117 protein-coding genes and 7 tRNA genes (2 of these 124 cut by a window edge) are annotated in these 111,261 nt (G+C 59.7%); 29 read left to right on the top strand and 95 right to left on the bottom strand.

The annotated features are described in order from the left end of the window. Together BLX89_RS00900 and BLX89_RS00895 are read left to right on the top strand one after the other, a co-directional pair. Positions 1-923 carry the 3' portion of an SPOR domain-containing protein gene (locus BLX89_RS00900; RefSeq protein WP_075288772.1) on the top strand. The gene continues 538 nt to the left of window position 1, outside the view, so only the last 923 of its 1,461 coding nucleotides appear in the window; its start codon lies off the left edge, out of view; its stop codon occupies positions 921-923. 79 nt (positions 924-1,002) lie between these two features. Further along, positions 1,003-1,272, top strand: a complete 270-nt coding sequence (locus BLX89_RS00895) for a hypothetical protein (RefSeq protein ID WP_075288771.1) — start codon at positions 1,003-1,005, stop codon at positions 1,270-1,272. Between the two features lie 72 nt (positions 1,273-1,344). Here the strand turns inward: BLX89_RS00895 and BLX89_RS00890 are convergent, their stop codons facing one another. Further along, positions 1,345-1,782, bottom strand: coding sequence for a DUF1489 family protein (locus BLX89_RS00890; protein WP_075288770.1), 438 nt, complete (start codon positions 1,780-1,782; stop codon positions 1,345-1,347). Between the two features lie 77 nt (positions 1,783-1,859). Further along, a complete protein-coding gene (locus BLX89_RS00885) occupies positions 1,860-3,260 on the bottom strand; it encodes an L-serine ammonia-lyase (protein WP_075288769.1) in 1,401 nt (466 codons plus the stop codon). 241 nt (positions 3,261-3,501) lie between these two features. On the opposite strand from BLX89_RS00885, the gene BLX89_RS00880 reads away from it, so the two are divergent. The 3 genes from BLX89_RS00880 to BLX89_RS00870 all read left to right on the top strand — a co-directional run bounded on the left by BLX89_RS00880 (position 3,502) and on the right by BLX89_RS00870 (position 5,762). Then, positions 3,502-4,194 (top strand): DUF599 domain-containing protein, encoded by a 693-nt coding sequence (locus tag BLX89_RS00880; protein WP_075289207.1) that lies wholly within the window; start codon positions 3,502-3,504, stop codon positions 4,192-4,194. 76 nt (positions 4,195-4,270) lie between these two features. Beyond that, positions 4,271-5,269, top strand: coding sequence for a heparan-alpha-glucosaminide N-acetyltransferase (locus tag BLX89_RS00875; RefSeq protein WP_075288768.1), 999 nt, complete (start codon positions 4,271-4,273; stop codon positions 5,267-5,269). Positions 5,270-5,285: 16 nt separating this feature from the next. Further along, entirely contained in the window at positions 5,286-5,762 is a 477-nt protein-coding gene (locus BLX89_RS00870) for a methyltransferase family protein (protein WP_075288767.1), read from the top strand. Between the two features lie 12 nt (positions 5,763-5,774). Here the strand turns inward: BLX89_RS00870 and BLX89_RS00865 are convergent, their stop codons facing one another. From BLX89_RS00865 to BLX89_RS24555, 3 genes are all read right to left on the bottom strand, one after another. Next, positions 5,775-6,161, bottom strand: coding sequence for a MerR family transcriptional regulator (locus tag BLX89_RS00865; RefSeq protein ID WP_075288766.1), 387 nt, complete (start codon positions 6,159-6,161; stop codon positions 5,775-5,777). 132 nt (positions 6,162-6,293) lie between these two features. Further along, complete coding sequence (gene mgtE, locus BLX89_RS00860; protein ID WP_075288765.1) at positions 6,294-7,715, bottom strand: magnesium transporter; 1,422 nt, start codon at positions 7,713-7,715, stop codon at positions 6,294-6,296. Positions 7,716-7,837: 122 nt separating this feature from the next. Further along, positions 7,838-7,975 (bottom strand): hypothetical protein, encoded by a 138-nt coding sequence (locus BLX89_RS24555; protein WP_158025924.1) that lies wholly within the window; start codon positions 7,973-7,975, stop codon positions 7,838-7,840. On the opposite strand from BLX89_RS24555, the gene BLX89_RS00855 reads away from it, so the two are divergent. Next, positions 7,974-8,474, top strand: coding sequence for a peptide deformylase (locus tag BLX89_RS00855; protein WP_075289206.1), 501 nt, complete (start codon positions 7,974-7,976; stop codon positions 8,472-8,474). The genes BLX89_RS24555 and BLX89_RS00855 overlap by 2 nt on opposite strands. A gap of 84 nt (positions 8,475-8,558) precedes the next feature. On the opposite strand, the gene BLX89_RS00850 is transcribed toward BLX89_RS00855, so the two are convergent. Further along, positions 8,559-8,643, bottom strand: a tRNA-Leu gene (locus tag BLX89_RS00850). A 198-nt stretch (positions 8,644-8,841) separates the two neighbouring features. Between BLX89_RS00850 and lipB the strand changes: the two genes are divergently transcribed. Beyond that, positions 8,842-9,594 carry a lipoyl(octanoyl) transferase LipB gene (lipB, locus tag BLX89_RS00845; RefSeq protein ID WP_075288764.1) on the top strand — a complete coding sequence of 251 codons (753 nt, stop codon included), beginning with the start codon at positions 8,842-8,844 and terminating at the stop codon, positions 9,592-9,594. Between the two features lie 140 nt (positions 9,595-9,734). Here the strand turns inward: lipB and BLX89_RS00840 are convergent, their stop codons facing one another. Then, positions 9,735-10,268 carry a hypothetical protein gene (locus BLX89_RS00840; RefSeq protein ID WP_075288763.1) on the bottom strand — a complete coding sequence of 178 codons (534 nt, stop codon included), beginning with the start codon at positions 10,266-10,268 and terminating at the stop codon, positions 9,735-9,737. Positions 10,269-10,362: 94 nt separating this feature from the next. Next, entirely contained in the window at positions 10,363-11,271 is a 909-nt protein-coding gene (locus BLX89_RS00835; RefSeq protein WP_075288762.1) for a DMT family transporter, read from the bottom strand. Between the two features lie 274 nt (positions 11,272-11,545). Here BLX89_RS00835 and BLX89_RS00830 point away from each other — a divergent pair, with 274 nt between their 5' ends. The 6 genes from BLX89_RS00830 (at position 11,546) to fghA (ending at position 15,769) form a co-directional block, all read left to right on the top strand. Then, positions 11,546-11,944 carry a helix-turn-helix domain-containing protein gene (locus BLX89_RS00830; protein ID WP_075288761.1) on the top strand — a complete coding sequence of 133 codons (399 nt, stop codon included), beginning with the start codon at positions 11,546-11,548 and terminating at the stop codon, positions 11,942-11,944. A 100-nt stretch (positions 11,945-12,044) separates the two neighbouring features. Beyond that, entirely contained in the window at positions 12,045-13,172 is a 1,128-nt protein-coding gene (locus tag BLX89_RS00825) for an S-(hydroxymethyl)glutathione dehydrogenase/class III alcohol dehydrogenase (RefSeq protein ID WP_075288760.1), read from the top strand. Between the two features lie 87 nt (positions 13,173-13,259). Then, positions 13,260-13,757 carry a hypothetical protein gene (locus BLX89_RS00820; protein ID WP_210187151.1) on the top strand — a complete coding sequence of 166 codons (498 nt, stop codon included), beginning with the start codon at positions 13,260-13,262 and terminating at the stop codon, positions 13,755-13,757. 19 nt (positions 13,758-13,776) lie between these two features. Further along, positions 13,777-14,247, top strand: coding sequence for a YaiI/YqxD family protein (locus BLX89_RS00815; RefSeq protein ID WP_075288758.1), 471 nt, complete (start codon positions 13,777-13,779; stop codon positions 14,245-14,247). A gap of 4 nt (positions 14,248-14,251) precedes the next feature. Further along, positions 14,252-14,914: a DUF1345 domain-containing protein gene (locus tag BLX89_RS00810; RefSeq protein WP_075288757.1), complete on the top strand. Its 663-nt coding sequence runs from the start codon at positions 14,252-14,254 to the stop codon at positions 14,912-14,914. A gap of 21 nt (positions 14,915-14,935) precedes the next feature. Further along, on the top strand, positions 14,936-15,769 hold the full coding sequence (gene fghA / locus BLX89_RS00805) for an S-formylglutathione hydrolase (RefSeq protein WP_075288756.1): 834 nt from the start codon (positions 14,936-14,938) through the stop codon (positions 15,767-15,769). A 39-nt stretch (positions 15,770-15,808) separates the two neighbouring features. Here the strand turns inward: fghA and BLX89_RS00800 are convergent, their stop codons facing one another. Beyond that, the gene (locus tag BLX89_RS00800; protein WP_075288755.1) at positions 15,809-16,117 is read right to left on the bottom strand and encodes a DUF1883 domain-containing protein; all 309 of its coding nucleotides are present in this window, start codon (positions 16,115-16,117) and stop codon (positions 15,809-15,811) included. A 133-nt stretch (positions 16,118-16,250) separates the two neighbouring features. Between BLX89_RS00800 and crcB the strand changes: the two genes are divergently transcribed. The 4 genes from crcB (at position 16,251) to BLX89_RS00780 (ending at position 19,176) form a co-directional block, all read left to right on the top strand. Next, positions 16,251-16,628 carry a fluoride efflux transporter CrcB gene (crcB, locus tag BLX89_RS00795; RefSeq protein WP_075288754.1) on the top strand — a complete coding sequence of 126 codons (378 nt, stop codon included), beginning with the start codon at positions 16,251-16,253 and terminating at the stop codon, positions 16,626-16,628. Positions 16,629-16,746: 118 nt separating this feature from the next. Continuing rightward, the gene (locus tag BLX89_RS00790; RefSeq protein WP_075288753.1) at positions 16,747-17,733 is read left to right on the top strand and encodes an RluA family pseudouridine synthase; all 987 of its coding nucleotides are present in this window, start codon (positions 16,747-16,749) and stop codon (positions 17,731-17,733) included. Then, on the top strand, positions 17,733-18,398 hold the full coding sequence (locus BLX89_RS00785) for an HAD-IA family hydrolase (RefSeq protein ID WP_075288752.1): 666 nt from the start codon (positions 17,733-17,735) through the stop codon (positions 18,396-18,398). The genes BLX89_RS00790 and BLX89_RS00785 overlap by 1 nt, the downstream gene beginning before the upstream one ends. Further along, complete coding sequence (locus BLX89_RS00780; protein WP_075288751.1) at positions 18,391-19,176, top strand: ATP12 family chaperone protein; 786 nt, start codon at positions 18,391-18,393, stop codon at positions 19,174-19,176. Before BLX89_RS00785 ends, BLX89_RS00780 begins: the two co-directional genes overlap by 8 nt. A gap of 134 nt (positions 19,177-19,310) precedes the next feature. On the opposite strand, the gene sugE is transcribed toward BLX89_RS00780, so the two are convergent. From sugE to rpsL, 34 genes are all read right to left on the bottom strand, one after another. Next, positions 19,311-19,625: a quaternary ammonium compound efflux SMR transporter SugE gene (gene sugE, locus BLX89_RS00775; RefSeq protein ID WP_075288750.1), complete on the bottom strand. Its 315-nt coding sequence runs from the start codon at positions 19,623-19,625 to the stop codon at positions 19,311-19,313. Between the two features lie 158 nt (positions 19,626-19,783). Continuing rightward, positions 19,784-21,094, bottom strand: coding sequence for a replication-associated recombination protein A (locus tag BLX89_RS00770; RefSeq protein WP_075288749.1), 1,311 nt, complete (start codon positions 21,092-21,094; stop codon positions 19,784-19,786). Then, positions 21,091-22,524 (bottom strand): DegQ family serine endoprotease, encoded by a 1,434-nt coding sequence (locus tag BLX89_RS00765; protein WP_075288748.1) that lies wholly within the window; start codon positions 22,522-22,524, stop codon positions 21,091-21,093. Before BLX89_RS00765 ends, BLX89_RS00770 begins: the two co-directional genes overlap by 4 nt. 176 nt (positions 22,525-22,700) lie before the next feature. Then, positions 22,701-23,126: a 50S ribosomal protein L17 gene (gene rplQ, locus BLX89_RS00760; RefSeq protein WP_075288747.1), complete on the bottom strand. Its 426-nt coding sequence runs from the start codon at positions 23,124-23,126 to the stop codon at positions 22,701-22,703. A gap of 121 nt (positions 23,127-23,247) precedes the next feature. Continuing rightward, a complete protein-coding gene (locus BLX89_RS00755) occupies positions 23,248-24,258 on the bottom strand; it encodes a DNA-directed RNA polymerase subunit alpha (protein ID WP_037100639.1) in 1,011 nt (336 codons plus the stop codon). 97 nt (positions 24,259-24,355) lie between these two features. Beyond that, entirely contained in the window at positions 24,356-24,745 is a 390-nt protein-coding gene (rpsK, locus tag BLX89_RS00750) for a 30S ribosomal protein S11 (RefSeq protein ID WP_056319031.1), read from the bottom strand. 240 nt (positions 24,746-24,985) lie between these two features. Further along, positions 24,986-25,354 (bottom strand): 30S ribosomal protein S13, encoded by a 369-nt coding sequence (gene rpsM / locus BLX89_RS00745; RefSeq protein WP_075288746.1) that lies wholly within the window; start codon positions 25,352-25,354, stop codon positions 24,986-24,988. 226 nt (positions 25,355-25,580) lie between these two features. Then, positions 25,581-26,159 carry an adenylate kinase gene (locus BLX89_RS00740; RefSeq protein ID WP_075288745.1) on the bottom strand — a complete coding sequence of 193 codons (579 nt, stop codon included), beginning with the start codon at positions 26,157-26,159 and terminating at the stop codon, positions 25,581-25,583. After that, positions 26,156-27,496, bottom strand: coding sequence for a preprotein translocase subunit SecY (secY, locus tag BLX89_RS00735; protein WP_075288744.1), 1,341 nt, complete (start codon positions 27,494-27,496; stop codon positions 26,156-26,158). The genes BLX89_RS00740 and secY overlap by 4 nt, the downstream gene beginning before the upstream one ends. A gap of 227 nt (positions 27,497-27,723) precedes the next feature. Next, the gene (rplO, locus tag BLX89_RS00730) at positions 27,724-28,194 is read right to left on the bottom strand and encodes a 50S ribosomal protein L15 (RefSeq protein ID WP_075288743.1); all 471 of its coding nucleotides are present in this window, start codon (positions 28,192-28,194) and stop codon (positions 27,724-27,726) included. A 13-nt stretch (positions 28,195-28,207) separates the two neighbouring features. After that, positions 28,208-28,411: a 50S ribosomal protein L30 gene (rpmD, locus tag BLX89_RS00725; protein ID WP_075288742.1), complete on the bottom strand. Its 204-nt coding sequence runs from the start codon at positions 28,409-28,411 to the stop codon at positions 28,208-28,210. 13 nt (positions 28,412-28,424) lie between these two features. Further along, on the bottom strand, positions 28,425-28,994 hold the full coding sequence (rpsE, locus tag BLX89_RS00720; RefSeq protein WP_075288741.1) for a 30S ribosomal protein S5: 570 nt from the start codon (positions 28,992-28,994) through the stop codon (positions 28,425-28,427). 232 nt (positions 28,995-29,226) lie between these two features. Continuing rightward, a complete protein-coding gene (gene rplR, locus BLX89_RS00715; protein WP_075288740.1) occupies positions 29,227-29,589 on the bottom strand; it encodes a 50S ribosomal protein L18 in 363 nt (120 codons plus the stop codon). A gap of 12 nt (positions 29,590-29,601) precedes the next feature. Then, positions 29,602-30,135, bottom strand: coding sequence for a 50S ribosomal protein L6 (rplF, locus tag BLX89_RS00710; RefSeq protein WP_075288739.1), 534 nt, complete (start codon positions 30,133-30,135; stop codon positions 29,602-29,604). A gap of 42 nt (positions 30,136-30,177) precedes the next feature. Further along, positions 30,178-30,576: a 30S ribosomal protein S8 gene (gene rpsH, locus BLX89_RS00705; protein WP_075288738.1), complete on the bottom strand. Its 399-nt coding sequence runs from the start codon at positions 30,574-30,576 to the stop codon at positions 30,178-30,180. A 12-nt stretch (positions 30,577-30,588) separates the two neighbouring features. Beyond that, positions 30,589-30,894 (bottom strand): 30S ribosomal protein S14, encoded by a 306-nt coding sequence (gene rpsN, locus BLX89_RS00700; protein WP_075288737.1) that lies wholly within the window; start codon positions 30,892-30,894, stop codon positions 30,589-30,591. 30 nt (positions 30,895-30,924) lie between these two features. Then, positions 30,925-31,482, bottom strand: a complete 558-nt coding sequence (gene rplE, locus BLX89_RS00695; protein ID WP_075288736.1) for a 50S ribosomal protein L5 — start codon at positions 31,480-31,482, stop codon at positions 30,925-30,927. Next, entirely contained in the window at positions 31,475-31,786 is a 312-nt protein-coding gene (gene rplX / locus BLX89_RS00690; protein WP_075288735.1) for a 50S ribosomal protein L24, read from the bottom strand. The genes rplE and rplX overlap by 8 nt, the downstream gene beginning before the upstream one ends. Before the next feature lie 13 nt (positions 31,787-31,799). Then, on the bottom strand, positions 31,800-32,168 hold the full coding sequence (gene rplN, locus BLX89_RS00685) for a 50S ribosomal protein L14 (protein ID WP_018328276.1): 369 nt from the start codon (positions 32,166-32,168) through the stop codon (positions 31,800-31,802). 243 nt (positions 32,169-32,411) lie between these two features. Further along, positions 32,412-32,648, bottom strand: a complete 237-nt coding sequence (rpsQ, locus tag BLX89_RS00680) for a 30S ribosomal protein S17 (protein WP_075288734.1) — start codon at positions 32,646-32,648, stop codon at positions 32,412-32,414. A gap of 13 nt (positions 32,649-32,661) precedes the next feature. Beyond that, on the bottom strand, positions 32,662-32,862 hold the full coding sequence (gene rpmC, locus BLX89_RS00675) for a 50S ribosomal protein L29 (RefSeq protein WP_056319072.1): 201 nt from the start codon (positions 32,860-32,862) through the stop codon (positions 32,662-32,664). A gap of 11 nt (positions 32,863-32,873) precedes the next feature. Beyond that, entirely contained in the window at positions 32,874-33,287 is a 414-nt protein-coding gene (gene rplP / locus BLX89_RS00670; RefSeq protein ID WP_056319074.1) for a 50S ribosomal protein L16, read from the bottom strand. 38 nt (positions 33,288-33,325) lie between these two features. Continuing rightward, positions 33,326-34,039 (bottom strand): 30S ribosomal protein S3, encoded by a 714-nt coding sequence (gene rpsC / locus BLX89_RS00665; protein ID WP_075288733.1) that lies wholly within the window; start codon positions 34,037-34,039, stop codon positions 33,326-33,328. Then, positions 34,039-34,428 carry a 50S ribosomal protein L22 gene (gene rplV, locus BLX89_RS00660; protein ID WP_075288732.1) on the bottom strand — a complete coding sequence of 130 codons (390 nt, stop codon included), beginning with the start codon at positions 34,426-34,428 and terminating at the stop codon, positions 34,039-34,041. The genes rpsC and rplV overlap by 1 nt, the downstream gene beginning before the upstream one ends. A 2-nt stretch (positions 34,429-34,430) precedes the next feature. Then, positions 34,431-34,709, bottom strand: coding sequence for a 30S ribosomal protein S19 (rpsS, locus tag BLX89_RS00655; RefSeq protein WP_018328281.1), 279 nt, complete (start codon positions 34,707-34,709; stop codon positions 34,431-34,433). A 15-nt stretch (positions 34,710-34,724) separates the two neighbouring features. Then, positions 34,725-35,561: a 50S ribosomal protein L2 gene (gene rplB, locus BLX89_RS00650; RefSeq protein ID WP_075288731.1), complete on the bottom strand. Its 837-nt coding sequence runs from the start codon at positions 35,559-35,561 to the stop codon at positions 34,725-34,727. A gap of 54 nt (positions 35,562-35,615) precedes the next feature. Then, the gene (locus BLX89_RS00645; protein ID WP_075288730.1) at positions 35,616-35,909 is read right to left on the bottom strand and encodes a 50S ribosomal protein L23; all 294 of its coding nucleotides are present in this window, start codon (positions 35,907-35,909) and stop codon (positions 35,616-35,618) included. Next, positions 35,906-36,526, bottom strand: a complete 621-nt coding sequence (gene rplD / locus BLX89_RS00640) for a 50S ribosomal protein L4 (RefSeq protein WP_075288729.1) — start codon at positions 36,524-36,526, stop codon at positions 35,906-35,908. The genes BLX89_RS00645 and rplD overlap by 4 nt, the downstream gene beginning before the upstream one ends. Before the next feature lie 12 nt (positions 36,527-36,538). Then, positions 36,539-37,219 (bottom strand): 50S ribosomal protein L3, encoded by a 681-nt coding sequence (rplC, locus tag BLX89_RS00635; RefSeq protein WP_075288728.1) that lies wholly within the window; start codon positions 37,217-37,219, stop codon positions 36,539-36,541. A gap of 138 nt (positions 37,220-37,357) precedes the next feature. Next, entirely contained in the window at positions 37,358-37,666 is a 309-nt protein-coding gene (gene rpsJ / locus BLX89_RS00630; protein WP_003507767.1) for a 30S ribosomal protein S10, read from the bottom strand. Between the two features lie 336 nt (positions 37,667-38,002). Continuing rightward, positions 38,003-39,178 carry an elongation factor Tu gene (tuf, locus tag BLX89_RS00625; protein ID WP_075288717.1) on the bottom strand — a complete coding sequence of 392 codons (1,176 nt, stop codon included), beginning with the start codon at positions 39,176-39,178 and terminating at the stop codon, positions 38,003-38,005. A gap of 66 nt (positions 39,179-39,244) precedes the next feature. Beyond that, positions 39,245-41,344 carry an elongation factor G gene (gene fusA, locus BLX89_RS00620; protein ID WP_075288727.1) on the bottom strand — a complete coding sequence of 700 codons (2,100 nt, stop codon included), beginning with the start codon at positions 41,342-41,344 and terminating at the stop codon, positions 39,245-39,247. Positions 41,345-41,374: 30 nt separating this feature from the next. Further along, entirely contained in the window at positions 41,375-41,845 is a 471-nt protein-coding gene (gene rpsG / locus BLX89_RS00615; RefSeq protein WP_056323208.1) for a 30S ribosomal protein S7, read from the bottom strand. A gap of 77 nt (positions 41,846-41,922) precedes the next feature. Further along, complete coding sequence (rpsL, locus tag BLX89_RS00610) at positions 41,923-42,294, bottom strand: 30S ribosomal protein S12 (protein WP_003507760.1); 372 nt, start codon at positions 42,292-42,294, stop codon at positions 41,923-41,925. 629 nt (positions 42,295-42,923) lie between these two features. Between rpsL and BLX89_RS00605 the strand changes: the two genes are divergently transcribed. Then, positions 42,924-43,220, top strand: coding sequence for a transcriptional regulator (locus tag BLX89_RS00605; protein ID WP_075288726.1), 297 nt, complete (start codon positions 42,924-42,926; stop codon positions 43,218-43,220). Positions 43,221-43,326: 106 nt separating this feature from the next. Here the strand turns inward: BLX89_RS00605 and rpoC are convergent, their stop codons facing one another. From rpoC to BLX89_RS00540, 13 genes are all read right to left on the bottom strand, one after another. After that, on the bottom strand, positions 43,327-47,535 hold the full coding sequence (gene rpoC, locus BLX89_RS00600; RefSeq protein ID WP_075288725.1) for a DNA-directed RNA polymerase subunit beta': 4,209 nt from the start codon (positions 47,533-47,535) through the stop codon (positions 43,327-43,329). A gap of 182 nt (positions 47,536-47,717) precedes the next feature. Then, on the bottom strand, positions 47,718-51,857 hold the full coding sequence (gene rpoB / locus BLX89_RS00595; protein WP_075288724.1) for a DNA-directed RNA polymerase subunit beta: 4,140 nt from the start codon (positions 51,855-51,857) through the stop codon (positions 47,718-47,720). 267 nt (positions 51,858-52,124) lie between these two features. Then, positions 52,125-52,502: a 50S ribosomal protein L7/L12 gene (gene rplL / locus BLX89_RS00590; protein WP_075288723.1), complete on the bottom strand. Its 378-nt coding sequence runs from the start codon at positions 52,500-52,502 to the stop codon at positions 52,125-52,127. A 58-nt stretch (positions 52,503-52,560) separates the two neighbouring features. Further along, positions 52,561-53,079 (bottom strand): 50S ribosomal protein L10, encoded by a 519-nt coding sequence (gene rplJ / locus BLX89_RS00585; protein ID WP_075288722.1) that lies wholly within the window; start codon positions 53,077-53,079, stop codon positions 52,561-52,563. A gap of 343 nt (positions 53,080-53,422) precedes the next feature. Then, complete coding sequence (gene rplA, locus BLX89_RS00580) at positions 53,423-54,121, bottom strand: 50S ribosomal protein L1 (protein WP_075288721.1); 699 nt, start codon at positions 54,119-54,121, stop codon at positions 53,423-53,425. A 2-nt stretch (positions 54,122-54,123) separates the two neighbouring features. Then, on the bottom strand, positions 54,124-54,555 hold the full coding sequence (rplK, locus tag BLX89_RS00575) for a 50S ribosomal protein L11 (protein ID WP_075288720.1): 432 nt from the start codon (positions 54,553-54,555) through the stop codon (positions 54,124-54,126). Between the two features lie 252 nt (positions 54,556-54,807). After that, on the bottom strand, positions 54,808-55,338 hold the full coding sequence (gene nusG / locus BLX89_RS00570) for a transcription termination/antitermination protein NusG (RefSeq protein ID WP_056323228.1): 531 nt from the start codon (positions 55,336-55,338) through the stop codon (positions 54,808-54,810). A 14-nt stretch (positions 55,339-55,352) separates the two neighbouring features. Then, on the bottom strand, positions 55,353-55,553 hold the full coding sequence (gene secE, locus BLX89_RS00565; RefSeq protein WP_075288719.1) for a preprotein translocase subunit SecE: 201 nt from the start codon (positions 55,551-55,553) through the stop codon (positions 55,353-55,355). A 201-nt stretch (positions 55,554-55,754) separates the two neighbouring features. Then, positions 55,755-55,830 (bottom strand) — tRNA-Trp (locus BLX89_RS00560). Between the two features lie 182 nt (positions 55,831-56,012). Further along, on the bottom strand, positions 56,013-56,906 hold the full coding sequence (locus BLX89_RS00555) for an NAD-dependent epimerase/dehydratase family protein (RefSeq protein WP_075288718.1): 894 nt from the start codon (positions 56,904-56,906) through the stop codon (positions 56,013-56,015). Between the two features lie 164 nt (positions 56,907-57,070). Beyond that, positions 57,071-58,246: an elongation factor Tu gene (tuf, locus tag BLX89_RS00550; RefSeq protein WP_075288717.1), complete on the bottom strand. Its 1,176-nt coding sequence runs from the start codon at positions 58,244-58,246 to the stop codon at positions 57,071-57,073. Between the two features lie 846 nt (positions 58,247-59,092). Further along, a tRNA-Gly gene (locus BLX89_RS00545) sits at positions 59,093-59,166 on the bottom strand. 24 nt (positions 59,167-59,190) lie between these two features. Beyond that, positions 59,191-59,275: transfer RNA gene (locus BLX89_RS00540), tRNA-Tyr, on the bottom strand. A gap of 214 nt (positions 59,276-59,489) precedes the next feature. Here BLX89_RS00540 and rlmB point away from each other — a divergent pair. After that, entirely contained in the window at positions 59,490-60,368 is an 879-nt protein-coding gene (gene rlmB / locus BLX89_RS00535) for a 23S rRNA (guanosine(2251)-2'-O)-methyltransferase RlmB (RefSeq protein WP_075288716.1), read from the top strand. 92 nt (positions 60,369-60,460) lie between these two features. Here rlmB and BLX89_RS00530 read toward each other — a convergent pair whose 3' ends face one another. Continuing rightward, entirely contained in the window at positions 60,461-61,087 is a 627-nt protein-coding gene (locus tag BLX89_RS00530) for an FMN-dependent NADH-azoreductase (RefSeq protein ID WP_075288715.1), read from the bottom strand. Between the two features lie 154 nt (positions 61,088-61,241). On the opposite strand from BLX89_RS00530, the gene BLX89_RS00525 reads away from it, so the two are divergent. Further along, positions 61,242-62,186: a LysR family transcriptional regulator gene (locus BLX89_RS00525; RefSeq protein ID WP_075288714.1), complete on the top strand. Its 945-nt coding sequence runs from the start codon at positions 61,242-61,244 to the stop codon at positions 62,184-62,186. A 55-nt stretch (positions 62,187-62,241) separates the two neighbouring features. Next, a complete protein-coding gene (locus tag BLX89_RS00520; protein WP_075288713.1) occupies positions 62,242-62,958 on the top strand; it encodes a YoaK family protein in 717 nt (238 codons plus the stop codon). Here BLX89_RS00520 and BLX89_RS00515 read toward each other — a convergent pair whose 3' ends face one another. From BLX89_RS00515 to BLX89_RS00385, 26 genes are all read right to left on the bottom strand, one after another. Then, positions 62,959-63,486 (bottom strand): hypothetical protein, encoded by a 528-nt coding sequence (locus BLX89_RS00515; RefSeq protein WP_075289205.1) that lies wholly within the window; start codon positions 63,484-63,486, stop codon positions 62,959-62,961. Positions 63,487-63,631: 145 nt separating this feature from the next. Next, positions 63,632-64,405, bottom strand: a complete 774-nt coding sequence (locus tag BLX89_RS00510) for an NAD kinase (RefSeq protein WP_075289204.1) — start codon at positions 64,403-64,405, stop codon at positions 63,632-63,634. 175 nt (positions 64,406-64,580) lie between these two features. Next, complete coding sequence (locus BLX89_RS00505; protein WP_075288712.1) at positions 64,581-65,267, bottom strand: ABC transporter ATP-binding protein; 687 nt, start codon at positions 65,265-65,267, stop codon at positions 64,581-64,583. A gap of 16 nt (positions 65,268-65,283) precedes the next feature. Next, complete coding sequence (locus tag BLX89_RS00500) at positions 65,284-66,588, bottom strand: lipoprotein-releasing ABC transporter permease subunit (protein ID WP_075288711.1); 1,305 nt, start codon at positions 66,586-66,588, stop codon at positions 65,284-65,286. 10 nt (positions 66,589-66,598) lie between these two features. Further along, the gene (gene proS / locus BLX89_RS00495; RefSeq protein WP_075288710.1) at positions 66,599-67,927 is read right to left on the bottom strand and encodes a proline--tRNA ligase; all 1,329 of its coding nucleotides are present in this window, start codon (positions 67,925-67,927) and stop codon (positions 66,599-66,601) included. A gap of 760 nt (positions 67,928-68,687) precedes the next feature. Further along, positions 68,688-68,957: a DUF1467 family protein gene (locus BLX89_RS00485; RefSeq protein WP_075288709.1), complete on the bottom strand. Its 270-nt coding sequence runs from the start codon at positions 68,955-68,957 to the stop codon at positions 68,688-68,690. Positions 68,958-69,061: 104 nt separating this feature from the next. After that, positions 69,062-69,466 (bottom strand): methylmalonyl-CoA epimerase, encoded by a 405-nt coding sequence (gene mce, locus BLX89_RS00480; protein WP_075288708.1) that lies wholly within the window; start codon positions 69,464-69,466, stop codon positions 69,062-69,064. A 3-nt stretch (positions 69,467-69,469) separates the two neighbouring features. Continuing rightward, positions 69,470-71,137: a ribonuclease J gene (locus BLX89_RS00475; protein WP_075288707.1), complete on the bottom strand. Its 1,668-nt coding sequence runs from the start codon at positions 71,135-71,137 to the stop codon at positions 69,470-69,472. Positions 71,138-71,156: 19 nt separating this feature from the next. After that, on the bottom strand, positions 71,157-71,924 hold the full coding sequence (locus BLX89_RS00470; protein ID WP_075288706.1) for a biotin--[acetyl-CoA-carboxylase] ligase: 768 nt from the start codon (positions 71,922-71,924) through the stop codon (positions 71,157-71,159). Then, a complete protein-coding gene (gene nuoN / locus BLX89_RS00465) occupies positions 71,921-73,360 on the bottom strand; it encodes an NADH-quinone oxidoreductase subunit NuoN (protein ID WP_075288705.1) in 1,440 nt (479 codons plus the stop codon). Before nuoN ends, BLX89_RS00470 begins: the two co-directional genes overlap by 4 nt. Before the next feature lie 19 nt (positions 73,361-73,379). After that, a complete protein-coding gene (locus BLX89_RS00460) occupies positions 73,380-74,891 on the bottom strand; it encodes an NADH-quinone oxidoreductase subunit M (RefSeq protein WP_075288704.1) in 1,512 nt (503 codons plus the stop codon). Then, positions 74,891-76,921 (bottom strand): NADH-quinone oxidoreductase subunit L, encoded by a 2,031-nt coding sequence (gene nuoL / locus BLX89_RS00455; protein ID WP_075288703.1) that lies wholly within the window; start codon positions 76,919-76,921, stop codon positions 74,891-74,893. The genes BLX89_RS00460 and nuoL overlap by 1 nt, the downstream gene beginning before the upstream one ends. A 7-nt stretch (positions 76,922-76,928) precedes the next feature. Further along, positions 76,929-77,237, bottom strand: a complete 309-nt coding sequence (gene nuoK / locus BLX89_RS00450; RefSeq protein ID WP_075288702.1) for an NADH-quinone oxidoreductase subunit NuoK — start codon at positions 77,235-77,237, stop codon at positions 76,929-76,931. Between the two features lie 27 nt (positions 77,238-77,264). After that, positions 77,265-77,879, bottom strand: coding sequence for an NADH-quinone oxidoreductase subunit J (locus BLX89_RS00445; protein WP_075288701.1), 615 nt, complete (start codon positions 77,877-77,879; stop codon positions 77,265-77,267). Between the two features lie 123 nt (positions 77,880-78,002). After that, positions 78,003-78,494 carry an NADH-quinone oxidoreductase subunit NuoI gene (gene nuoI, locus BLX89_RS00440; protein ID WP_075288700.1) on the bottom strand — a complete coding sequence of 164 codons (492 nt, stop codon included), beginning with the start codon at positions 78,492-78,494 and terminating at the stop codon, positions 78,003-78,005. 64 nt (positions 78,495-78,558) lie between these two features. Further along, entirely contained in the window at positions 78,559-79,602 is a 1,044-nt protein-coding gene (gene nuoH, locus BLX89_RS00435) for an NADH-quinone oxidoreductase subunit NuoH (RefSeq protein WP_075288699.1), read from the bottom strand. A gap of 20 nt (positions 79,603-79,622) precedes the next feature. Continuing rightward, positions 79,623-81,704 (bottom strand): NADH-quinone oxidoreductase subunit NuoG, encoded by a 2,082-nt coding sequence (gene nuoG / locus BLX89_RS00430; protein ID WP_075288698.1) that lies wholly within the window; start codon positions 81,702-81,704, stop codon positions 79,623-79,625. A gap of 113 nt (positions 81,705-81,817) precedes the next feature. Then, positions 81,818-82,462, bottom strand: a complete 645-nt coding sequence (locus BLX89_RS00425; RefSeq protein WP_075288697.1) for a hypothetical protein — start codon at positions 82,460-82,462, stop codon at positions 81,818-81,820. A 4-nt stretch (positions 82,463-82,466) separates the two neighbouring features. Then, complete coding sequence (gene nuoF, locus BLX89_RS00420; RefSeq protein ID WP_075288696.1) at positions 82,467-83,771, bottom strand: NADH-quinone oxidoreductase subunit NuoF; 1,305 nt, start codon at positions 83,769-83,771, stop codon at positions 82,467-82,469. A gap of 12 nt (positions 83,772-83,783) precedes the next feature. Further along, a complete protein-coding gene (locus BLX89_RS00415; RefSeq protein ID WP_075288695.1) occupies positions 83,784-84,926 on the bottom strand; it encodes an NADH-quinone oxidoreductase subunit E in 1,143 nt (380 codons plus the stop codon). Positions 84,927-84,941: 15 nt separating this feature from the next. Next, positions 84,942-85,199 carry a hypothetical protein gene (locus BLX89_RS00410; RefSeq protein ID WP_075288694.1) on the bottom strand — a complete coding sequence of 86 codons (258 nt, stop codon included), beginning with the start codon at positions 85,197-85,199 and terminating at the stop codon, positions 84,942-84,944. Then, complete coding sequence (locus tag BLX89_RS00405) at positions 85,199-86,389, bottom strand: NADH-quinone oxidoreductase subunit D (protein ID WP_075288693.1); 1,191 nt, start codon at positions 86,387-86,389, stop codon at positions 85,199-85,201. Before BLX89_RS00405 ends, BLX89_RS00410 begins: the two co-directional genes overlap by 1 nt. A 57-nt stretch (positions 86,390-86,446) precedes the next feature. Then, the gene (locus BLX89_RS00400; protein WP_280950554.1) at positions 86,447-86,836 is read right to left on the bottom strand and encodes a four helix bundle protein; all 390 of its coding nucleotides are present in this window, start codon (positions 86,834-86,836) and stop codon (positions 86,447-86,449) included. Positions 86,837-86,873: 37 nt separating this feature from the next. Further along, complete coding sequence (locus BLX89_RS00395) at positions 86,874-87,476, bottom strand: NADH-quinone oxidoreductase subunit C (protein ID WP_075288691.1); 603 nt, start codon at positions 87,474-87,476, stop codon at positions 86,874-86,876. Positions 87,477-87,494: 18 nt separating this feature from the next. After that, positions 87,495-88,073 carry a NuoB/complex I 20 kDa subunit family protein gene (locus tag BLX89_RS00390; RefSeq protein ID WP_075288690.1) on the bottom strand — a complete coding sequence of 193 codons (579 nt, stop codon included), beginning with the start codon at positions 88,071-88,073 and terminating at the stop codon, positions 87,495-87,497. Next, a complete protein-coding gene (locus tag BLX89_RS00385) occupies positions 88,064-88,429 on the bottom strand; it encodes an NADH-quinone oxidoreductase subunit A (RefSeq protein ID WP_075289202.1) in 366 nt (121 codons plus the stop codon). Before BLX89_RS00385 ends, BLX89_RS00390 begins: the two co-directional genes overlap by 10 nt. A gap of 117 nt (positions 88,430-88,546) precedes the next feature. Between BLX89_RS00385 and BLX89_RS24550 the strand changes: the two genes are divergently transcribed. The 3 genes from BLX89_RS24550 to BLX89_RS00375 all read left to right on the top strand — a co-directional run bounded on the left by BLX89_RS24550 (position 88,547) and on the right by BLX89_RS00375 (position 89,710). After that, complete coding sequence (locus BLX89_RS24550) at positions 88,547-88,690, top strand: hypothetical protein (protein WP_158025923.1); 144 nt, start codon at positions 88,547-88,549, stop codon at positions 88,688-88,690. 283 nt (positions 88,691-88,973) lie between these two features. Continuing rightward, positions 88,974-89,201: a hypothetical protein gene (locus BLX89_RS00380; protein ID WP_075288689.1), complete on the top strand. Its 228-nt coding sequence runs from the start codon at positions 88,974-88,976 to the stop codon at positions 89,199-89,201. A gap of 200 nt (positions 89,202-89,401) precedes the next feature. Next, on the top strand, positions 89,402-89,710 hold the full coding sequence (locus BLX89_RS00375; RefSeq protein ID WP_075288688.1) for an antitoxin YezG family protein: 309 nt from the start codon (positions 89,402-89,404) through the stop codon (positions 89,708-89,710). A gap of 61 nt (positions 89,711-89,771) precedes the next feature. Here the strand turns inward: BLX89_RS00375 and BLX89_RS00370 are convergent. Together BLX89_RS00370 and BLX89_RS00365 are read right to left on the bottom strand one after the other, a co-directional pair. After that, a tRNA-Asp gene (locus BLX89_RS00370) sits at positions 89,772-89,848 on the bottom strand. Positions 89,849-89,899: 51 nt separating this feature from the next. After that, a tRNA-Asp gene (locus tag BLX89_RS00365) sits at positions 89,900-89,976 on the bottom strand. 483 nt (positions 89,977-90,459) lie between these two features. Between BLX89_RS00365 and BLX89_RS00360 the strand changes: the two genes are divergently transcribed. Next, positions 90,460-90,535, top strand: a tRNA-Val gene (locus BLX89_RS00360). 321 nt (positions 90,536-90,856) lie between these two features. Further along, the gene (locus BLX89_RS00355; RefSeq protein ID WP_245292735.1) at positions 90,857-91,921 is read left to right on the top strand and encodes a capsular polysaccharide export protein, LipB/KpsS family; all 1,065 of its coding nucleotides are present in this window, start codon (positions 90,857-90,859) and stop codon (positions 91,919-91,921) included. A 16-nt stretch (positions 91,922-91,937) separates the two neighbouring features. Here BLX89_RS00355 and BLX89_RS00350 read toward each other — a convergent pair whose 3' ends face one another. Genes BLX89_RS00350 through BLX89_RS00340 form a run of 3 tightly spaced genes read right to left on the bottom strand, consistent with a single transcriptional unit; the run spans position 91,938 to position 97,140 of the window. Then, complete coding sequence (locus tag BLX89_RS00350; RefSeq protein WP_075288686.1) at positions 91,938-92,327, bottom strand: CAP-Gly domain protein; 390 nt, start codon at positions 92,325-92,327, stop codon at positions 91,938-91,940. A 59-nt stretch (positions 92,328-92,386) separates the two neighbouring features. Further along, positions 92,387-95,860, bottom strand: coding sequence for an ATP-binding protein (locus tag BLX89_RS00345; RefSeq protein WP_075288685.1), 3,474 nt, complete (start codon positions 95,858-95,860; stop codon positions 92,387-92,389). Continuing rightward, on the bottom strand, positions 95,860-97,140 hold the full coding sequence (locus tag BLX89_RS00340; RefSeq protein ID WP_075288684.1) for a metallophosphoesterase family protein: 1,281 nt from the start codon (positions 97,138-97,140) through the stop codon (positions 95,860-95,862). The genes BLX89_RS00345 and BLX89_RS00340 overlap by 1 nt, the downstream gene beginning before the upstream one ends. A gap of 205 nt (positions 97,141-97,345) precedes the next feature. Here BLX89_RS00340 and BLX89_RS00335 point away from each other — a divergent pair, with 205 nt between their 5' ends. Next, positions 97,346-97,801 carry a MarR family winged helix-turn-helix transcriptional regulator gene (locus BLX89_RS00335; protein ID WP_075289201.1) on the top strand — a complete coding sequence of 152 codons (456 nt, stop codon included), beginning with the start codon at positions 97,346-97,348 and terminating at the stop codon, positions 97,799-97,801. 114 nt (positions 97,802-97,915) lie between these two features. Here BLX89_RS00335 and BLX89_RS00330 read toward each other — a convergent pair whose 3' ends face one another. From BLX89_RS00330 to BLX89_RS00300, 7 genes are all read right to left on the bottom strand, one after another. Further along, positions 97,916-100,108: an esterase-like activity of phytase family protein gene (locus BLX89_RS00330; RefSeq protein WP_075288683.1), complete on the bottom strand. Its 2,193-nt coding sequence runs from the start codon at positions 100,106-100,108 to the stop codon at positions 97,916-97,918. Positions 100,109-100,275: 167 nt separating this feature from the next. Beyond that, the gene (gene hupB / locus BLX89_RS00325; RefSeq protein WP_075288682.1) at positions 100,276-100,548 is read right to left on the bottom strand and encodes a DNA-binding protein HupB; all 273 of its coding nucleotides are present in this window, start codon (positions 100,546-100,548) and stop codon (positions 100,276-100,278) included. A gap of 216 nt (positions 100,549-100,764) precedes the next feature. Further along, positions 100,765-103,185, bottom strand: a complete 2,421-nt coding sequence (gene lon, locus BLX89_RS00320) for an endopeptidase La (RefSeq protein WP_075288681.1) — start codon at positions 103,183-103,185, stop codon at positions 100,765-100,767. Positions 103,186-103,571: 386 nt separating this feature from the next. Then, positions 103,572-104,849 carry an ATP-dependent Clp protease ATP-binding subunit ClpX gene (gene clpX, locus BLX89_RS00315; RefSeq protein WP_056314733.1) on the bottom strand — a complete coding sequence of 426 codons (1,278 nt, stop codon included), beginning with the start codon at positions 104,847-104,849 and terminating at the stop codon, positions 103,572-103,574. Between the two features lie 313 nt (positions 104,850-105,162). Beyond that, the gene (gene clpP, locus BLX89_RS00310; protein ID WP_075288680.1) at positions 105,163-105,795 is read right to left on the bottom strand and encodes an ATP-dependent Clp endopeptidase proteolytic subunit ClpP; all 633 of its coding nucleotides are present in this window, start codon (positions 105,793-105,795) and stop codon (positions 105,163-105,165) included. A gap of 296 nt (positions 105,796-106,091) precedes the next feature. Beyond that, positions 106,092-107,648, bottom strand: coding sequence for a phospholipase D family protein (locus BLX89_RS00305; protein ID WP_075288679.1), 1,557 nt, complete (start codon positions 107,646-107,648; stop codon positions 106,092-106,094). Between the two features lie 13 nt (positions 107,649-107,661). Continuing rightward, on the bottom strand, positions 107,662-108,513 hold the full coding sequence (locus BLX89_RS00300) for an endonuclease/exonuclease/phosphatase family protein (RefSeq protein ID WP_075288678.1): 852 nt from the start codon (positions 108,511-108,513) through the stop codon (positions 107,662-107,664). A 149-nt stretch (positions 108,514-108,662) separates the two neighbouring features. Between BLX89_RS00300 and BLX89_RS00295 the strand changes: the two genes are divergently transcribed. Both BLX89_RS00295 and BLX89_RS00285 read left to right on the top strand, forming a co-directional pair. Beyond that, positions 108,663-109,901 carry a cytochrome P450 gene (locus BLX89_RS00295; protein WP_075288677.1) on the top strand — a complete coding sequence of 413 codons (1,239 nt, stop codon included), beginning with the start codon at positions 108,663-108,665 and terminating at the stop codon, positions 109,899-109,901. A 1,154-nt stretch (positions 109,902-111,055) separates the two neighbouring features. Then, positions 111,056-111,261, top strand: the 5' end (the start) of a protein-coding gene (locus BLX89_RS00285) for an Imm50 family immunity protein (RefSeq protein WP_075288675.1). It continues 229 nt past the right edge of the window; only the first 206 of its 435 coding nucleotides appear in the window; its start codon is at positions 111,056-111,058; the stop codon falls past the right edge of the window.

Below are 111,261 nucleotides of genomic sequence, written 5' to 3'. Positions count from 1 at the left end.
TGCCGAATGAACAGCAGATGACGACGGCCCGCGATCAGGCCCGCCTCGGCATCGCGCTTCGCCAGCATTTTCCGCAGTATTACTCTTACTTCTCGACCCGGAGCTTCAAGTTCGGAAAGCAGGTCATCGGCAACCACAACCGTCTTCTCGGCAATGTGCGCGGTGTTGACGGCATTAAGACGGGTTATACCCGTGCTGCAGGCTACAACCTCGTAACCTCGGCCCAGGCGGACGGCCGCAGCATCGTCGGCGTCGTCATGGGCGGCAAATCCGGTGGCAGCCGCGATGCGCAGATGCGCGCCCTTGTCGCCAAGTATATGCCGGCGGCCTCGCGTCGTGGCGGTGGCAACCTCGTCGCCGAAACAGCTGATGCGCCGACCATGGAAGTGACGGCAACAGCAGTGGCAACGGGCGGCAGCTTCAACCTGCCGCATCAGGGTCCGGTTCCGGATTTCCGCTACAGCGGTGAAACCACCCAGAGCGTCGAAGTCGCTTACGCCGCCGAGCCCAAGGCCAGCAACAACCCGCTGCTTCAGGAAAACGTACAGCCGAACACCCTTCAGGCCCAGAGCCAGCGCATTGCAGCGACCCCTGTTCCAGCAGAAGCCATCGATGGCCAGATCACGAACTCTGTCGCAACTGCAACGCCGACCGACAGCGCCTCGCAGGCCCTGCCGGACGGATGGATCGTGCAGATCGGCGCAACGCCGAGCAAGGATCAGGCGCTTGCGATGTTGCAGCATGCCCAGGACAAGAGCGGCAAGGCTTTGCGCGGTGCACAGCCCTTCACGGTTGCCTTTGCCAGCGGTGGCAGCCAGCTTTATCGAGCCCGGTTCGGTGGCTTTTCCAATCAGGACAAGGCTGTGAACGCCTGCAACGCACTGAAGCGTGCCGGGTTCGCCTGCTGGGCAAGCGCTCAATAATCACTTTGTAAATTCGAATGCCGGCTGTGTGTTTCGCCGGCACTCCTCCTCGGTTTAGGTACTGCGTACGAGGTCAGTTATGGGAATGAACGAGAACGGTACGGGCTTTCCGCCCGTGCCGGAAAAGAAGCGCAAATCGGTCCGGCCCGGTCTGCACCCGCTGCATGAAGCCGCTATGCGCATCGCCGAACTCGGCATTGGTCGACCACGCTCGCGCACGAAAGATCTGGTAACGCTGCTTTTGACCCATGGCGCCCGTGCCTGGCGTACGACCCAGCCCCATGCCAGCATACACGTCCATGTCACATCGCCTTCCGGCCACTATCCGATCCGCCTGCGCATTCGGTAAACCCGCAGCGTAACGCTCGTCCTGCAAGCCCGGCCATGCCGGGCTTCGTTGATTTAAAGATATTGTTGAAGGTTACAGAAGCCCGAGTTCGGCCAGTTCCCGCCGCAGATTAAGCGGCATTTCAGCCGCCCCCTCGCCCAGGGCGGAAAGATCGCGCGGCGCGTCTTCCACAGTCAGATAACGCCAACCCTGAAAGGCGCGACGTGGCTGGAACTCGGTCTCGATCACTTCCGGTCCAAGAATAAGATTGCAGCGCCCGATACCGTCTGCATCCGTGAAGGTCTCGATATCGATTAGACGCTGGCGCGCCTGGACCTGTCCCTTGATCACCCAATAGAGCGAACCACCCTCTAGCAGTTCCTCGACGCGCTTGGGCACCATGCGGGTCGTGTGCAAGGAGTGCGGCTCGAGACCAGCCGCGATCGCGATCAGCGAACGACGCGAAACCCACTCGCGCAAATCCTCGATGGAATCCGCGCCAACGCAAAGCTTGATGAGATGAAGTGCCATGTCGGCTTTTGAACACCCGCAAATGCCTCGGGGTCAAGATCAATTGTCACCGCTCCACAGAAGCGCGGAGCGGCACCTCAACATTCCACGACGTTGACCGCAAGGCCGCCGGTCGAGGTTTCCTTGTACTTGTCGTGCATGTCGACGCCGGTCTGGCGCATGGTCTCGATGCAGGCATCAAGCGGTACGAAATGATGGCCGTCTCCCTTGAGCGCCAGCGACGCCGCCGTAACCGCCTTGACGGCCCCAAGGGCGTTGCGTTCGATGCAAGGCACCTGAACAAGTCCGGCAACCGGATCGCAGGTCATCCCGAGATGGTGTTCCAGCGCGATCTCTGCCGCGTTCTCGATCTGCTCGGGAGTGCCGCCCATCACGGCGGCAAGCCCGGCCGCCGCCATGGCTGAGGCAGAGCCGACCTCGCCCTGGCAGCCGACCTCGGCACCGGAAATCGAAGCATTGAATTTGATGATGCCTCCGATCGCTGCGGCCGTCAGCAGGTAGTCGCGAATGCCGGCATCGTCGGCATCGTCGTGAAAATGCAGGTAATAGCGGATCGTGGCGGGCACCACGCCGGCAGCACCGTTGGTCGGCGATGTCACCACACGACCGCCGGCCGCATTCTCTTCGTTGACGGCCATGGCGTAGACGCTGAGCCAGTCATTGGCGAGAAGAGGATTGGGACGGTTGGATCGCCATTCCTCCTTCAGCTTGTCATGGATCGTCCCGGCGCGGCGGCGTACCTTCAGCCCGCCCGGAAGAATGCCTTCATGGGTCAGGCCACGGTCGATGCAGCTCTTCATCGCCGCCCAGATGCGATCCAGTCCCGCATCCAGTTCCTCCCGCGACATCAAGGTTTCTTCGTTCGCCCGCTTCATCTGCGCGATGGAAAGGCCGGAGCGCTCGGCCATTTCAAGCATCTGCTTTGCACTGGTGAAGGGGAACGGCACCTTCACGCCGCCGGGCTTCGATTTGCTGGCCCGCATGGCCTCCAGCTCCGTATCCGTGACGACGAAACCACCGCCGATGGAATAATAGATGCGTTTCAGCAGCAGGCGTTCGTCGCGATCGTAGGCGGAAAAGCTCATGCCGTTGGCATGGCCCGGCAACGGAACCTTCTTGTCGAACACCAGATCCGTTTTCGGCTGGAAGAAATAGCCGGGGTGACCGGGAGGGGTGATCCGTCCGGAGCGCTCGACGCCGTCGATGATGCCGTCCATCGCGTCGGGATCGACCTGATCCGGCTTCTCCCCCATCAGCCCCAGAACGACCGCCCTGCCCGATCCGTGGCCGATGCCGGTATGGGCCAGAGACCCGTGAAGGCTCACTTTGATCGAGGCGACGGCTGCATGCGACGGGCGCGGCCAGTCAGACGAGAGGATCAGGTCGAGAAACCGGGTGGCGGCCGACATCGGACCCATCGTATGGGAACTGGACGGGCCGATGCCGATCTTGAATACGTCAAACACAGAAAGAAACATTTCCACTCCGCCTTCAGGGTGCCAAAGCCCGTCGCCGTGCACCATGCCACGAGCCTAGGCTATTCCACATCATGGCTCACCCATTCCACCGACATCGGTTTCAACGGCTGCGACATAATCTGACCCGGAATACCCGAACCGTTGCCGGGCAAAGATCGTCATGCGCGTGGACCGATTGCAAGGGGTCAGCACAAAGTTTCGTCATCTCTTGCAATTTCATCGCAGCGTGCCAAAAAAGCGCATGACCTACGCGGACTATATAGCACTCGCCGTTTTTGTTTCGCTCTGGATGGGCTACAGCGCCGTTACTGACGGCAAGCTTCTGTCCAGCAGGCGCAGCCTTTCGCGGCTCATGATCGAGAACCGGCGTCGCTGGATCATGAACTCGCTGCGACGCGACCTCAAGATGATCGACACCCAGATCATGGCGGGCCTGCAGGCCGGCACCGCCTTTTTCGCCTCGACGACGATCTTCGCACTCGGTGGCTGCTTTGCGCTGCTGGGCGCAACAGAACAGGCCCAGGCGATCTTTCAGGACCTGCCGTATGTCTTCCATGGCGGAAGAACGGCATTCGAGTTGAAGGTCGGCGGCCTTACCTGCCTGTTCGGCTATTCCTTCTTCAAGTTCGGATGGTCCTACCGCCTCTTCAACTACTGCTCGATCCTGATCGGCGGCATTCCCATGATGAGCGACCTGACCCAGGACGCCGAGGGCGCCCGCCGGCAGGCGGAGCGGGCCGTGAAACTCAATGTCTACGCCGCCAAGCATTTCAATGCCGGCCTTCGAACCATCTTCCTCTCCATCGGTTATCTCGGCTGGTTCATCAGCCCCTATGTCTTCATGGCGCTGACCGCCTTTGTCATCTTCGTCCTGATACGGCGTCAGTTCTTCTCCGAGGCTCGCGAGGCCTTGCTTGAGGACGAGACGCCCTAATTTCTCCTGAAAATCCGGGCTGGTTGCGCCTGGCGCAAGCTCGCCCTCCTATGCTCGCAACAGAGAAAGAAGACCCATGTCCATGGAAAACGCGGCTATCGACAGCAGCATCGAAACGACGCCTGCCTCCCGTCGGCGGATCGGCGCGATCGATGTTCTGCGCGGCATCGCCCTCATCGCCATGGCGATCTACCATTTTTCCTGGGATCTCGAATATTTCGGCTATCTTGAAGCCGGAACTGTCGCCTCCGGCGGCTGGAAGCTTTTTGCCCGACTGATTGCGGGAAGCTTTCTGTTTCTCGCGGGCTTCAGCCTCGTTCTCGGAAACTATCCGGAGATACGAATACGCGGTTTCCTGATCAGGCTCGGGAAGATCGTGGCCGCAGCGCTGGTCATCACCGTCGCCACATGGTTTGCCTTTCCGAACTCGTTCATCTTCTTCGGCATCCTGCATGCAATCGCGGCTGCCAGCGTCATAGGCCTGCTTTTCCTTCGCGTGCCTGTCTTGCTCACCCTTGCGGTTGCAGCCGCCGTCTTTGCGGCTCCGTTCTATCTTCGCTCACCCATTTTCGATGTTCCGGCCCTCTGGTGGGTCGGCCTCTCGGAAACCCTGCCGCGATCCAACGACTATGTGCCGCTTCTCCCATGGCTTGCACCGTTTCTCGCCGGTCTGGCTCTCGCCCGGCTTTGCCTGTCCACAGGCCTGACCGACCGGATGGCGTCGATAGACACCGGCGGCAAACCTGCCCGTATCCTGTCCTTTGGCGGGCGGCACAGCCTTTCGATCTATCTTATTCACCAGCCTCTGCTCTTTTCTCTTGTCTACCTGTTCGCGCTCATCTTCCCGGCTCCGCAGCCGGACCCGACCGTGGAATTCCGCACGAACTGCACGGCGAACTGCGCCCGAACGGAATCGGCAAGCCTTTGCGCCGCATTCTGCGGCTGCACCCTCGACAAGTTCCTGGAACAGGATCTTTTCACCGCGCTCAATGCCGGGCAGATCGACATCGCCACAGACCCGCGCATCGCAACGATCACAGAACAATGCACCATGGACGCACGCGCCACGGAGTAAGGCTAGAAAGCAGGACATGAACGTCTATCGCGCCAAGTCGCTACGGTATCCCTGGCCCATTGCCCTGCACGGGCTGGCGGCGATCGTAGCGATGGCGATGGCGCGCGTTCAGCCGATACCTGTCATCGAAATCCACGGTCGGTGGATACTGTGGATCACCGGCGCCGCTTTCGTGACGGGAGGCGTCTGTCTTTGCCTTTGGGCAGTTCGAACACTCTTGGATAGGCAAACGACAGTACTGCCGTACAGATGCTCCTCCCATCTGGTGACGACTGGCCCGTTTCGCCTCACCCGCAATCCGATCTACCTCGGCTACACGTTTATCATGATCGGCATGGGGTTGATCGCGCTCAACCCATGGCTTCTCGTCATGACGATCGTGACCGTGATCGTGACGACGGTGTATGCGGTGCGCGCTGAAGAACGCCACCTGCTTTCGCGTTTCGGGATTGAATTCGAGCGCTATTGCCGCCGCACGAGACGGTGGATCTGAGGAGCGGCACCGTCAGGTGCCGACGCCAATCTCGGCAAGTCGCGTCAGGCACGCTTCCTCGACATTGTTGAGTTCATCAAGGGTCTCATCAATGTCACGGCGCTTCTGGTTCAGTTCTTCGCGCTTTTCCTCGACGCGCTTCATCAGCAGCCGCAACTGGCCGGCCTCGCCCGGCGGGTCCTTGTACACCTGGATGATCTCGCGAATTTCGGCGATAGTGAACCCGATCCGGCGACCGCGCAGGATTTCCTGGATCAGCCGGCGGTCGGACATGCGAAACAGCCGGGTGCGCCCACGACGCTCGGGATGGATCAGCCCCTCGTCTTCGTAGAAACGCAGTGTCCGTGTGGATACGCCAAATTCCCGCGTCAATTCCGTGATTGTATAAAACTTGTTCACTCTGCCTCGCCTTGCTCCACGCAACGTCGCATTCAGGCCAACACTGATCCCATAAAATGGCTCAAATACGCATCAGACCGCGCGTCAAAAACTATGATTGACCTTGACGTAAAAGTCAAATCACCCGTCGGCTCAACTGATGTGGAACCACCATGTCGCGAGGCCGAGAAAAGCTGAAAAGCCGGTCACGTCCGTTACAGCGGTCACGAAGACCGCGGATGAAACAGCCGGGTCGGCACCGCACTTATCCAGAAGCAGCGGAATAAGTATGCCCGCAAGCGCCGCAGCGGTCATGTTAATCAGCATCGCCGTGGCGATAATACCGGCGATATTGATGTCGTGGAACCAGATGCCTGCAACACATCCCACCAGCAGGCCGAACAGCATGCCGTTCAGGAGCCCGACCCCCGCTTCGCGGCGCACGATTCGCCAGGCATTGTGGATGTCGAGATTGCGCGTGGCGAGCGCCCGCACCGTCACGGTCATTGTTTGCGAGCCGGCATTGCCGCCCATGCCGGCCACCGTCGGCATCAGGATCGCCAGCGCAACGATCTGCTGGATGGACGCATCGAACAGCGAGATCACCGTCGCCGACAGGAATGCGGTGAACAGATTGACGGTCAACCAGGGCACGCGCGAGCGCGAGGTGCTGGCGATGCTGTCCGACAGCTCTTCGTCGCCGACACCGCCGAGACGCATGAGGTCTTCTTCCGCCTCTTCCTGAATAACGTCGACGACGTCATCGATCGTCAGCACGCCGACGAGGCGGTTGTTTTCATCGACAACAGCCGCGGAAAGCAGATCGTACTGTTCGAAAAGCTGGGCCGCCTCTTCCTGGTCCATCTCGGCGGGAATCGGATGGTTGGTTTCGCGCATGATCGTTTCGATCTTCACCGAACGCTTGGTGCGCAGGATACGATCGAGATCGACGGCACCGAGAAGCCGGAATGTAGGATCGATGACAAAGATCTGCGTGAAGCTCTCTGGCAATTCACTGTCTTCGCGCATGTAGTCGATCGTCTGCCCGACGGTCCAGAACGGCGGCACCGCAACGAACTCCGTCTGCATGCGACGGCCGGCTGTGCTTTCCGGGTAGTCCAGCGACCGCCGCAGCCTTACCCGCTCCGTAAAGGGCAGCTTGGCCAGGATTTCTTCCTGGTCCTCCTGGTCGAGATCCTCGAGAATGTAGACGGCATCGTCCGAATCCATTTCGCCCAGCGCTTCGGCGATCTGGTCGTTGGGCAGGTGTTCGACGATATCGAGGCGGATAGCCTCGTCGACCTCGGTCAGCGCCGAGAGATCGAAATCCTTGCCGAGCAACGAGACAAGAGCGAGGCGCTGATCCGGCTGGATGGCCTCAAGCAAATCGCCCATTTCCGACGCATGCAGCCGTGCCACATGCTGGCGAAGATAAAGAAGATCGCGGTCTGCGATTGCCGCGCCCACATGCATGAGAAAGTCGGAGCGCACCGAACCGTCGTCCGCATAGATGTCCGACATCTCAACGGCATTTTCTTCGGCTGCTGCGCGATTGTCGTCACCGGTATAGCTCATGTGCCCACCCTCGCAGAATATCAGCCATCCAAGACGCCGGCGCGGCCGGGGGGAGCAGGAAGGCATCGGATACCGGTTGATTGCACGATACGCCCCGAAGAGGACGAGCGCACCTTTTTCTGCTAACGCAATGCCGCCGTAAGGTCCACTACCCCTTGCGGCAATCGCCGCACCGCCGCTTCAGTTTTTAGGCAAGCTGTTGCAAAATCATGCGAATTGTTTTGCTTCTGTAAAAACCTCAAGCCGTTGGTCGTGTTCATGCCCATCCGTCCTATCGTTCGCTTTCCCGATCCCCTTCTGCGCCTGCCGGCAAACGAGGTTACGGTGTTCGATCCGGCGCTTTCCGCACTGTGTGACGATCTTCTGGACACCATGCGTGCGGCGCCGGGCATTGGCATTACGGCGCCCCATATCGGCATCCTGCAACGGGTAACGGTCATCGAAATCGAGCCCGGAGAGGTTCGCAGATACGTTAATCCAAAAATTCTCTGGTCATCGCCGGATCTCGTCACGCACCCGGAAGGCAGCGTCTCGATGCCCGGAATATCCGAGGATGGCATCCGCGCCCGAAGCATCCGGGTTGCTTACCAGACCTGCGACGGCGATTTTCGGGAGGACGAGGCCGAGGGCCTGCTGGCAATTTGCCTCCAGCACGAAATCGATCAGTTGGACGGAATATTCTGGCTTCAGAAACTCTCAAGGCTGAAGCGGGAGCGGGCGATCAAACGCTTCGAGAAGCTCGAGAAGGAACGGCATTGATGGGGACAAGAGGCGGCAGCTTCAAATCTACGAAGCAACAAATCATTGTATAAAAACAAAAAACCCGGCTTAAAGCCGGGCTCTTGGTGCGGTCGAGAAGACTCGAACTTCCACGTCTTTCGACACAGCGACCTCAACGCTGCGCGTCTACCAATTCCGCCACGACCGCATCGTGGTAGATGCCGAATTGCTCCGGCGCGGCTGCATGTAGCAAAAGCCTCTGGGGTGCACAAGGCCAATGTGAAAGAAAGTTGATGCGAAAACGGACTATTTCAGAAGCCCCCTCACGCACCCCCTGCAAATGCTGGACTTCAGCTGTAAAGCATACCATTTAGAAGGTGAAATGAACGGGAATGTGGGTGCAATCATGCAGAGAGACAGGCTGGAAACGACTTTTTTCGCACAGGAAGGCTGTCCTCCCATCCGCCTGAGATTCGCCCCCGGCCTCGTGGATTATGAAGAAGCGGTCGAAACGATGGAGGCAGAGGTCGCCGCCATTGCCGCCGGCGAAGCCGACGAGCTGATATGGATGGTGGAACACCCTCCCCTCTATACGGCAGGCACGAGCGCTAACTCTTCCGACCTTGTCTCGCCGGATCGCTTCCCCGTGTTCCAGACCGGCCGCGGCGGGGAATATACCTATCACGGCCCGGGCCAGCGTGTGGTCTATGTCATGCTGGACCTCAAAAGACGCAGGCAGGATGTCCGGCAGTTCGTCGCAGCCCTTGAGCGCGTCGTCATTGAAACGCTTGCAGCCATGAACATCACCGGCGAACGCCGGGAGGATCGCGTGGGTGTGTGGGTGCGTCGGCCGGAACGCCCGCCCTTGCCAAACGGCGATGTCGCCGAAGACAAGATCGCAGCCATCGGCATACGCCTGCGCAGATGGGTCAGTTTTCACGGCCTGTCGCTGAACGTCGATCCGGATATCGAGCACTTCACCGGGATCGTACCCTGCGGCATCAGCGACTACGGCGTCACCAGCCTTGTGGATCTCGGCCTGCTGGTGAGCATGGAGGATGTCGATATCCGGTTGCGCGAGGCAATCGAAGCGGTGTTCGGCCCGACGGTTCTGGAACGGCCGACAGGCACTGCACTGACGGATAGGTCCGTGGCTTGAAGAAAGAGAGAGCGGGGGAACGCCGGACGACGTTCCCCCGCTCCGATTTTGGCAACAGTTTCCTATCGCCCAGCCGTCACGCCGCCGCCTGTTCCTCTCCGAGACCGGTCAGAATACCGATCTGACGTAGCATCGCCTTTTCACGCTCGGTCAGACGTCCGCCCCGCGACCGCGCGACAGCCGTCATAACGCGGCCTATGCGCTGGACATGCTTTGTTGAGCAGGCCGCTGCGCCCACCGCGAAGGGACGCCCATGCGCCTTTCTCCTCGGCCAGACCCAATCGTATCTGTTCGAGCGCGAAGATCGACAGGCTGTCGGTGATGCTTGAGGAAACATCGATGACGTGGAAAAGGAGGTCGAGCTCAAGGTCGGAATTGACCACACCGCGGGTCGAGATCATCGCAATCAGCCAGTCGGCGTTCCAGTCGTCCATAGCCCCCTGCGGATAACAATGGCGCACGATGAAATTCGTCATCGTCTCCATGAAATAACCGCGCCATTCCGGGCATTTTTCGCTGCAGGACGTATTGATCGCGAGAAGGATGACCGCATCCTGAGATGTGGTCATACCTTTCACGAAGACATGCTCGCGCAGGATCTGAATATCCTCCGCAGTCAGGCGCATTTTCCCGGCGATCACACATGCCGGATAAGACAGACGAAATTCGCCCATTCCTCTCTCCCGTTTCATCATGAAACTGGAGTTAGGTTAGGGTTCATGCGTTTCCAATCCGCCAAGAAGCACGCTTAGGAAACGCTTTGAAAATTTACTCGATATTTATCTTTCGCCTCGCCAGACGACGTTCCCGCCAGATGATGTAGAGGCCCGAGGCGATGATGATGAGGATACCAAGCCACTTGGAAGCGGTTGGGAAATCGCTGAAGACGAAATAGCCGAGTGCTGTCGCCGAAATGATTTCGAAATAGTGGAATGGCGCGAGAATCGACACCGGGGCGGCCTGAAACGCCTTGACGACCAGAAGGTGACCGTAACCGGAAAGCGTGCCGAGCGTCACCACGAGGGCCCAGCCCAGCGTCGTGTTCGGCAGCGACGGTACGAAATCGACCGAACCCATGCCGTGGCCGATCGCGATCGCACCGATCATGAAAAGCGTCCCGCCTATGCCGGCGATCGTTTGCATGACCAGCGGCGCATCGGCATCGCCAAGCGCCCTGTTCATCAGAAGATAACAGGCAAACAGGAACGCGCAGCCGATGGGCAACAGGGACGTCAGCCCGAAAAGCTGGAAACTGGGTTGAATGACGATCATCGCGCCACCGAAACCGATCACGATCGCCAGCCAGCGCCGCCAGCCGACTTTTTCACCGAGCACCACCGCTGACAGGCAGGTCAGAATGAAAGGCTCGACGAAATAGATCGCGAAAACATCGGCGAGCGGCATGTATTTGACGGAGACGAAGAAAAGCAGCGCCGCCGCAGCCAGCAACACGCCGCGAAGAAGGTTGAGGCCGAGACGCTTGGGCATCAAGGCCCGAAAGCCGCCCTGGGCAAGAAGAAGAGGCAGCGTCGAGACCAACTGAAAAAAGAAGCGGTAAAATGTGACCTGTCCCGGCGACATGCCCTGATAAACCGCCATGTACTTGGCGATGGCATCCATGCAGGGCAGGATGATCATCGCAAACAGCATGAGCGCCAGCCCCTGAAGAACCGTCATTTTTGCAGCGGGCGAAGATGGGAAGCTTGTCACGCAGATATACCTGAGAAGGAGAAGCGGACCTTATCGACTTTCGCGACCGTTTCAATGTTTCGATCAGCCGGCAGCAGAACATCACGCATCGCTTAAACGAGGATTGCTGAAAGGCGCGTTTCGCTGCTTTTTTGCCGCATGAAGCCCTTCACCCGACGCCGCGGCGAGGTACAGTGGGAATTTGATGAAGTATCGCAAAGCACGTCATTCCGTTCCTACCCAACGGCCAGAGGAGAAACCGATGCGCCTATCGACGGAGACCGTCATTTCCATGCTCCGCAGATCACAGGACAACGATACGTTGGGCGGGCGCATCTGGCGCGCGCGCGATGCGCTGGGCATGTCGGCGCGGGAACTGGCAGATCGGCTTGGCGTGCATGTGGATACGGTTTCCGCCTGGGAACGCGACCGCTCCGAGCCACGCACCAGCAGGCTTTTCATGCTGGCCGGCGTGCTCGGCGTCACCCCGGCATGGCTGATTGCCGGTCTCGGCGATGCGCCGAAGGATGAATTGAACGGATCGGCCGCAGCCGGTCTCCTGAGCCAGCTCACGCACATCCGCACCTTGCACGAGCAGACGGGAAAAGCGATTGCGGCCCTTGAGGCAGAACTCGCCCGTGTCCTACAGGATATCCGCTAAGAACAGACCGATTCCGTGGTCCGGATCACCGGAGCGGCTTGAGCTCAGGTGATCGACCTGCGATTGTGAACCAAAATCATTCCATAAAGGAGAAAACACCATGGACGTACGCGCCGCCGTTGCCGTGCAGGCCGGAAAACCGCTGGAAGTCATGACCGTGCAGCTCGAAGGCCCCAAAGCCGGCGAAGTGCTGTTCGAGGTCAAGGCGACCGGTATCTGCCACACCGATGATTTCACCCTGTCGGGCGCCGACCCGGAAGGCCTGTTCCCGGCCATTCTCGGCCATGAAGGCGCTGGCGTCGTCGTCGATGTCGGCCCGGGCGTCACCTCGCTGAAGAAGGGCGACCATGTCATTCCGCTCTACACGCCGGAATGCCGCGAATGTTATTCCTGCACCTCGCGCAAAACCAATCTCTGCACCTCGATCCGCGCCACACAGGGCCAGGGCGTGATGCCGGACGGCACGAGCCGCTTCTCGATCGGCAAGGACAAGATCCACCACTACATGGGCTGCTCGACCTTCTCGAACTTTACGGTTCTGCCGGAGATCGCGGTTGCCAAGATCAATCCGGACGCCCCCTTCGACAAGGTCTGCTACATCGGTTGTGGCGTGACGACCGGCATCGGTGCGGTCATCAACACCGCCAAGGTCGAGATTGGCTCGACCGCGATCGTCTTCGGCCTCGGCGGCATCGGTCTCAACGTGCTGCAGGGCCTTCGGCTTGCCGGCGCCGACATGATCATCGGCGTTGACATCAACCCGGACCGCAAGGCCTGGGGCGAGAAGTTCGGCATGACCCACTTCGTCAACCCGAAGGAGGTCGGCGAAGACATCGTGCCCTATCTCGTCAACATGACGAAGCGCGGCAACGACCTGATCGGCGGTGCTGACTATACGTTCGACTGCACGGGCAACACCAAGGTCATGCGCCAGGCACTCGAGTCCTCGCATCGCGGCTGGGGCAAGTCCGTCATCATCGGCGTGGCCGGTGCCGGCCAGGAAATTTCCACCCGTCCCTTCCAGCTGGTGACCGGCCGCAACTGGATGGGCACGGCCTTTGGTGGCGCGCGTGGCCGCACGGACGTTCCGAAGATCGTCGACTGGTACATGGAAGGCAAAATCCAGATCGACCCGATGATTACCCACACCATGCCGCTTGAAGACATCAACAAGGGCTTCGACCTGATGCACAAGGGCGAATCGATCCGCGGCGTCGTGATTTACTGAGCGTAATCGGCTTGACGTTACGACAGAGAGCGATCATCGCTCGCTGAGAGAATGAGCGCCGCATTCGCGAAGAGTGCGGCGCTCTTCATGAAAGGTTGGATCATGATGCCATTCCGCTTTGTCGTCGCCGCTCTTGCCATGCTTTCACCGGCGTTGGCCCTGGCAGATCCTGTGGGAAAATACGATGTCGTCGGCATCAACCCCGACAATGGCGGCGAATATTCCGGCACCGTCGAGGTCAAGCGTTCAGGAACGACCTATTCGATCGTCTGGACCATCGCCGGAACGGAATCCTATGGTGTCGGTCTTGGTGGCAAACGCTCCGGGAACTCTTCCACAAATGCCGCCTCGTCCAGCGACGACACGATTGCCATCGGCTACGGTAACACAGATGGCTTTGGCATCGCGCAGTACGACCGCCAACCGGACGGCTCCTGGAAGGGGAACTGGGCCTATGCAGGCGGCGCCATCTCCACGGAAACCTGGACACCGGTGGGAAAAGGCAGCCGCTCGCTCTCCTCGCCCGTCCGGAAACCAGCCAGCGAAGCGATGAAGCCGATCGGCAACACCATTGCCCGTCCATAGTGGACACACCGGAAAGACGATGAACGAGAGCACACACCACGAGAACACCATTTATGTCGATGCCGACGCCTGCCCGGTAAAACCGGAAATCCTGAAGGTTGCAGAGCGTCATGGGCTGCCGGTTGTTTTCGTCGCCAATTCCGGCCTGCGCCCCTCGCGCGATCCGATGGTTCGCAACGTGATCGTCTCGGCCGGCTTCGATGCCGCCGACAACTGGATTGCGGAACACGCCACCGAAGGCGACATCGTGGTGACGGCGGACGTTCCGCTGGCCGGGCGCTGCGTGGCGGCCGGAGCCGACGTGACGGGTCCGACGGGCCGCGTCTTCGACAAGGCCAATATCGGCATGGCGACGGCGATGCGCGATCTGGGCGCACATCTGCGCGAGACGGGCGAGAGCAAAGGTTATAACGCCGCCTTCTCCGCCCGTGACCGGTCTGCCTTTCTGGAAACGCTGGACCGGCTCTGCCGCCGCATCAAACGCCGGTAGCGACATGCTGAACCTCAAGAACAAAAGCCTCTCGTTTCGCCGTCACTTTCCCTTCTATGCGGCGGTGCTGATCGCGGTTTTGTCCCTGCCCGCCTGTCTTTGGCTTTTGCCGAAATTGACGGTTGTCGGCACGCCGGTGGTTTTCTTCATCGTCTACCTGACGCTCACGGCCTCTCAATTTCCGAAACTCACCGCCGCCTATCTGAAGGAAAACGCTTCCGGCACCGATGAGCCGGCACCGGTCATCCTCACCGTCACTCTGGCGACCATCGTCGTTTCGATGACGTCGCTGTTTCTCGTGCTGAACGGCCGTGAAACGGCAACAGCGGCATCGCTTGTCCTGGCATTTTCGGCGGTCGCACTGGGATGGCTGACGATCCACACCATGGCCGCCCTGCACTACGCCCACCATTACTGGAGCCCGGCCATGGACACGGAAGCCGACAATGACAATGGTGGCGGCCTGAACTTTCCGGGAGATGACGAGCCCGGCGGCTACGACTTTCTCTATTTTTCCTTCGTCATCGGCATGACCGGGCAGACCTCCGATGTCGCCATCACCTCGACCGACATGCGCAAGCTTAACCTGCTGCATTCGATCGTGTCCTTCTTCTTCAACACCACCCTGGTCGCCGCGGCCGTCAACACTGCCGTCGCGCTGGCCTGACCGTATTCACAGGAGCCGATCATGAAAGTCCTTTCCCAAAACACCGCCTTTGGCGGCATGCAGGGCGTCTTCGCCCATGATAGCGAAGCCTGCGGCGTCGAGATGACCTTTGCGGTCTATGTTCCGCCAAAGGCAATCACCGAACCCTGCCCCGTCGTCTGGTATCTCTCCGGCCTCACCTGCACCCATGCCAACGTCATGGAAAAGGGCGAATATCGCCGCATGGCCTCCGAGCTTGGACTGATCATCGTCTGCCCGGATACCAGCCCGCGCGGCAACGATGTTCCCGACGAGCTGACAAACTGGCAAATGGGCAAGGGCGCCGGCTTCTATCTCGATGCGACGCAATCCCCTTGGTCGGATAACTACCAGATGTACACATACATCACGGAAGAACTGCCGGCCTTCGTCGCCCAGCATTTCCGCGTCGATATGAGCCGCCAGGGCATTTTCGGTCACTCCATGGGCGGCCACGGCGCCATGACAATCGCTCTGAAAAACCCGGATAGGTTCAAGTGCTGCTCGGCCTTCGCGCCGATCGTCGAGCCGTCGACCGCCGACTGGTCGATCGGCGCCTTTGAAAAATATCTCGGCGAGGACAAGTCGGCGTGGCGGCAATACGACGCCTGCGCGCTTGTGAAAGATGGCGCGCGCTTCCCCGAGTTCCTGATCGATCAGGGCAAGGCCGACAGTTTCCTGGAAAACGGCCTGCGTCCGTGGCTTTTCGAGGAAGCCATCAAGGGCACGGATATCGGCCTGACGCTGCGCCTGCACGAGCGCTACGACCACTCCTACTACTTCATTTCGACCTTCATGGACGATCACCTGAAGTGGCATGCCGAGCGGCTGGCATAACGAACTTATTAGGCTGCATGGTTCGCATGCAGCCTTTTCTCACCGGGCCGATTGGAAACGCGGGGCAGCGGCGGTCTCGATGATGCGGATGCTCGATTCCGCATGGCCATGATGGCCTTCCATATCCACCACGACATGCCAGTGGCCCGCTTGCGGAATCGTCAGCCGAATGGGCGATTTGCGAGCTACGCCACCAATGAACTGGTGCTTCAACGTCTCCTTGTAGAGAGCGAAGTTCTTTGCCGACATCAACCGCACATTGGCGACAGCCGAAAGCGTGATTTCGACCGTGATGCCCGCGCGCAGCAGCTTGAGGTCATAGTGGGTAAATTTGATTGCAGCGGTCATTGTTGCGTCCGTGTGACGAAGCGTATTAGCAGGCATTTAAGCAGCCAAATCTTAAGCGCCGCTTATCCCGATCCAGGCCTGATAATTGCTGCAAAGCTTTTCAACGGCGCAAAGATGCGCTAATGGCGCGCAAATGACCCATATTCTTCTCGTCGCCCTCGGCGGTGCCCTTGGTTCCGTCCTACGCTATCTCGTCGGTCTCGGTACGCTGCGCAGCTTCGGCCCGAGCTTCCCGTGGGGAACGCTGACCGTCAACGTCACCGGCTCATTCCTCATCGGCCTGATCTCGGAACTGATCATGCAGAAATTTTCCGGCTCGCCGGAAATGCGCGTCTTCATGATCACCGGCATTCTCGGCGGCTACACCACCTTCTCCGCCTTTTCGCTCGACGCCATCGCCCTCCTTGAGCGCGGCGAAACTGTCCCCGCGGCCATTTATGTGGGCTCCAGCGTCATTCTTTCGGGTCTCGCCGTCGTTGCCGGGCTGGCCCTGATGCGCGCAATAGTCTAAAGCCTGCCTGCCGGCCGCGCATCTGCGTGGCATGAGGCCAAGAATACAGAAAAGCCCCTTTCTTCAGGCGATCCGGCATCGCATGATGGGCGCGTGGTGATGAAAGCGGATTAAGTTGATGGCAGGTATCGAACACAGGCAGGTGGAAGCCGACGAAACGGGCATGCGGCTCGATCGCTGGTTCAAGGTGCACTATCCCGGCCTCGGCTTCGGCCCGCTGCAGAAGCTTCTTCGCTCAGGCCAGATCCGCGTCGATGGCGGCCGGGTAAAATCCGATACCCGCGTCCAACCCGGCCAGGTCATCCGTATCCCGCCGATGGACGTCGATGCCAAGAAGACCGGCCCGATCGCCGGCCGGGACCTGCGCAACGCATCAGATCACGAACTCCTGTCGCGTATGCTGCTGCATGAAGACGCCAAGGTGATCGTGCTCAACAAGCCGCCGGGCATCGCCGTACAGGGCGGCTCCGGCGTGAACAGACATATCGACCAGATGCTCGAAGCCTGGACCAGCCCCAAGGGTGAAAAGCCGCGTCTCGTTCACCGCCTCGATCGCGATACGTCCGGTGTGCTCGTGATCGCTCGCACCCGCGGCGCGGCGCAGAAACTGACGGCAGCCTTCCGCGAACGCGACACCAAGAAGACCTATTGGGCACTGGTGAAAGGTGTGCCCCGCAAGCGGGAAGACAAGCTTTCGACATGGCTCGTCAAGGAACAGACGCCGGACGGCGATCGCATGCGCATCGCAAAACATGGCGAAGAAGGCGCCGATCACGCAATTTCCTATTATAAGATTCTCGAACAGGCGGGCCAGAATTTCGCCTGGCTGCAGATGGAGCCTTATACCGGTCGCACCCATCAGCTGCGCGTTCACGCCCAGTATATCGGCCATCCGATCCTCGGCGATCCGAAATATTTCGATGACGATACCAACTGGAATTTTCCCGGTGGTGTCCAGAACCGGCTGCATCTCCACGCCCGCCACATCGATATCCCTCACCCGGATGGCGGCCGCCTGAAGATCACCGCGCCCATGCCGCAGCACATGACACAGAGCTGGAACTTGTTCGGCTTCGACCTCGACAATGCCGGGGAAGAAGACTGATGCAGTTGGTTCTCTTCGACTGCGACGGCACGCTGGTCGATAGCGCCGGCCTGATCCATGAGGTCATGGCCCGCACCTTCGTCGACTTCGGCCTGCCCCGCCCCGAGCTTTCGCAGACCAAGAGCATTATCGGACTGACGCTGGATATCGCGATCGCCCGCATGCGCGGCCTGCCTCATGTGGACGACCAGGCGCTGGAAATGACGGCGCATTACAAGTCGATCTTCACCGGCGTTCGCTCCGAGCCCGGCTTTCAGGAGCCCCTGTACCCCGGCATCGCCCCGATGATCGCGGCTCTGGCGAAGATGGACGATATTATCCTGGGTGCCGTTACGGGAAAGTCCCGGCGCGGACTTCAAATGATCTGCGCAAGCCACGGATTTGAAAAGACATTCTTCACGTCACGCACGGCCGACGACTGCCCCTCCAAGCCGCATCCGGCGATGGTGACGGAATGCTGCGCGGAAGCAGGGATCGATCCGCGAGACACCATCGTCATCGGCGATGCGATCTATGACATGCAGATGGCCAAGAGCGCCGGCGCCCGCGCCATCGGCGTCTCCTGGGGTTATGCCTCGGTGCCGGATCTGGTCGAAGCCGGCGCCGACCATATCGTGCGCACACCGGACGAAATCTTGAAGTGGATGGAGATACAGCATGCCTGATATCCGCGATGACCTGACCGGCGCGCTCAGCGATCCCGATCCCGTACGCCGCGCACAGATCCAAATGCTGAAGCCCCTGCCGAAGCGCTTCTATACGACAGTGACAGTGGCGCCCGCTGAAGCAGGCGGCTACGCGGTTCTGCTCGATGGCCGCAATGTACGCACACCGGCGAAAAACCCGCTGACGGTGCCGACCGAGAAAGTTGCCGCCCTTCTCGCAGAGGAGTGGGACGCCCAGAAGGACGTCATCAATCCCGCCACGATGCCCGTGACCCGGCTTGCCAACACGGCTCTTGATGGCGTTGCCAACGATATCCGCGCTGTGTTCGACGATATCCTGAAATTCTCTGGCACGGACCTTCTCTGTTACCGCGCCGCCGAGCCGGAAGGTCTCGTTGCCCGTCAGACAGAGCGTTGGGATCCGATCCTTTCCTGGGCTGCCGACAGCCTCGGCGCCCGGTTCATTCTGGCGGAAGGCATCGTTCATCAGGAGCAGCCGCGCGCCGCCACCAATGCCTTCGCCGGCGCTTTGCGCGCCTATGCGACGCCGCTCGGGCTTGCCTGCCTGCACACGATCACGTCGCTGACCGGCTCCGCCCTACTCGCTCTCGCCTTTGCCGAGCGTCGCATTTCTGCTGAAGAAGCGTGGGAACTTGCCCATATCGACGAAGACTGGCAGATCGAGCACTGGGGAACGGACGAGGAAGCCTTCCAGCGGCGAGAAAACCGCTGGCAGGATATGCAGGCGGCGGCAAAGACGCTGGATGCGCTGCGCTAAAAAGCCCGTCCTGCGCCATCCTCGGCCTTGAGCCGAGAATCTTCCAGTCTGTCCATATTGATCGACCAGCAGATGGTCGGGTCAAGCCCGGCCATGACGGCGTGGGAAGAGCGGCGCGGCTTTCCCGCGTTGGCTTAAGCCGTAAGTTTCAACCCGGCAATACCCACAACGATCAGCCCAATGCAGCCGAGGCGGATTGCTGTCGCAGGCTCGGCGAAAAGGAAGATGCCGAGGATGACGGTGCCGACCGTGCCGATCCCGGTCCAGATTGCGTAGGACGTGCCCAGCGGCAGACTGCGCATGGCAATGCCGAGCAGTACGACGCTGATGATCATTGAGGCTGCCGTCAGCACGGTTGGCAGCGGCTTGGTGAAACCGTCGGTGTATTTTAGGCCGATCGCCCAACCGATTTCAAAAAGTCCCGCAAGGAAAAGAATGGTCCAGGCCATGATAAACTCCGTTCAAAGGAGCGAGGCCGTCCCCGCGGATGTTAGACAGGATTAAGCTGTCCTGCAGCCGTCTGCATATGTCTCTCATATCGCATTTCGCTTGCCTCAAAGCAAGATGCCGGATGGCAAAGGAGCCATGGCGGAGAGGCATGGCTCGATCAGCCGTTGCGCTCACGCCGCAGCTTTGCCCACCACTCCAGCCGCTTGCGAAGCTCCCGCTCGAAACCGCGCTCCGGCGGATCGTAGAAGGTCTTGCGACCCATTTTCTCCGGAAAATAATCCTGGCCGGAGAAGGCATCCGGCTCGTCGTGATCGTAACGATAGCCGTCGCCATAACCCTCGCCCTTCATCAGCTTGGTCGGGGCGTTGAGGATGTGCTTTGGCGGCAGCAGCGAGCCGTTTTCCTTGGCTGCGCGCATCGCGGATTTGTAAGCCGTATAGACTGCGTTCGATTTTGGCGCCGTGGCAAGGTAGACGCAGGCCTGCGCCAGCGCCAGTTCGCCTTCGGGCGAGCCGAGATAATCATAGGCATCCTTGGCGGCATTGCAGATGACGAGCGCCTGCGGATCGGCAAGGCCGATATCCTCCACCGCCATCCGCACCAGCCGGCGTCCAAGATACAGCGGATCTTCTCCGGCATCGAACATGCGGCAGAGATAGTAGAGCGCCGCGTCAGGGTCCGAGCCACGAACGCATTTATGCAAGGCGGAGATCAGATTGTAGTGGCCATCCTGCCCCTTGTCGTAGACGGGCGCGCGCCGCTGCACGATCTCCTGCAGCGCCGCCGCATCGAAAATCTCTTCCTTGCGCGCCGCGCGCCAAACCTCCTCCGCCAGTGTGAGCACCGCGCGACCATCGCCGTCAGCCATGCGAATGAGGCTCGCCCTGGCATCTTCGTCGAGTGGCAAGGGTCGGGCTTCGATCTCTTCAGCCCGCCCGAGCAACTCGCCCAGGCTCGCCTCGTCATGAGGCTTGAACGTCAGCACACGGGCGCGTGACAAAAGAGCGGCATTGAGCTCGAAGGACGGATTTTCCGTGGTCGCACCAACGAGGATAACGGTGCCATCCTCCATGACCGGCAGGAAGCTATCCTGCTGCGCACGGTTGAAGCGATGGATCTCGTCGACGAACAGCAGGGTTTGCCGGCCGGACATGCGACGGGCGCGCGCCGATTCGAAAACCTTCTTCAGATCGGCTACGCCGGAAAAGATCGCCGAGATCTGCTCGAAGGCGAGGCCGGCCTGCCCGGAAAGCAATCTCGCGACCGTCGTCTTGCCGGTTCCCGGCGGCCCCCAGAAGATCATCGAGCCAAGCGTGCCGGATGCAATCATGCGCGTCAGCACACCGTCTTCGCCGGTCAGGTGCCCCTGCCCGGTCACCTCGGCAAGGTTTTGCGGCCGCAGGCGATCTGCCAGCGGTCGCCTGTTCTCCATGCCCGGAGGTTCATGGGGCGAAAAGAGATCGCTCATCGGAAAAACTGTCGGATGCGCTGTCCGTCGCGTTCGATCTCGACGCGCCAGAAGGATGGATCGTCGGCGGCCAGTTTTTCGAGAGCTTCGGAGCTTTCGACCGATTCGCCATTGATGGCGACAATAATGTCTCTCGGTTGAAAGCCAAGGCGCGCAGCGGGCGAACCGCGATTGATCTGGGTGATCACCACACCGCGGACGCCGCCCGGCATATGAAGCTCATCGGCAAGGCGCGGCGAGAGATTGGCCACCACCGCACCGGCGAACGGATTGCGCCCTTCGATCAACCGTTCATCCCGCGCTGGCTTTTCCGGGGCGTCCGACAGCGCGAGCATAATCTCACGGCTGTCGCCATTGTCCGCGACCGTCAGCTTGGCGTCTTGACCGACACCGACCGTCGTCAGGCGATAGCCTAAAGCATCGGGATGCTCCACAGGAATACCATTGACCGCCAGCACCACCTCGCCGGGCCGCAAACCGGCCGTTGCCGCAGGTCCGCCTTCCACCACGGAGCTCACGAGCGCGCCGCGCGCGCGGGTCAAGCCCAGGGCCTCGGCGACTTCCGACGTCACAGGCTCGAAACTCGCACCGATATAGGGACGACGGAAGCTGCCATTGCCGCCTTCCGCGGACGCCACGAAAACTTTGGCCAGATTGGCGGGGATCGCGAAACCGACGCCGTTCGAGCCGCCACCACGCGAGAAGATCGCCGTGTTGATACCGATCAGTTCACCCTTCATGTTGATGAGGCCACCGCCGGAATTGCCGGGATTGATCGCGGCATCGGTCTGTATAAAGAAGCCGAAATCGCCAGAGACGACCTGATTGCGGGCGAGCGCCGAGACGATACCTGAGGTCACCGTCTGGCCGACGCCAAAGGGATTGCCGATCGCCAGCACCAGATCGCCCACCTCCACCGCATCGGAATTGCCAAAGGGAACCGTGTCGAACGGGCCGTCCGATTCAATCTTCAGCACGGCCAAATCGAGCCGATCGTCTTTCAACATTACCTTGCTGGCAAATTCGCGGCCATCGGCCAGCGCCACCTTGATATCGTCGGCGCCTTCGATGACGTGGTTGTTGGTGACCACAATGCCGTTCTGCCCGACAATCACGCCCGAGCCGAGCGAGGACTGTTTTTCAGAACGGTTCGGCATCCGCTGGCCGAAGAACTGTTCGAAGAAGGGATCGCCGGAAAACAGCGAGCGGCCCTCGACCGTCTTTTCCGCATAGACATTCACCACAGCATTCGCGGTCTGCTTGACGAGCGGGGCGAAGGACAGCTGCATCTCGACATGGCTTTGCGGAACAGCCTTCTGGACGTCCGCCGCACTGGTCTGGGCGGTGCCGGTTTCCGGCTGGAAGACAAAAGCGAGAACGGCCAGGCCGGCCACCGCGGACAACGCGAGAGCAAGGGTTTTACGGGTCATGAGAACCTGCTGGAATCGGTCATGGGAACAAAGAGATAGGTCTTCATGGCTAAAATGCAAAGACGGCGGAACCGTGAAGATGTCGAACCCTTATACATGCGCTAATTTTCAGGCGCAAAACGCAAAACAGCCGGGCTTTCGGCCCGGCTGTCTGCATTTCCGAAGATCGGAAAATATCAAGCGGCTTCGGCAGCTTCTGCTTCGGCAGCAACGCGGGCCAGATCCTTGGCACCCTTTGCGGCCGGGTCGCGGTCAACGAATTCGATGACAGCGAGAGCGGCATTGTCGCCGTGACGGTAGCCTGCCTTCATGATGCGAAGGTAACCGCCGTTGCGGGTTGCGTAACGCGAAGCAATCGCGTCGAACAGCTTGGCAACAACAGCAACGTCGCGGATCTGCGAGATGGCCTGACGACGAGCGTGCAGGTCGCCGCGCTTGCCGAGGGTTACGAGCTTCTCGACGATCGGACGGATTTCCTTTGCCTTCGGCAGGGTCGTTACGATCTGCTCATGCTCGATGAGCGAAGCAGCCATGTTGGCAAACATTGCCTTGCGGTGGCTGGCGGTTCTATTGAGCTTGCGGCCGGCTTTCTGGTGGCGCATTGCTATTCTCCTTTAAGTGCAGGCGACCTTTTCTCTCAAGGCCCTGCCGTTTCCTGGCACATACAGGTCTGCGACCTGCTGTTTGACTGGGAAAGGCAAGTTACACCTGCCTTTTGTTTGTTCAGTACTGATCTTCGTAGCGCTTGGCGAGATCTTCGATGTTCTCGGGCGGCCATGCAGGCACTTCCATGCCGAGGTGCAGACCCATGGAAGCGAGAACTTCCTTGATTTCGTTGAGCGACTTGCGGCCAAAGTTCGGAGTGCGAAGCATTTCGGCTTCGGTCTTCTGAATGAGGTCGCCGATATAGACGATGTTGTCGTTCTTCAGGCAGTTCGCCGAACGGACGGAAAGTTCCAGTTCGTCGACCTTCTTGAGGAGCGCCGGGTTGAAGGCCAGTTCGGTAACGGCTTCTTCTTCGGCTTCCTTCTGCGGCTCGTCGAAATTGACGAAGACGCCGAGCTGGTCCTGAAGGATGCGGGCCGCGAAAGCGACTGCATCTTCACCGGTGACGGAACCGTCGGTCTCGATCTGCATGGACAGCTTGTCGTAGTCGAGAACCTGGCCTTCGCGGGTGTTTTCCACCTTGTAGGACACTTTCTTGACCGGCGAATACAGGCTGTCGACCGGGATGAGGCCGATCGGAGCATCTTCCGAACGGTTGCGGTCGGCCGGCACGTAGCCCTTGCCGTTGTTGACGGTGAACTCCATGCGGATCTCGGCGCCCTCGTCGAGGGTGCAGATCACATGGTTCGGGTTGAGGATTTCGATATCGCCAACCGTCTGAATATCACCGGCGGTAACAACGCCCGGACCCTGCTTGCGCACGACCATGCGCTTTGCGTCGTCGCCATCCATCTTGATGGCGATTTCCTTGATGTTGAGCACGATGTCCGTCACATCTTCCCGAACGCCGGGGATGGAGGAGAACTCGTGCAGGACGCCGTCGATCTGGACTGCGGTAACCGCAGCGCCACGAAGCGACGACAGAAGAACGCGACGAAGCGCGTTGCCGAGGGTCAGACCGAAGCCACGCTCAAGCGGCTCGGCAACAAGGCTTACCTTGGTGCGGCCGGAAGAGGAGAACTCGACCTTGTTCGGCTTGATGAGTTCCTGCCAGTTTTTCTGAATCATGTGTTTTGCCTTCCGTTCGTTGCCACCATTCTATCGTGGCAACCGAGCCCTGAAGCACCGGAGGAAGTAACCCTCCCCCGGCCGACGAAGTGAATGATCAGACGCGGCGCTTCTTGCGCGGACGGCAACCGTTGTGCGGGATCGGCGTGACGTCACGGATCGAGGTGATCATGAAGCCGGCAGCCTGCAGAGCGCGCAGAGCCGATTCACGGCCGGAACCCGGGCCGCAAACTTCAACTTCGAGCGTCTTCATGCCATGTTCCTGCGCCTTCTTGGCAGCATCTTCGGCAGCGATCTGGGCAGCAAACGGGGTCGACTTGCGCGAACCCTTGAAGCCCTTCGAACCAGCAGACGACCAGGCAATCGCGTTGCCCTGTGCGTCGGTGATGGTGATCATGGTGTTGTTGAACGAGGAGTTGACGTGAGCAACGCCCGTCGAAATGTTCTTACGTTCGCGACGGCGAACGCGGGTGGCTTCCTTGGCCATGGTATTACCTTTCGTTGATCTCTGCACCGCCGTAGTTCCAGCGGCTCCACCGGAAGAGCTCCAAAGAGCCCCACCTGAATTCCAGTCTTTACGCAATCCGAACGAGAGGTCTGCGCGGCGATATCGTCACTGCCGTAATGCCAGCAGCTCCACCGGGAGGGGCATTCTGGACGCCCCTTCCGAAACTACAAAAAGAGGCCGGCGCCGAGCACCAGCCTCTCCTTTTCCCCTGAAGGGAAATTACTTCTTCTTGCCAGCAATCGCCTTTGCCGGACCCTTGCGGGTGCGGGCATTGGTGTGCGTGCGCTGACCGCGAACCGGCAGCGAGCGGCGATGACGCAGACCGCGGTAGCAGCCGAGGTCCATCAGACGCTTGATGTTCATCGAGGTCTCGCGACGCAGGTCACCTTCGACCTGATAGTCACGGTCGATGGCTTCACGGATCTGCAGGACTTCCGAGTCCGTCAGCTGATGGACGCGCTTGTCAGCCGGAAGGCCGACCTTTTCCATGATTTCCTGCGCAAATTTCGGACCGATCCCGTGAATGTAGGTCAGCGCGATAACTACGCGCTTTGCAGTCGGGATGTTGACGCCAGCGATACGAGCCACGCCTGTTCTCCTTGCTTCCAGTTGCCGTCCGGCAATAGGTACTTCGTTATCCAGCCACAAAGGACTGACCGTTAAGTTGATGTTCGGAACACGTCAAAAAGATCGCACCCGGACTTCGTCTCGAAATCCGCGCCGATCCCTGCATGTTGCGAGTTAGCGCGGTGTTTGACGGAATCGACTGTAAAAGTCAACTCCCGTCACTTGCTTTTTGGGCTCACCCGAAGGGTCAGCCCAGGATTTTCTCGATCTCGCGGGTAACAACCCCGACATCAGCCATGCCATCAACAGTCTTCAACTGACCGGTCGAGGCATAATGCTGCGAAAGCGGCGCCGTCTTCTCGCGATATTCCACGAGACGCTTCTTCACCGATTCCGGATTATCGTCGGAACGAACCTTGCCACCTGCGGCGAGGGTTTCTGCTACACGATTCTCGATGCGTTTCAAAAGCGCTTCTTCATCGACCTTCAGCTCAATCACGGCATCGAGCGTCAGCCCCTTGCCTTCGAGCATCTTCGCCAGAGCGACAGCCTGGGGGACTGTGCGCGGATAGCCGTCAAGAATGAACCCCGCAGCACAGTCCGGCTGATCGATTCGATCGGAAACGATCTCGTTGACGATCTCGTCGGAAACCAGCTGCCCCGCATCCATCACGGCCTTGGCGCGCTTGCCAACTTCGCTCTGCTCGGCAACGGCCGCACGCAGCATGTCGCCGGTGGAAAGCTGCGGAATGTTGTACTTTTCCGTCAGCAGCTTTGCCTGCGTGCCCTTACCGGCACCCGGCGGCCCCAAAAATATCAGTCTCATCGTCCCCTCTTCCCTCCACGCAGCTTCGACTTCTTGATCAGCCCCTCATACTGCTGAGCAATAAGGTGACCCTGAACCTGTGCTACAGTATCAAGGGTGACGCTGACAACAATCAAAAGCGACGTACCACCAAGGTAGAACGGCACGCCGGTCTGCGCGATGAGAACTTCAGGCAGAATGCAGACGAACATCAGATAGAGAGCACCGACAACGGTGATGCGCGTCAGGACGTAATCAATGTATTCAGCGGTGCGCTCGCCCGGACGAATGCCCAGGATGAAGCCGCCATGCTTCTTCAGGTTATCGGCCGTATCCTTCGGGTTGAACACGATCGCCGTGTAGAAGAAGGCGAAGAACGCAATCATTGCGCCGTACAGCACCATGTAAAGCGGCTGGCCATGGCCAAGGGCGGCGACGACGGTCGTTGCCCAGCCGGGAAGCGATGCGCTGTTTGCAAAACCCGCGAGGGTCGCCGGCAGAAGCAGCAGCGAGGACGCGAAAATTGCAGGGATGACGCCGGCGGTGTTCAGCTTCAGCGGCAGGTGCGACGTATCGCCCTGGAACATGCGGTTGCCCACTTGCCGCTTCGGATACTGGATCAGAAGCCGGCGCTGGGCGCGCTCGACGAAGACGATCAGCGCGATTACGGCGACGACCATGACGATGATCGCGAGAATCAGCGGGGTCGAAAGAGCGCCGGTGCGGCCGAGTTCGAGGGTGCCGGCGAGAGCCGTCGGCAGATGTGCGACGATACCGGCGAAGATGATCAGCGAAATACCGTTGCCGATACCGCGCGAGGTGATCTGCTCGCCAAGCCACATCAGGAACATCGTGCCGCCGAGCAGCGAGATGACCGTGGAAATCTTGAAGAACCAGCCGGGATCGACGACGAGACCGTTTCCGCTCTCAAGTCCGACCGCGATGCCGTAGGCCTGCAGCGTTCCGAGAAGAACCGTGCCGTAGCGGGTGTACTGGTTGATGATCTTGCGGCCCTGCTCGCCTTCCTTCTTCAGCTGCTCCAGCGAAGGAACGACCGAGGTCATCAGCTGAACGATGATGGAGGCGGAAATATAGGGCATGATCCCGAGGGCGAAGATCGCCATGCGCTCGACGGCGCCACCGGAGAACATGTTGAAAAGACCGAGGATGCCGCCGCTCTGGCCCTGAAAGGCCTGGGCAAACGCATCAGGGTTGAGGCCGGGCAACGGGATATAGGTGCCGAGGCGATACACCAGCAGCGCACCAAGGGTGAACCAGAGGCGTTTCTTCAGATCCTCTGCCTTGGCAAAGGTCGAGAAGTTCAGGTTGGAGGCGAGCTGTTCCGCTGCAGAAGCCATGCAATTCTCCGCGTAGCCTATCGGAACCCGCGGAACGAACCGGTTGCTCCGGAAAAGCTAAATTTTGTGGTTGGAAACCGGCGCGAAAACGACTGCGACTGCAATCATGGGCCCACGAGGTCTCCGTTCAATGCGTTACGGCTTATCCTGCCGCATTTTCGGTGAGGGCTCACATATGGGAGCAAAACCGCCCGGTGTGAAGCACCCCGGGCGGTTCTCAAAGCAAATTATTCAGCAGCGCCCGAAAGCAGCTTGATGGAGCCGCCAGCCTTTTCGATCTTTTCGATCGCAGACTTGGAAGCACCGGCAACTTCGAGCGAAACCTTCGCCGTCAGTTCGCCATCGGCCAGAACGCGAACGCCATCCTTGGCGCGGCGGATAACGCCGGCAGCCGTCAGGGCAGCAGCATCGATCGCGGCGGAAGCGTCAAGCTTCTTGGCGTCGATTGCAGTCTGGATGCGGCCGAGCGACACGACAACAAAATCCGCACGGAAGATGTTGTTGAAGCCGCGCTTCGGCAGACGACGGTAGATTGGCATCTGACCGCCTTCGAAGCCGTTGATCGCAACGCCCGAACGAGCCTTCTGACCCTTGACACCGCGACCACCGGTCTTGCCGGAGCCCGAGCCGATACCGCGGCCGAGGCGCTTGCGGTTCTTGGTCGAGCCTTCGTTGTCCTTGATTTCATTCAGTTTCATGACTGTATCCCCCTCACTTCTCGTCGACGACGCGAACGAGGTGCTGGATCGACCGGATCATGCCGCGTACAGACGGCGTGTCTTCCAGAGTACGAACCCGGTGCATCTTGTTGAGGCCGAGACCGATCAGCGTCTGGCGCTGAATGGCTGGGCGGCGAATGGGGCTACCGATCTGTTCGACGGTAACCGTCTTCTTTGCGGTTTCTTTCTTGGCCATGGTTCAGGCTCCCTTATTCTTCGGAAGCAACGCCGGCGGACGCACGACGAGCCTGAAGCGTGGCAAACTTCATGCCGCGCTGTGCTGCGATGTCCTTCGGGTGCATCTGGTTCTTGAGGGCGTCGAACGTGGCGCGGATCATGTTGTACGGGTTCGACGAACCGGTCGACTTTGCAACGACGTCGTGCATGCCGAGGGTTTCGAAGACAGCGCGCATCGGACCACCAGCGATGATACCGGTACCGGGCTTTGCAGCGCGGAGGAGTACCTTGCCGGCGCCGTGGCGGCCGTGAACGTCATGATGCAGCGTACGGCCGGAGCGCAGCGGAACGAAAATCAGTTCGCGCTTGGCAGCTTCGGTGGCCTTACGGATAGCTTCCGGCACTTCGCGTGCCTTGCCATGACCGAAGCCTACGCGGCCCTTCTGGTCGCCAACGACGACGAGAGCAGCAAAGCCGAAACGACGGCCGCCCTTGACGACTTTTGCGACGCGGTTGATGGCGACGAGCTTATCGACGAATTCGCTGTCGCGCTCCTCGCGGTTCTGGCGGTCTTCGCGAGAACCTCTTTTTTCTTGTGCCATTGTCCTTTTCCTTTTTCTTTTCCGGGTGCAATCGGCAGATTGACAAAAGTCGCTTCGGTGCAAGACCGAAGCGACCGGGGTCTTTACAGCGCCGCGCGTCGCAGACGCGCTTGTGGGCGCTGTAACACTTTGAGTTCCGCTTAATCTTATCCTGAAACCGCCGGGCGATTTCAGGAATTAAGCGGTCCAAGCAACTTCACTAAGTCCAGACACGAATGCCTGAAAAGTTGCATTAGAAGTTCAGACCGCCTTCGCGGGCTGCCTCGGCGAGCGCCTTGACGCGGCCGTGATAGATGAAGGCGCCACGGTCAAAGACGACATCCTTGACACCAGCCTTCGAAGCGCGCTCGGCGAGAAGCTTGCCGACGGCTGCAGCAGCTGCTGCATCGGCGCCAGTCTTCAGCGAAGAGCGGAGATCCGTATCGAGGGTCGAGGCGGACGCGAGCGTCTTGCCTGCAACGTCATCGATAACCTGAGCGTAGATGTTCTTCGACGAGCGATGAACCGACAGGCGCGGACGACCGTTGGCAACGGCCTTGATTTGACGGCGCACGCGAGCGGCGCGACGCACAAGTGTATCTTTCCTTGTAGCCATTTCGCGTGATCCTTACTTCTTCTTGCCTTCTTTGCGGACAATCCGCTCGCCGGCATACTTGACGCCCTTGCCCTTGTAGGGCTCGGGACCGCGGTATTCGCGGATTTCCGCTGCAACCTGGCCGACCTGCTGCTTGTTGATGCCGGTGACGACGATTTCCGTCGGCTTCGGCACAGCAATGGTGATGCCTTCCGGCGTCTGGTAGACGACGTCATGGCTGAAGCCGAGTGCCAGCTGCAGGTTCTTGCCCTGCATGGAAGCGCGGTAACCGACGCCGTTGATTTCGAGCTTGCGCTCGTAACCGTCCTTGACGCCCTTGAAGATGTTTTCGATCATCGTGCGGGACATGCCCCACTTCGAGCGAGCATCCTTGGACTGGTCAACCGGGGAAACAGCAACAGCGCCGTCTTCCAGCTTTACGATAACTTCGTCGTTTGCGACGAAGAAGAGTTCGCCCTTCGGGCCCTTTGCCGTCACCTTCTGTCCATCGACAGTCGCGGTGACACCAGCGGGAACCTGAACGGGCTTCTTACCGATACGAGACATTGTTTTACCCTGTCTGTCCGTTATGGAGATCCTTGCGCCGTATTAGAATACGGAGCAAAGAACCTCGCCACCAACGTTCTGTTCGCGTGCCTGGTGATCAGCCATCACACCCTTCGGAGTCGAAAGGATGGTGATGCCGAGACCGTTCGCGACCTGCGGAATGGACTTGACCGAGACATAAACTCGGCGGCCCGGCTTGGAGACGCGGCCGATCTCACGGATCACGGACGCACCTTCATAGTACTTGAGTTCGATGTTCAGCTCGGACTTGCCGTTGCCGAATTCGACTTCGGAGTAGCCGCGGATGTAACCTTCAGCCTGAAGGACATCCAGAACGCGCGCGCGCAGCTTCGAAGCCGGCGTCGAAACGCTGGACTTGCGACGGGCAGCGCCGTTGCGGATACGGGTGAGCATATCGCCCAGGGGATCAGTCATTGCCATGTGCCCAGCTCCTTACCAGCTCGACTTCACAACGCCCGGCACGCGGCCGAAGTTGCCAAGTTCACGAAGCGCGATACGCGACATCTTGAGTTTACGATAGTAAGCGCGCGGACGACCGGTGACTTCGCAACGGTTGCGTACGCGGGTCTTCGAACCATCGCGCGGGAGGGAGGCCAGCTTCAGAGTTGCCTTGAACCGCTCTTCGATCGGAAGAGACTGGTTCATGATGATCGCCTTCAGGGCAGCCCGCTTGGGTGCCTGGCCTGCGACCAACTTGCGGCGGCGCTTGTTCTTTTCAACTGCGCTCGTTTTCGCCATAAAACTTATCCTTCTGCTTGTCGTTACGGCTTACTGGCGGAACGGGAAGTTGAACTCTGTGAGCAGAGCGCGTGCTTCGTCGTCGTTGGTAGCCGTCGTGCAAACGATGATGTCCATGCCCCACATCTGATCAACCTTGTCGTAGTTGATCTCCGGGAACACAATGTGTTCCTTGATGCCCATGGCGAAGTTGCCACGGCCGTCAAAGGACTTCGGGTTGAGGCCACGGAAGTCGCGAACGCGCGGAAGAGCGATGTTCACGAGACGATCGAGGAACTCATACATGCGTGCGCCGCGCAGGGTAACCTTCGCGCCGATCGGCATGCCTTCGCGCAGCTTGAAGCCGGCGATGGAGTTGCGAGCCTTGGTGATGACCGGCTTCTGACCTGCGATAGCAGCGAGGTCGGCAGCAGCAACCGTGGGCTTCTTGGAGTCGGCAGTCGACTCACCAACGCCCATGTTGATGACGATCTTGTCAAGACGCGGGATCTGCATGACGTTGGCGTAGGAGAACTTCTCCTGCATGGCCGAACGGATGCGGTCCGTGTATTCCTTCTTGAGCCGGGGCTCGTAATTCTTATCAGCCATCGATCACTTCTCCCGAACGCTTGGCCACGCGGACCTTTTTGCCGTCTTCAAGAACCTTGAAGCCAACGCGGGTCGGCTTGCCGTCCTTGTCAGCAACCGCGAGGTTGGACAGGTGTACGGAAGCTTCCTTGCTGATGATACCGGCTTCCTGGCTCTGGGTCTGGCGCTGGTGACGCTTCACCAGGTTCACACCACGAACAACCGCACGGTCTTCCTTGGGGAGAACCTGCAGCACTTCACCGGTGCGGCCCTTGTCCTTGCCGGTCAAAACGACGACCTTGTCGCCCTTGCGAATCTTTTGCATCTCTGTCGCTCCCTTAGAGTACTTCTGGAGCCAGCGAGATGATCTTCATGTGGTTCTTGGCGCGCAGTTCGCGCGGAACCGGTCCGAAGATACGGGTGCCGATCGGCTCTTTCTTGTTATCGATAAGAACAGCTGCGTTGTTATCGAAGCGGATGACGCTGCCGTCCGGACGACGAATGTCCTTGGCGGTGCGTACAACAACCGCCTTCATAACATCACCCTTCTTGACGCGGCCGCGCGGAATAGCTTCCTTGATCGAAACGACGATAATGTCGCCGACCGAAGCGTACTTGCGCTTGGAACCGCCCAGCACCTTGATGCACATGACACGACGTGCGCCGGAATTATCCGCCACGTCGAGGTTTGTTTGCATCTGAATCATATCAGGTCGCCTTCTTGTTGTTACCGGACCGGTTGGGCACGCTCCATCGACGGAGAAGCCCCCTGTTCCAGCTTATGGAAATTTTGTTCGTGCGCGGGATCGATCGTTGCCAGGGTGGTTTCCTTGGTTAAAGGACCTTCCGTGCGCTCAAAGCAAAAGAACGCCCGAAGGACGAGCGTTCTGACGCTGCTTCATACAGATTTTTGCGCGGGAAGCAAGCCCCCGCGCAAGAAGTCTTAACAATTAGGACTGAGCGGACACAACGGTCCAGGTCTTGTCCTTGGAGATCGGCGCGCATTCCTCGATGGAAACGACGTCGCCGACCTTGTACTGGTTGTTTTCGTCATGCGCCTTGTACTTCTTGGACCGGCGGACGGTCTTCTGGAAGATCGGGTGCGCGAAGCGACGCTCGACACGGACCACAACGGTCTTGTCATTCTTGTCGCTGACGACAGTGCCCTGCAGAATGCGTTTCGGCATAGTTTTTTGGTCCTTAGGCCTTGGCTTCCGCCGCCTTCTGGCGGGCAATGGTTTTTACGCGGGCGATGTCCTTGCGGACTTCGTTGATTCGCGAAGACTTTTCGAGCTGGCCAGTTGCCTTCTGGAAGCGCAGGTTGAACTGCTCCTTCTTCAGCTTGGCAAGCTCTTCGTTGAGTTGATCGGCGCTCAGAGCGCGAACATCTGCAGCTTTCATGGCTTTCATCCTTACTCTGCGATGCGCTGAACGAAGCGCGTCTTAACCGAGAGCTTGGCGGAGCCGAGGCGCAGAGCCTCGCGTGCGATTTCTTCGCTGACGCCATCGATCTCAAACATCATGCGGCCGGGCTTGACCTTGCATGCCCAGTATTCGACGCCGCCCTTACCCTTACCCATGCGGACTTCGGTCGGCTTTGCGGTGACCGGAACGTCCGGGAAGACGCGGATCCATACGCGACCGGCGCGCTTCATGTAGCGGGTGATCGCGCGGCGGGCCGCTTCGATCTCACGAGCGTTGACGCGGTTCGGTTCCTGAGCCTTCAGGCCGAATTCGCCGAACGCCAGGTCGGAACCGCCCTTGGCGACGCCCTTGATGCGTCCCTTGAACTGCTTCCGGTACTTAGTACGCTTTGGCTGCAACATTTTTTTACTTCTCCAATATCGGCTGCCAGGAACGACTGTTAGGCGTTTTCACGACGGCGGTTATTGCTGCTCGGGCCCTGTGCATCGCTTTCGCTTGCGCGACGTTCGGATGCCATCGGATCGTGCTCAAGGATTTCGCCCTTGAAGATCCAGACCTTAATACCGCAGATACCGAAAGCGGTTTCTGCTTCAGCAACACCGTAATCGATGTCGGCGCGCAGCGTGTGCAACGGAACGCGACCTTCGCGGTACCATTCCGTACGGGCGATTTCTGCACCGCCGAGACGGCCTGCGCAGGTGATCTTGATGCCTTCGGCGCCAAGACGCATCGCCGACTGAACCGAACGCTTCATTGCGCGGCGGAAAGCCACGCGGCGCTCGAGCTGCTGGGCAATCGACTGGGCAACGAGCGTTGCGTCGACTTCCGGCTTACGAACTTCAACGATGTTGAGGTGCGTTTCCGAGTTGGTCATCGAAGAAATCTTCTTGCGAAGCTTTTCGATGTCAGCACCCTTCTTGCCGATGATCAGACCCGGACGAGCCGAGTGGATCGTGACGCGGCACTTCTTGTGCGGACGCTCGATGACGACCTTGGCAATGCCGGCCTGCTTGAGTTCTTCAAGCAGGTAGGCACGGATCTTCAGGTCTTCGTGAAGCAGCTGGCCGTATTCGGCGTTGTCGGCGAACCAACGGCTGTCCCACGTACGGTTGATGCCGAGGCGAAAACCGATCGGATTAATCTTCTGACCCATTATGCGGCCTCCCCTTTGGCTTCCACTTCGCGAACGACGATCGTCAGGTGTGCGAACGGCTTTTCGATACGCGATGCACGGCCACGGCCACGAGCGTGGAAACGCTTCATGGTGATGGACTTGCCAACAAAGGCTTCCGCAACGATGAGCGAGTCAACGTCGAGGTCGTGGTTGTTTTCCGCGTTTGCAATCGCCGACTCGAGGGTCTTCTTGACCGTGTCGGAGATGCGCTTGCGCGAGAATTCAAGTTCGGCCAGAGCCCGGTCGACCTTCTTGCCGCGGATCATCGCGGCAACCAGGTTGAGCTTCTGGGGGCTGACGCGGATCGTGCGCGCAACTGCTTGCGCCTCATTATCCTTCAGCCGGCGTTCGGCTTTTGCCTTGCCCATGATTACTTCCTCTTTGCCTTCTTGTCCGCACCGTGACCGTAATAGGTCCGGGTCGGAGAGAATTCACCGAATTTGTGACCGACCATGTCTTCCGACACGGAGACCGGTACATGCTTGCTACCGTTGTAGACGCCGAAGGTCAGACCGACGAACTGCGGCAGGATGGTGGAGCGACGGCTCCACATCTTGATCACTTCGTTACGACCGCCTTCACGAACCTTCTCAGCCTTCTTGAGAAGATAGCCGTCAACAAACGGACCTTTCCATACTGAACGAGCCATTGGAGACTTCCTCTCTTACTTCTTGCGCTGGTGGCGCGAACGCATGATGAACTTGTCGGTCGACTTGTTCGAACGCGTGCGCTTGCCCTTGGTCGGCTTGCCCCACGGGGTAACCGGGTGACGGCCACCGGAGGTGCGGCCTTCACCACCGCCGTGCGGGTGGTCGACCGGGTTCATGACGACGCCGCGAACGTGCGGACGCTTGCCGCGCCATACGGAGCGACCGGCCTTGCCGTCGTTGATGTTGCCATGGTCGGGGTTCGACACGGCGCCGACGGTTGCCAGGCACGAAGCATGCACGAGGCGCTGTTCACCGGAGTTCAGGCGAAGGATCGCCATGCCCTGGTCACGACCGACGAGCTGAACGTAGGTGCCGGCGGAGCGAGCGATCTGACCGCCCTTGCCCGGCTTCATTTCCACGTTGTGCACGATCGAGCCGACCGGGATGAACTGCAGCGGCATGGTGTTGCCGGGCTTGACGTCAACCTGCTTCTCGGAAGCGATGACCTTATCGCCGGCAGCGAGGCGCTGCGGAGCGAGGATGTAGGCCTGCGTGCCGTCTGCATAGTTGATCAGCGCGATGAACGCCGTACGGTTCGGGTCGTATTCCAGACGCTCTACCGTGCCTTCGATGTCGAACTTGCGACGCTTGAAGTCGACGAGACGGTAGGAACGCTTGTGACCGCCGCCCTGGAAGCGAACGGTGATGCGACCGGTGTTGTTGCGACCGCCCTTGGAGGACAGGCCTTCGGTCAGCGCCTTGACCGGCTTGCCCTTCCAGAGGCCAGACCGGTCGACGATGACCAGCTGACGCTGGCTCGGGGTCGTCGGATTGAAACTTTTCAATGCCATTTTCTTGTTCCCTTATGGGTTCTGCCCGGAGGTTCGGAACCGCGGGTTTAACCTTTAGAGTCCGGTGGAGACGTCGATGGACTGACCGTCAGCGAGCGTGACGATTGCCTTCTTGACGTCCGACTGCCGGCCAGCGAAGCCACGGAAGCGCTTGAGCTTGCCCTTGCGGACGAGCGTGTTCACAGCCGTAACCTTGACGCCGAACAGAGCTTCTACGGCAGCCTTGATTTCCGGCTTGGAAGCGCCCTTGGCGACGTTGAATACGATCTGGTTGTTGTCAGACACCATGGTCGACTTTTCGGTGATCGACGGAGAGACGATCACATCATAGTGGCGAAGATCGGTCACTTGAAACGCTCCTCTAGAGCTTCAACTGCAGCCTTCGACAGCACGAGCTTGCCGCGACGCAGAATGTCATAAACATTGATGCCCTGAACCGGCAGAACGTCCACGTTCGGGATGTTCTGTGCAGCGAGCTTGAAGTTGTTATCAAGCTCGGCGCCACCGATGATCAGCGCGTTGGTGAGGCCCAGCGAAGCGAACTGACCGGTCAGCACCTTGGTCTTTGCTTCAGCAGCAACCAGGTTGTCGACGATGATCACGTCTTCAGCGCGAAGCTTGGCGGAAAGCGCATGGCGCAGGCCCAGAGCGCGAACCTTCTTCGGCAGGTCATGGGCGTGGCTGCGAACAACCGGGCCATGAGCCTTACCACCGCCGCGGAACTGCGGTGCACGAGCCGAATGGTGACGAGCGCGACCCGTACCCTTCTGCTTGAACATCTTGGCGCCGGTGCGGGCAATTTCCGCGCGGCCCTTCGACTTGTGGGTGCCCTGCTGCTTCTTGGCGAGCTGCCAGCGAACAACGCGAGCGATGATGTCTTCGCGGGGCTCAAGGCCGAAAATCGCGTCGGACAAGGAAACCTGACCGGCTTCTTTTCCCTCGAGGGTGGTTACTTTGAGATCCATAGTCGGGCCTCCTTACTTGGCTGCGCGCACAGCGGCGGGACGCGGAGCGTCAGCCGGGGTGCCGGACTTGATGGCGTCGCGAACGACGATCCATGCGCCCTTGGAGCCGGGTACGGCGCCCTTGACGAGGATCAGGCCGCGGTCTTCATCGGTGGAGACCACTTCCAGGTTCTGGGTGGTGATGCGCGTCTGGCCCATGTGACCAGCCATGCGCTTGCCCTTCCAGACCTTACCCGGATCCTGGTTGTTACCTGTCGAACCATGCGAACGGTGAGAGACGGAAACGCCGTGCGTAGCACGCAGACCGCCGAAGTTGTGACGCTTCATCGCACCCGCAAAACCCTTACCGACCGAGGTACCGGTCACGTCGACCAGCTGGCCGGCGATGAAGTGGTTTGCCGTCAGCTCAGCGCCAACGTCGATGAGGTTGTCGGCCGAAACGCGGAACTCGACGATCTTCGCCTTCGGTTCTACGCTTGCAGCAGCGAACTGGCCGCGCTGCGCCTTATTCGTGTTCTTGACCTTGGACTGGCCAGCACCGAGCTGAACGGCCGTATAGCCATTCTTGTCTTCCGTGCGATGGGCCACCACCTGGCAGTTTTCCATACGCAGAACTGTTACCGGGATATGCTCACCAGCGTCGTTATAGACGCGGGTCATCCCAACTTTCTGTGCAATCACACCTGAACGCATTGGTTCATTCCTCTTAAGAGTTAGCTTCGGGGCGAGCCCCTCCGCATCTCTGGTTTAAGGTTTCCCCCGGATCATCCGATCTTAGGGTCGCCCGTTTTCGGAAGCCGTTGGGCCTGGGCCCACGTACCTTCCTTGTTTTTAAAGCTTGATTTCGACGTCAACGCCGGCAGCGAGGTCGAGCTTCATCAGCGCGTCAACGGTCTGCGGGGTCGGATCAACGATGTCGAGCAGACGCTTGTGCGTACGCATCTCGAACTGTTCGCGGCTCTTCTTGTCTACGTGGGGCGAGCGGTTCACAGTGAACTTCTCGATCCGCGTGGGAAGCGGCACCGGACCACGGACCGAAGCACCCGTGCGCTTGGCCGTCGAAACGATTTCCCGCGTGGAGGCATCGAGGATCCGGTGATCAAACGCCTTGAGGCGGATGCGGATATTCTGGCCGTTCATTCGACTTGTCCTTGTTCTTGTTAAGCGAATGCCTCTTGCGAGGCGGTTCGTCATTCGTTTCCGGGTGCTGACGCTTCAAAGAGCACAAAGGGCAAATCACCCTCTGTTCATTCGAATCTGCAAATCGACCCGCGACATATACGGAATCGGCGTCCGATACAATGCCCGAACGCCTACGGAAGCGCGTTTTTTCGCGCTTCCGCCAATTCGAGAGGCATACGAGCAAAATCGCATGCTTCGACCAATAAATTGATCAGGAAACGGCACCTAAAGTGCGCCGTTTCCAACCATCGAGCTTACCCGATGAAGGAGGCGACGATGATGTCGCCCTGTCGATTACTCGACGATGGAGGCGACGATGCCGGCGCCGACGGTACGGCCGCCTTCGCGGATCGCGAAGCGCAGCTTTTCTTCCATCGCGATCGGAACGATCAGCTCGACGTCAACGGTCACGTTGTCGCCAGGCATAACCATTTCCGTGCCTTCCGGAAGCGTCACGATACCGGTCACGTCCGTCGTGCGGAAGTAGAACTGCGGACGGTAGTTCGTGAAGAACGGCGTATGACGGCCGCCTTCTTCCTTCGTCAGGATGTAGGCTTCGGCCTTGAACTTCTTGTGCGGCTTGACCGAACCCGGCTTGCACAGGATCTGACCACGCTCGACGCCGTCACGGTTCACACCCCGAACCAGTGCACCGATGTTGTCGCCGGCCTGGCCCTGGTCGAGCAGCTTGCGGAACATTTCAACGCCGGTCACGGTCGTCTTCGAGGTGGCGCGGATGCCGACGATTTCGACTTCTTCGCCAACCTTGACGATACCGCGCTCGACGCGGCCGGTCACAACCGTACCACGGCCCGAGATCGAGAACACGTCTTCGATCGGCATCAGGAACGGCTGGTCGATCGGACGCTCAGGCGTCGGGATGTAGGCGTCAACGGCAGCCATCAGCTCGCGAACGGCGTCTTCGCCGATCTTCTTGTCCGAATCTTCGAGAGCCGCCAGAGCCGAGCCCTTGATGATCGGAATGTCGTCGCCCGGGAAGTCGTAGGACGACAGGAGCTCGCGAACTTCCAGTTCGACGAGCTCGAGCAGCTCGGCGTCGTCAACCTGGTCGACCTTGTTGAGGAACACGACGATCGCCGGAACGCCAACCTGACGGGCCAGCAGGATGTGCTCGCGGGTCTGCGGCATCGGGCCGTCAGCGGCAGAGCAAACCAGGATCGCGCCGTCCATCTGGGCAGCACCGGTGATCATGTTCTTGACGTAGTCGGCGTGGCCGGGGCAGTCGACGTGCGCATAGTGACGGTTCGGGGTCTCATACTCGACGTGCGCCGTCGAGATGGTGATGCCGCGCGCCTTTTCTTCCGGTGCAGCGTCGATCTGGTCGTACGCCTTGAACTCGCCGAAGTACTTCGTGATCGCGGCCGTCAGCGACGTCTTGCCATGGTCGACGTGGCCGATCGTGCCGATGTTGACGTGCGGCTTATTGCGCTCAAATTTGCTCTTTGCCATTTCCGGCTCTCCGTTTTCCTGCCCCGAAGGGCGTATTTTCTTGTTTATGGTGGGCTAGTGCCCCGGTCACTTCTGACCGGAGTACTTTGCCTGGATTTCCTGCGACACGTTCGACGGAACCGGCGCATAGTGATCGAAGACCATCGAGTACTGGGCGCGGCCCTGGCTCATGGAGCGCAGGTTGTCCACGTACTTGAACATGTTCGCGAGCGGCACGTTGGCCGAAATCACGACGGCGACGCCGCGCGATTCCTGGCCCTGGATCTGGCCACGGCGGGAGTTCAGGTCACCGATCACGTCACCGACGTAATCTTCCGGCGTTACGACTTCGACCTTCATCATCGGCTCGAGCAGCTGTGCGCCGGCCTTGCGGGCAGCTTCACGGAAGCAGGCACGCGATGCGATTTCGAAGGCGAGAACCGACGAGTCAACGTCGTGGAAGGCACCGTCAATGAGGGTGGCCTTTACGCCGAGCATCGGGAAGCCAGCGAGCGGACCCGAAGACAGAACGCTTTCGATACCCTTCTGAACGCCCGGGATGTATTCCTTGGGAACAGCACCGCCGACGATCTTGGATTCGAACTTGAAGTCTTCGCCTTCCGGGTTCGGTTCGAAGACGATCTTGACGCGCGCGAACTGGCCGGTACCACCGGACTGCTTCTTGTGCGTGTAATCTTCTTCGCAAAGCTTCGTGATGGTTTCGCGGTAGGCAACCTGCGGAGCACCGACGTTGGCTTCCACCTTGAACTCGCGACGCATGCGGTCGACGAGAATGTCGAGGTGAAGTTCGCCCATGCCGGCGATGATCGTCTGGCCGGATTCCTGGTCGGTCTTGACGCGGAACGACGGGTCTTCGGCAGCAAGGCGATTGAGCGCGAGGCCCATCTTTTCCTGGTCGCCCTTGGACTTCGGCTCGATCGCGATCTGGATGACAGGCTCGGGGAATTCCATGCGCTCGAGGATAACCGGCTTCAGGGGATCGCAGAGCGTGTCACCTGTCGTGGTTTCCTTCAGACCTGCGAGAGCAACGATGTCGCCTGCGAAGGCTTCTTCGATGTCTTCACGCGAGTTCGAGTGCATCTGAAGCATACGGCCGACACGCTCGCGCTTGTCCTTGACCGTGTTCATGACGGACGAGCCCTTCTCGAGCTTGCCGGAGTAGATGCGTGCGAAGGTGAGCGAACCGACGAAGGGGTCGTTCATGATCTTGAACGCCAGCATCGAAAGCGGCTCGGCGTCGTCAGCATGACGCTCGATTTCGGCTTCGGTCTTGGCATCGATGCCCTTGATCGCCGGAATGTCGAGCGGCGACGGCAGATAATCGACGACCGCGTCGAGCAGCGGCTGAACACCCTTGTTCTTGAAGGCGGTGCCGCAGAACATCGGATGGAACTTGACGTCGATGGTGCCGCGGCGAACGAGCGCACGAATCTGATCGTTGTCCGGCATGTCGCCGTTCAGGTATGCTTCCATCGCAGCTTCGTCGATCTCGACAACGGTCTCGATCAGCTTTTCGCGATATTCTTCAGCCTTGTCCTTCAGGTCGTCCGGGATTTCGACGACGTCCCACTGGGCGCCGAGCGACTCGTCACGCCAGACGAGAGCATTCATCTCGATCAGGTCGACAACGCCCTTGAACTCGGATTCAGCACCGATCGGCAGTTGCATGACGACAGCCGTTGCACCGAGACGCGTCTTGATCATCTCAACCGAGCGGTAGAAGTCCGCACCGGTCTTGTCCATCTTGTTGCAGAAGATCATGCGAGGAACGTTGTACTTCTCAGCCTGACGCCAGACGGTTTCCGTCTGCGGCTCTACACCGGCGTTGGCATCGAGAAGGGCCACAGCACCGTCGAGAACGCGCAGCGAACGCTCGACTTCGATGGTGAAGTCCACGTGGCCGGGGGTGTCGATGATGTTGAAGCGGCGCATCTTGCCGTCGCGACCCTTCCAGAAGGTGGTCGTGGCAGCGGACGTGATGGTGATGCCGCGTTCCTGCTCCTGCTCCATCCAGTCCATGGTAGCGGCGCCGTCGTGGACTTCGCCAATCTTATGCGACTTGCCGGTGTAGTACAGGATGCGCTCGGTCGTCGTGGTCTTGCCAGCGTCGATGTGCGCCATGATACCGAAGTTGCGGTAGTCTTCGATTTTATATTCGCGAGCCATGAAGGACTCCCTTTCGAAATTGTTCGTCGATTACCAGCGATAGTGCGAGAATGCACGGTTGGCGTCAGCCATCTTGTGCGTGTCTTCGCGCTTCTTCACTGCGCTGCCGCGGTTGTTCGCAGCGTCCATGAGTTCGCCGCAGAGGCGATCGACCATGGTGGTTTCGTTGCGCTTGCGGGCAGCAGTGATCAGCCAGCGAATAGCGAGAGCCTGACGGCGCTCAGGACGGACATCTACCGGAACCTGGTAGGTTGCACCACCAACGCGACGCGAACGGACTTCGACGTGCGGAGCGATGTTGTCGAGGGCCGAATGGAAAACCGTGATCGGCTCCTGCTTCAGCTTCGCCTGAACGGCATCGAACGCACCATAAACGATGCTTTCGGCAACCGACTTCTTACCATGAAGCATGATAGCGTTCATGAACTTGGTGACGACCAGATCACCAAACTTCGGATCGGGATTGATCTCGCGCTTTTCTGCACTGTGACGACGTGACATGACTTTTGTCTCTCAAACTTGAATGGCGCCTTAACACGCGGAGAACCTCGCGCAGCACCGAAATTGTTGGTTCCGAATTACTTCGGACGCTTCGCACCATACTTGGAGCGGCGCTGCTTGCGGTTCTTGACACCCTGGGTATCGAGAACACCACGGATGATGTGGTAACGAACGCCCGGCAAGTCCTTGACACGACCGCCACGGATCATGACGACGGAGTGTTCCTGCAGGTTGTGACCTTCACCCGGGATGTAGCCGATGACTTCGAAGCCATTGGTCAGACGGATCTTGGCAACCTTACGCAGAGCCGAGTTCGGCTTCTTCGGGGTCGTGGTATAAACGCGGGTGCAAACACCACGCTTCTGCGGGTTTTCCTGCAGCGCAGGAACCTTATTGCGCTTTACCTGTGCCTGACGCGGCTTACGGATCAGCTGGTTTACGGTAGGCATACAACCATCCCTTAAATTCTTGTCTCATTACCCTTACGGGCGGATCAATGCCGTCTCCGGCGGTTTCACACGCTACAAATGCGCAAAACAAGAGCCAATCCGCTGGTCGGCAGATGGCTCTTTCAAGAGACAGAGGACGCCGTATTCCGGCGTCATGCGTGCTAAATTGCGGTCTTCAGCGTGCGTTTGAGTCTTGTTTGAGGCGAACTCCAGAACGCGGCGTTCCGAAACAGCCAGCCTCACATAGGCTCTGATGGGGCGCGGTGTACTGTTTAAAGGTCTTCGCGTCAAGGGGAGTTAAGAAACATTCTCGCCTTGGCAGGGCTGCCATGCCTGCAAAACAAGGCTTTTGGCGCTATCGGAAGCGCTCTGGCGCCTCTCCCCGATCCTCGCAATCCTGTACGTCGCACTACACGTTAAAGAATCGTCAGGCATTCGTCCAGTCCAGCGATTCCATCGGCGTTGCCGCGCAATTGTTTGGATGAACCGATTCTCCTTTCGATTCCGCCTATCCGCCCATGTCAGCACATTATAAGGTAACGGACGATTATTCACGACCGCTCCTAGTGACTGCTCACGGACAAACGCAGCAGGAGCATCGCCCGCACGTCCCCTCGAAGGAACATCCCATGAGTGCATCTGCCGATAATGACAACAATCTCGACGGACCAATGGTCTTCATCATCATCGGCAAGGCCTATGAGCAGGATGGCGACAAGGAAGGCGTCGATATTCACGTAATGCTGCGCGCGCCTGATGATGACACTGCGGTCCGCGAAGCCCTGAATGCGCTGGCGGAGGAAGGCTTCCTCGAAGCGGATCTCGATCAGATCGGCACCTTGACGGACGCTCCCGATGAGGAGCCGCACGCCTCGGCCTACCAGGGCGCGCTTGAAGGCGAAGTCGCAATCATTCGTTTCAACTGATCTTTCGGCCTGCAACAGCAGACCCAGGGAAAACACAAAGCCGCGGGGATCGCTCCCCGCGGCTTTTTCATTGACGTCGGAAAAGAGGGCTTTCGCCCTCCCCTCCTTATTCGGCAGGCGTTGCTTCCGCTGCAGCCAGATCGGCCAGCATCGGGGTCGCGGTTTCCGCACCCGTACCCTTGCGGCGCTCTTCGAGGATCATCTCGTCGCGAGCGGTCGCGATACGGCGGATCTGGGTCATGGTGCCGCCCGTACCGGCCGGGATGAGGCGGCCGACGATGACGTTTTCCTTCAGACCCTGCAGACCGTCGGTCTTGCCGGCGATCGCAGCTTCCGTCAGCACCTTGGTCGTCTCCTGGAAGGATGCGGCCGAGATGAAGGACGGGGTCTGCAGCGACGCCTTGGTGATGCCGAGCAGGACCGGATCGCCGTAGGCCGGCTTCTTGCCCTGTTCGATCAGTTGGTCGTTGACGTCTTCCAGTTCGATGCGATCGACATTGTCACCGACGATGTAGGTCGAGTCACCGGCGTCGGTGATTTCAACCTTCTGCAGCATCTGGCGAACGATCACCTCGATGTGCTTGTCGTTGATCACAACGCCCTGCAGACGGTAGACTTCCTGGATTTCGTTCACGAGGTACGAAGCCAGAGCCTCGACGCCCTTGATCGCCAGGATGTCGTGCGGAGCCGGGTTACCGTCGAGGATGTAGTCACCCTTTTCGATATAGTCGCCGTCCTGAAGATGGAAGGGCTTGCCCTTCGGGATCAGGTATTCGACGGGCTCGACACCGTCTTCCGCCGGCTCGATCAGCACGCGACGCTTGTTCTTGTAGTCGCGGCCGAAGCGGATCGTACCATCGATTTCGGCGATGATAGCGTGATCCTTCGGACGGCGCGCTTCGAAGAGTTCGGCAACACGCGGCAGACCACCGGTGATGTCCTTCGTCTTGGCGCTTTCCAGCGGCGAACGTGCAAGCACGTCTGCCTGGGAGACCTTCTGGCCCGGCTCGACCGACAGGATGGCGTCGACCGAGAGCAGGAAGCGGGCTTCCCCACCGCGCGACAGCTTGGCAACGGCGCCATTCTTGTCCTTGATGACGATGGCAGGCTTGAGATCCGTACCGCGCGGGGTCGAGCGCCAGTCGATAACCTGACGCTTGGTAATGCCGGTCGCTTCGTCGGTCGCTTCCAGAACGGAGATGCCATCGACGATGTCTTCGAAGTGAACGGTACCTTCCACTTCCGTCATCATCGGACGGGTGTAAGGGTCCCACTCTGCGAGACGCTGACCGCGCTTAACCTTGTCGCCGTCGTCCACGAAGATCTTCGAACCGTAGGCAACGCGCTGCGAGGAACGCTCGACGCCGCGCTCGTCCAAGATCTGGACCGCCATGTTACGACCCATGGCAATCAGGTTGCCTTCGGAGTTGCGCAGCATGTTGCGGTTCTTGATCTGGACCGTACCTTCGTACGAAGCTTCCAGGAACGACTGGTCGACCACGTTTGCCGTACCGCCCAGGTGGAAGGTACGCATGGTGAGCTGCGTGCCCGGTTCACCGATCGACTGTGCAGCGATGACACCGACCGCTTCACCCATGTTGACAGGGGTACCGCGGGCAAGGTCACGACCGTAGCAGACGCCGCAAACGCCGGTCTGGATTTCGCATGTCAGAGCCGAACGGATACGGATCGACTGGATACCAGCCTTCTCGATCTCCACGACGTCGGCTTCAAGGATCATCTTGCCGGCATCGACGATGCGGACGCCGGTGACCGGATGATCGATGTCGTCCAGTGCCGTACGGCCGAGAACGCGAGCGCCGAGCGAAGCCACAACCTGACCGGCGTCAACGATCGCCGTCATGGTGAGGCCCTTGTCGGTGCCGCAATCCGTCGAGTTGACGATGCAATCCTGCGCGACGTCGACGAGACGACGGGTCAGGTAACCCGAGTTCGCGGTCTTCAGAGCGGTGTCTGCGAGACCCTTACGGGCACCGTGGGTCGAGTTGAAGTACTCGTTAACGGTCAGACCTTCCTTGAAGTTCGAGATGATCGGGGTCTCGATGATTTCACCCGAGGGCTTCGCCATCAGGCCGCGCATGCCGCCCAGCTGGCGCATCTGGTTCGGTGAACCGCGGGCGCCCGAGTGCGACATCATGTAGATGGCGTTCATCGGCTTCTGGCGACCGTTGTCGTCGAACTCGACAGCCTTAATGCGGGCCATCATGTCTTCGGCAACCTTGTCGGTCGCCTTGCCCCAGGCGTCGACAACCTTGTTGTATTTTTCGCCCTGGGTGATGAGACCGTCGTTGTACTGCTGTTCGTATTCCTTCACCAGAGCTTCGGTATCGCCGACGATCTTGGCCTTGGAATCCGGGATGACCATGTCGTCCTTGCCGAACGAAATGCCCGCGCGGCAGGCGTGGGCGAAGCCGAGCTGCATGATGCGGTCGCAGAAAATGACCGTGTCCTTCTGGCCGCAATGGCGGTAGACCGTGTCGATCATCTTGGAGATGTTCTTCTTGGTCAATTCCTGGTTGCAGACGTCGAACGGGACGTTGGCGTTCTTCGGCAGAAGTTCGCCGATGAGCATCCGGCCCGGGGTCGTTTCGAAAATCTTCGAAACCGGCTTGCCTTCGGCATCGACGCTCTTGAAGCGGCCACGGATCTTGGCGTGCAGCGTGACCGACTTGGTTTCCAGCGCGTGATGCAGTTCGCCGATGTCGGAGAAGGCCATGCCTTCGCCCGGCTCGTTCTGGTTCTGGATCGACAAATAGTACAGGCCGAGAACCATGTCCTGCGAAGGAACGATGATCGGCGCGCCGTTTGCCGGATGCAGAATGTTGTTGGTCGACATCATCAGAACGCGCGCTTCAAGCTGGGCTTCCAGCGAGAGCGGAACGTGAACAGCCATCTGGTCGCCGTCGAAGTCGGCGTTGAAGGCCGTGCAGACGAGCGGGTGCAACTGGATGGCCTTGCCTTCGACCAGGGTCGGTTCGAAGGCCTGGATGCCCAGGCGGTGAAGCGTCGGTGCGCGGTTCAAGAGAACCGGATGCTCGCGGATAACCTCGTCGAGGATGTCCCAGACTTCCGGCTTTTCCTTTTCAACCAGCTTCTTGGCCTGCTTGACGGTCGAGGAGAAACCCTTGGCGTCGAGGCGGGCGTAGATGAACGGCTTGAACAGTTCGAGCGCCATCTTCTTCGGCAGGCCGCACTGGTGAAGCTTCAGTTCCGGACCGGTCACGATGACCGAACGGCCGGAATAGTCGACGCGCTTGCCGAGAAGGTTCTGGCGGAAGCGGCCCTGCTTGCCCTTGAGCATGTCGGACAGCGACTTCAGTGGACGCTTGTTGGCGCCGGTGATGACGCGACCACGACGGCCGTTGTCGAACAGCGCGTCCACAGATTCCTGCAGCATGCGCTTTTCGTTGCGGATGATGATGCCCGGAGCGCGCAGTTCGATGAGGCGCTTCAGACGGTTGTTGCGGTTGATGACGCGGCGATAGAGATCGTTCAGGTCAGACGTCGCGAAACGGCCGCCATCGAGCGGAACCAGCGGACGCAGATCCGGCGGGATGACCGGAACGACCTTCATGATCATCCATTCCGGACGGTTGCCGCTCTCCATGAAGTTCTCGACGATCTTCAGGCGCTTCATAAGCTTCTTCTGCTTCAGTTCCGACGTGGTGTCCGCCAGATCCGAGCGCAGATCGCCTGCGATCTTTTCGAGGTTCATCGACGCAAGCATCTCGTAGATGGCTTCCGCACCGATCATCGCCGTGAACTGATCTTCGCCGAACTCGTCGACGGCGATCATGTATTCCTCTTCCGACAGAAGCTGATTTTCCTTCAGCGACGTCAGGCCGGGCTCGGTGACGATGTAGTTTTCGAAGTAGAGAACGCGCTCGATATCCTTCAGCGTCATGTCGAGCAGCGTCGCGATGCGGCTCGGCAGGGACTTCAGGAACCAGATGTGAGCAACGGGAGCGGCGAGCTCGATGTGGCCCATGCGCTCACGGCGAACGCGCGACAGCGTGACTTCGACGCCGCACTTTTCGCAGATGATGCCCTTGTACTTCATGCGCTTGTACTTGCCGCACAGGCATTCGTAGTCTTTGATCGGGCCAAAGATACGCGCGCAGAAAAGACCGTCACGCTCAGGCTTGAACGTACGGTAGTTGATGGTTTCCGGCTTCTTGATCTCACCGTAGGACCAGGAGAGGATCTTCTCCGGCGACGCAATCGAAATCCGGATGGAATCGAAGGTCTGCGCAGGTACCTGCGGATTGAAAAGGTTCATGACCTCTTGGTTCATGCCTATCTCCTTTACGGGCGAATTGCCCTGAGCTGAGCAAGGAAGCCGACAATTCCCGGGCGTCGGCTCCTGCCTTAACAGATAAGACTGCATGGCCTGCAGTCCGCTTCCCTTCCCTCGGCGACTGGCGCTTCAGACAAGGGAACGGTGCGCGCCGAGACGGGGCGCGCACCCTATTTGTTTTACTCGGCTGCGTCCGGCAGCTGGGTGGCCTGCACGTCCTCGATCTTCGAGTTTTCCAACTCGACCGAGAGGCCCAGCGAGCGCATTTCCTTGACGAGAACGTTGAAGCTCTCCGGAATGCCCGCTTCGAAGGTATCGTCGCCACGGACGATCGCCTCATAGACCTTGGTACGGCCGGCCACGTCGTCCGACTTCACCGTCAGCATTTCCTGCAGGGTGTAGGCGGCGCCGTAGGCTTCGAGCGCCCAGACTTCCATTTCCCCGAAGCGCTGACCGCCGAACTGCGCCTTGCCACCGAGCGGCTGCTGGGTGACGAGCGAGTACGGACCGATCGAACGGGCGTGGATCTTGTCGTCAACCAGGTGGTTCAGCTTCAGCATGTAGATGTAGCCGACGGTAACCTGACGGTCGAACTGTTCGCCGGTACGGCCGTCATACAGCGTCGACTGACCGGTGACCTTCAGACCTGCCTGCTCCAGCATTATGTTGACGTCGGCTTCCACAGCACCGTCGAAGACCGGTGTTGCGATCGAGACACCGCGACGGGTCTGCTCGGCCAGGCGTACGATCGACTCGTCGTCGTACTGCTTGATCGGCTCGCCCTTCGGACCGGAACCAATGACGCTGTCGATGGTATCGCGCAGCGGCTGGATATCGGCACCAGCCTTGTATGCGTCGAGCATCGCACCGATCTTCTTGCCCATGCCGGCGCAAGCCCAACCGAGGTGCGTTTCAAGGATCTGACCGACGTTCATGCGCGAAGGCACGCCCAGCGGGTTCAGAACGACGTCGACGTGCGTACCATCTTCGAGGAACGGCATGTCTTCGACAGGAACGATACGCGACACGACACCCTTGTTGCCGTGACGGCCGGCCATCTTGTCGCCCGGCTGGATCTTGCGCTTCACAGCAACGAAGACCTTGACCATCTTCATGACGCCCGGAGGCATTTCGTCGCCGCGCTGGACCTTTTCGACCTTGTCCATGAAGCGCTGTTCAAGGCGCGACTTGGACTCGTCGTACTGGCCACGCAGAGCTTCGATTTCGCCCTGAGCCTTCTCGTCCTCGACTGCGAACATCCACCACTGCGAGCGGGGATATTCGGAAACGACGGCGTTCGAAAGCTCGGTGCCCTTCTTGAAGCCCTTCGGACCGGCAACGGCGGTGTGACCGCGCAGCATGTCGATCAGACGAGCGTAGACGTTACGATCGAGGATCGCCTGTTCGTCGTCACGGTCCTTGGCAAGACGCTCGATTTCCTCGCGCTCGATCGCCATCGCACGTTCGTCCTTTTCAACGCCGTGGCGGTTGAAAACGCGAACTTCGACGATGGTGCCGAAAGTGCCCGGAGGCATGCGCATCGAGGTGTCGCGAACGTCGGACGCCTTTTCACCGAAGATGGCGCGCAGAAGCTTTTCTTCCGGCGTCATCGGGCTTTCGCCCTTCGGCGTGATCTTGCCGACGAGGATGTCACCCGGCTGAACTTCAGCACCGATGTAGACGATACCGGCTTCGTCCAGGTTCTTCAGCGCTTCTTCCGAAACGTTCGGAATGTCGCGGGTGATTTCTTCCGGACCAAGCTTCGTGTCGCGGGCCATCACTTCGAATTCTTCGATGTGGATGGAGGTGAACACGTCGTCGGAAACGATACGCTCGGAGAGCAGGATCGAGTCTTCGTAGTTGTAGCCATTCCACGGCATGAACGCGACGAGCGCGTTGCGGCCGAGAGCCAGATCGCCGAGGTCGGTCGAAGGACCGTCCGCGATGATGTCGCCCTTGTTCAGAACGTCACCGACGGTGACCAGCGGACGCTGGTTGACGCAGGTGTTCTGGTTCGAACGCTGGAACTTCTGCAGGCGGTAGATATCGACGCCGGACTTGCCCGGATCGAGGTCTTCCGTTGCACGGATAACGATACGGGTCGCGTCAACCTGGTCGACGACGCCGCCGCGGCGGGCAGCGATCGCAGCACCCGAGTCGCGTGCGACCACCGGCTCCATGCCGGTACCGACGAACGGCGCTTCGGCCCGCAGAAGCGGAACGGCCTGACGCTGCATGTTCGAGCCCATCAGTGCGCGGTTCGCGTCGTCGTTCTCAAGGAACGGGATGAGCGCGGCCGCGACCGAAACGAGCTGCTTTGGCGAAACGTCCATCAGGTTGATCTGGTCGCGCGGGGCGAGCATAACTTCGCCAGCGTGACGGCAGACGACGAATTCTTCCTCGAACTCGCCCTCGGCGTTCAGCACCGAGTTTGCCTGGGCAACGTGATACTTGGCTTCTTCCATCGCCGACAGATAGACGACGTCGGTCGTCACCTTACCGTCCACGATCTTGCGGTACGGGCTTTCGATGAAGCCGTACTTGTTGACGCGGGCGAAGGTCGCGAGCGAGTTGATCAGACCGATGTTCGGGCCTTCCGGCGTTTCGATCGGGCAGATACGGCCGTAGTGGGTCGGGTGAACGTCGCGGACTTCGAAGCCGGCGCGCTCGCGGGTCAGACCACCCGGGCCAAGTGCCGAAAGACGACGCTTGTGGGTGATTTCCGAAAGCGGGTTCACCTGGTCCATGAACTGCGACAGCTGCGAGGAACCGAAGAATTCGCGAACGGCGGCGGCAGCCGGCTTCGCGTTGATCAGGTCCTGCGGCATCACGGTATCGATTTCGATCGAGGACATACGTTCCTTGATCGCACGTTCCATACGCAGAAGGCCGAGGCGATACTGGTTTTCCATCAGTTCGCCGACGGAGCGGACACGACGGTTGCCGAGGTTGTCGATGTCGTCGATTTCGCCCTTACCGTCACGCAACTCAACAAGCATCTTGACGACAGCCAGGATGTCTTCCTTGCGCAGGATGCGGACGGTGTCAGCGGCATCGAGATCGAGACGCATGTTCATCTTGACGCGGCCAACGGCGGAGAGGTCGTAACGCTCCGCATCGAAGAACAGCGTGTTGAACATGGCTTCGGCCGAATCCATGGTCGGCGGCTCACCCGGACGCATGACGCGGTAGATGTCGAACAGAGCGTCCTGACGGTTCTCGTTCTTGTCTGCTGCAAGCGTGTTGCGGATGTAGGCACCGACATTGATATGATCGATGTCGAGAACCGGGATTTCGTCGAAACCGGCCGTGAGGATAACGCCAAGCGTCTTCTCGTCGATCTCGTCGCCGGCTTCGAGGAAGATTTCACCGGTCTGCATGTTGACGAGATCTTCGGCAAGGTAGTTGCCGTACAGATCGTCGTCGCTTGCCTTGATGGCTTTCAGGCCCTTTTCGGTAAGCTGCTTGAGCAGACGCGGGGTCAGCTTCTTGCCGCTTTCGACAACCACTTCGCCGGTGTCGGCGTCGATGAGGTCGGTCAGTGCCTTCTGGCCCTTGAGAGCGTCCGGCTGAAACGGAATACGCCAGCCCTTGCCGTCGCGCTGGTAGAGCGACTTCGTATAGAACGTATCGAGGATTTCCTCGCCGTCCATGCCAAGCGCCATCAGCAGCGACGTGACGGGGATCTTGCGGCGACGGTCGATACGCGCATGGACGATGTCCTTGGCGTCGAATTCGATGTCGAGCCAGGAACCGCGATACGGAATGACGCGCGCAGCGAAGAGCAGCTTGCCGGACGAATGGCTCTTGCCCTTGTCGTGGTCGAAGAACACGCCCGGCGAACGGTGCATCTGCGAAACGATAACGCGCTCGGTGCCGTTGACGATGAAGGTACCGTTGTCGGTCATGAGCGGCATGTCGCCCATGTAGACGTTCTGTTCCTTGATGTCCTTGATCGACTTCGCGCCCGTATCCTCATCAATATCGAATACGATAAGGCGCAGCGTCACCTTCAGCGGCGCTGCATAGGTCAGGTCGCGCTGACGGCATTCCTCGACGTCGAACTTCGGCTGCTCGAATTCGTAGGACACGAATTCGAGCATGGAAGCGCCCGAGAAATCGGTGATCGGGAAGACCGACTTGAAGACGGACTGGAGGCCTTCGTCGGGACGGCCGCCCTGCGGCTCGTCAACCATCAGAAACTGGTCGTAGGACGCCTTCTGAACCTCGATGAGGTTCGGCATTTCTGCGACTTCGGGGATTTTACCAAAAAACTTGCGTACGCGCCTACGACCGTTAAACGAAAGGGTCTGAGCCATCGTCGCTCCTTCAATTTTTGCATCCGGGCCTGCAACGGACGGGAACCGATGGCCAGTCGATCCCGTCAAGCAATGGGTGGTGTTCAAACTCGTTTCATGCCCGAAAATGCCCAGCGCGGATTACTGTGCTACCTTCGAAACGAAACTATCCTCTTGAAGAACCCATTACCCAAAAGCCGTTTTCACATGGCTTTTGGGTAATACGTTCAAAAAAAGATCAAATGGAGGCGGTCCTTTCGGACCACCTCCCAAGCAATTAAGCCTGAATTACTTGACGTCAACCTTGGCGCCAGCGTCTTCGAGCTTCTTCTTGAGGTCAGCAGCTTCGCCCTTGGAAACAGCTTCCTTGACAGCCTTCGGAGCACCTTCAACGAGGTCCTTGGCTTCCTTGAGGCCGAGACCGGTGATGGCGCGGACTTCCTTGATGACGTTGATCTTGTTGGCGCCAGCGTCAACGAGGATAACGTCGAACTCGGTCTTCTCTTCTTCAGCCGGAGCAGCAGCAGCGCCACCGCCAGCAGCAGCAACAGCAACCGGAGCAGCGGCGGAAACGCCCCACTTTTCTTCGAGAAGCTTCGACAGTTCTGCAGCTTCCAGAACGGTCAGCGAGGAGAGGTCTTCAACGATCTTTGCGAGATCAGCCATTTTCTTAGTTCCTTTTGTTCAGTTCGAACTTGGTTTGATAAAACAACGAAAAACCGCCTTATGCGGCTTCGTCCTTCTTGGCGTAGGCCGCAAACACGCGAGCAAGCTGAGCTGCCGGTGCCTGTACGACGCCTGCGATGCGGGTAGCCGGAGTCTGGATCATGCCCAGCAGCTTTGCACGCAGTTCATCAAGCGAAGGCAGGGTCGCAAGCGACTTGACTGCATCCGCGTTGAGCGTCGTCGAACCCATGGCGCCACCGAGAACAACGAGCTTGTCGTTGGTCTTGGCAAAATCCATGACGACCTTGGGAGCCGTGATCGGATCGGCGCTGTATGCTACCAGCGTCTGACCCTTGAAGAGATTTGACATCCCTTCCGACTCCGTACCCTGAAGGGCGATCTTGGCCAGGCGGTTCTTCGCGACTTTGACGGTGCCGCCAGCAGCGCGCATCTTCGAACGAAAATCGTTCATCTGTGCGACTGTGACACCAGCATAGTGGGCCACGACAACCGAACCGGCGCCCTTGAAGGACTCGTTCAGCTCCGTGACGAATTCGCGCTTTTCCGCTCTTTCCACTGCCTATCTCCAGTTGACGGGACTACGACGTGCAGTCCCATCGGGTTTGCCTTTGCCGCGCGGGATCAGAAACGATCCCAAGCGACGCTCGAGGATCCTGTCCCCTGCGGACGCTTCGCAGCGTTCACAAGGCAAGCCGAGGTTCGAACCGAACTTCCACGCCAGGCGTGTTATGAAATTCGGGCCTTACCCGTCTCATGCAGGCGAAGTGATTAAGGCCGAATTTCCAAGGAAAGAAGGCCGCCTGCAATCTCGGACAGGAGTTCCGGGTTTGACCCCGGAAATCTCCGGCCCCGAGGGGCCGGAAATCTTGGTTCCGGACCTTGTGGTCCGGGAAACTTTATCAAGCGGCCGTTACGGTCGCCGGGTCGATCTTGACGCCCGGACCCATGGTCGAGGAGATCGCTACGCGCTTGACGTAGTTACCCTTGGCACCAGCCGGCTTTGCCTTGACGACAGCGTCGGCAAACGCCTTGATGTTTTCTTCGAGAGCCTTGGCGTCGAACGAAGCCTTGCCGATACCGGCATGGACGATACCAGCCTTCTCGACGCGGAACTCGACTGCGCCACCCTTGGAAGCCTTGACGGCGCCGGTGACGTCCATGGTCACGGTGCCGACCTTCGGGTTCGGCATCATGCCGCGGGGGCCGAGAACCTTACCGAGACGACCGACGAGCGGCATCATGTCCGGGGTCGCGATGCAACGATCGAAGTCGATCTTGCCGCCCTGGACGATTTCCAGCAGGTCTTCCGCGCCAACGATGTCAGCGCCAGCAGCGCGGGCTTCGTCAGCCTTGGCGCCGCGTGCGAAGACGGCAACGCGAACGTCACGGCCGGTGCCGTTCGGCAGGTTGACAACGCCGCGTACCATCTGGTCGGCGTGACGCGGGTCAACGCCCAGGTTCATCGCGATTTCGATGGTTTCGTCGAACTTGGCGACGGCACGTTCCTTGACCATGGAGATAGCATCGTTAAGAGCGACGAGCTTGGTCGGATCAACGCCTTCGCGGATTTTCTGAATACGCTTTGCAAGCTTAGCCATGATCAACCTACCACTTCCAGGCCCATGGAGCGGGCAGAGCCCTCAACCATTGCCATTGCGCCTTCGATATCGGCTGCGTTCAGATCCTTCATCTTGGCTTCAGCGATCGTGCGAACCTGAGCCTTGGTGATGGAGCCGGCCTTGCCGCCCTTACCAGGCGTCTTGGAACCGGAGGTGATCTTTGCTTCCTTCTTCAGCCAGTAGGTAACCGGCGGCTGCTTCATCGCGAAGGTGAAGGACTTGTCCTGGTAGTAGGTGATGACGACCGGGATCGGCATACCCTTTTCCATTTCCTGCGTAGCCGCGTTGAACGACTTGCAGAATTCCATGATGTTAATGCCACGCTGACCAAGCGCCGGGCCGATCGGCGGGGACGGGTTTGCCGATCCTGCCTTGACCTGAAGCTTGAGCTGGCCTGCAACTTTCTTAGCCATATCTCTCTGCCTTTACAGTTTGCCGACCTTCCCAACTGCGGGACTGCCGGAACTATGACGACCGGTTTCCCGATCAATTCTGCCGACCCCCTCTTCAGGACCCGGCGGCTGCGGTTGCGTGGTGCGGATGGCCGGTCCGGCTAAGACCCTGATCCTTCCACGCGATGTGCGGGATAGCCCGCAATGCCGGAAACCATGGCTTCCGGCAGTTCATCAGGATCGCGAACGGACGTCGCGACCAACTCTTAAAACTCAGACCTTCTCGACCTGCGCGTATTCGAGGTCGACCGGCGTTGCGCGACCGAAGATCGAAACCTCGACCTTGAGGCGCGAGCGCTCTTCATCGACATCCTGAACGATGCCGTTGAAGGATGCGAACGGACCATCGGAAACGCGGACCTGCTCGCCGATCTCGAAGGAGATCGAAGGCTTCGGACGATCGACGCCGTCCTGAACCTGACCGAGAATGCGCTCGGCTTCATAATCCGGAATCGGAACCGGCTTATTGTCGGAACCGAGGAAGCCCGTCACCTTCGGCGTATTCTTGATGAGGTGATAGGCCTCATCCGTCAGGTTGGCGCGCACGAGAACGTAACCCGGGAAGAACTTGCGCTCGGCATCGACCTTGCGACCGCGACGAACCTCGACAACCTTTTCGGTCGGAACGAGAATCTTTTCGAAAAGATGCTCAAGCCCTTTCTGGCGAGCCTTGTTTTCAATGTCGTCGGCGACCTTCTTCTCGAAGTTCGAATAGGCGTGAACAATGTACCAGCGCGCTGCCATCCCCATACCTCCTCTTAGAGACCGACGTTCAGGATGAGGCCGATACCCCAACCCATCAACTGATCAGCCGCAAAAAAGAAAGCAGCAGCAAAAAAGACCATGACAAAGACCATGAGCGTCGAGATCATCGTCTCGCGCCGCGACGGCCAAGTCACTTTCGCCGTTTCAGCGCGGACCTGCTGCAGAAACGTAAACGGATTAGTTTTCGATGCCATTGAATGCTCACGCCTTAACGGCCCGTAAAGCTGAACTTTCAGCCCCACGCGCCGCGTGTCTGTTTGAACCCTACATAAAGACCGATTCTCGAAATCACAAGAGGTCGCCGGTCTTTTTGCGAAATTAGAGGGAGAGAGCAAGCCCTCTCACCATTTATACATCAGCCATTGCACCGCGGCAACTATCTGCGCTGGATCGAATGGCAGGGGCAGAGGGGCTCGAACCCCCGACCTGCGGTTTTGGAGACCGCCGCTCTACCAACTGAGCTATACCCCTATCACCTCTTGGGCGCCATAAATCTTAGCGGCGCCACATGAGGACTGCGGCTTATTATTCAGTTTGCCGGTGGAAGACAAGCGCCTTTCGTTGAAAAAATTCGGCAATGCCGGAGAATCTTCTCAGCCACCTTTCGTCGCCTGAACCGCAGGGGAAGAAAGAGCCTATCCGCTGGCAGAAACTTAGACTTTCACGTATTTGCGCCAATCGTGTTCTTCCCGAAAGCCAAGAACATCCTTGATCTTCCGGTTTGAAAGCAGCCCCTCATACGTGTCGACCTCGCGACGGAATGACACGTTAGGGAAATACTGCGCGGCCAGTTCGCGCGTCGGCGTATTGGCGGAAACCGTGTCGTTTGCGGCGTTGAAGACCTGATAACCGAGCCCATCTTTCTCGATGCAGAGCTTGACGATCTGCCCGAGGTCGCGGGCATCGATATAGCTCCAGGCGATGCGCTTGCGAATCGACGTGTCGGCGAAATAGGCCGGGAAATTCGCATATTCATGCGGCTCGATGACATTGCCGATTCGCAGCGCGTAGACGTCGGCGCCATAACGCTCGGCAAAGGCGCGCGCCGTCTTCTCATTGACCACCTTGGAAAGCCCGTAGCTGTCCATCGGGTTGACGTCATAGTCCTCTTCCAGCGGAAAATGATGAAAGTCGCGATGCCCTTCGGCAAAGCAGACGCCATAGGTCGTCTCGCTGGATGCGACGACGACCTTGCGCACCCCGAGCTTCACCGCCGCCTCGATGACGTTATAGGTGCCCATCGTGTTGATGCGGAACGTCTCGTTGTCCGGCTTGATCAGGATGCGCGGCACGGCGGCGAAGTGGACGACGGCATCGAAAGGCTGCGGCCCCTGCCCGCCTTCGAGATCCGGGAAGTCGCGGTGCATGGAGAGCACATTGAACATCTGCCCGCTGTCGGTAATGTCGGCGATCAGATTGGTGACACCGGGGCTCTCCAGTGGCGTGAGGTCGATATTGTGGACCTCGTAACCCGCCTCCACCAGATAAGGCACGGCATGGCGCCCAGCCTTGCCCGAACCACCGGTAAACAGAATTCTCTTTTTCATCCTGATCCTCCCAGAAATTGCATTGCCGCGTTTCTAGGTGAAAAGTATGACGATTACCAGTTGGGGACGCCGCGAAGGCCCTTAAAGGCAACAAAAAGAAGGCGTCGCAATCACTTGCGACGCCTTCTTCAATTCAATCAGGCTCAAAGCCGGATCGTCGAGAATTACTCGACGATGGAGGCGACGATGCCGGCGCCGACGGTGCGGCCGCCTTCGCGGATCGCGAAGCGCAGCTTTTCTTCCATCGCGATCGGAACGATCAGCTCGACGTCAACGGTCACGTTGTCGCCAGGCATAACCATTTCCGTGCCTTCCGGAAGCGTCACGATACCGGTCACGTCCGTCGTGCGGAAGTAGAACTGCGGACGGTAGTTCGTGAAGAACGGCGTATGACGGCCGCCTTCTTCCTTCGTCAGGATGTAGGCTTCGGCCTTGAACTTCTTGTGCGGCTTGACCGAACCCGGCTTGCACAGGATCTGACCACGCTCGACGCCGTCACGGTTCACACCGCGAACCAGTGCACCGATGTTGTCGCCGGCCTGGCCCTGGTCGAGCAGCTTGCGGAACATTTCAACGCCGGTCACGGTCGTCTTCGAAGTGGCGCGGATGCCGACGATTTCGACTTCTTCGCCAACCTTGACGATACCGCGCTCGACGCGGCCGGTCACAACCGTACCACGGCCCGAGATCGAGAACACGTCTTCGATCGGCATCAGGAACGGCTGGTCGATCGGGCGCTCAGGCGTCGGGATGTAGGCGTCAACGGCAGCCATCAGCTCGCGAACGGCGTCTTCGCCGATCTTCTTGTCCGAATCTTCGAGAGCAGCCAGAGCCGAGCCCTTGATGATCGGAATGTCGTCGCCCGGGAAGTCGTAGGACGACAGGAGTTCGCGAACTTCCAGTTCGACGAGCTCGAGCAGCTCGGCGTCGTCAACCTGGTCGACCTTGTTGAGGAACACGACGATGGCCGGAACGCCAACCTGACGGGCCAGCAGGATGTGCTCGCGGGTCTGCGGCATCGGGCCGTCAGCGGCCGAGCAAACCAGGATCGCGCCGTCCATCTGGGCAGCACCGGTGATCATGTTCTTGACGTAGTCGGCGTGGCCGGGGCAGTCGACGTGCGCATAGTGACGGTTCGGGGTCTCATACTCGACGTGCGCCGTCGAGATGGTGATGCCGCGCGCCTTTTCTTCCGGCGCAGCGTCGATCTGGTCGTACGCCTTGAACTCGCCGAAGTACTTCGTGATCGCTGCCGTCAGCGACGTCTTGCCATGGTCGACGTGGCCGATCGTGCCGATGTTGACGTGCGGCTTATTGCGCTCAAATTTGCTCTTTGCCATGGGCTAGGTTTCCTGTGATCTATGACAATGGATGCGTCCGGCGGCGCCGGTTTGGGGAGGCGTTTAAGGGTTTCAGAAGAATTGCGCAAGACTTAATTGCGTTGCGCCATACCGGAGCTCCGGTACACCTTGATCCGTCATATGGTGCGCCGGCGACTGCTTTTCCAGTACGGACGCTTTCCGAATGAAAACAACGGAAAAGCCCGGAATGCCGGACACTCTGTCGGCCGGGGAACGACATTCGTTTCAGCTGAATCGGACAGCAGGCGCATTTGATGTGCGCCAGGCTTTTCCCAGCGCCAAGGCAATCCGCGCGACGCTCTCCTCACCCACGGCCCAACATCTTTCGGCGAGATGCTCATCTTTTGCCGTTCCGCGATCGTGAGAATCGCAGCGCAAGGAGACGCCGCGGGTGGAACCGGGAAGCGTGTAGCCCTCCCCGGCGCGGAAAAAACATTAGATAATTCTGGAATACATCAACTAACAGGTGAAATTCCCCCGAATTTCCAATACATTCTTAAGGGTTCGGGTGCTGGAAATGAGGGGATACTGGCATGCAAGGGCTGAAACTGGCCATATATTCCGGCGGCGCGGCGCTGTTTCTGCGCCCGACGGACGTAGCCCGTCGCTCCGGGAACGAGGAACCTGGTACACGCTACAAAAACGATGTCACGACAAAAATGCTTGTCCGATGGTCAGCCGAGCGGGGATATCGCGTGAATAGCCTACCGCATCCCTTCCACTGCGCCTTCCACGATCTTGAAAGCTGTCCGGCAGAACGGGACTGATATCGCACCGTGCGCTGCGACCGCTATTTCACGACATTCGTAAGATTGTGCGATGAGTTGGAGCGGGTAGCGGGAATCGAACCCGCGTATTCAGCTTGGAAGGCTGCTGCTCTACCATTGAGCTATACCCGCGGGGTCATGATCCGTGCAACAGAATGGTGGAGGGAGTTGGATTTGAACCAACGTAGGCTGAGCCAACGGATTTACAGTCCGTCCCCTTTAACCACTCGGGCATCCCTCCATTATTCTGTCAGGATCAAGCGACCAGTATAGGATCGTTTCGGCGCCTCATTTGCGTCAGCGCCTCGTGATCTGGGCGGCTATATGGACGGATGGTTTCCTCCTGTCAACACGACCTTTCAGAAAAAAATGTGATTTTCCGATAGAAAAATCGCAAGCCCGGCAAATCCAGAAAAACGGTTTCGCCCGTAGGCCTTCGCCGATATAAGGCAAGCATGAGCAAAGATAATCCGGGCGACAAGAGCGCCAAAGACACCCACTACGCCACCTTGAGACGCGCCCATCGCGACGCCAAACGCGAGCGTGGCGAGATCCCGACGCCGACGCAGGATCGCCGTTCCAAGAAGAGCAAGGACGATTGGAAGGCCCCGCAGTTGCAGCCGGACCAGGTTCTGCTCTACGGCCTGCACACGGTGCGGGCTGCCCTCGACAATCCGGAACGCCAGATCATCAAGCTTTCGGTCACCCAGAACGCCTTGCAACGACTTGAGATCGGCCCGGTCGACGAATTGAGGTTCCCGGTGGAAATGGTCTCTCCGCAGGATCTCGACAAGATTCTGGGGCCTGACGCGATCCACCAGGGCGTTATGCTCGAAACCCGCCCCCTGCCCGTCCGCCGCCTCTCGGTACTGCAGGATAGCCCGTTGATCCTGGTGCTGGATCAGGTCACAGACCCGCACAATGTCGGCGCCATCATGCGTTCCGCCGTCGCGTTCAACGCCGGCGCGCTGATCACCACCATGCGTCACAGCCCGACGGAATCCGGCGTTCTGGCGAAATCGGCCTCCGGCGCGCTGGAAATGATCCCGTATATCCAGATCACCAATCTCGCCGATGCGCTGGAAGAACTTCACAAGCTTGGCTTCACCTCGGTTGGCCTCGATTCGGAGGGCCCCGCACCGCTCGAAAGCACGTTCTCGGGAACGAAGATCGCGCTGGTTCTTGGCTCGGAAGGCAAGGGCCTGCGTCAGAAGACCCGTGCGACCGTCTCCGCGCTCGCCCGCCTGGACATGCCCGGTGCAATCAAGTCGCTGAATGTATCCAATGCAGCGGCGATCGCCATGTATGCGGCTCGCAGCTACCTGAAGGTTTGAAACTTAGAGCGCTTCACAGAATCACAAAGGCCGGACGAAAACATCGTCCGGCCTTTGCTTGTTACCGTGAGGGCAGAGAACCCTGATCGGAATCAGGCGGCCTTTGAAAAATCGGCCCGCTCTTCGATTTCCTTATGGGCAGCTGCGATCGCAGCCTCTTTCGACTCAGGGCTGATCGCCAGGCCTTCGGCACGAACGAATTCGACATCGGTGATACCAATGAAGGCAAAGACGGAGCTCAGGTAGGTTTCCTGGTGGTCCATGGCGCTGATCGGCGAACCGGCGGAATAGTGACCGCCACGGGTCGAGGCGACGATGACCTTCTTGCCTTTGGCGAGACCTTCGACGCCCGAAGCTGTGTAGCGGAAGGTGGTTCCGGCAACGAGGATGCGGTCGATCCAGGCCTTGAGCTGGCTCGGGATGGTGAAGTTGTACATCGGCGCGCCGACGACGACGACATCAGCGGCAAGAAATTCCTGCAGCGCATCACGGGCAACATCAAGTTCGCCAGCAAGGCCCGCGTCGATGCCTTCGGGATTGGCGGAGGCCGCCATCAGGTGCGAGCCGTTGAGATGAACGAGCGGAGCAGCCGCAACGTCGCGGTAGACGACAGAAGCACCGGCATTTTCAGCCTTCAGCTTTTCGGTGATGGCGGCAGTCAGGGCGCGCGAAACGGAATGATCGCCGAGGATGCCGGAATCGATTTGGAGGATGTTCATGGCAGACCTTCAAGGTTTGAGTAATTCGGTTGCCAGAGATATGAATTGAAAACAATCGCGCGATAAGCCGCCTCTTTTTCCACGATCCGTTTCCTGATAGAAACAATATCGGAAACCATCCGCGCCTTGGACGCGGTTTATCAAGGATTATGTGATGCAGGACCTCAACGATCTCGCGCTGTTTGCCGCTGTCGTGAAGCACAAAGGCTTTTCGGCTGCCGCGCGAAGTCTGAACATTCCAAAGTCAAAGCTCAGCAAACATGTCGCCCGCCTGGAACAGCAGCTGGACGTGCGCCTGCTCGAGCGCTCGACCCGTAAACTCCGCGTCACCGAGATCGGTCAGGCGTTTTACGAACGGTGCGAGACGGTGCTCGCCGGTGTCGAAGCCGCGCAGGCCGTGGTGGAAGCAGCACGCAGCGCGCCTGCGGGCGTGGTGAGGCTGGCAAGCCCCATTGGCTTTACCCCGATGCTGGCCGCCATCTTGCCCGCGTTTCACCGCCGGTATCCCAGTGTTCGCGTGCTCGTCCATACGACCAATCGGCGCATCGATCTGGTAGAGGAGCGCATCGACATCGCGCTCAGGGCCCGCGACGAGCTCGATACGGAGAACCATCTTATCGTGCGCAAGCTTGGCGAAGCCCGCCGTTTTCTCGCGGCAAGCCCGGCCTTCATGGCGCGTCATCCCGAGCTGTCGATCGATACGCTGGCGAAGGTTCAGACACTCTCCATGAATGACATTCATGCCACCGATACCTGGCAGCTCGTTCACAGGGACGGCGAAGAGCGGGAGATCGTCCACCAACCCATCATCGGCTGCGGCGATTTCGGCATCCTGGAACGCGCGGCAATCGAAGGCGTCGGTGTAGGCTTGCTGCCGGATCACCTGTGCGAACGCGGTTTTAAAGCCGGTTTGCTCGTGCCGGTCCTGCCAGACTGGTCTTCCCGCGATGCGATCGTGCACCTGGCCTTCACCTCGAGACACGGTATCCTGCCGGCTGTCAGGGCGTTGATCGACTTTCTGGCGGAAGCGCTCCCGGCCGCCATGACCCGCTGCCGGGAAGTGAGACCCCATCCCGCGATACTTGAAGCAGCGGAATAGGCGCAGACAAGGACTTGGACGGGGCATCCTGTTTTACGGGCGATGAGAGGGCATCATGACGCGGATGCGGCGACGGGGGATCATTCGGCGGCGACGTTTCTCGATCGGCCTTGCGATTGTTGCCGGAACCTCGGTGCTGGCGGGCATGACGGATGCAATCGGCCTTCTGATGGCCGGCAGCTTCGTTTCCTTCATGAGCGGCAATACGACCCGCGCAGCTATCGCGGTTGCCGAAGGCAATATCGACTATGCGTTGCTGCTGCTCGGCGCGATCGCCATGTTCATTGCGGGAAATGCGCTGGGTATCATCGTCGCGCACAATGCCAGCCGTCGCGCCTTTGCCGTGACCGCCACCGTCGCGCTTCTTCTCGCGGCAGCCGCGGTGCTCGGTGAAACCGATTACGCGACGCCGCAACTTTACCTGACCGTTCTTGCGATGGGCGCCATCAATGCGGCTGCCGAGCATGTCGAAGGTCTTCCCATCGGATTGACCTACGTGACAGGTGCCCTCTCCCGCTTCGGCCGCGCCCTCGGTTACTGGCTTCTGGGCGATCCGCGGTCAGGCTGGGGCCTGCAGATCGTGCCGTGGATCGGCATGGGCGTCGGTGCGCTTGCCGGCGCGGTGATGCAGCAGACGTGGGGTGCGGCGTCGCTCTGGGTGGCGTTCTTGTGGGCTTCAATGCTTTCGCTCGCCATCTGGTTCGTGCCGCCGCACATTCAGAAGCGTTTTGCGCAGGCCGTATCCCCCCATCGGAGAAAAGCTGCCAGCTGATCAGTTCGTTTCGCGCTCGATCCGGATGTCGCCGATGTCGTCGATCAGCACCGTCCAGGTCTCCGGCTCCGTCGCGGCCGGATCGGTCTTGAGATAGACAGTCGCAAAAAGGCCGGGTTGCGTGCTGATCCCGTCGGATGTTTCCGGCCTGATATCCGTCACGTAGGCCTTCATCGCAGAGAACTCTTCAAGCTCGGCGGAGGTCACCACCTTCGGCCCCTCCGGCGTTGAGGCAATCTGCTGCAGATAGATGTGGGCATTGCCATCCGGCTGCCGCACGGCGATCAGCTTGTAATAGCCTCGTTGTTTCTGCGCGTCTGCTGCCTTTCCGGCGGGGACGTCAGCCGTTTCATCCGTCTTCGCCTCTCCGGTCAGGTCGAGCACTTCGAGAGGATCGCCGCTTTCCTCCCAGAAACCGGTACTGGTGACGAAGATGATGTTGGCCGGCGGCAACACGTCATCTGCAGCATGCCCGGCCATAACCATTGCCAGGAAGGCAGTGAGTGAAAAAGCGAGAATACGGCACATCAGCTTGGGCTCCGGCGCGATTGCAACGCGCAACATCCGACGCATGAAAGCGCACGGATGCTATGAATTAAACAGCAATACTAGCGGTAGATCGCCTTGGATTTAAGAATGTGTAAAGAGGTGAAGAGATCAATCTTTCCGGAGATCAGTTGTCGAACTGCTCCGCCAGGATGCGATCCGACCACGAATAGTCCGGATCGGAGAGAATACGCGCTGTCGTATTTTCCGATTCCGCGATCCTTACCTTGACGACGGATTTGACCTCGACGTGATCGGCGACCGCGTTGACCGGTCGCTTTTCGTCTTCGAGGATCACGATATCCACCGTCACTTTGTTCGGCAGCAGTGCGCCGCGCCAGCGTCGGGGACGAAAGGCGCTGACCGGAGTGAGGGCCAGAAGCGGTGCCTCAAGCGGCAGGATGGGTCCATGGGCGGAAAGATTGTAGGCCGTCGACCCGGCGGGCGTCGCCAGCAGGATGCCGTCGCAGATCAGTTCTTCCAGCCGCACGCGGCCATCGACCACGATCCGAAGCTTGGCCGCCTGATAGGATTGCCGGAAAAGATAAACCTCGTTGATGGCGAGTGCGCGAAAGCGATTGCCGTCCACGTCCACGGTCTGCATCTCGAGCGGTCGAAAAGCGTTCTCGACCGCCTCGGACAGCCTCTCGGGCAGGTTCTCGGTGCTGTAGCGGTTCATCAGAAAGCCGACGGAACCGCGGTTCATGCCGTAAACCATCTTGCCGGTGTTCATGGTCTTGTGCAGCGTCTGAAGCATGAAGCCATCGCCACCCAGGGCCACGATGACGTCGGCTTCGGCGGCGTCGGCATTGCCGTAGACGGCGATCAACTCTTCGGCAGCCCGCTGCGCGTCATCCGCCGTGGAAGCGACAAAGGCGATACTGTTGAAGCTGCGTGCCATGAAATGCCTGTCTCGAATGAAGACGATCCTGCGGGACGCAACACCTCGCTGAAAATTCAGGGAGTTACGCTGCGCGCCCTCATGGCTGCGCAGCGTCATCATGCACAAAACGTTTCCGCGGAAAAGGCACACAATTCCGCAAGTCGTCCTATTCTCTGATCAGAGGTGCTTTTTGTCAGTCGAGCTCGACGACCTTACCGTTTTCGAGTGTGACCCGGCGATCCATCAATGAGGCAAGCTCGTAATTGTGCGTGGCAATCATCGCAGCAAGCCCCGACTGCTTGACCAGCGCGTCCAGCGCCTCGAAAACATAGCCTGCGGTTTCCGGATCGAGATTGCCGGTCGGCTCATCGGCCAGCAAAACCAGCGGCGCGTTGGCAACCGCACGGGCGATGGCGACGCGCTGCTGTTCACCGCCTGAAAGTTCGGACGGACGATGCTCGGCACGGTGGCCGATGCGCATATAATCGAGAAGCGCCGCCGAGCGCTCACGCGCCTCTGCCTTCGAGAGACCCGCGATGATCTGCGGCATCATGATGTTTTCGATGGCCGAAAACTCGGGCAGCAGATGGTGGAACTGGTAGACGAAGCCGATCTCGTTCCGGCGTATCGAAGTGCGTTGGTGATCGCTCAAATCGCCGCAGGAGACGCCGTTGATCTTGATTTCGCCGGCATCCGGACGCTCGAGCAGGCCCGCCAGATGAAGCAGGGTCGACTTGCCCGTGCCCGAAGGCGCGACAAGCGCAACCGTCTGCCCGGCCTTCAGCGCGAAATCCACGCCTTTCAGGATCGACAGCGAGGTTTCACCCTGATCGTAGTGGCGTTCGACGCCGGTAAGCTGCAATGCCACGCGTGCGGCCATCGTGTCGTAATCCCTGTTATTCGTACCGCAGCGCCTGCACCGGATCGAGGCGCGAGGCGCGCCAGGCCGGGAAGATCGTCGCGAGGAAGGAAAGGCCGATTGCCATCAGCACGACCGAGATCGTTTCGCCGGGGTTCATGTCGGCGGGCAACTGGCTGAGGAAATAGAGTTCCGGATTGAACAGCGTCTCGCCGGAAAGCCAGGAAAAGAACTGGCGGATCGATTCGATGTTGAGGCAGACGACAACACCGAGCAGCACGCCGGCAAACGTGCCGACGATCCCGATCGCCGCGCCCGTCATGAAGAAGATGCGCATCACGGAGCCGGAGGTCGCGCCCATGGTGCGTAGGATGGCGATGTCGCTGCCCTTGTCCTTCACCAGCATGATGAGGCCCGAAACGATGTTCAGCGCCGCCACCAGCACGATCAGCGTCAGGATCATGAACATGACGTTGCGCTCCACCTGCAGAGCGGAGAAAAAGGTCTTGTTGCGGTCCCGCCAGTCGCTGATCAGCACCTGACGGGCGGCCGCATCTTCCACCGGCTGGCGAAGGCTATCGACCATATCGGGATTGGCCACAAAGAGTTCTATGGATTGGGCGATACCTTCTGCATTGAAATAAAGCTGCGCTTCTTCCAGCGGCATGAAGATGATCGACGCGTCATATTCCGACATGCCGATTTCGAATATGCCCGAAACCGTGTAGGACTTGACCCGCGGATTGACGCCCATCGGGGTCACGTCACCCTCGGGCGAGACAAGCGTAATCGTGCCGCCGGCCTGAAGGCCGAGCTGGTCGGCCATGCGCGAGCCGATCAGGACGCCGGTTCCCGCTGCGAAACCGACGAGATCGCCGGTCTTCAGATTGTCCGAGATCGATTTCATCTTGGCGAGATCGTCCGCGCGCACGCCACGAACGAGCGCGCCGGTCCCTGCTCCACCGGGACCGGAGGCCAGCGTCTGACCCTCGATCAGCGGGATCGCCATGGTGACGCCTGGAATCGCGGAAAACTTCGTTGCCAGATCGCCGTAGTTGTTCAGCGGTCCGTCGAGGGTCTGCACCATCATATGGCCGTTGATGCCGAGAATGCGCGAGATCAGCTCCGTGCGGAAACCGTTCATCACGGCCATCACGATGATTAGCGTCGCAACGCCAAGCATGATGCCGATGAAGGAGAAGCCGGCGATCACCGAAATAAACGCCTCCTTCCGCCGCGAGCGCAAGTAGCGCCAGGCCACCATGCGCTCGAAATAGGAAAACGGACGGGTCGACGACGGACGGAGGGCCGCCTGTTCCTGATCTGCCGTGGCGACGCTCATTCTTTTTTCCTTACTTCGAAGCCGTCAGCTTGTTGATCGCCGCTTCGATCGACATGGTTTCGCGGGCGCCGGTCCTGCGATCCTTGACCTCAACCTCGCCGGCAGCGATGGAACGCGGGCCGGCAATGATCTGGACGGGAACACCGATCAGGTCGGCCGTTGCAAATTTGGCGCCGGCGCGGTCGTCCGTGTCATCATACAGCGTATCGAGCCCGGCCTTGGTGAGGGCGGCATAGATCGTTTCGCAGGCAGCGTCACACGCAGCGTCGCCCGCCTTCATGTTGATGACGACAGCGTTGAACGGTGCGATCGCATCCGGCCAGATGATGCCGTTTTCGTCATGCGAGGCTTCGATGATCGCCGGCACGAGACGGGTCGGGCCGATACCGTACGAGCCCATGTGGACCGTGTGCTCCTTGCCGTCCGGACCCTGAACCTTGGCGCCCATGGCTTCGGAATACTTGGTGCCGAAATAGAAGATGTGACCCACTTCGATACCGCGGGCCGACACCTTGGCATCATCCGGGATAGCGTTGAAGGCAGCTTCGTCGTGCATTTCGGATGTGGCCGCATAGAGCGACGTCCACTTCTCGAAAATACCCTGCAAGCCGGCAACATCATCGAAATTGGTGTCCTCAGCCGGAATATCGAAGCCGAGGAAATCCTTGTGGCAGAACACTTCCGACTCGCCGGTCTCTGCAAGGATGATGAACTCGTGGCTGAGATTGCCGCCGATCGGGCCGGTATCGGCGCGCATCGGAATGGCGCGCAGTCCCATGCGCGAAAAGGTGCGCAGGTAAGCAGCGAACATACGGTTGTAGGCGTGTTCCGCCCCTTCGCGGTTCAGGTCGAAGGAATAGGCGTCCTTCATCAGAAATTCGCGCGAGCGCATGGTGCCGAAACGCGGACGGATCTCGTCACGGAACTTCAATTGAATGTGATAGAGATTGAGCGGCAGGTCCTTGTAGGACTTTACATAGGACCGGAAAACGTCCGTGATCATCTCTTCGTTGGTCGGACCATACAGCATTGGACGATCCTGACGATCCTTGATGCGCAGCATCTCCTTGCCATAGGCGTCGTAGCGACCGCTTTCCTGCCAGAGTTCGGCCGACTGCAGCGTCGGCATCAGAAGCTCAACAGCACCGGAGCGATTCTGCTCTTCGCGAATGATCGCGTTCACCTTGTCCAAGACGCGCTTGCCGAGCGGCAGCCAGGTATAGATACCGGACGAGTTCTGCTTGATCATGCCCGTGCGCAGCATCAGCCGGTGGGATACGATTTCCGCTTCCTTCGGATTTTCCTTAAGGATCGGCATGAAAAAGCGGGACAGGCGCATGAAGGGGTTCCGGTACTTGAAGCATCCCGCCCTATCGGTTGAATCAGGCGAAATAAGGTTGAGCTTGCACGTCTCGCACCGGCATTTTCAAGCGCCGAACGGACCGTGCCGTTGGAATTTCAGTGAAGCGTGGAAATACGAATTGTTCATCAATTCGAGAGATTCCGCCCAAGCCGTTCATAGACGCTTCGCCGCGGGAAGAAAACCCGTCATTTCTGCGGGCGCCACCACACCTTACGTCAGGCTGGCAGCAAAGCAGGTTTGGCGCAAACACCGCTCCAAAAGGACATGCAGTAACAGGAATGTGATATTGATTGTCAAACGAAAAATTTTACCCGAGTGTCGCAAAAATGCAAAAAAATCGGATGACAACGCCCAAGCTATGAGCTAGTTTCGGCTCACAAAAGAGGCAGGGAGATTAAATTCTTGTCGATTTCGCGGTCAAGTCTTGGGAGGATAAGATCTTAGGCGCGTTTACCCGCTGCCACCGGAAACGGATAAGGATCACGCGATACTTTAAAAACAAGGCTTTCAGCCTTGTTTTTTTTTGGTTTTCACACGACTCAATCCAAGTACGAAGGCGATCTCAGCTCGAAATGTGCCGATTTCAAGGCTGAAACTGGCCTTATTTTTACCTGACTCTGCGTAAGCCGGGTGCAACGGAATATTATTTCTCACATAGAAGAATTTTTCATGCACGTCCGAACGAGTGTGACGCGCTCACGTCGGAAGGACGGGCGTCCCGTTCTGGCACGTTGGCTCAGTAAAATTTCGGTGCAAATTGCGGGATGGAATCGAGGCCATAACCGAGCTTCACCGACACCACGTACCAGGCCAGATGAATGATGGCCGCCAGGACGGACGTCATCGCAAAAACCCTGAGCGCGCGGAACCGCGCCGGTGCGCTTTCCGCCGAGCCGGGCACCACCTCATTCTCCTCCGCCTGGGTTCTAAGCCCAAGTGGCAGGACGATGAACAGGGTTAGCCACCAGATGATGAAATAGATGGCGAAAGTGGAAAAGACCGGCATTCGATACCATCCCTGAAAAGCTGCCGCAGCAAGCGCGTGTCTCTTGATGGGCGCTTATAGCGCCTGCGCAGGACCCCGGCAAATGCGCCGCCAGCGCCTAACTGTCACACCTGTTCCAGCTCGATCAACGTCCCGAAGAAATCTTTCGGATGCAGGAAAAGAACCGGCTTTCCGTGGGCACCGATCTTGGGATTGCCATCCCCCAGCACGCGCGCACCGCCGGCGACCAGCGCATCGCGAGCATGCAGAATATCGGCGACTTCGTAGCAGATATGATGCATGCCGCCAGACGGGTTTTTCTCAAGAAAAGCCGCAATCGGCGAGCCCTCCCCGTATGGCGCCAGCAATTCGACCTTGGTGTTTTCGAGTTCGACGAAAACCACACGCACGCCATGTTCCGGCAGCGTATCCGGCTCTGTCACCGTGGCGCCCAAAGTTTCTCGATATCGGACAGCGGCAGATTCGAGATCCGGCACGGCGAGCGCGATGTGGTTGACCCGACCGAGCATGGATCAGACCTTGTTGACGAAAACGGTCACGAGCGGCTTCTTGCCCCAGACATCGTTGGCCGTGCCCCGCACCGCGCGGCGGACAGCTTCCTTGACGGTCGCCAAATCCTTTCGCTTGCCGCGCGGAATGCTCTCGACTGCGCCAAGCACGGCGTCATAGAGCGTGTCTTCCATGCTCTCGCCCTCGTCGTCGAATTCCGGCAGGCCGATGGTCACGACTTCCGGGTCGTCGGTGAAATCGTAGCGCTCGTCGAGGAGCACGTTGACGATGACATGGCCGGCGAAGGAGAGCTTGCGACGCTCGCCAATGCCCATCTCGTCATAGTCGCCGATCAGGTCGCCGTCCTTGTAGATACGGCCATGCGGCGCTTCGCCGATGACTTCAGGCGCGCCCGGCGCCAGTCGCAGGATATCGCCGTTGCGCATCCTCGGCACGGTCTTGATACCGGATTGCAGCGCAAGCTCGCCTTGAGCCACCAGATGCGCCGCCTCGCCATGCACCGGCACCACCATCTGCGGTCGGACCCAGCTGTACATCTGCTGCAATTCATGACGACGCGGATGGCCGGAGACGTGCACCAACGCCTCGTTGTCGGTGACGATATGAATGCCCTGCTCCACCAAACCGTTCTTGATGTCGTTGATCGCCTTCTCGTTGCCGGGAATCGCGCGCGAGGAAAAGACGACCGTATCGCCAGCGCTGAAGGCGACATTGCGCATCTCGTCCCGGGCGATCTTGGCCAGCGCCGCACGCGGCTCGCCCTGGCTGCCGGTGAGGATCACGACCACCTTGTCACGCGGAATGAAGCCAAACTCATCCTCGGCGATGAACGGAGCAACACCCTCCATCAGACCGACATCGCGCGCGACGGCGACGACGCGCTTCATCGAGCTGCCAAGCAGCAGCACTTCGCGACCGGCGGCGGCGGATGCCTTGGCGATCGAGCGGATACGGCCGACATTCGAGGAGAAGGTGGTGATCGCAACGCGGCCCTCAGCGCTCTCGATGATCCTTGTCAGGCTCTCCGAAACCTCCTCTTCGGAGGGAGAGACACCGTCGCGCATGGCGTTGGTGCTGTCACACATCAGCGCCAGAACGCCCTCGTCGCCCACCTGGCGGAAGCGGTTCTCATCGGTGAAGGGCCCAAGCGAAGGCGCATGGTCGATCTTCCAGTCGCCGGTGTGGACGACGTTGCCCAGCGGCGTGCGAATGACCAGAGCCATCGGCTCCGGGATCGAGTGGTTGACGCCGATGGCTTCGATTTCGAACGGACCGACATTGATGCGGTCGCCTTCCTTGAAGATCGTCACCGGAACATCCGCACGGCTGCGCTCGTAGTTGCGCTTGGCTTCCAGCATGCCGGCCGTAAAGGGCGAGGCATAGACCGGGACATTGAGGCCCGGCCAGAGATCGGCAAGCGCGCCATAGTGGTCCTCGTGGGCGTGGGTGATGATGATGCCCTTCAGGTTCTTGCGCTGTTCGGCAAGGAACCGGATATCGGGGAGCACGAGATCGACGCCGGGCAGATCGAGCCCCGGAAAGGTTACGCCGCAATCGACCATGATCCACTGGCGGCTGGCCGCCGGGCCATAGCCGTAAAGGCCAAGGTTCATGCCGATTTCGCCGACGCCGCCCAGGGGCAGGAAGACCAGTTCTTCTTGTTTGCTCATAAGCTGAGTGTGCCTTGTTTTATCCGAAAAATACATCGCCGGCGGCGATACGCTCGATCATCCCTGACCCGAGGTCAAGGACCAAACGGCCATCTTCGTCGATGCCTGTGAAAATCCCGACAAGCGAACGGTCGGGAAGATTGACTGTAATTTTTTGACCGATGCCGGCCGCACCGGAACGCCAGCGCTCGATGACCTCGGCGATGCCCTCGCCCCGGTTCCACAGCGCCAGCATCTGCGCCATCGTCTGGTAGTAATGCGCAAAAAGCTCGTCCGGCGATACGCTCGATCCCTCTGCCCGAAGGCTGGTGACCGGGTAGAGGCCGTGATCCGGCAGGACAGCAATGTTGATGCCGCAACCGATAACTAGGGCCTGCCGTCCATCCGGCAAACGTTCGCCTTCCAGCAAGATGCCGCAAGTCTTCTTGCCGCCGATCATGACATCGTTCGGCCATTTGATGGTGACCGGGTTGCCGCCCGGCGGCATGACCGCACGGATCGCATCATAAACCGCAACGGCGACGGCCAAAGGCAGAGAGCCGAGCTTTTCGATGGGCGCGGGATCGATCAGAAGCAGGGAAGAATAGAGATTGCCGGGCTCCGACATCCAGCTTCGGCCGCGGCGACCACGACCGGCTGTCTGCCTCACTGCTGTGATCCAGTGGTGACCTGGATCGCCCTTACGGGCGAGAGCCAGGGCTTCCGTATTGGTGGAGCCGACTTCACCGAGTTCAGTGTGCCTGAAGTCGGGCAGCGATGACCTGCCCGACCCGGCTTCAATGCTCAAAAGAACGTCCGTGCCGCGACTTCAGCGGCAGTGCCGATCGGCCCGCCGATCAGCACATAGGCAAGAACGAACAGACCACTTAGACCATAGACCAGCTTCAGCGAACCGGATGGACGGGCAAACTCGCCCTTCGGCTCGTCGAACCACATGACCTTGACTACGCGCAGATAGTAGTATGCGCCGACGACGGAGCCGAGAACACCGATGATGGCGAGCGCATACAACTGCGCCTCGATCGCCGCCATGAACACGAAGTATTTCGCGAAGAAGCCGGCGAGCGGCGGAATGCCGGCGAGCGAAAACATCATGATGGTGATGACGGTCGCCATGAAGGGGTTGGTCTGGGAAAGACCAGCGAGATCGTCGATATTCTCGCGGGCTTCTCCGTCCTTCTGGCGCATGGCCATGATGCAGGCAAAGGTGCCGAGCGTCATGACGACATAAACCAGCATATAGATCAGCACGCCGCGCACGCCGGCCTCGGAGCCGCTTGCGAGACCGACGAGCGCGTAACCCATGTGACCGATGGACGAATAGGCCATCAGTCGCTTGATGTTGCGCTGGCCGATCGCCGCGAACGAGCCGAGCAGCATCGAAGCGATGGAGATGAACACGATGATCTGCTGCCAGTCGGCCTGTACGGGCTCGAAGGGCGAGATGACGATGCGGATCAGCATGGCCATGGCCGCAACCTTCGGGGCCGCAGCAAAGAAGGCGGTCACCGGCGTCGGCGCGCCTTCGTAAACGTCCGGCGTCCACATATGGAACGGCACGGCCGAGATCTTGAAGGCAAAACCGGCAAGAACGAAGACGAGACCAAAGACCAGACCGAGCGAACGGCCTTCCGCAGACAGCGCGGCAGCAATTTCAGTGAAGCCGGTATGGCCGGTGAAGCCGTAGACCAGCGACATGCCGTAAAGCAGCATGCCCGAGGACAGAGCGCCAAGGACGAAGTATTTCAGGCCCGCTTCCGTGGAGCGCACGTTGTCGCGGTTGATCGCAGCGACGACGTAAAGCGCCAGCGACTGCAGTTCGAGACCGAGATAGACGGCGATCAGATCGTTGGCCGAGATCATCAGCAGCATGCCCAGCGTCGCAAGAAGCAACAGCACCGGATATTCGAACTTGTCGATGCCCGTGAGGCGCGCCTGCCCCGCGGACATGAAGATCGCAACGATCGAGCCGCCGAGGGTCAGCACCTTCATGAAGCGACCGAAGGCATCGGAGACGAACACGCCGTTATAGGCGGTGCCATCGTTGGTGCCCCAGATCAGAACCGCGCCGGCGACAGCGAGGATGACGATGGCGAGCCATGTGGCGACAGCCGGCTTTTCGCCGGTGAAGACGCCGACCATCAGCAGGAACAGGGCGCCCATCGCCAGAATGACTTCCGGCAGCGACAGGTGCAAACTTGCAAGGATTGTTTCAGCAGTCATGTTCAATCACGTCCTGTCGTCATTTCACGGACAGCGCAACATCGTGCGCCGCCTGCAGTGCAGCGGAATAGTTGTTGACCAGAAGGTCGATCGAAGCAGCGGTGGCATCGAAGACCGGAGCCGGATAGACCCCGAAGAAGATGGTCAGCACGATCAGCGGATAGAGAATGACCTTCTCGCGGCCGGACAGATCGAGCAGCGCCTTCAGGCTTTCCTTGTCGAGCGGGCCGAAGATCACCCGGCGATAGAGCCAGAGAGCATAGGCGGCCGACAGGATGACGCCGCTTGCGGCAAACAGAGCAACCCAGGTGTTGGCGCGGAAGGCGCCGAGCAGGGTCAGGAGTTCGCCGACGAAGCCGGATGTGCCGGGCAGACCGACATTCGCCATGGTGAAGACCATGAAGGCGACGGCATATTTCGGCATGTTGTTGACGAGGCCGCCATAGGCAGAGATCTCGCGGGTGTGCATGCGGTCATAGACAACGCCGACGCAGAGGAAGAGCGCGCCCGAGACGATACCGTGCGAGAGCATCTGGAACACCGCACCCTGCACGCCCTGAACGTTGGCGGCGAAGATGCCCATGGTGACATAGCCCATGTGCGCGACCGACGAATAGGCGATCAGCTTCTTGATGTCCTGCTGCATCATCGCGACCAGCGAGGTGTAGATGATGGCAACGACCGACAGCGTGAAGACGAACGGCGCGAAATAATCCGAAGCGAGCGGGAACATCGGCAGCGAGAAGCGCAGGAAGCCGTAACCGCCAAGCTTCAGGAGAACACCGGCCAGGATGACCGAGCCTGCCGTCGGCGCCTGAACGTGCGCGTCGGGAAGCCAGGTGTGAACCGGCCACATAGGCATCTTCACCGCGAAGGACGCGAAGAAGGCGAGCCATAGCCAGGTCTGCATTTCGCGCGGGAAGTTGTGCGCAAGCAGTTCCGGAATGTCGGTCGTGCCGGCCTGCCAATACATCGCCATGATGGCGAGCAGCATCAGCACCGAACCAAGCAGCGTGTAGAGGAAGAACTTGTAGCTGGCGTAAACGCGGTCCTTGCCGCCCCAGACGCCGATGATGATGAACATCGGGATGAGGCCGGCTTCGAAGAACACGTAGAACAACACGATATCGAGCGACACGAAGACGCCGATCATGAACACTTCCAGAAGCAGGAAGGCGATCATGTATTCCTTGAGGCGCTTCTCGACCGAATGCCAGCTTGCGAGCACGCAGAACGGCATCAGGAAGGCGGACAGCACGACGAAGAGCATGGAAATGCCATCGACCCCGAGATGATAGGAAATGCCGGTGCCGAGCCAAGCGTGCTTTTCCACCATCTGGAAGCCCGGATTGGCGTTATCGAAATTCCACCAGATCACGGCCGACACTAGGAACGTAACGATCGTGGTCAGCAGCGAAATGTTCAGGATGTTGCGGCGGCCGGCCGGGCTGTCCTCGCGGGTAAGCAAGAGCAGAACGACGCCAACCAGCGGGAGAAAGGTGACCGCTGAAAGAATGGGCCAATCGGTCATCAGAAGGAACTCCCGAGCATCATCCAGGTAATGAGCGCGGCGATGCCGATCAGCATCACGAACGCATAGTGATAGAGGTAACCGGTCTGCAGGCGCACCACGCGATCGGTCACATCAACGACGCGCGCGGCAATGCCGTTCGGGCCGTAGCCGTCGATCACGCGACCATCGCCTTCCTTCCACAGGAAGGTGCCGAGCCACTTGGCGCTGCGAACGAACAGAACGTCATAGAGTTCGTCGAAGTACCACTTGTTGAGCAGGAACTGGTAGAGACCGCGATGTTGATCAGCCAGGTATTTCGGCGTCTGCGGCGAGGCGATGTACATATACCAGGCGGTGACGAAACCGAGGACCATCGCGATGAACGGGCTCAAGGCAACCAGAGCCGGAACGTGATGGAAATGCTCGAGGATTTCGTTTTCCGGACCGGTGAACAGCGCACCCTGCCAGAACTCCGCATATTCGTGGCCGAAGAAGTAACCTTCGAAAACCATGCCGGCCACAACGGCGCCGACCGCAAGCACGAACAGCGGAACGAGCATGACCATCGGCGATTCATGGACATGGTGCATGACGTCGTGGGAAGCGCGCGGCTTGCCGTAGAAGGTCATGAAAATCAGGCGCCAGGAATAGAAGCTGGTGAAGCAGGCGGCGATGACAAGCAGCGCGAAGGCAAAGCCCGAGACCGGGGAATGCGCCGCATAGGTCGCTTCGATGATGATGTCCTTGGAGATGAAACCCGCAAAGCCGATGCCCGAGAACGGAATGCCGACGCCGGTGATGGCGAGCGTGCCGAGCATCATCATCCAGAAGGTAATCTTGATGTGCGGCCGCAGGCCGCCCATGTAGCGCATGTCCTGCTCGCCATCGACGGCGTGGATGACCGAGCCGGCGCACAGGAAAAGGAGCGCCTTGAAGAAGGCGTGCGTGAACAGGTGGAAGACGGCCGCGCCATAGGCGCCGCAACCGAGCGCCACGAACATGTATCCGAGCTGCGAGCAGGTCGAATAGGCGATAACGCGCTTGATGTCATTCTGCACGAGGCCGACCGATGCCGCGAAGAAGGCGGTGATCGCGCCGACAACGGTCACCACGGTCAGGGCCGTGTGCGACAGTTCAAACAGCGGCGACATGCGGGCGACGAGGAAGACGCCGGCAGTGACCATGGTCGCGGCGTGAATGAGCGCCGAAACCGGGGTCGGACCTTCCATGGCGTCCGGAAGCCAGGTGTGCAGCAGGAACTGCGCCGACTTGCCCATCGCGCCCATGAACAAGAGCAGGCAGACGGCGGTCACCGCATGGCCCTTGTCGAGCTGCATGCCCAGGAAATTCAGGACCGCATCACCGGCCGCATGAGCGCCTTCGGTAGCCGCAGCGGCTGCACCGTGCGCCTCGCCGGCCGGCAGATAGGTCGCGGTCGCGGCAAAGATCGTCTCGAAGTTTACCGAACCGAACAGAACGAAGACGCCGAAAATGCCGAGGATGAAGCCGAAGTCACCGACGCGGTTGACGATGAACGCCTTCATGGCGGCGGCGGACGCGGACGGCTTCTTGTACCAGAAGCCGATCAGCAGATAGGACGCCAGACCCACGCCTTCCCAGCCGAAGAACATCTGCAGCAGGTTGTCGGAGGTCACCAGCATCAGCATCGCAAAGGTGAAGAGCGACAGGTATGCGAAGAAACGCGGCCGATGCGGATCGTGGTGCATGTAGCCGATCGAATAGAGGTGAACGAGGCACGATACAGTGTTGACGACCACGAACATCACGGCCGTCAGCGTATCGACGCGGAACGCCCATTCGCTGTCGAAGCCGCCGGACTGGACCCAGCGCAGCACGCTGACGCGGATCATTTCGGTTTCGCCGAACGCGACATGGAAGAAGACGATCCACGACAGCACGGCCACGACCATCATGAAGCCGGTGGTGACATATTCGGATGCCTTGGCGCCGATCGCGGTGCCGAACAGGCCAGCAATCAGGAAGCCGATCAGCGGCAGAAAGACGATGGCTTTGATAAGCGTATCCATGGCCCGGTCAGCCCTTCATCATGTTGACGTCTTCAACCGCGATGGAGCCGCGGTTGCGGTAGAAGACGACGAGAATTGCAAGGCCGATCGCAGCTTCCGCGGCCGCGACGGTCAGAATGAACAGGGCAAACACCTGGCCGGTGATGTCGTTGAGGAACGACGAGAAGGCGACCATGTTGATGTTGACCGCAAGCAGGATAAGTTCGACCGACATCAGGATGACGATGATGTTCTTCCGGTTGAGGAAGATGCCGAAGACGCCCAGCATGAACAGAATGGCGCTGACGGTCAGATAATGGGAAATACCGATTTCCATGATGAGTTCCTTGACCTCGCGTCCGTATTATAGGCCCTGGCCCGACTTCACCTTGACCACTTCGACGGCGGTCTCGGGCGAACGGGCAACCTGTGTGGGGATATCCTGGCGCTTGATGTTTTCGCGATGACGCAGCGTCAGCACGATCGCGCCGATCATGGCAACCAGAAGCACCAGGCCGGCGATCTGGAAGAAGTAGACGTAGTGGGTGTAGAGCACGTCGCCGAGCGCGGCCGTGTTCGTGCGTTCGGTGATGGCCGGGATCGGCATCGAGATCGACTTGGCGATTTCCGGCGAGAAGGTGCTGCCGCCGACCACGATGATCAGCTCGGCCGCGAGGATGAGGCCGATCAGCGCACCGACCGGCGCGTATTCAAGCACCCCTGCCCTCAGCTGGGTAAAGTCGATGTCGAGCATCATCACGACAAAGAGGAAGAGAACCGCGACGGCGCCGATATAGACGACCAGCAGGATCATGGCGAGGAACTCGGCGCCGGTCAGCAGGAAGAGACCGGCAGCGTTGAAGAACGTCAGGATCAGGAACAGCACGGAGTAAACCGGGTTCCGAGCCGAGATCACCATGAACGCCGACGCAACGGCGATGAAGGCGAAGAGATAGAAAAACAGAGCCTGCAGACCCATGATCGGTGCCTTTTTCGTCTTTGGCCGGAGGCGGCGCCTGCCGCTCCAGCCACGGGCACGCCGGAGGCATGCCCAAAAACCTGTTTGAAACCCGCCTGATCCGGCGGGTTCATGTCAAAGGGCTCAGCGGTAAGGCGAGTCCATCGCGATGTTGCGCGCGATTTCACGCTCCCAACGGTCGCCGTTCGCGAGCAGTCTTTCCTTGTCGTAGTACAGTTCTTCGCGCGTCTCGGTCGAGAATTCGAAGTTCGGGCCTTCGACGATCGCATCGACCGGGCATGCCTCCTGGCAGAAGCCGCAATAGATGCACTTCACCATGTCGATATCGTAACGGACCGTGCGGCGGGTGCCATCGTTGCGGCGCGGGCCGGCTTCGATGGTGATCGCCTGTGCAGGACAGATCGCTTCGCACAGCTTGCAGGCGATGCAGCGCTCTTCACCGTTTGGATAGCGGCGCAGCGCATGCTCGCCCCGGAAACGCGGGCTGACCGGTCCCTTTTCGAAGGGATAGTTCACCGTTGCCTTCGGCGCGAAGAAATAGCGCATCGACAGAAAGAAAGCGCTCACGAATTCCTTGAGGAACAGCGAACTGACGGCTTGCGTAAGACTTGCCATCATCAACCTCCAAACGTGCCGGCCTGGGAGGAACCGGCGATTGACGCGAAACCGATCTTGGACATCAGGCCCACACGAACAGTTTCAACGTGACTGCAACAATAAAGACCATGGCGAGCGAGATCGGCAGGAAAACCTTCCAACCCAGACGCATCAGCTGGTCGTAGCGATAGCGCGGCACGAAGGCCTTGACCATCGCGAACATGAAGAACACCAGCGACGCCTTGATGATGAACCAGACGATACCCGGTACCCAGTTCAGGAACCAGACGTCGACCGGAGGCAGCCAGCCGCCGAGGAACAGGATCGTCGTCAGCGAGCACATCAGGCAGATGGCCGCATATTCGCCGAGCATGAACATCATGTATGGGGTGGAGCCGTATTCGACCATGAAGCCGGCAACCAGTTCCGATTCCGCTTCAACCAGGTCGAAAGGCGGACGGTTGGTTTCAGCCAGCGCCGAGATGAAGAAGATGATGAACATCGGGAACAGCGGCAGCCAGTACCAGTCGAGGAACGAGCCGGGAAGGCCCATCATCGTGCCAAGGCCATCACGCTGCGAGTTGACGATGTCCGTCAGGTTCAGCGAGCCGACGCAGAGCAGAACGGTGACGATGACGAAGCCGATCGAGACTTCGTAGGACACCATCTGCGCCGCCGAGCGCAGCGCCGAAAGGAACGGATACTTGGAGTTCGATGCCCAGCCGCCGATGATCACGCCGTAAACTTCGAGCGAGGAAATCGCGAGAACATAGAGGATGCCGACATTGATGTTCGCCATCACCCAGTTTTCGTTGAGCGGGATAACCGCCCAGGCGGCAAGCGCCAAGGTCACGGAAACCAGTGGCGCCAGCAGGAACAGCGTCTTGTTGGAGCTTGCCGGAATGACCGGCTCCTTGAAGACGAACTTCAAAAGATCGGCGAAGGACTGGAAAAGTCCCCACGGCCCCACCACGTTAGGTCCACGGCGCATCTGCACGGCGGCCCAGATCTTGCGGTCAGCGAGCAGAATGTAGGCGATGAACAGCAGGAGCGCGACCAGAAGCAGAAGCGACTGGGCGACCATGATGATGCCTGGCCAGACGTAGGTCGAAATGAAAGCGTCCATGATCTCTTATTCCCCCGCGCTCATTCCGCCGCAGCTTTGAAGTTGTTGCGTGCCAGGGCCGAACATTCGGCCATGACGGCGGACGCGCGTGCTATCGGGTTCGTCAAATAGAAGTCTTTGACCGGAGACGCAAACGCCGATTTGGTCATCCCACCCGCTTTTTGCCCAAGAGCCTCGATTTCGCCCGCAGTGCCGGCGAAAATCGCGTCGACATCGGCGAAATGCGGGTGCTCTTCGTAGAGCTTGGCGCGCAATTGTCCAAGCGAATCAAATGGCAGCCGCTTGCCGAGCACGTCGGAGAGCGCGCGCAGGATCGCCCAGTCCTCGCGGGCATCGCCCGGTGCGAAGCCTGCGCGGTTGCCCATTTGCACGCGGCCTTCGGTGTTGACCCAGGTGCCGGACTTTTCGGTGTAGGTCGCACCCGGCAGGATGACGTCGGCGCCATGGGCACCGTTGTCGCCATGCGAGCCGATGTAGACCGTGAAGCCTGCGGTCTTGCCGGAGAAATCCAGTTCGTCAGCGCCAAGCAGGAACAGAACGTCCGTGCCGGTCAGCATCTCGGCGGCAGACTTGCCCCCCTCACCCGGCACGAACCCGAGATCGAGACCACCGACGCGCGATGCTGCGGTGTGCAGAACCGAGAAACCGTTCCACTCTTCGGAAACAGCACCAACGGCGGAAGCAAGCTTGGCGGCCGATGCGAGAACAGCCGCACCGTTGGCCCCGGAGATCGCGCCCTGGCCGACGATGATCAGCGGGCGAGCGGCCTTCTTTAGCACGTCTACGAATGCACCCTTGCCGGCGACGAGATCGGCGAGCGTATCGGTGCCAGCACCGAGATAGTCGTAGTCGTACCGCAGTTCAGCCTGTTCACCGATCACGCCGATCGGGAAGCCGCCCATGCGGAAACGCTTGCGGATGCGGGCGTTGAGAACCGAGGCTTCGAAGCGCGGGTTGGCGCCGATGATCAGCAGCGCGTCGGCCTGTTCGATGCCCTGAATGGTGGCATTGAAGATGTAGCTGGCGCGGCCGAGCGACGGATCCAGTGCTGCGCCATCCTGGCGGCAGTCGATGTTTGTCGAACCAAGCGACGAAATCAGCGATTTCAGCGCGAACATTTCTTCAACCGATGCCAGATCGCCGGCGATGGCGCCGATATGATCGCCAGAGGTTTTTGAGACGGCCGACTTGATGGCAGCAAAGGCTTCGTTCCAGCTTGCCGGACGCAGGCGACCGTCAACCTTCACATAAGGACGGTCCAAACGCTGGGTCTTCAGGCCATCCCAGATGAAGCGGGTCTTGTCGGAGATCCACTCTTCGTTGATCTCTTCATTGACGCGCGGCATGACGCGCATGACTTCGCGGCCGCGGGTATCGACACGGATCGCGGAACCGACGGCATCCATCACGTCGATGGATTCGGTCTTGCCGAGTTCCCACGGACGGGCGTTGAAGGCGTAAGGCTTGGAGGTGAGCGCACCGACCGGGCAGAGGTCAACGACGTTGCCCTGAAGCTCGGAGGTCATGGCCTGCTCGAGGTAAGTGGTGATCTCGGCGTCTTCGCCACGGCCGATCAAACCAAGCTCGGTGATCCCGGCGACTTCGGTGGTGAAACGGACGCAGCGCGTGCAGTGAATGCAGCGGTTCATCACGGTCTTGACCAGCGGGCCGATATACTTGTCTTCGACGGCGCGCTTGTTTTCGTTGTAGCGGGTCGAGTCGACGCCGAAGGCCATGGCCTGGTCCTGTAGGTCGCATTCGCCACCCTGGTCGCAGATCGGGCAATCCAGCGGGTGGTTGATCAGCAGGAATTCCATCACGCCTTCGCGGGCCTTCTTGACCATAGGCGTGGTCGTGAAGACCTCAGGCGCCTCGCCGTTCGGGCCCGGACGCAGGTCGCGCACACCCATGGCGCAGGAAGCGGCCGGCTTCGGCGGCCCGCCCTTTACCTCGATCAGACACATGCGGCAGTTACCGGCAACCGAAAGCCGCTCATGGAAACAGAAGCGCGGAACCTCGCCGCCGGCTTCCTCGCACGCCTGAAGCAGCGTGAAATGATCCGGAACCTCGATCTCTTTTCCGTCGACTTTCAGCTTTGCCATCTTAGCACTCAATCCTGTCCTTCGTCTGCCGCTTCTCAAGCCACAGACAGATAATCCAAGGTTATGACAACCTTTATGGGAAAAGCCCTTGGGAGACCCCGCCCGAAATTTCTTCAGCCCTTCATAAGGGCCTTTGCACTCTCGACCCAGCCATCGCGGGCAATGCGTCCGCTGAAACCGAGCTGTTCATCCACCCGCTGCACGTCCTTGTCCGTCCAGCGCGCTATGTCCTGATAGCGCCGGATGCCCATGCCGTTCAGCACCTGCTCCAGCTTCGGGCCGATGCCCGCAATCTTCTTCAGGTCGTCCGACGCCGTCTCGACCATTCGCGCCGCAGGCCTGCTGCTCCGCTTCGGCCTCACCGGTTTCTCAACCGCCGCTGCCTTTTCGACCGGAACAGCCTTCACAACGGCTTCTGCTTCAGCCTTCGACGCCTGCACCGGAGCGGATGACTGGACCTCTTCGTCCGAAACCTTATCCCCGCCGGCGCCTGCCTTCTGCGCCGCTTCTGCCATGCCCTGCATCGCGCCGAACATGACGCCGGCAAGATGGCTGGTGACACCGAACCCGATCGCAGTCGCCGCGGCCATGGCCGCGACCGGATGCTGCATCAGCGGATGAAGCGATGCCACCGGCACGTCCTTCAGCCACTCGCCCATCCCGAACGGGTCGTTGGCCGAACCGGAGGCGGATGAAGGTCCCGCACCGGTTTCCACCGATCCTGTCCCCTGCCCGCTTTCCCGCTTCGGCCCAGCCATCTTGTTACTCCGCTGCCTCCAGAACCGCGCCATGCGAGCTTGCATTGCGCGTATATTCGTCGATGCGCTTTTCCATTTCCGGACGGAAGTTGCGGATCAGGCCCTGGATCGGCCATGCGGCCGCATCGCCCAGCGCGCAGATCGTGTGACCTTCCACCTGCTTCGTCACGTCGAACAGCATGTCGATCTCGCGCTTCTGGGCGCGGCCCTGAACCATGCGTTCCATCACGCGCATCATCCAGCCCGTGCCTTCACGGCAGGGCGTGCACTGGCCGCAGCTCTCGTGCTTGTAGAAAGCAGCCAGACGCCAGATGGCCTTGATGATGTCCGTGGACTTGTCCATGACGATGATCGCGGCCGTACCGAAGGAAGACTTCACATCACGCATGCCGTCGAAATCCATCGGCGCGTCGATGATGTCTTCAGCCTTGACAACCGGGCAGGACGAGCCGCCGGGGATAACCGCCAGAAGATTGTCCCAGCCGCCGCGGATACCGCCGCAATGACGCTCGATCATTTCACGGAAGGGCGTGCCCATCGCGTCTTCGAAGGTGCAGGGACGGTTGACGTGGCCGGACACCATGAACAGCTTCGTGCCGACATTGTTCGGACGGCCGATGCCGGAGAACCAGCCGGCGCCGCGACGCAGGATCGTCGGGGCAACGGCGATGGATTCGACGTTGTTGACGGTCGTCGGGCAGCCATAGAGACCCATGTTGGCCGGGAATGGCGGCTTCAGGCGCGGCTGGCCCTTCTTGCCTTCAAGGCTTTCGAGCAGAGCGGTTTCTTCGCCGCAGATGTAGGCGCCGGCGCCGTGATGGACGAAGATGTCCATGTCCCAGCCGAGCTTGTTGTTCTTGCCGAGCAGGCCGGCGTCATAGCATTCGTCGATTGCCGCCTGCAGGGCTTCACGTTCACGCATGTATTCGCCACGAACGTATATGTAGGCGGTGTGCGCGCCCATGGCGAAGCTCGCGACAACGCAGCCCTCGATCAGCGTATGCGGATCATGACGCATGATGTCGCGGTCTTTACAGGTGCCCGGCTCGGACTCGTCGGCATTGACGACGAGGTAGTGCGGGCGGCCGTCGCTTTCCTTCGGCATGAAGGACCACTTCAGCCCCGTCGGGAAGCCCGCGCCACCGCGCCCGCGAAGACCGGAGGCTTTCATCTCGTTGATGATCCAGTCACGACCCTTTTCGAGGATCTGCTTGGTGCCATCCCAGTGGCCACGGCTCATGGCGCCCTTCAGCGACTTGTCGTGAAGGCCATAGAGGTTGGTAAAAATGCGATCTTTATCGGCGAGCATGTCTAAACCTCTTTACCGCGGCTTCTTGCCGAAAACTCTGATGTATTCGGCTTCGCCGCCCTTGGCCAGAGCCTCGGCTTGCCTGACCCAGTCGTCACGATCGATGCGACCCTTGAAGTTCAGGTAGCCATCGACCCAGGCGCGTTCCGCCTCGTTCCAGCCTGCGACCTGCGCATAGGTGAAGATACCGAGTTCGTGCAGGATGCCCTCGATCTTCGGGCCGACGCCGGAGATCAGCTTCAGGTCGTCAACGGCTGCAGGACGCGCGATGCCGGCAGGACGGTTGGTGTCTTCCAGCGAAGGCTTTGCAGCCGCGGCAGCCTTTTTGACCGGCGCCTCGGCAACGATGCCCGTGTCCTTGTTTTCGCCTTCGGCCTTGGCGTTGGCGGCAGCAGCGGCCTTTGCCGTCGCAGGTGTCTTGACGGCAGGATTGGTTTCGTCAGCAGCCGTCTTGGCGCGACCGGCATTCGACGGCGGAACCGATGCGGCTTCCCCGGCGGCTTCCACCGGAGCGGCTTCCGTCACCTGGTTGCGCTGCGGAGCAGGCGCCTCCGTCAGCGTCGTCACACCGCCGACCGGAGCGGAAAAGATACGATCAATCTGCGGACCGGGCGTCACATCCTTGCCCTTGCCGGCGTCGAATCGGTCGATGATGTATTCGAGCTGCGGAACCGTGAGGTCTTCGTAGCTGTCCTTGAAGATCATCACCATCGGTGCGTTCACGCAGGCGCCCTGACACTCGACTTCTTCCCAGGAAAGCGTGCCGCTCTCGTTCTGGGTCAGCGGCTCGGGATGGATGCGACGCTTGCACAGGCTGATAAGCTCTTCCGAGCCGCGCAGCATGCAGGGTGTGGTGCCACAGACCTGGATATGAGCGCGCGTGCCGACGGGCTTCAGCTGGAACTGGGTGTAGAAGGTCGCGACCTCAAGAACGCGAATATAAGGCATGTCGAGCATGTCGGCGACCGATTCGATCGCAGCCTTGGTCACCCAGCCGTCCTGCTCCTGCGCCCGCATCAGAAGTGGGATCACGGCGGACTGCTGACGGCCTTCCGGGTATTTCTTGATCGTGGCTTCCGCCCACGCCACATTTTCACCCGTGAAGGCGAAGCTCTGCGGTTGGACGCTATCCTCGGCTAGTCGACGAACGGACATAATTCCCGAACCTTATCAGTTAATCGAGCCACACCGCGACTTCGTCAGGGAGACGAACTCGCAGGCATAGGCCGATTTTTCTTTCTGCAAAAATACGATGTAGCGCTGGCCATTCTGCACGGCCGCCCTGATTTCGTAACCCTTGGCAAGCAGGCCACCCATGCCGCTTCCCGACGTACTGCTGCTCACATCACCCGACGTCTCGCCCGTTTCCTGGGCGACAGCGGAACCTGCGATCAGCAATCCGAGAAACGAAAGGGCAACAAGACGCATCAGCGATCCACCTCGCCGAACACGATATCCAGAGAGCCGAGGATCGCCGAGACGTCTGCCAGCTGGTGACCCCGACAGATGTAATCCATGGCCTGAAGATGCGCGTAACCCGGCGCGCGGATCTTGCAACGGTAAGGCTTGTTGGTGCCGTCGGAGACGAGGTAGACGCCAAATTCGCCCTTCGGCGCTTCAACGGCTGCATAGGCCTCGCCCGCCGGCACGTGATAGCCCTCGGTGTAAAGCTTGAAGTGGTGGATCAGCGCTTCCATCGAACGCTTCATCTCGCCACGCTTCGGCGGAACGACCTTGCCGTCGAGCGACGAAACCGGGCCGACCTTCGCGTCGCCCAGCAGGCGGTTCACGCACTGGCGCATAATCTTGGCGGATTCGCGCATTTCGATCATGCGGATCAGGTAACGGTCGTAGCAGTCGCCGTTCTTGCCGATCGGAATGTCGAAATCCATGTCTGCGTAGCATTCATAGGGCTGCGATTTGCGCAGGTCCCAGGCAGCGCCGGAACCACGAACCATCACGCCCGAAAAGCCCCAGGCCCAGGCATCGTCAAGGCTGACGACGCCGATATCGACGTTGCGCTGTTTGAAGATGCGGTTGCCTGTCAGAAGCGTATCGATGTCATCGACCGTCTTCAGGAACGGATCGATCCACTTACCGATATCCTCGACCAGCTCATGCGGCAGGTCCTGATGAACGCCACCCGGACGGAAATAGGCGGCGTGCATACGGGCGCCACAGGCGCGCTCATAGAACACCATCAGCTTTTCGCGTTCTTCGAAACCCCAGAGCGGCGGCGTCAGCGCGCCAACGTCCATGGCCTGCGTCGTCACGTTCAGAAGGTGCGAGAGGATACGGCCGATTTCCGAGTAGAGAACGCGGATCAACTGGCCGCGGATCGGAACCTCGGTGCCCGTGAGCTTCTCGACGGCCAGCGCGAAGGCATGCTCCTGGTTCATCGGCGCCACGTAATCGAGGCGATCGAAATAGGGCACGGCCTGCAGGTAGGTCTTCGTCTCGATCAGCTTCTCGGTACCGCGGTGAAGCAGGCCGATATGCGGATCGACGCGCTCAACCAGCTCGCCATCCAGCTCGAGCACCAGACGCAGAACGCCGTGCGCCGCCGGATGCTGAGGTCCGAAGTTGATGTTGAAATTGCGGACGTTGTGTTCGTTCATCGCATTGCTCCGCTATTGCAGGCAGTAGCCAGTAGGCAATAGGCAATAGTGTCGTTTTCACTTCTCATATTCATCTCGTGCATCCTGCAGTCGGCGGATCAACGATCTCAGCATTTTTCCAGCTTCATCGCTCAAGACCATCGCAGATCGAATTCGATCCGCATCAATGAGCCCTATACGCGCCGAAAGCAGTAAATGCGTCTCCAATTCCTTCAGTGATCCTTGAGCGATTTTCAGATGGTGGACATAAGCCCCAGTGGCCTCACGCCCATAACCCTCTGCGATATTCGCCACCACAGATGCCGATGACCGCCTTATCTGTGAAACCATCCCGTAGATTTCTTCCCGCGGGAATACTTTCGTAAGATCGTAACACTCAACGGCAAGATCCATGGCCCGCTGCCAAACCTTCAGATCCTGATAGGAATCAATCGCCGTTTGCCAAATCTCCTATTGCCTACTGCCTAAAACCTATTGCCTCGACTTACTGCTTCGCTTTTTCGTCACCCGGCAGAACGTAGTCCGTGCCTTCCCATGGGGACATAAAATCGAAGTTCCGGAATTCCTGCTTCAATTCGACGGGCTCATAAATGACGCGCTTGACTTCGTCGTCGTAGCGCACTTCCACGAAACCGGTGGTCGGGAAATCCTTGCGCAGCGGGTAACCTTCAAAACCGTAGTCGGTCAGAATGCGGCGCAGATCCGGATGGCCGGTAAACAGGATGCCGTACATGTCGTAGGCTTCACGCTCGAACCAGTCGGCACCCGGATAAACGGAGCAAGCCGACGGAACCGGCTGATCTTCACCGGTCGCGAGCTTCACACGGATGCGCAGGTTCTGCTTCGGCGACAGCATGTGGTATACGACATCGAAGCGCTCGGCGCGCTGCGGCCAGTCCACACCACAGATATCGGTGAAATTGACGAAACCGCAACGGGGATCGTCGCGCAGGAAGGTCAGGAGTTCGATAATGCTGTCAGCGGTCGTCGTCAGCGTCAGCTCGCCGAAAGCAATCACCGCGTCGGATACCAGCGCACCCCGCATTTCGCGGATGTAGCCGGAAAGCTCGTTCAGGACTTCACTCATCGTTCTGGTCCCCTGCCCTTAGCGCTCGATCGTGCCGGTGCGGCGGATCTTCTTCTGCAGCAGCAGCACGCCGTAAAGCAGCGCTTCTGCCGTGGGAGGACAGCCCGGCACGTAAATGTCTACCGGCACGACGCGGTCGCAACCACGAACCACCGAGTAGGAATAATGATAATAGCCGCCGCCGTTTGCGCAGGAGCCCATCGAGATGACGTAACGCGGCTCGGGCATCTGGTCGTAGACCTTGCGCAGAGCGGGCGCCATCTTGTTGGTCAGCGTGCCGGCAACGATCATGACGTCGGACTGGCGCGGCGAAGCGCGCGGCGCAAAACCGAAACGCTCGACGTCGTAACGCGGCATCGAAAGCTGCATCATCTCGACGGCGCAGCAGGCGAGACCGAACGTCATCCACATCAGCGAACCGGTACGGGCCCAGTTGATCAGCTCATCGGTAGAGGTGACCAGAAAACCCTTGTCGGCGAGCTCGTTGTTGATCTCGCCGAAGAACTTGTCATTGCTGCCGATCGGCTTGCCGGTCGAGGGATCGATGATCCCCTTCGGCGCCTGGGCAACGAGCGGGGTGGTGGTTGCTACTCCCATTCGAGTGCTCCCTTTTTCCATTCATAGATAAAGCCGATGGTCAGAACGCCAAGGAAGACCATCATGGACCAGAAGCCGAACCAGCCCATTTCCTTGAACGAAACCGCCCACGGAAAAAGGAAGGCAACTTCAAGGTCGAAGATAATGAACAGGATCGACACCAGATAGAACCGGATGTCGAATTTCATGCGGGCATCGTCGAACGAGTTGAAGCCGCATTCGTAGGCCGAGAGCTTCTCGGAATCGGGCGCCTTGTGGGCAACGGCAAACGGCGCGATCAGCAGCGCCAGGCCGATAACGAGGGATATACCGATGAAGATGGCGATCGGAATATAGGAGCCGAGAAGGTCTGTCATTGTATCCGTCCCTGCCTGCGGCGCGCGCTGGAGAAGCGCAAAAGCCAAAAAGCCGCAAGCCGAAAAATATGTTGCAACGCAGGTGTCGTTATCGCAGCCGGAGCCCCGGTGCAAGCCTTGAGAAAGGATTTCATCGCCTCAAGCCAAGGTAATGAAAACCCGGCAAAACGTACCATCCCCGGCAAGTCTGCGCAAACCCCTAAAAATGAACAAATAAAGGCAGTTCGCATCTTTGCTGCACTGCAAAAGTGGATGATATGAGTCAAGAAAAAGTGAGCGGTATACCTGCGTTCCATCGACGTTAGGAGAATCAGAGCCTCGCACTGTTGCCCCTCGTCGAAAACCACACTCGCGCCACGCCTGAGATGCGTATACCAGTCACCCGCGCACGCCTCTCAAGCCACGGTCAGCTTCGCGAAAGCGGCGAATGCGACCCTTCTTAAATGGCTGCAAATCACCCGTTCCGGTCGATGCCACTGGCAATTCTAGCGATCGACGGTTTGCAACCGTGACGTTACTCCTCAGCATGAAGGAGACCACTGCCATGATGCCCATAACGATTCGCATCCACACCCTCTCGATGGGTGACGCGATCGGCAAGCCTGCCCTTCTGACGTCGATCGGCCTGCGCGAAACGCTGCTCGAAGCGCTCGATTACGACGAAGCGCGCGTGAACTACGTTTGCCGCCAAGTCGAAGAGACAGGGACGTATGAACTCTGCGACCAATTCACCGAGTCGACCTACAAGATCGAAAAGATCCTTCACTCCTGAACCGTTTTCGGGCCTGAACTTTCAAGCGGCCCTTCTTCGTTCTGGACAGAGGTTGGGCCGCCGCCGGCATCGAAAAGACGTCACGGGCCATTTTTTCGATCCAGGACGCTTGCGCACCCTCAGCGGGGTTGCGTTGCCATCCTGGAGACCTAGATTCTCCTTGAAGACAACAAAGGCACCATCCGCCATCGGAGCAGACAATGGCGACGCTCGATTCTCCGGCCGAAATCTACAATCACGTTTTCGACGCCCTGCTGATGCTGCCTGAAGGCGATTGGCTCGAAATTCATCTGCACGCCGACGTTGACGATGGGTCTGTCGGCCTCACGGCCGATTACCGGACCAACACCGACAGCACCGAAAATCTGGATGTCAGAAAGCTCGACCACTCCGTGTCAAAGGCAATCCGCGATCTTCGGCGAATCATGGCAGGCAGCACGGGCAAGGAATGGACCAAGGCACACTTCTTGCTCAAGCGGTCTGGAGAGTATTCCGTTCACTTCGATTGAGACATCCGATACGAACGTCTGCTCTCACAAACGGCCGACAAGAAACGGAGGAGAAGATGAATGGCGCGAGTGACGGGGCTCGAACCCGCGACCTCCGGCGTGACAGGCCGGCACTCTAACCGACTGAGCTACACCCGCGCACTATGGATACAAACTCCGGAATTGCGCCTTAAACGCTTGCCCTGAAAGTGGCGCGAGTGACGGGGCTCGAACCCGCGACCTCCGGCGTGACAGGCCGGCACTCTAACCGACTGAGCTACACCCGCACTTCACTTCAGGCATTCCGGATGCTTTCGCATCCTTGTCGAAGCGGCGTGCCGTTTCGATGAGCGGCTAACTACGGGGTTCGTCTTTTAGTGTCAAGCAGGTTTGGAGACAAAACCATGACAGCCGACAAATTGTTTCCACAGCCCCATACGATCACCCGACCGGACCTTTCCACTCCACCCGGTCTGTGCCCGAGACCGATCGGACGGGTGCAAAAATCGGCCGGACTTTTCCACAGAGACCCTGAATGATTTCTCCGCCCCGCAGTGTGGCGCCATGGATGCCGCGCCGCTTTCCGACCGGTATTTTCCGGGCGATGCGCAGATAAACGCGATGTGGACGTATAATTTCCGTCCCTGGCAGCCTTCCGACCGAAATGCAAAAAAGTCGAAAAAATCACGAAAACGCTCTTGCGGTTTCCGTCCGATCCGCATAGATCACGCCCATCGACGCGGCAGACACATCGGTTCTGACCTCGCGGCGGGCGATTAGCTCAGTTGGTAGAGCGCCTCGTTTACACCGAGGATGTCGGGAGTTCGAGTCTCTCATCGCCCACCATTTATCTCACTTTATTGCTGCTTTATGGGCTCCGGCGGCTTATCGTGCGCTATCGGCGATTGTTTGCCCGCAGCACACATGCCTGCCGAGCAGATATCATTCTTCCGATAGTCCACTGGACGGATTTGGCTTGGTCTGTCAGAAGCAGCCGAGGGCGCGACTGCCGTTATCTATAGAACGGGGTCGGGTGGCCGATTGACGTCACGCCGCTGCCGCGAGATCACGCTGGCCGTCCTTTCACATCCCCGCATGTCCGGGATGGCTCGACTTTTCGACGCAAAGCCGTCATAGCGAAGCCTTGCGTTTATCAGGGATCGGGACGTGAATTTCCGCAAAGACATGGCTGCGACTGATTCTGGGCGCCCCCTCGCCTTTGTCTTCGGCATGTCTCCCTGGCGAAAACTCTTGGGCGCGTGGCTGCCGGACCGGCGCATCGTCCAGCGCAGCCGATTCGCCTTCACCGCACTCGAGTTCCGCAGCCTGTGGGCACCCCTGCTCAGGCTGTCGCGCAACGCGGAAGTCTATGTCTGGGGTTATAAACACCCGGCCTTCCTACAGGATTTTTGTGAGGCCAACGGCATTCCGCTCATTCGGCTGGAAGATGGTTTTCTAAGATCGGTGAAGCTCGGATCGACCAATGCGCCGCCTCTGTCCCTCTGCTTCGACAGTCCCGTTCTCTATTTCGACGCCACGGCACCCTCGCGGCTGGAATGGCATCTGCAGAATCATGACTTTGCAGCAGACACCGCGTTGCGGCGGAGAGCCGAGCAGGGCCTGCACCGGCTCCTGGAAACACGCCTCAGCAAATATAACAACGCTACCGATACCGCGATCGAGACGATCTACGGTCCCAAAGACCGCCCTCGCATCCTCGTCATCGGCCAGGTCGATGACGATATGTCCATCCTGAAGGGATGCGACCGCCTCTTCTATAACAATGACCTCATCGATGCTGCCGTTGCCGAAAATCCCGGCGCGCAGATCATCTTCAAGCCGCATCCCGATATCATGCATGGTCATCGGCCGAGCCGGTTCAGCCGCGAACGATTGGCCGGGAACGTCCAGGTGCTGGAAACCAATGTGACGCTCGCCGATGCGTTTCAAACCATCGACCGGGTCTATACGATAACGTCGCTGGCGGGTTTCGAGGCCTTGATGCGCGGCATACCCGTCACCTGCCTCGGAATGCCCTTTTATGCGGGGTGGGGTGCCACGGATGATCGCCAGTCGTGCCCGCGCAGAACAGCACGGCGGGATGTTATCGACATCTTCGCCGCCGCCTATATCCTCTACCCTCGCTACTACGATCCGGCCTCGCTGGGGCGTATCGAATTCGAGGAAGCGGTGGAGATCCTTCACCGCATGCGCCAGCAAGCCACCGCCTGAGGCGCGCTTTCAGGCCTCACACATCTTCCTTTTCGCGCACCGGAGCCTTGCGCTTCGGCTCTTCGAAATCGGGGACCGGCGGTCGTGCGGGCGGTTCGATCTTCCGCGTGTTCGGCTTTTTGATCAGCTTATCCCTCAGGGCAGACAATCGATCGCGCAACAAGGGTCGAAATCGGGTGGCGCGATACGGCATATCGGCCGCACCATAGCCTTCCGGCCCGTCGTCATTTCCGCGGTGGATTTCAGCAAGCTTCACGCCGATGAAATCGCCATCGACATAGTGACGGTAAGAACCGACCCAGCGGATCGTATAGACCTGTCCCTTGCGGATACCCTGGTCGATCGAGACGTTCTTGAAGGTGTCGTTGATGCAGACAACCTTCTGTCCGACATGAAAATCATACATCCGCATTCTCCCGCAACAGTGCCGCCATATAGCACGACAACCATCCGGTCCCGCAATCGTCAAAGCCGATGGATGACCACATCAGGGCACGCGGCCTCAGCCAGAGCACAAAGATGCTCGTGATGGGTCAGATAGATCACCTGCCCGACCTTCGCCATTTCGCCCATCAGGGCAAACGCGTGGCCGGCCCGGCGGTCGTCGAACGTCTCCATGATATCGTCGGCGATGAAGGGCAGGCTTTCCCGGGTCGAGGCGATCTCATGATAACCGGCCATGCGCAGCGCGAGATAGAGCTGGAAGCGCGTGCCCTTGGAAAGATCGCGCGCGAGCTTTGACGCACCGCCGGCCTGCATGGCGATCAGAAACTCCTTGCCCTGCTCGGCCTGTGTCGCAAGTCCCTCATACTCTCCGCCCGTCACGGTGCTGAAGGCTGCGGAGGCGCGCTGCATCATCGCGCTGCGATGGCGCTCGCGATAGAGCCGGAGCGCCGTCTCGCTTGCAAGGATGCCCGTGCGGAGCCTGAGATAGGACAGCGCCCTCGCCTCCATCTCCGCCAGCAACGTGCGCCGGCGCTCTTCCAGATGCGCAGCCGCGTCGTCGCCGCCGACCCGCGCCAGCACGCGCTCTGCTTCCCGACGCTCGGCATTCAGGTTGCCCGCGTCCCGATCAGCCTCCTCGAAACGAGCCTGCTGTTCGGCAAGCGTATGGGCAAGCCCCGCCTCATCGACAGCGGCAAGCGCAAGCTCGGCCTCCTCCACATTGGCCACCGCAAGCCGCGCGCAAAGATCAGCCTCGATTTCTGCGATCCTGAAGCGCAAGCCATCCCGCTGCTTTACGGCCTCCAATCGTGGCCCCGCCTCGACCAGTGTATCGCAACCGAGAACATCAAGCATCGCGGTGGCCTGTGCCCGTTGACGCTCCTGTTTTTCGATCAGTTCCGTCTGCTCCGCCCGGCGCTCTTCATTTTCGCGCCTGAGACGTGCCGCCAGATCGCCGCACCGTTTCGCTTCGAGCAGGCGATTGCTGAGGGCCTCGAATTTATCCAACGGATCGCCACCGGACACCATGCCCAATCGCGCTGCGATATCCCCGACGGCACCGGCGAACTGGCGCTGGTCTTTCGCCATGCCCTCGATACGATGCTCCAGGTCCGCCTTCTTCTGCATAAGCTTGTCGATCTCCTGCAGAAGCGCCAGAACCGGCCGCAGATGAATCGGCGAGCGAAGTTCGGCTTGGTTGGCAAGCCAGGTCCCGGCCAGTGTCGCGCGCCACGCTGTTTCCCAGTTCGCCATCTCGTCCGTGACGACCTCATGTGCGGCTTCGCGCGCTTCAAGCGTACGGAAAACCCGCTGCCGGGCTTGTCTGGCCTCCCGGTAGGCGGCGGCCCGCTTTTCGAGCGCCGTCACGCGCCGTTCGGCAAGGTCAAGCGCGCCGGCGAGATCGGCCGGCATCGCCTCGGTCTCGTTAAGCGCGTCAAACACCTCCGACAGCCGCTCAAGCGCCGCCTTTTCCTCGCCTTTGGCAAGGGCAAGTTCCTGCGCGGCAGCACGCAAGGCCGAGCGGGTTTCAAGTGCAAGCTTTCGGCCGACCAACCAGTTCGCCAGCCGGGAAATATCCGTTTGCTCCGGCAAGCCGCAGGCACGGGCCATTGACGCAACCTTCGCCTTCCAGCCGTCGTTCTGCCCGTCAAGCGTGCCGATTTCCATTTTCAAGGCTGCAAGCTTTGCCGTGCGCTCCGCCAGCGAAAGAGCAAGACCGCGCGCCTGTGCCACGGCTTCCGACTGGGCAAGCCGGGCGCTCGAAGCCTCGTCGTGCTGACGCATCGCGGTCTCGAAACGCGCGGCGCTTTGCGCGTTGAGCGTTTGAATATGGTCGCTCCAGGCGTCGTCACGCGCCTTTCGCAGCCCAAACGCGACCTCATCGCTCGCCAGGGGCGCGAGCCGCTGAAGCGCGTCAAGGCGCGCCTGTTCTCCCGCAATCAGCATGTCCTCTTCAGCCATGCGATCAAGAAGGCGTTGCCGCCGCTCGTCCAGTCCAGCCTTTTCGGAAAGCAGCGTCGCGATGTCCGCTTCCGTTGGAACCGTTAGCGTCAACAGCGAGTCGAGATCCCCGGCGAAAGGCTGAAGGGCTGCCATCCGATCCGACAGTACATCCTCCAATTCGGCAATCTCCCGTCGCGCCGCCTGCTGGCGCTGCAGGCAGTCCGCGCGGTGCAAACGGCGAACAAGATCGGCAAGATGCTGAGGATCGATCTCGTCATCGTTTTCATCGCCACCAAGCGGATATCTTTCCTCGACCTCGCGCATCTCCTCGCGCGCCGTGTCCAGTTCCCGCGCGGCGGCGGCCAGTCTCTCCGCCAGCGTTCCGTGGTCCTGCGACAGCGCGTGAATACGACCGATCGTATCGGCAGAGATCACCGCCCCGCCTTCGCCGGCCGCTTCCGCATCATCCCCAAGCTGACGCAGCCTCAGCAAGATGTCCGCCGCCACCTTCGAGCGCTCGTCGATACGCGAGGGCATGTCATAGACGGCGGTGCGATAGCGGGCCTCAAGTCCCGAGCGTTCGATGTCCTCCACAGCCGAGGCGACGAGCAAGGCCGGGTGATCTTCCGCGATGGCGGCGATCTCAACCTCTCGACGGCTTACATCTCCGTCCAGTTGCTGAAGCCGGGCCGCATGATCGGCTTCTTCGCGAAGCAAGGTCGGGTAAATCTCATGCCACGACGCGGGCACGTCCGGCAGCGCTTCGAAGGACGCGAGATTGCCGCGTGCCGCCCTGAGCCGCTGCAGCAGAGGCAATGCTTCCCGCTGCGCTTTCAACCGGTCGAGCGTCACCTGAATATCGGCGCGTGCGGTCAGCGCGGCCTCGTGGCGCTCGGCAGCAAGGTCTCGCGTTTTGCGAAGGGCGGCAAACTCGCGGGCATTGGTATCTGCTGCGGCTTTTTCCACCTTCAGCGTTTCAAGGTCGGCCTTCAACTCCGCCAGCCGATGCTTGCGCCCCTGCGGCTTGTAAAAGGCCTCCGCCTCGGCCCGCAGACGGGCGAGAACGGCGCTGCTATCGGGCAAGCCCGAGCTTGCGGAAAACAGGAGCGCTCCAAGCTCGCCCTCGCTCTTCAGGATCGCTTCGCCACCGCGCTCGATGCTTTCGTCATCAAGCGAGAACATCATCTGGTAGGCCGCACGATCGATCCCCGCGAGTGGTGCCGCAAAAAGCGTGTCGGGCAATGGCTGGTCATTGAGATCGAGAAGCGTGTTCTGGTTTCGCTTGACGCGAAAAACATCCTGCGTCCGGCCCGCCGTCTCCAACGAGCCACCGATGCGCATGGTCGAATAGGGGTGCTGAAACCCGTAAGCGCTCCGCGGTTCGATCCCGAACAGGAGATCGAGGAAAGCGGAAAACAGCGTCGATTTACCCGCCTCGTTCGGCCCGTAGATGATGTGAAAATCAGGTCTGCCAACCTCGGATCCGTCGAAATCGATACGGCGGCCGGTGAACTTGCCGTAACGGACGAGATCGAGTGCCTTCAGCCGCATCAGCGCGCGTCTCCGCCTTCTGCGGTGCCCGCCTGAAGATGCGCGAGCACGTCGTCGCTGCCTTCGCGCGAAACATCGTCGACGAGGATGGCCAAAGCTTCCTCATCGCCAGCCATCTGTTCGCGCAGTTCGCGAGGCAGCTGAGAAAGAAGTTCCTCCACGACAGCCTTCGCCTCGTGACGATAAGCGTGCGAACCGAGGACGCCATCACGGACCAGCGCGGCCAGTTCATGCACAGGGTCGGCCGAGACAGAGGGATTAAGATCGCCGCTGCGGCAGGAAAGCTCGACCTTTTCCACCCAAAGCCCGGAAAACCCGGCCGCGACATTTGCGATTTCGGCTTCCAGGAACTCCGGATCGCGCCGAAGTGACCAGGCGAGTGTCGTGGTGCCGGCCAGATCGACCCGTAGAATGATCTGGCGCGCGCGCACGACGCCGCGTGCATCAGCCATGGTCGCCTTCACCCGCGCCAGCATGTCCTGCCATTCGTCAACGCCCCCCAGATCGACTGGCAGGCGCAGAAAAGCCGCAGCGCCAATCAGGCGCTCCTCGTGGCTGAGAATGCCGCTCTCGTCCACGCTCACCAGTGTCACGGACTTGTCGCCGGCTTCGTTGATGTCGCGCCCCTGCGGCATGCCTGGCATGACGATCAGCGGCTTTTCGCTGTGTACCTGCCGCTGGTGCACATGCCCCAGCGCCCAGTAATCGAAACCGTGGGACATAAGATCGACCACGCTTGCGGGCGCATAGAGGTCATGCCCCGGAGCCCCTGCGAGACTGGTATGAAGCATGCCGATATTGACGGCATCCGTCATCGGCGCGCCGAAGGATGGCAGCAGGCTTTCCGCCATATGCGGATTGTCGAAGCCGACGCCGTGAATATAGACCTCGCGGCCGTTCTCCAGCACTTTTGCCAGGACAGATTTCACTCGCCCGGAAAACAGATGGACGTTGGCGGGTAGCGAAAGCTCACGCTTGATGGCGGATTGAGAGTCGTGGTTGCCGCGGATGATGAAGACGCGAATACCCGCCTGCTCCAGTCTTCTCAGCTCCGCAGACAAAAACAGCGCGGTGTTCATCGACGTCTGCGACCCGTCATAAAGATCGCCGGCGATCAGCAGAGCGTCCACGGCCTCGGCAATGCAGAGATCGACGATGGCGGACAGCGCCGAACGGGTGGCACCGCGCACAAGCTCCGCAAGTTCCGCGTTTTTCAGGGCGAGACTGCGCAGAGGGGAATCGAGATGAAGATCGGCCGTATGAACAAAGCGGAAAGGCATGGCCGACCATGGCCCGGCACGGCTGCAAAGGTCAATGGCGCAAAGGCGCCGGCCTCCGCCCTCATCCTCGTCTCTTGTGGACGGTCGCAAAGACCACCGTCAAAAGCGCGTGTGGCCTATCAAAAGACGTAGGGATTTTTGTACCATTGCGTTAAAAAGAAGAGCGCCATTTGACATGGCACCTCATTATCACACGCCGGATGCCATGAAACCCCACTGCGAAGTCTCCGAAAAGCTGTTCGAGCTCTATCACCGCGTTCACAGGCTCATCAACGAGTCGATGACCGAGGAAGGCGTCTCGCTGGCCCGCAGCAAGTTCCTGTTCTTCCTGAGCAAGCTCGGCCCCTGTCGCTCGACGGATATCGCCGACGCGCTGAATTTTGCACCCCGCACGGTGACCGAAGCGATCGACGGGCTGGAGCGGGACAAGCTGGTCGAGCGCAAGCCGGATCCTGCCGATCGCCGCGCCAAGATCGTCTCGATCACCGAGACGGGCCGCCATATGCTGGAAGCGGCCGAAATGCCCCGCCAGCAACTGCTGGAAGAGATATTCTCGTCGCTGGACGACAAGCAGCTCGACCAGTTGCAGTCGATCGTCACCACCCTCGTGCATCGGGTGGACGACATCCGGAACCGTCGTTTGGAAGAACGTCAGGGTTAAATCGATCGCATCTTCAAAAATGGAAAAAGGCCGGAGCATCATGCCCCAGCCTTTCCCCTTACAGGCCATCTCCCCGCCAACCTCGTGTCGGCAGAGAGGGGCCTTGGCGCGCAATTACATCGCGTCGACGCTGCCGACCGAGAAGAACATCGTCTCGCCGGAGGAATCGTCCACGCCGTCATTGTCGGTGACGACATAGCCGTTGCCGGCGCTGTCGATGGTAAAGCCTTCGACCTTGTCGAGAACGTAGCCGTTGAGCGACTTCAGGTCCGGAATGAGGTCGCGGACCTCTTCCTTCTTGACGACCGGCAGTTCGCCGCCGAGCTTGGCGGGCTTCAGGTCTGCAAGGGCGACGCGGTAGATCTTCTTCAGCTTCGCAGCGTTGCCGATCAGGTTGTCGCGCTCGATGACATAGGCATAGTTGCCGTTGACGGTGATTTCGGAAAGACCGACCCAGCCTTCGCCAGCCGCTTCGAGCGGATAGCTGACGGCGCCCCACTCTTCCGATGCCGGCTTGTAGGAGACGAGCTTTACGAAGCCCTTCTTGTCGTCCTTCCATTCGCGCTGGACAGCCATCCAGAGCGTCTGATCATCGCCTTCGCCAACGCTGGTGATGCCTTCGAAGCCGAAGCGGATTTCACCGGCGCGCAGTTCTTCCGGAATGGCCACTTCCTTGGTGATCTTGCCCTTGGCATCGACCCGGATCAGCGAATGCGCATAAAGCTTGTCGCTGTTGCCTTCGGAGGCCAGCCAGTAGCCCTCTTCACCGTTGGCGGCGATGCCTTCGATGTCGAGCTTCTGAGCCGGTGCACCGTCACGGGTGATGGCGAGCGCATCGGTGATAACCGCCGGCTTCTGGGTCGCATCGATCGAGAAGATGCGCGGCTGCGAGGCATAGACCGAGTCGCTGACAGCGAGCAGCTTGCCCGGTTCTCCGGCGACAGCCGCCAGACCCGAGAGAGCACCGAAGCCGATCGGCGCGCCGTCCTTGTCGGCGGAGACGATCTGCGGATAAGCAGCCGTGCCCTCTGCACGCTCATAGATCATGACGTGCGAACGGGCGAGACCGTCTTCCCAGAGATCGACTTCGTTGGCGGTTGCCAGCAGGTTACGGCCCGGGATGGCGACAGCGCCTTCCGGGGAGACGCCCGACGGCAGGATCTGCAGCAGTTCAGGCTCCGCGCCGGTATCCTTGTAAACACCGATGACGGAGGCGCGCTCGGCGAGAACGAAGAACAGCTTGTCTTCGCCGAAGGTCGCAGCTTCGAGGCCTTCCGGCTCGACGCCCTTGGAATTGCGCTTGTCCGGATAGTGGCCAAGGCGTGCGATAGCCTGCTCGAAGCTCGAACCCGATTCAAAGAGAACCTTGCCGGCCTTGTCGAAGATCGTGAAGCCGCGCGAGCCGCCTTCGTAGTCGCCTTCATTGGCAACAACGATACGGTTGTCATCGAGCCACTTCACGGCATCCGGCTCGCGCTTCACGCCGGTCATTTCGCCGGTGAAATTGAGCGCGCCGTCCTTCTTGACGTCGATGCCCTTCAGATCAGCTGTACCGGCAGAGAAATGGCCGGTCACGGTGCCCGTGTTGCCGTCGATGATGACGATGTGGTTGTTTTCCTGCAGTGTCAGGGCGATCTCGTTCTTGTCGTTGAACGAAACAAATTCCGGCTCCGGATCGTCGCCGGCGGTTTCGGCAAGACCGGTCAGCGTGATGTGCTTCAGCGTGCCGCAGTCCGGAACGCCGTCCTTCAGCGAAACGATCACGAGGTCGCCGGCCGGCATCTGGGGGATCTGGCCGTCATTGACCTCTTCGTCGCGCTCGTTTTCGATCGCAACAGCGGCAAGCGTCTTGTCCTTGCTGATGGAAACGGAATCCGGCTGACCGCCGAGATCGCACGTCACATCGACAGTCTTGCTGGCGATATCGACGGCAGCAAGGAAGCCCGAGGGCTTGACGAAGCTTTCGCGGGTGTTGACGGCGGTCAGCACCTTGGAGCCGACGGCAGCAACCGAGGTCGGCTCGCCTTCGAAGGAAACGATGCCGCCGGCCTTCGGGGCCTTTGCGTCGGTGATGTCAATGAAGCCGATCGCCTTCAGCGGGCTGTCGGAATAGACGAGCGTGTTGCCATCTTCGCTGGCTGTGATGATTTCAGCAGAGGTCGTGGTCTTCTTGTCCGTCTCGGCCGGCAGGTTGTCGGCAACGGCGAAGGATGCAACGCGGTTAAATACGGGTTCTGCAAAAGCGATCGTGGATGTCGATGCGGCAAGCACTGTAGCGAGCGCTGCGGTGATGGAAAATGTCTTCATGGGAAATCCCCTCCAGTTCTGGAACGGACGGGTTGTGCGACCTCCTTGTAACAGGCGCATGACAGCCACAAACAAAAAAAGAGGCCCGGAAAAATCCGGGCCTCTAATCCAACCTGCTATCGAACCGTCGGCTTGAAAGCCGCGGCGCTGCAGATGAAACATGAAGCTTAGTTGACGGCGTCCTTCAGACCCTTGCCGGCCGAGAACTTCGGCACGTTGCGTGCCGGAATGTCCACTTCAGCGCCGGTCGACGGGTTGCGACCCTTGGATGCTTCGCGACGGCTAACGGAGAAGTTGCCGAAGCCAACGAGGCGAACGTCGCCACCGTTCTTCAGTTCTGCCTGGATGACGTCGAAGAGTGCGTCCACTGCAGAGGATGCATCCGTCTTCGAAAGTCCGGCCTTCTCAGCAACGGCCGACACGAGCTCATTCTTGTTCATGTTTCCACCCCTTTCATACTGGTTCGAAACGACTCAATTTCAAGCCTGGGAGGCAAAAGTGCGTCCCCGCTTGGCAATCCCAATCGCCCCGAACGCCTAGGAATGCAAGGGTTTGCGCGCGTTTTTACGAAAAAAGACCGGCAAAACTGCCGGTCTTCCACTCTTTATCGCTGAATTGCCACTCCAACCCCCGAAAGAAGGCCGGAAAAAGGCAGTTTAGTGGGCTATGCCGAGGCCCGCATCGTCGCCCGAATCTGGCGTCGGTACAGGCTTTGCCTGCTTCGACGGATCCCATTCGATGGCAACCGGCACGCGCAGAAGAGCATGCTGAAGAACCTCGCCGATGTGCGACACCGGAACGATCTCCATGTTGTTCTTAACGTTGTCCGGAATGTCGGCCAGGTCCTTGGCGTTCTCTTCCGGGATCAGCACCTTCTTGATGCCGCCGCGAAGTGCTGCAAGCAGCTTCTCCTTCAGGCCACCGATCGGCAGCACGCGACCACGCAACGTGATCTCGCCCGTCATCGCCACGTCCTTGCTGACCGGGATGCCGGTCATGATCGAGACGATGGCGGTCGCCATCGCAACACCCGCAGACGGACCATCCTTCGGCGTCGCACCTTCCGGTACGTGAACGTGGATGTCGCTGGTGTCGAAGCGCGGGGGCTCGATGCCGAAGTCGATCGCACGCGAGCGGACATAGGATGCCGCCGCAGAAATCGATTCCTTCATCACGTCCTTCAGGTTGCCCGTTACCGTCATGCGGCCCTTGCCGGGCATCATCACGCCTTCGATCGTCAGCAGCTCGCCGCCAACCTCCGTCCAGGCCAGACCCGTCACCACGCCCACCTGATCGGTGCGCTCGGCTTCGCCGTGGCGGTAGCGCGGAACACCCAGATAGTCGTGGATGTTTTCCGCAGTGACTTCCACCTTCTTGGTCTTGCCCTTCAGGATTTCGGTCACAGCCTTACGAGCAAGCTTCATCAGCTCGCGCTCGAAACTGCGAACACCGGCTTCCCGCGTGTAGGTCTGGATCACGGCGGTCAGAGCACCGTCGGTGACCGAGAACTCCTTCGGCTGCAGGGCATGATCGGCAATCGCCTTCGGCAGCAGGTGCCGCTTGGCGATTTCCAGCTTTTCCTCTTCGGTGTAGCCGGCGATGCGGATCACTTCCATGCGGTCCATCAGGGGTGCTGGAATGTTCAGCGTGTTGGCCGTGGTGATGAACATCACGTTGGACAGGTCGTATTCGACTTCCAGGTAGTGGTCCATGAAGGTCGAGTTCTGTTCCGGATCCAGCACCTCGAGCAGAGCCGACGACGGATCGCCACGGAAATCCTGGCCCATCTTGTCGATTTCATCGAGCAGGAAGAGCGGGTTGGACTTCTTCGCCTTCTTCATCGACTGGATGACCTTGCCGGGCATCGAACCGATGTAGGTGCGGCGGTGACCGCGGATTTCGGCTTCGTCACGAACGCCACCGAGCGCCATGCGGACGTATTCACGACCGGTGGCCTTGGCGATCGAACGGGCGAGCGAGGTCTTGCCGACGCCCGGAGGGCCGACGAGGCACAGGATCGGACCCTTGATCTTGGCCGAACGGGCCTGGACCGCGAGATACTCGACGATACGTTCCTTGACCTTGTCCAGACCGAAGTGATCGACCTCAAGCACCTTCTCGGCGTTGTTGAGATCGGTCTTGATCTTGGACTTCTTGCTCCACGGAATGCCGAGCAGCCAATCCAGATAGTTGCGCACGACGGTCGCTTCCGCGGACATCGGGCTCATCTGGCGCAGCTTCTTCATTTCGGCTTCCGCCTTTTCGCGGGCCTCCTTGGAGAGCTTGGTCTTGGAGATGCGCTCTTCCAGTTCGGCCATCTCGTCGCGGCCTTCCTCGCCGTCGCCAAGCTCCTTCTGGATCGCCTTCATCTGCTCATTGAGGTAGTATTCGCGCTGTGTCTTCTCCATCTGGCGCTTGACGCGCGAGCGGATGCGCTTTTCGACCTGCAGAACCGAGATTTCGCCTTCCATGAAGCCGAGCGCCTTTTCAAGGCGTGCCTTCACGCTCGTCGTTTCCAGCATTTCCTGCTTCTCGACGATCTTGATGGACAGATGGGAGGCAACCGTGTCAGCGAGCTTCGAGTAATCCTCGATCTGGCTGGCGGCGCCGACAACTTCCGGCGAAATCTTCTTGTTGAGCTTCACATAGCTTTCGAACTCGGAAACGACCGAGCGGCTGAGCGCCTCGATCTCGACCGGATCTTCGTCCGGCTCTTCCAGCGAATGCGCCATCGCCTCATAGAAATCTTCGCGGGCGGTGTAACCATCGATCTCTGCACGCGAACGGCCTTCGACCAGCACCTTGACGGTACCGTCCGGCAGCTTCAGGAGCTGCAGCACGTTTGCGATGGTGCCGATCTGGTAGATCGCCGAAGGCTCGGGATCATCGTCGCTGGCGTTGATCTGGGTGGCAAGCATGATCTGCTTGTCGGTGCCCATCACTTCTTCCAGCGCCTTGATCGACTTTTCGCGACCGACAAAGAGCGGCACGATCATGTGGGGGAACACCACGATGTCGCGCAGCGGCAACACCGGATAGGTCGCGCTCTCAGTTGTCGGAGACGTTTTGTTCGTCATATCAATTCCTTTCCGTCCCGTTTCCGGGCTCGTTACCCGGAGCGCTCAAGATCGCCCCGCGTCATATTTCTTTCATGTGACAAGTGGAGGTTGGGAAGCTCGTTTTCAACCCTCGCCCTGCCCTATGCCCGCAGCACGGCGCCACGTCGCCGAACCTTGCGGGATATTAAATGGCACCGGGCTGTTGCGGGCCTTGCCGCAAACTTCAAACACAAGAACAACACCGGACGCGCCGTCACAGAATCGGATGATAATCGCGTTGTTACGGACGTTTAGCAATCGTTGAACGAAGCGGGAGCGACTTCAGACCCAATCCTTACACAAAAACCGGGCACGAAAAAGGCCCGCGCGAGCGGGCCTTCATCGGTTTTGCTATCGAATCCGGATCAGGCCGAAACGTTGGCCTTCTCCTCAGAGCGCTCCGAGTAGATGTAGAGCGGACGGGCCGAACCCTTGACGACGTCGTCGGAGATGACGACTTCGCGCACGCCTTCCAGCGTCGGCAGTTCGAACATCGTGTCGAGCAGGATCTTTTCCATGATCGAGCGCAGGCCGCGGGCGCCCGTCTTGCGGACGATCGCCTTGCGGGCGATTTCGCGCAGCGCGTCCTCGTGGAAGGTCAGTTCAACGTCTTCCATCTCGAACAGGCGCTGGTACTGCTTGATCAGCGCGTTCTTCGGCTCGGACAGGATCTGGATCAGCGCTGCCTCGTCGAGGTCTTCGAGCGTCGCCAGAACCGGCAGACGGCCGATGAACTCCGGGATGAGGCCGAACTTCACCAGATCTTCCGGCTCCAGTTCGCGCAGCACTTCGCCGACGCGGCGATCTTCCGGGGCACGAACCGCGGCACCGAAGCCGATCGAGGTCTTCTCGCCACGGGCTGAGATGATCTTGTCGAGGCCGGCAAACGCGCCGCCGCAGATGAACAGGATGTTCGTCGTGTCGACCTGCAGGAATTCCTGCTGCGGATGCTTGCGACCGCCCTGCGGCGGAACGGAAGCGACCGTGCCTTCCATGATCTTGAGCAGCGCCTGTTGAACACCCTCGCCCGACACGTCGCGGGTGATAGAGGGGTTGTCGGACTTGCGCGAGATCTTGTCGACTTCGTCGATGTAGACGATGCCGCGCTGGGCGCGCTCGACATTGTAGTCGGCAGCCTGGAGCAGCTTCAGAATGATGTTTTCGACGTCTTCACCGACATAACCGGCTTCTGTCAGCGTCGTCGCGTCGGCCATGGTGAACGGCACGTCGATGATACGAGCCAGCGTCTGGGCAAGATAGGTCTTGCCGCAGCCGGTCGGGCCGACGAGCATGATGTTCGACTTCGCCAGTTCGACATCCGAGCCCTTGGCCGCATGGGCCAGGCGCTTGTAATGATTGTGAACCGCGACCGACAGGATACGCTTGGCCTGCTGCTGGCCGATGACGTATTCGTCAAGAACCTTGATGATCTCCTGCGGCGTCGGAACGCCGTCACGGGACTTGACCATCGAGGTCTTGTTCTCTTCGCGGATGATGTCCATGCAGAGTTCGACGCATTCATCGCAGATGAACACGGTCGGTCCGGCAATCAGCTTGCGGACTTCGTGCTGGCTCTTGCCGCAGAACGAACAATAGAGGGTATTCTTCGAGTCACCGCCGTTGCTACCGCTGACCTTGCTCATATCACTTTCCTTCCAGCACGCCGGACACCTCGCGCAAGGCACCACGGACCAGTCCAACCGCCCTGAGCCTTCGACACGCAACAGCGCCGGGTATCAGGACTTTTCGGGAGTACGAACCGGCTTCAAACACCCATCGTCTTAGACGGGCTTGACGTCCGGTGGCAACGAATCTCCCACCGATTACCGAATGCTAGGACTTCAAACTTCAACATAGCATTAACGGTCGATATTAACGGCTTTGCGCTGCGGATAAAGCCCCGACACAGTTACAATTGTGTCACATTGGCCTCTATCCGCACACAAAAGCTTGAAATCAACCCTGCGTCGCTGCCTCGGCGGCTTCGCGAGAGGTGATCACCTTGTCGACGACACCCCAGGCCTGGGCTTCGTCGGCAGTCATGAAATGGTCACGGTCGAGCGTCTGTTCAACCTCTTCGTAGGTGCGGCCAGTGTGCTTGACGTAGACTTCGTTGAGGCGACGCTTCATCTTGATGATGTCGCGGGCGTGGCGCTCGATGTCGGACGCCTGACCCTGGAAGCCGCCCGAAGGCTGATGAACCATGATGCGGGCGTTCGGCGTTGCAAAGCGCATGTCCTTGTGGCCGGCGCAGAGAAGCAGCGAACCCATCGAAGCGGCCTGACCGATGCAGAGCGTCGAAACGGCAGGCTTGATGAACTGCATCGTGTCGTAGATCGCCATGCCGGCGGTGACGACACCACCCGGCGAATTGATGTAGAGGGCGATTTCCTTCTTCGGGTTTTCTGCCTCGAGGAAAAGGAGCTGAGCGCAGACCAGCGTCGCCATGTGATCTTCGACCGGGCCGGTCAGGAAGATGATCCGCTCTTTCAGAAGACGGGAGTAGATATCGTAGGAACGTTCGCCCCGATTGGTCTGTTCGACGACCATAGGAACGAGGGCCATGGCGGTATCAACGGGATTTCTCATATCAAACCTTTGTCTGTCTGGCCCGCAAAGCCTTTGCGCGCCGGGAATCATCGAAAATCTCTCGTCCCATACATAGAGTGTCCCTACACTCCACTTCAAGTCGCCACGTCGCTATAACGTTAATAGCCGGCTGACCATTTATGAGGTGATCATACACAGATGTCCGTGCCCCGCATCTAGCGAGATTCCGTGAGGAGTAAACGCATGGACGACAGCACGAAACGATCGCCCCCAGCCATTGCATGAGCGATGCTGAATAAAACGTAAAATTCGCCGCGCATTCGCCGGCATCTGTGTCAAAGCTGGGATTCGATCGGCAGAATGCGGATGACGCCGGCGGTCACGCGTCTCACAAAGCCGGCTTCCGGCTCCCGTCTCAGCTTTCTTGCAGTCCCCTCCTCCCGGTCGATCCACTCGATTCGATTGCCGGAAAGCTGAAGCCGGAAACTGTTGATATCCAGCGTTTCCTCGGCAAAGACGGCATTTACGCCCTCGACGAGATCGGGGTGCGTGAACAGCATGCCCATTTCCGTGTTGAGCGAGGCCGAACGCGGATCGAAGTTCATGGAGCCGACGAAAGCCGTTTCGCCATCGACCGTAAAGGCCTTGGTGTGCAGGCTCGCGCCGCGCGACCCGAAGAGCGAGATGCGCCGCCGCTCGCCGGGCGCGTGAATGGCCTTGAGTTCGAACAGAACCACACCGGCACGCAGCAACTGCTTGCGGTAATTCGCATAGGCCCCATGCACCGCCGCGACATCCGTCGCTGCCAGGGAGTTGGTGAGAATGGAGACATTGACGCGCCGCGCAATCATCTCCTCGATCCGGGTCACGCCCTGCCGTCCGGGAATGAAGTAGGGTGAGATCACCCGGATATCCCGCTGCGCCGCCTCCAGCACTGGCAGCAGTTCGCGCATGATCCAGTTCTGCCGCTTCTGCAGGTGGGCCTTTTCCGGCGGATCGCAGACCAGCCGGACCGCATCCGTCCAGCAGAGCTCGTTGTTTGCGGTATAGAGATCGCCGGAGGCCATGTCCTTCTCAACCTCTTCCAGGTAACGCTTCGCCTCGGCGGCATGCGCCTGCCTTTCCAGCCGATAGCGAAGCTGCGGAAGATAGTGCCGGCGCGGAGTGCGCAACGCTCCGATCGGCAGCACGACCGCGCTGTTCCAGTAGCGATCGAACATCTCGGCGGCCTCGCTCACGACGGGGCCCGTCATCCAGACATCGAGATCGCGGAAATTCGCCTGCTCGTCCGCGTCGAAATAGGCGTCGCCGATGTTGCGTCCGCCGGAAATCGCCACATGCCCGTCGGCGATCCACGCCTTGTTGTGCATGCGCCGCGTGGCGCTCAGCGGCCGCAGCATAATTTCCAGCCCGCGCCGCAGCCGGTCGTTGCGCGCCCGGCTCGGATTGAAAAGCCTGACCTCGATATTGTCGTGGGCGTCCAGCGACAGGCACATGCGATCGTGCAGGCCGGCATTGATGTCGTCGAGCAGCAGGCGCACCCGCACACCCCTGTCGGCCGCCGCGATGATCTCCCGCGTCAGCAGTTTTCCGGTCAGGTCGTTCTTCCAGTAATAATATTGCAGATCGAGACTGCGGCCGGCGCGGCGGGCGGTGATCACCCGGGCGGCGAAGGCATCGACATTGTCGTCGATCAGCGCGACGCCGTTCTTGCCCGGATGCGCAGCCAGAAGCGGCGCAGCAAGCCGGTCTATCTCCGTTTCATCGTGTTTCGGCGGCAGGGCATGGCTCGGGCCGCCCTGAAGGTGGCGCCCGAAGCGGCCATAGACGTAGGCGGCCGCAAGCCCGATGGCGAGCAGAACGAACACGGCGACCAGAAGAAGGGTGTGCATGACCCCGTGCGCCTCAGAGCTTCACAGCCGCGTTGTCATCGCTGGTCACGGGCTGGATGCCCAGCGCGCCCTTCAGGTCGATGAAGGCCTTGATCGGCAGGTGGTCAGACGCCACCCTTGCCAGAGGGGTGTTGTGGACCTCCACGGCCGTCACCAGATTGTGCGGGCTTCCCATCACCCGGTCCAGCGCCAGCACCGGAAAACGCGACGGGAAGCTCGGCACCGCCGTCGCCACATGATCGAATTTCGGGCTGAGCGAGGCGAGCGCCGAACGCCGCCCCAGCCGCCACTCGTTGAGATCGCCGATCAGGACCGTCGGCCGGTCCTCGGCCTCGTTGATGGCATTCAGGATGGCTGCGGCCTGCTGCGCGCGCGAATGCCGCAAAAGTCCGAAATGGGCGGCGATAATCCGGAGCGGCCCGATCTTCAGATCGAGATCGACGACCAGCGCGCCGCGCGGCTCGACGCCCGGCAGTTTCAGCTGGCTGACCTTGGCGACGACACCCTCGCGCAGCAACAGCACATTGCCATGCCAGCCATGCCCCTTGGGCGAAAAGGCGGAAATCGGCACAGACACCAGATGGCAGTCGCGATGCAGCCGCTCCATGTCGAGCAGCCCCGCCCGCTCGCCAAACCGCTGGTCGGCCTCCTGCAGCGCGATGATATCGGCATCGATCTCGCTGATCACCTCGGTAATCCGGCCGGGATCGAAGCGTTTGTCGACGCCCACGCATTTGTGGATGTTATAGGAGGCAATCACGGTATCGCCGCGATCGCCGGAGGGATCACGGCCTGCGAGTGACACGCGCTTTCCGCGAAGGGCGGAAAAAATACCGCTCGATATGCTCTTATGCGGCGAGGTCATCGCTGCTCCCGGTCGTTCCATAAGCCGGAATTTAGATGCCGCCGCCGGGATGACAAGGGAGAGGGTCGCGCCAAGGCAAATAAATGCGACTTGCAGCACCCCGCACCAACTCTTAGACCGGGAGGCAGTAGACCAGAACAGAGACAGCCATGCCCGCCGCAATCGAAAGCGCCCGCCGCCACGTCAGCCTCGATGTCAACGACCCCGTCTTTTACAGCAACCCGCTCGACACCTACGCCCGGTTCCACGCGGAATGTCCCGCCTTCTACTGGGAAGAGCGCGGCCAATGGTACTTCGCGGGCTATGACCGGGTAAACGGCCTGCTGCGCGACCGCCGCTTCGGCCGCCAGATCCTGCATGTGGCAACCCGCGAAGAGCTCGGCATGGCGGAACCCAAGCCGCATGTGAAGGATTTCGACCGGCTGGAAGAGCACTCGCTTCTGGAACTGGAGCCGCCGGCCCACACCCGCCTGCGCACCCTCGTCAACCGCGCCTTCGTCTCGCGCCAGATCGAGCAGCTGAAGCCGGAGATCGAAGCCCTCTGCCACCGGCTGATCGACGGCTTCGAGAAGGATGGCGAAGTCGAGCTTTTGAAGACCTATGCCGAAATCGTGCCGGTGACGGTGATCGCCCGCATGCTCGGCGTCCCCGTCGAGATGGCGCCAAAGCTGCTCGACTGGTCGCACCGCATGGTGAAGATGTATATGTTCAACCCGAGCTACGAGACCGAGCTCGACGTCAACCAGGCCTCCGCCGATTTCGCCGGTTATCTGAAGGAACTCGTCGACTGGAAGCGTGACAACCCGGCCGACGACCTGCTCACCCACATGATCGTCACCGAAAAGGACGGCGAGCGCCTGAGCGACGACGAACTGGTTTCGACAGCCGTCCTGCTCCTCAACGCCGGCCACGAGGCAACGGTCCATCAGGTCGGCAACGCCGTGAACACGCTTCTGAAGACCGGCTCCGACCCTGCAACGGTTTTCGCAGACGATGCGACGACCGAAAAGACCATCGAAGAGACGATGCGTTTTGCAGCGCCTCTTCACGTCTTCCAGCGCTACGCGCTTTCCGATATCGAACTCGAAGACGGCATCACTTTGAAGAAGGGCGACAAGATCGGCCTGCTGCTCGCCGCCGCCAACGTCGATCCGGCAAAATTCACCGATCCCCTCACCTTCCGCCCGAACCGCAACGAAGGCCCCCACCTCTCCTTCGGCGCCGGCCTGCACTTCTGCATCGGCGCACCGCTGGCGCGGCTGGAGCTACGCCAGTCACTGCCCATCCTGTTCGAACGCCTGCCGGGCCTGCGGCTGAAGGAGGAGCCGAAGGTCAAGGACAGCTATCATTTTCATGGGCTGGAAAGGTTGGATTTGGTTTGGGGGTGAGTTTTGCGTTCTGCCTCCGCCCTCTGTGCGGGTGGAAGGTATGTCTGCGACCCATTGCGTGCGTTAGTGCATTTTGCCATTCTCCAGTCATGAAATCTGAAAGTCCGGATACAAAAGAGAACGCCGTAATTCACCTTGCTCCGAACGAAGCACTGGTCTTGTTCGAGTTGCTTTCTCGATGGACAGAACCGCAGCAGCACAGTCCTGACAGCAAATGCTTCGAGTCGGAGGCGGAATGCGGCGTGTTGCTCGGTGTTCTTGCTAGCCTTGAAAAGCAAGTTAGCGCGCCATTCAGATCGGACTACAGTCAGATGCTGACCGATGCACGGGAGGCACTCGCACATCTGTGGGACTATAAATCGCTTCAAGGTGATTAAACGACGCCTCCAATCGTAGCAAAGCGGTCCAACCACATTCTGTGCGGGTGGAATGTCGTCCAAGTGTATTGAGGCAAAAAAGCGCTCTCTAAAATTAATCTTGGAGCAAGGTTCGCGGCGCAATCTGGAATTGCACACTAGCCAAGATGGAGAACCCAAATGAGCGCTCCTCACATGATGATAAATTTGCTGCGTGATGCCGAGTATATAGCGCGTGCAAGCAATCTTCCCCTCGTTACCATATTTATCACCATGGCACTTATGCAACTGAAGCAAGAATCGAGAAAGCGAGACGATAGCGCTGCTTGATTGACAATCAGCATTGCCGGGGAGTGGTTCTGCTGAGGTTTCGGCATCTGCAGCCGCCCCATGTGGCTGAAGGGATGGAATCCCCTCTCGCACGCTGCTGCTTTCGCATTCTTCCGCCTGGGCGCGTACAAACGCCAGTCGGCTGTCCTCGATGCCGAAGTTGCCCGGTTTCATTCCGAGCCAACGCACGATCTGGAAGTAGTGATCGATTGTCGGTTCAGCGCCACGGGCAAGGCGGGACACGGTTGCGGCCGAAGTACCGGTGAGCTTTCCTATCTCGCGCGTCGATAGGGTCTTCAGGCGCTCTTGCAGCGCCCCGGCAATCCACTTCCAGCCCGGTTCCGTTTTATCTGAGGGTGGATGGCTGCAATTGGGCCCTTTGCGGTCGTAAGGCCGTCTGTCTGGGCGCGTTGCTAAACCCCTTCAGGTTGCTACGGTGCGACTCACCGATTTTGCATGGGGTAACGTATGATCTACAGAGATGTGCCGGGAGGATATGAGCTGTTGGCTTGGTTCGGAGAGGTGCCAACTTTCCACGATGCCGAGATTATCAGTCTGTCACTTAGCCGAACCGGAGCCAGCGAACTAAAGATACACGGCTGGATCATGACCGACGGTGTTGATCCGAATGGGTATATTTTGCTCGACAAGCACGCTGTCGTGACTTTCAGCTT

Source organism: Pararhizobium arenae, from assembly GCF_001931685.1.
In the GTDB taxonomy this organism is placed as follows: Bacteria; Pseudomonadota; Alphaproteobacteria; order Rhizobiales; family Rhizobiaceae; genus Pararhizobium; species Pararhizobium arenae.
This window is presented reverse-complemented; position numbering and strand designations above follow the sequence as displayed.

What these genes read in the sequence shown, in the direction of transcription:
- BLX89_RS00530 (WP_075288715.1), bottom strand. Translation starts at nt 61,087, where the DNA reads ATGAACATCCTCCAAATCGATTCCGGCATCCTCGGCGATCATTCCGTT.
- nuoK (WP_075288702.1), bottom strand. Translation starts at nt 77,237, where the DNA reads ATGGAAATCGGTATTTCCCATTATCTGACCGTCAGCGCCATTCTGTTC.
- lon (WP_075288681.1), bottom strand. Translation starts at nt 103,185, where the DNA reads ATGACGAACAAAACGTCTCCGACAACTGAGAGCGCGACCTATCCGGTG.
- clpP (WP_075288680.1), bottom strand. Translation starts at nt 105,795, where the DNA reads ATGAGAAATCCCGTTGATACCGCCATGGCCCTCGTTCCTATGGTCGTC.
- nuoI (WP_075288700.1), bottom strand. Translation starts at nt 78,494, where the DNA reads ATGGCAAGTCTTACGCAAGCCGTCAGTTCGCTGTTCCTCAAGGAATTC.
- BLX89_RS00405 (WP_075288693.1), bottom strand. Translation starts at nt 86,389, where the DNA reads ATGAACGAACACAACGTCCGCAATTTCAACATCAACTTCGGACCTCAG.
- rpsJ (WP_003507767.1), bottom strand. Translation starts at nt 37,666, where the DNA reads ATGAACGGCCAGAATATCCGCATCCGCCTCAAGGCGTTTGATCACCGG.
- rplO (WP_075288743.1), bottom strand. Translation starts at nt 28,194, where the DNA reads ATGAAACTGAATGAAATCAAGGACAACGAAGGCTCGACCAAGAACCGC.
- rplC (WP_075288728.1), bottom strand. Translation starts at nt 37,219, where the DNA reads ATGCGTTCAGGTGTGATTGCACAGAAAGTTGGGATGACCCGCGTCTAT.
- BLX89_RS00780 (WP_075288751.1), top strand. Translation starts at nt 18,391, where the DNA reads ATGCCTGATATCCGCGATGACCTGACCGGCGCGCTCAGCGATCCCGAT.
- fghA (WP_075288756.1), top strand. Translation starts at nt 14,936, where the DNA reads ATGAAAGTCCTTTCCCAAAACACCGCCTTTGGCGGCATGCAGGGCGTC.
- rplE (WP_075288736.1), bottom strand. Translation starts at nt 31,482, where the DNA reads ATGGCTGATAAGAATTACGAGCCCCGGCTCAAGAAGGAATACACGGAC.
- rplP (WP_056319074.1), bottom strand. Translation starts at nt 33,287, where the DNA reads ATGTTGCAGCCAAAGCGTACTAAGTACCGGAAGCAGTTCAAGGGACGC.
- BLX89_RS00445 (WP_075288701.1), bottom strand. Translation starts at nt 77,879, where the DNA reads ATGGGTCTGCAGGCTCTGTTTTTCTATCTCTTCGCCTTCATCGCCGTT.
- BLX89_RS00875 (WP_075288768.1), top strand. Translation starts at nt 4,271, where the DNA reads ATGTCCATGGAAAACGCGGCTATCGACAGCAGCATCGAAACGACGCCT.
- BLX89_RS00305 (WP_075288679.1), bottom strand. Translation starts at nt 107,648, where the DNA reads ATGCACACCCTTCTTCTGGTCGCCGTGTTCGTTCTGCTCGCCATCGGG.
- rpoC (WP_075288725.1), bottom strand. Translation starts at nt 47,535, where the DNA reads ATGAACCAAGAGGTCATGAACCTTTTCAATCCGCAGGTACCTGCGCAG.
- BLX89_RS00385 (WP_075289202.1), bottom strand. Translation starts at nt 88,429, where the DNA reads ATGACAGACCTTCTCGGCTCCTATATTCCGATCGCCATCTTCATCGGT.
- mgtE (WP_075288765.1), bottom strand. Translation starts at nt 7,715, where the DNA reads ATGAGCTATACCGGTGACGACAATCGCGCAGCAGCCGAAGAAAATGCC.
- BLX89_RS00500 (WP_075288711.1), bottom strand. Translation starts at nt 66,588, where the DNA reads ATGAGCGTCGCCACGGCAGATCAGGAACAGGCGGCCCTCCGTCCGTCG.
- rpsS (WP_018328281.1), bottom strand. Translation starts at nt 34,709, where the DNA reads ATGGCTCGTTCAGTATGGAAAGGTCCGTTTGTTGACGGCTATCTTCTC.
- clpX (WP_056314733.1), bottom strand. Translation starts at nt 104,849, where the DNA reads ATGAGCAAGGTCAGCGGTAGCAACGGCGGTGACTCGAAGAATACCCTC.
- sugE (WP_075288750.1), bottom strand. Translation starts at nt 19,625, where the DNA reads ATGGCCTGGACCATTCTTTTCCTTGCGGGACTTTTTGAAATCGGTTGG.
- rplV (WP_075288732.1), bottom strand. Translation starts at nt 34,428, where the DNA reads ATGGGCAAGGCAAAAGCCGAACGCCGGCTGAAGGATAATGAGGCGCAA.
- rplA (WP_075288721.1), bottom strand. Translation starts at nt 54,121, where the DNA reads ATGGCTAAGCTTGCAAAGCGTATTCAGAAAATCCGCGAAGGCGTTGAT.
- BLX89_RS00390 (WP_075288690.1), bottom strand. Translation starts at nt 88,073, where the DNA reads ATGGGAGTAGCAACCACCACCCCGCTCGTTGCCCAGGCGCCGAAGGGG.
- proS (WP_075288710.1), bottom strand. Translation starts at nt 67,927, where the DNA reads ATGCGCCTGTCCCGCTTTTTCATGCCGATCCTTAAGGAAAATCCGAAG.
- BLX89_RS00415 (WP_075288695.1), bottom strand. Translation starts at nt 84,926, where the DNA reads ATGTCCGTTCGTCGACTAGCCGAGGATAGCGTCCAACCGCAGAGCTTC.
- BLX89_RS00505 (WP_075288712.1), bottom strand. Translation starts at nt 65,267, where the DNA reads ATGGCCGCACGCGTGGCATTGCAGCTTACCGGCGTCGAACGCCACTAC.
- BLX89_RS00885 (WP_075288769.1), bottom strand. Translation starts at nt 3,260, where the DNA reads ATGTTTCTTTCTGTGTTTGACGTATTCAAGATCGGCATCGGCCCGTCC.
- nuoL (WP_075288703.1), bottom strand. Translation starts at nt 76,921, where the DNA reads ATGGATACGCTTATCAAAGCCATCGTCTTTCTGCCGCTGATCGGCTTC.
- rplR (WP_075288740.1), bottom strand. Translation starts at nt 29,589, where the DNA reads ATGGCTACAAGGAAAGATACACTTGTGCGTCGCGCCGCTCGCGTGCGC.
- rpsL (WP_003507760.1), bottom strand. Translation starts at nt 42,294, where the DNA reads ATGCCTACCGTAAACCAGCTGATCCGTAAGCCGCGTCAGGCACAGGTA.
- BLX89_RS00765 (WP_075288748.1), bottom strand. Translation starts at nt 22,524, where the DNA reads ATGACCCGTAAAACCCTTGCTCTCGCGTTGTCCGCGGTGGCCGGCCTG.
- BLX89_RS00770 (WP_075288749.1), bottom strand. Translation starts at nt 21,094, where the DNA reads ATGAGCGATCTCTTTTCGCCCCATGAACCTCCGGGCATGGAGAACAGG.
- BLX89_RS00350 (WP_075288686.1), bottom strand. Translation starts at nt 92,327, where the DNA reads ATGTATGATTTTCATGTCGGACAGAAGGTTGTCTGCATCAACGACACC.
- rpsQ (WP_075288734.1), bottom strand. Translation starts at nt 32,648, where the DNA reads ATGCCGAAACGCATTCTGCAGGGCACTGTCGTCAGCGACAAGAATGAC.
- BLX89_RS00815 (WP_075288758.1), top strand. Translation starts at nt 13,777, where the DNA reads ATGAACGAGAGCACACACCACGAGAACACCATTTATGTCGATGCCGAC.
- BLX89_RS00425 (WP_075288697.1), bottom strand. Translation starts at nt 82,462, where the DNA reads ATGGCTGGGCCGAAGCGGGAAAGCGGGCAGGGGACAGGATCGGTGGAA.
- rplN (WP_018328276.1), bottom strand. Translation starts at nt 32,168, where the DNA reads ATGATTCAGATGCAAACAAACCTCGACGTGGCGGATAATTCCGGCGCA.
- BLX89_RS00820 (WP_210187151.1), top strand. Translation starts at nt 13,260, where the DNA reads ATGAAAGGTTGGATCATGATGCCATTCCGCTTTGTCGTCGCCGCTCTT.
- rpsH (WP_075288738.1), bottom strand. Translation starts at nt 30,576, where the DNA reads ATGGCAATGACTGATCCCCTGGGCGATATGCTCACCCGTATCCGCAAC.
- nusG (WP_056323228.1), bottom strand. Translation starts at nt 55,338, where the DNA reads ATGGCAGCGCGCTGGTACATTGTTCACGCCTATTCGAACTTCGAGAAG.
- nuoF (WP_075288696.1), bottom strand. Translation starts at nt 83,771, where the DNA reads ATGCTCGCCGATAAAGATCGCATTTTTACCAACCTCTATGGCCTTCAC.
- BLX89_RS00485 (WP_075288709.1), bottom strand. Translation starts at nt 68,957, where the DNA reads ATGCCGGTCTTTTCCACTTTCGCCATCTATTTCATCATCTGGTGGCTA.
- BLX89_RS00375 (WP_075288688.1), top strand. Translation starts at nt 89,402, where the DNA reads ATGGCGACGCTCGATTCTCCGGCCGAAATCTACAATCACGTTTTCGAC.
- rpmC (WP_056319072.1), bottom strand. Translation starts at nt 32,862, where the DNA reads ATGAAAGCTGCAGATGTTCGCGCTCTGAGCGCCGATCAACTCAACGAA.
- lipB (WP_075288764.1), top strand. Translation starts at nt 8,842, where the DNA reads ATGCAGAGAGACAGGCTGGAAACGACTTTTTTCGCACAGGAAGGCTGT.
- BLX89_RS00295 (WP_075288677.1), top strand. Translation starts at nt 108,663, where the DNA reads ATGCCCGCCGCAATCGAAAGCGCCCGCCGCCACGTCAGCCTCGATGTC.
- BLX89_RS00380 (WP_075288689.1), top strand. Translation starts at nt 88,974, where the DNA reads ATGATGCCCATAACGATTCGCATCCACACCCTCTCGATGGGTGACGCG.
- rplB (WP_075288731.1), bottom strand. Translation starts at nt 35,561, where the DNA reads ATGGCATTGAAAAGTTTCAATCCGACGACCCCGAGCCAGCGTCAGCTG.
- BLX89_RS00740 (WP_075288745.1), bottom strand. Translation starts at nt 26,159, where the DNA reads ATGAGACTGATATTTTTGGGGCCGCCGGGTGCCGGTAAGGGCACGCAG.
- rpsC (WP_075288733.1), bottom strand. Translation starts at nt 34,039, where the DNA reads ATGGGTCAGAAGATTAATCCGATCGGTTTTCGCCTCGGCATCAACCGT.
- BLX89_RS00830 (WP_075288761.1), top strand. Translation starts at nt 11,546, where the DNA reads ATGCGCCTATCGACGGAGACCGTCATTTCCATGCTCCGCAGATCACAG.
- BLX89_RS00605 (WP_075288726.1), top strand. Translation starts at nt 42,924, where the DNA reads ATGAGTGCATCTGCCGATAATGACAACAATCTCGACGGACCAATGGTC.
- BLX89_RS00870 (WP_075288767.1), top strand. Translation starts at nt 5,286, where the DNA reads ATGAACGTCTATCGCGCCAAGTCGCTACGGTATCCCTGGCCCATTGCC.
- BLX89_RS00410 (WP_075288694.1), bottom strand. Translation starts at nt 85,199, where the DNA reads ATGCGTCTTGTTGCCCTTTCGTTTCTCGGATTGCTGATCGCAGGTTCC.
- BLX89_RS00825 (WP_075288760.1), top strand. Translation starts at nt 12,045, where the DNA reads ATGGACGTACGCGCCGCCGTTGCCGTGCAGGCCGGAAAACCGCTGGAA.
- BLX89_RS00840 (WP_075288763.1), bottom strand. Translation starts at nt 10,268, where the DNA reads ATGGGCGAATTTCGTCTGTCTTATCCGGCATGTGTGATCGCCGGGAAA.
- BLX89_RS00345 (WP_075288685.1), bottom strand. Translation starts at nt 95,860, where the DNA reads ATGCGGCTGAAGGCACTCGATCTCGTCCGTTACGGCAAGTTCACCGGC.
- fusA (WP_075288727.1), bottom strand. Translation starts at nt 41,344, where the DNA reads ATGGCTCGCGAATATAAAATCGAAGACTACCGCAACTTCGGTATCATG.
- BLX89_RS00340 (WP_075288684.1), bottom strand. Translation starts at nt 97,140, where the DNA reads ATGCCTTTCCGCTTTGTTCATACGGCCGATCTTCATCTCGATTCCCCT.
- BLX89_RS00880 (WP_075289207.1), top strand. Translation starts at nt 3,502, where the DNA reads ATGACCTACGCGGACTATATAGCACTCGCCGTTTTTGTTTCGCTCTGG.
- BLX89_RS00555 (WP_075288718.1), bottom strand. Translation starts at nt 56,906, where the DNA reads ATGAAAAAGAGAATTCTGTTTACCGGTGGTTCGGGCAAGGCTGGGCGC.
- BLX89_RS00755 (WP_037100639.1), bottom strand. Translation starts at nt 24,258, where the DNA reads ATGATTCAGAAAAACTGGCAGGAACTCATCAAGCCGAACAAGGTCGAG.
- BLX89_RS00800 (WP_075288755.1), bottom strand. Translation starts at nt 16,117, where the DNA reads ATGACCGCTGCAATCAAATTTACCCACTATGACCTCAAGCTGCTGCGC.
- rplF (WP_075288739.1), bottom strand. Translation starts at nt 30,135, where the DNA reads ATGTCTCGTATCGGTAAGAAGCCCGTTCAGGTTCCCGCTGGTGTCACC.
- BLX89_RS00890 (WP_075288770.1), bottom strand. Translation starts at nt 1,782, where the DNA reads ATGGCACTTCATCTCATCAAGCTTTGCGTTGGCGCGGATTCCATCGAG.
- BLX89_RS00395 (WP_075288691.1), bottom strand. Translation starts at nt 87,476, where the DNA reads ATGAGTGAAGTCCTGAACGAGCTTTCCGGCTACATCCGCGAAATGCGG.
- BLX89_RS00300 (WP_075288678.1), bottom strand. Translation starts at nt 108,513, where the DNA reads ATGACCTCGCCGCATAAGAGCATATCGAGCGGTATTTTTTCCGCCCTT.
- secY (WP_075288744.1), bottom strand. Translation starts at nt 27,496, where the DNA reads ATGGCTTCTGCAGCGGAACAGCTCGCCTCCAACCTGAACTTCTCGACC.
- BLX89_RS00330 (WP_075288683.1), bottom strand. Translation starts at nt 100,108, where the DNA reads ATGAAGACATTTTCCATCACCGCAGCGCTCGCTACAGTGCTTGCCGCA.
- rplD (WP_075288729.1), bottom strand. Translation starts at nt 36,526, where the DNA reads ATGGATCTCAAAGTAACCACCCTCGAGGGAAAAGAAGCCGGTCAGGTT.
- BLX89_RS00895 (WP_075288771.1), top strand. Translation starts at nt 1,003, where the DNA reads ATGGGAATGAACGAGAACGGTACGGGCTTTCCGCCCGTGCCGGAAAAG.
- crcB (WP_075288754.1), top strand. Translation starts at nt 16,251, where the DNA reads ATGACCCATATTCTTCTCGTCGCCCTCGGCGGTGCCCTTGGTTCCGTC.
- BLX89_RS00790 (WP_075288753.1), top strand. Translation starts at nt 16,747, where the DNA reads ATGGCAGGTATCGAACACAGGCAGGTGGAAGCCGACGAAACGGGCATG.
- rpsK (WP_056319031.1), bottom strand. Translation starts at nt 24,745, where the DNA reads ATGGCCAAGGAAGCCACCCGCGTTCGCCGTCGCGAACGTAAGAACATT.
- hupB (WP_075288682.1), bottom strand. Translation starts at nt 100,548, where the DNA reads ATGAACAAGAATGAGCTCGTGTCGGCCGTTGCTGAGAAGGCCGGACTT.
- rplX (WP_075288735.1), bottom strand. Translation starts at nt 31,786, where the DNA reads ATGCAAAAGATTCGCAAGGGCGACAAGGTCGTCGTTTTGACCGGCAAG.
- BLX89_RS00785 (WP_075288752.1), top strand. Translation starts at nt 17,733, where the DNA reads ATGCAGTTGGTTCTCTTCGACTGCGACGGCACGCTGGTCGATAGCGCC.
- rpmD (WP_075288742.1), bottom strand. Translation starts at nt 28,411, where the DNA reads ATGGCCAAGAAAGAAACCGCAAAGAAGACGGTTACCGTCGAACAGATC.
- mce (WP_075288708.1), bottom strand. Translation starts at nt 69,466, where the DNA reads ATGCTCGGTCGGGTCAACCACATCGCGCTCGCCGTGCCGGATCTCGAA.
- rpsG (WP_056323208.1), bottom strand. Translation starts at nt 41,845, where the DNA reads ATGTCACGTCGTCACAGTGCAGAAAAGCGCGAGATCAATCCCGATCCG.
- BLX89_RS00520 (WP_075288713.1), top strand. Translation starts at nt 62,242, where the DNA reads ATGACGCGGATGCGGCGACGGGGGATCATTCGGCGGCGACGTTTCTCG.
- rplL (WP_075288723.1), bottom strand. Translation starts at nt 52,502, where the DNA reads ATGGCTGATCTCGCAAAGATCGTTGAAGACCTCTCCTCGCTGACCGTT.
- rplQ (WP_075288747.1), bottom strand. Translation starts at nt 23,126, where the DNA reads ATGCGCCACCAGAAAGCCGGCCGCAAGCTCAATAGAACCGCCAGCCAC.
- rplK (WP_075288720.1), bottom strand. Translation starts at nt 54,555, where the DNA reads ATGGCTAAGAAAGTTGCAGGCCAGCTCAAGCTTCAGGTCAAGGCAGGA.
- BLX89_RS00835 (WP_075288762.1), bottom strand. Translation starts at nt 11,271, where the DNA reads ATGACGGTTCTTCAGGGGCTGGCGCTCATGCTGTTTGCGATGATCATC.
- tuf (WP_075288717.1), bottom strand. Translation starts at nt 58,246, where the DNA reads ATGGCAAAGAGCAAATTTGAGCGCAATAAGCCGCACGTCAACATCGGC.
- BLX89_RS00460 (WP_075288704.1), bottom strand. Translation starts at nt 74,891, where the DNA reads ATGACCGATTGGCCCATTCTTTCAGCGGTCACCTTTCTCCCGCTGGTT.
- rpoB (WP_075288724.1), bottom strand. Translation starts at nt 51,857, where the DNA reads ATGGCTCAGACCCTTTCGTTTAACGGTCGTAGGCGCGTACGCAAGTTT.
- rpsE (WP_075288741.1), bottom strand. Translation starts at nt 28,994, where the DNA reads ATGGCACAAGAAAAAAGAGGTTCTCGCGAAGACCGCCAGAACCGCGAG.
- BLX89_RS00810 (WP_075288757.1), top strand. Translation starts at nt 14,252, where the DNA reads ATGCTGAACCTCAAGAACAAAAGCCTCTCGTTTCGCCGTCACTTTCCC.
- BLX89_RS00335 (WP_075289201.1), top strand. Translation starts at nt 97,346, where the DNA reads ATGAAACCCCACTGCGAAGTCTCCGAAAAGCTGTTCGAGCTCTATCAC.
- secE (WP_075288719.1), bottom strand. Translation starts at nt 55,553, where the DNA reads ATGGCATCGAAAACTAATCCGTTTACGTTTCTGCAGCAGGTCCGCGCT.
- BLX89_RS00475 (WP_075288707.1), bottom strand. Translation starts at nt 71,137, where the DNA reads ATGAGCAAACAAGAAGAACTGGTCTTCCTGCCCCTGGGCGGCGTCGGC.
- BLX89_RS00510 (WP_075289204.1), bottom strand. Translation starts at nt 64,405, where the DNA reads ATGGCACGCAGCTTCAACAGTATCGCCTTTGTCGCTTCCACGGCGGAT.
- nuoH (WP_075288699.1), bottom strand. Translation starts at nt 79,602, where the DNA reads ATGGACGCTTTCATTTCGACCTACGTCTGGCCAGGCATCATCATGGTC.
- rlmB (WP_075288716.1), top strand. Translation starts at nt 59,490, where the DNA reads ATGAGCAAAGATAATCCGGGCGACAAGAGCGCCAAAGACACCCACTAC.
- rpsN (WP_075288737.1), bottom strand. Translation starts at nt 30,894, where the DNA reads ATGGCGAAAACGAGCGCAGTTGAAAAGAACAAGCGCCGCCGCAAGTTG.
- BLX89_RS24555 (WP_158025924.1), bottom strand. Translation starts at nt 7,975, where the DNA reads ATGAACACGACCAACGGCTTGAGGTTTTTACAGAAGCAAAACAATTCG.
- BLX89_RS00515 (WP_075289205.1), bottom strand. Translation starts at nt 63,486, where the DNA reads ATGTGCCGTATTCTCGCTTTTTCACTCACTGCCTTCCTGGCAATGGTT.
- BLX89_RS00525 (WP_075288714.1), top strand. Translation starts at nt 61,242, where the DNA reads ATGCAGGACCTCAACGATCTCGCGCTGTTTGCCGCTGTCGTGAAGCAC.
- BLX89_RS00855 (WP_075289206.1), top strand. Translation starts at nt 7,974, where the DNA reads ATGCCCATCCGTCCTATCGTTCGCTTTCCCGATCCCCTTCTGCGCCTG.
- nuoN (WP_075288705.1), bottom strand. Translation starts at nt 73,360, where the DNA reads ATGACTGCTGAAACAATCCTTGCAAGTTTGCACCTGTCGCTGCCGGAA.
- tuf (WP_075288717.1), bottom strand. Translation starts at nt 39,178, where the DNA reads ATGGCAAAGAGCAAATTTGAGCGCAATAAGCCGCACGTCAACATCGGC.
- nuoG (WP_075288698.1), bottom strand. Translation starts at nt 81,704, where the DNA reads ATGGCAAAGCTGAAAGTCGACGGAAAAGAGATCGAGGTTCCGGATCAT.